Origin of the sequence: Gluconacetobacter sacchari, assembly GCF_014174255.1 — a bacterium.
Classification (GTDB): Bacteria; Pseudomonadota; Alphaproteobacteria; order Acetobacterales; family Acetobacteraceae; genus Gluconacetobacter; species Gluconacetobacter sacchari.
Genome location: NZ_JABEQJ010000001.1, coordinates 114,472 through 225,995, shown reverse-complemented (window position 1 = coordinate 225,995; position 111,524 = coordinate 114,472). Strand labels below are relative to the sequence as shown.

Annotated in this window: 108 protein-coding genes, 1 tRNA gene, 1 other RNA gene and 1 riboswitch (2 of these 111 only partly in view); of the genes, 64 read left to right on the top strand and 46 right to left on the bottom strand. The window is 68.2% G+C overall.

What is annotated here, in order from left to right:
• The 3 genes from epmA to HLH48_RS01045 all read left to right on the top strand — a co-directional run.
• Positions 1-362 carry the final stretch of an EF-P lysine aminoacylase EpmA gene (gene epmA, locus HLH48_RS01055; protein WP_182995639.1) on the top strand. 667 nt of this gene lie to the left of the window's left edge, so 362 of the gene's 1,029 nt are visible here — the last part of the coding sequence; the start codon falls outside the window, past its left edge; it ends in the stop codon at positions 360-362.
• Positions 363-456: 94 nt separating this feature from the next.
• Entirely contained in the window at positions 457-879 is a 423-nt protein-coding gene (locus HLH48_RS01050) for a hypothetical protein (RefSeq protein ID WP_182995638.1), read from the top strand.
• Between the two features lie 64 nt (positions 880-943).
• Entirely contained in the window at positions 944-1,594 is a 651-nt protein-coding gene (locus HLH48_RS01045; RefSeq protein ID WP_182995637.1) for a fasciclin domain-containing protein, read from the top strand.
• Positions 1,595-1,607: 13 nt separating this feature from the next.
• On the opposite strand, the gene thiE is transcribed toward HLH48_RS01045, so the two are convergent.
• On the bottom strand, positions 1,608-2,234 hold the full coding sequence (gene thiE, locus HLH48_RS01040; protein ID WP_182995636.1) for a thiamine phosphate synthase: 627 nt from the start codon (positions 2,232-2,234) through the stop codon (positions 1,608-1,610).
• A 42-nt stretch (positions 2,235-2,276) separates the two neighbouring features.
• Complete coding sequence (locus tag HLH48_RS01035; RefSeq protein ID WP_246386623.1) at positions 2,277-2,714, bottom strand: hypothetical protein; 438 nt, start codon at positions 2,712-2,714, stop codon at positions 2,277-2,279.
• Between the two features lie 99 nt (positions 2,715-2,813).
• Between HLH48_RS01035 and HLH48_RS01030 the strand changes: the two genes are divergently transcribed.
• The 5 genes from HLH48_RS01030 to HLH48_RS01010 all read left to right on the top strand — a co-directional run bounded on the left by HLH48_RS01030 (position 2,814) and on the right by HLH48_RS01010 (position 5,091).
• Positions 2,814-3,041 carry a hypothetical protein gene (locus HLH48_RS01030; protein WP_246386706.1) on the top strand — a complete coding sequence of 76 codons (228 nt, stop codon included), beginning with the start codon at positions 2,814-2,816 and terminating at the stop codon, positions 3,039-3,041.
• A 3-nt stretch (positions 3,042-3,044) separates the two neighbouring features.
• Complete coding sequence (locus HLH48_RS01025) at positions 3,045-3,386, top strand: cell division protein ZapA (RefSeq protein ID WP_182995634.1); 342 nt, start codon at positions 3,045-3,047, stop codon at positions 3,384-3,386.
• 10 nt (positions 3,387-3,396) lie between these two features.
• Positions 3,397-3,553: non-coding RNA, 6S RNA (gene ssrS / locus HLH48_RS01020), on the top strand.
• Positions 3,540-4,130 carry a 5-formyltetrahydrofolate cyclo-ligase gene (locus HLH48_RS01015; protein ID WP_182995633.1) on the top strand — a complete coding sequence of 197 codons (591 nt, stop codon included), beginning with the start codon at positions 3,540-3,542 and terminating at the stop codon, positions 4,128-4,130. Before ssrS ends, HLH48_RS01015 begins: the two co-directional genes overlap by 14 nt.
• A 145-nt stretch (positions 4,131-4,275) precedes the next feature.
• A complete protein-coding gene (locus HLH48_RS01010) occupies positions 4,276-5,091 on the top strand; it encodes a TIGR00282 family metallophosphoesterase (protein ID WP_182995632.1) in 816 nt (271 codons plus the stop codon).
• Positions 5,092-5,128: 37 nt separating this feature from the next.
• Here the strand turns inward: HLH48_RS01010 and HLH48_RS01005 are convergent, their stop codons facing one another.
• The 5 genes from HLH48_RS01005 to HLH48_RS00985 form a co-directional block, all read right to left on the bottom strand.
• On the bottom strand, positions 5,129-5,884 hold the full coding sequence (locus HLH48_RS01005; RefSeq protein WP_220794943.1) for an alpha/beta hydrolase: 756 nt from the start codon (positions 5,882-5,884) through the stop codon (positions 5,129-5,131).
• Between the two features lie 161 nt (positions 5,885-6,045).
• Positions 6,046-8,241 carry a TonB-dependent siderophore receptor gene (locus HLH48_RS01000; protein ID WP_182995630.1) on the bottom strand — a complete coding sequence of 732 codons (2,196 nt, stop codon included), beginning with the start codon at positions 8,239-8,241 and terminating at the stop codon, positions 6,046-6,048.
• 96 nt (positions 8,242-8,337) lie between these two features.
• On the bottom strand, positions 8,338-8,796 hold the full coding sequence (locus HLH48_RS00995; protein WP_220794942.1) for a DUF2946 domain-containing protein: 459 nt from the start codon (positions 8,794-8,796) through the stop codon (positions 8,338-8,340).
• Between the two features lie 291 nt (positions 8,797-9,087).
• Positions 9,088-9,399, bottom strand: a complete 312-nt coding sequence (locus HLH48_RS00990) for a DUF2946 domain-containing protein (protein WP_182995629.1) — start codon at positions 9,397-9,399, stop codon at positions 9,088-9,090.
• 339 nt (positions 9,400-9,738) lie between these two features.
• Complete coding sequence (locus tag HLH48_RS00985; protein ID WP_182995628.1) at positions 9,739-10,107, bottom strand: winged helix-turn-helix transcriptional regulator; 369 nt, start codon at positions 10,105-10,107, stop codon at positions 9,739-9,741.
• Positions 10,108-10,211: 104 nt separating this feature from the next.
• On the opposite strand from HLH48_RS00985, the gene HLH48_RS00980 reads away from it, so the two are divergent.
• Both HLH48_RS00980 and HLH48_RS00975 read left to right on the top strand, forming a co-directional pair.
• A complete protein-coding gene (locus tag HLH48_RS00980) occupies positions 10,212-11,021 on the top strand; it encodes an NADPH-dependent F420 reductase (protein WP_182995627.1) in 810 nt (269 codons plus the stop codon).
• Positions 11,022-11,256: 235 nt separating this feature from the next.
• On the top strand, positions 11,257-12,159 hold the full coding sequence (locus HLH48_RS00975; RefSeq protein WP_182995626.1) for a LysR family transcriptional regulator: 903 nt from the start codon (positions 11,257-11,259) through the stop codon (positions 12,157-12,159).
• A 15-nt stretch (positions 12,160-12,174) separates the two neighbouring features.
• Here the strand turns inward: HLH48_RS00975 and HLH48_RS00970 are convergent, their stop codons facing one another.
• Complete coding sequence (locus HLH48_RS00970; RefSeq protein ID WP_182995625.1) at positions 12,175-13,089, bottom strand: SDR family oxidoreductase; 915 nt, start codon at positions 13,087-13,089, stop codon at positions 12,175-12,177.
• Complete coding sequence (locus HLH48_RS00965; RefSeq protein ID WP_182995624.1) at positions 13,086-13,796, bottom strand: TetR/AcrR family transcriptional regulator; 711 nt, start codon at positions 13,794-13,796, stop codon at positions 13,086-13,088. The genes HLH48_RS00970 and HLH48_RS00965 overlap by 4 nt, the downstream gene beginning before the upstream one ends.
• A 175-nt stretch (positions 13,797-13,971) precedes the next feature.
• On the opposite strand from HLH48_RS00965, the gene HLH48_RS00960 reads away from it, so the two are divergent.
• Positions 13,972-15,777: an FUSC family protein gene (locus HLH48_RS00960; RefSeq protein WP_343065385.1), complete on the top strand. Its 1,806-nt coding sequence runs from the start codon at positions 13,972-13,974 to the stop codon at positions 15,775-15,777.
• Between the two features lie 31 nt (positions 15,778-15,808).
• Here HLH48_RS00960 and HLH48_RS00955 read toward each other — a convergent pair whose 3' ends face one another.
• Positions 15,809-16,417 carry a recombinase family protein gene (locus tag HLH48_RS00955; protein WP_182995622.1) on the bottom strand — a complete coding sequence of 203 codons (609 nt, stop codon included), beginning with the start codon at positions 16,415-16,417 and terminating at the stop codon, positions 15,809-15,811.
• 263 nt (positions 16,418-16,680) lie between these two features.
• Between HLH48_RS00955 and HLH48_RS00950 the strand changes: the two genes are divergently transcribed.
• The 4 genes from HLH48_RS00950 (at position 16,681) to HLH48_RS00935 (ending at position 23,429) form a co-directional block, all read left to right on the top strand.
• Entirely contained in the window at positions 16,681-17,325 is a 645-nt protein-coding gene (locus HLH48_RS00950; RefSeq protein WP_182995621.1) for a hypothetical protein, read from the top strand.
• A gap of 94 nt (positions 17,326-17,419) precedes the next feature.
• The gene (locus tag HLH48_RS00945) at positions 17,420-18,958 is read left to right on the top strand and encodes a globin-coupled sensor protein (RefSeq protein ID WP_182995620.1); all 1,539 of its coding nucleotides are present in this window, start codon (positions 17,420-17,422) and stop codon (positions 18,956-18,958) included.
• A 137-nt stretch (positions 18,959-19,095) separates the two neighbouring features.
• Positions 19,096-21,138: a putative bifunctional diguanylate cyclase/phosphodiesterase gene (locus HLH48_RS00940; protein ID WP_182995619.1), complete on the top strand. Its 2,043-nt coding sequence runs from the start codon at positions 19,096-19,098 to the stop codon at positions 21,136-21,138.
• Positions 21,135-23,429, top strand: a complete 2,295-nt coding sequence (locus HLH48_RS00935) for a putative bifunctional diguanylate cyclase/phosphodiesterase (RefSeq protein WP_182995618.1) — start codon at positions 21,135-21,137, stop codon at positions 23,427-23,429. Before HLH48_RS00940 ends, HLH48_RS00935 begins: the two co-directional genes overlap by 4 nt.
• A 2-nt stretch (positions 23,430-23,431) precedes the next feature.
• Here the strand turns inward: HLH48_RS00935 and HLH48_RS00930 are convergent, their stop codons facing one another.
• Complete coding sequence (locus HLH48_RS00930) at positions 23,432-24,361, bottom strand: LysR family transcriptional regulator (protein WP_182995617.1); 930 nt, start codon at positions 24,359-24,361, stop codon at positions 23,432-23,434.
• A gap of 175 nt (positions 24,362-24,536) precedes the next feature.
• Between HLH48_RS00930 and HLH48_RS00925 the strand changes: the two genes are divergently transcribed.
• Both HLH48_RS00925 and ung read left to right on the top strand, forming a co-directional pair.
• Positions 24,537-25,244 carry a pirin family protein gene (locus HLH48_RS00925; protein ID WP_182995774.1) on the top strand — a complete coding sequence of 236 codons (708 nt, stop codon included), beginning with the start codon at positions 24,537-24,539 and terminating at the stop codon, positions 25,242-25,244.
• Positions 25,245-25,295: 51 nt separating this feature from the next.
• Positions 25,296-25,991, top strand: coding sequence for a uracil-DNA glycosylase (gene ung / locus HLH48_RS00920; protein ID WP_182995616.1), 696 nt, complete (start codon positions 25,296-25,298; stop codon positions 25,989-25,991).
• Positions 25,992-26,016: 25 nt separating this feature from the next.
• Here ung and HLH48_RS00915 read toward each other — a convergent pair whose 3' ends face one another.
• The 4 genes from HLH48_RS00915 to HLH48_RS00900 form a co-directional block, all read right to left on the bottom strand.
• The gene (locus tag HLH48_RS00915; protein WP_182995615.1) at positions 26,017-27,315 is read right to left on the bottom strand and encodes a histidine-type phosphatase; all 1,299 of its coding nucleotides are present in this window, start codon (positions 27,313-27,315) and stop codon (positions 26,017-26,019) included.
• Positions 27,312-29,771, bottom strand: coding sequence for a TonB-dependent receptor domain-containing protein (locus HLH48_RS00910; protein ID WP_182995614.1), 2,460 nt, complete (start codon positions 29,769-29,771; stop codon positions 27,312-27,314). Before HLH48_RS00910 ends, HLH48_RS00915 begins: the two co-directional genes overlap by 4 nt.
• 152 nt (positions 29,772-29,923) lie before the next feature.
• Entirely contained in the window at positions 29,924-30,841 is a 918-nt protein-coding gene (locus tag HLH48_RS00905) for a FecR family protein (protein ID WP_182995613.1), read from the bottom strand.
• On the bottom strand, positions 30,838-31,332 hold the full coding sequence (locus tag HLH48_RS00900) for an RNA polymerase sigma factor (RefSeq protein WP_182995612.1): 495 nt from the start codon (positions 31,330-31,332) through the stop codon (positions 30,838-30,840). Before HLH48_RS00900 ends, HLH48_RS00905 begins: the two co-directional genes overlap by 4 nt.
• Positions 31,333-31,537: 205 nt before the next feature.
• Between HLH48_RS00900 and HLH48_RS00895 the strand changes: the two genes are divergently transcribed.
• The 4 genes from HLH48_RS00895 (at position 31,538) to HLH48_RS00880 (ending at position 36,888) form a co-directional block, all read left to right on the top strand.
• Positions 31,538-32,230 carry a YfdX family protein gene (locus tag HLH48_RS00895; protein WP_182995611.1) on the top strand — a complete coding sequence of 231 codons (693 nt, stop codon included), beginning with the start codon at positions 31,538-31,540 and terminating at the stop codon, positions 32,228-32,230.
• A 130-nt stretch (positions 32,231-32,360) separates the two neighbouring features.
• Positions 32,361-32,810, top strand: coding sequence for a hypothetical protein (locus HLH48_RS00890; protein WP_264812488.1), 450 nt, complete (start codon positions 32,361-32,363; stop codon positions 32,808-32,810).
• Positions 32,811-33,011: 201 nt separating this feature from the next.
• On the top strand, positions 33,012-35,141 hold the full coding sequence (locus HLH48_RS00885) for a TonB-dependent receptor (protein WP_182995610.1): 2,130 nt from the start codon (positions 33,012-33,014) through the stop codon (positions 35,139-35,141).
• Between the two features lie 151 nt (positions 35,142-35,292).
• A complete protein-coding gene (locus HLH48_RS00880; RefSeq protein ID WP_182995609.1) occupies positions 35,293-36,888 on the top strand; it encodes an isocitrate lyase in 1,596 nt (531 codons plus the stop codon).
• A gap of 149 nt (positions 36,889-37,037) precedes the next feature.
• Here HLH48_RS00880 and HLH48_RS00875 read toward each other — a convergent pair whose 3' ends face one another.
• Positions 37,038-38,171 (bottom strand): acyltransferase family protein, encoded by a 1,134-nt coding sequence (locus HLH48_RS00875; RefSeq protein WP_182995608.1) that lies wholly within the window; start codon positions 38,169-38,171, stop codon positions 37,038-37,040.
• Positions 38,172-38,286: 115 nt separating this feature from the next.
• Complete coding sequence (locus tag HLH48_RS00870) at positions 38,287-38,661, bottom strand: BlaI/MecI/CopY family transcriptional regulator (RefSeq protein WP_182995607.1); 375 nt, start codon at positions 38,659-38,661, stop codon at positions 38,287-38,289.
• A 420-nt stretch (positions 38,662-39,081) separates the two neighbouring features.
• Here HLH48_RS00870 and HLH48_RS00865 point away from each other — a divergent pair, with 420 nt between their 5' ends.
• From HLH48_RS00865 to HLH48_RS00845, 5 genes are read left to right on the top strand one after another with little or no spacing between them, the layout of a single operon-like run.
• Entirely contained in the window at positions 39,082-40,752 is a 1,671-nt protein-coding gene (locus HLH48_RS00865; RefSeq protein WP_182995606.1) for an OprO/OprP family phosphate-selective porin, read from the top strand.
• Positions 40,753-40,800: 48 nt separating this feature from the next.
• On the top strand, positions 40,801-41,835 hold the full coding sequence (locus HLH48_RS00860; RefSeq protein WP_182995605.1) for a sulfate ABC transporter substrate-binding protein: 1,035 nt from the start codon (positions 40,801-40,803) through the stop codon (positions 41,833-41,835).
• Positions 41,836-41,846: 11 nt separating this feature from the next.
• Positions 41,847-42,692 (top strand): sulfate ABC transporter permease subunit CysT, encoded by an 846-nt coding sequence (cysT, locus tag HLH48_RS00855; RefSeq protein WP_182995604.1) that lies wholly within the window; start codon positions 41,847-41,849, stop codon positions 42,690-42,692.
• The gene (gene cysW / locus HLH48_RS00850) at positions 42,692-43,507 is read left to right on the top strand and encodes a sulfate ABC transporter permease subunit CysW (RefSeq protein ID WP_182995603.1); all 816 of its coding nucleotides are present in this window, start codon (positions 42,692-42,694) and stop codon (positions 43,505-43,507) included. Before cysT ends, cysW begins: the two co-directional genes overlap by 1 nt.
• The gene (locus HLH48_RS00845) at positions 43,504-44,604 is read left to right on the top strand and encodes a sulfate/molybdate ABC transporter ATP-binding protein (protein WP_182995602.1); all 1,101 of its coding nucleotides are present in this window, start codon (positions 43,504-43,506) and stop codon (positions 44,602-44,604) included. The genes cysW and HLH48_RS00845 overlap by 4 nt, the downstream gene beginning before the upstream one ends.
• 56 nt (positions 44,605-44,660) lie before the next feature.
• Here HLH48_RS00845 and HLH48_RS00840 read toward each other — a convergent pair whose 3' ends face one another.
• Positions 44,661-45,419: a VOC family protein gene (locus tag HLH48_RS00840; protein WP_182995601.1), complete on the bottom strand. Its 759-nt coding sequence runs from the start codon at positions 45,417-45,419 to the stop codon at positions 44,661-44,663.
• Positions 45,420-45,614: 195 nt separating this feature from the next.
• Between HLH48_RS00840 and HLH48_RS00835 the strand changes: the two genes are divergently transcribed.
• The 4 genes from HLH48_RS00835 (at position 45,615) to nadC (ending at position 50,064) form a co-directional block, all read left to right on the top strand.
• Positions 45,615-46,502 carry an NUDIX hydrolase gene (locus HLH48_RS00835; RefSeq protein WP_182995600.1) on the top strand — a complete coding sequence of 296 codons (888 nt, stop codon included), beginning with the start codon at positions 45,615-45,617 and terminating at the stop codon, positions 46,500-46,502.
• A gap of 186 nt (positions 46,503-46,688) precedes the next feature.
• Positions 46,689-47,672 carry a quinolinate synthase NadA gene (gene nadA, locus HLH48_RS00830; RefSeq protein WP_182995599.1) on the top strand — a complete coding sequence of 328 codons (984 nt, stop codon included), beginning with the start codon at positions 46,689-46,691 and terminating at the stop codon, positions 47,670-47,672.
• A complete protein-coding gene (locus HLH48_RS00825; RefSeq protein ID WP_182995598.1) occupies positions 47,669-49,210 on the top strand; it encodes an L-aspartate oxidase in 1,542 nt (513 codons plus the stop codon). Before nadA ends, HLH48_RS00825 begins: the two co-directional genes overlap by 4 nt.
• Positions 49,207-50,064, top strand: coding sequence for a carboxylating nicotinate-nucleotide diphosphorylase (nadC, locus tag HLH48_RS00820; RefSeq protein WP_182995597.1), 858 nt, complete (start codon positions 49,207-49,209; stop codon positions 50,062-50,064). Before HLH48_RS00825 ends, nadC begins: the two co-directional genes overlap by 4 nt.
• A 2-nt stretch (positions 50,065-50,066) precedes the next feature.
• Here nadC and HLH48_RS00815 read toward each other — a convergent pair whose 3' ends face one another.
• On the bottom strand, positions 50,067-50,972 hold the full coding sequence (locus tag HLH48_RS00815; RefSeq protein ID WP_182995596.1) for an alpha/beta fold hydrolase: 906 nt from the start codon (positions 50,970-50,972) through the stop codon (positions 50,067-50,069).
• Between the two features lie 84 nt (positions 50,973-51,056).
• Between HLH48_RS00815 and HLH48_RS00810 the strand changes: the two genes are divergently transcribed.
• The 3 genes from HLH48_RS00810 (at position 51,057) to HLH48_RS00800 (ending at position 53,652) form a co-directional block, all read left to right on the top strand.
• Positions 51,057-51,890, top strand: a complete 834-nt coding sequence (locus tag HLH48_RS00810; protein WP_220794941.1) for a LysR family transcriptional regulator — start codon at positions 51,057-51,059, stop codon at positions 51,888-51,890.
• Between the two features lie 153 nt (positions 51,891-52,043).
• A complete protein-coding gene (locus HLH48_RS00805) occupies positions 52,044-52,523 on the top strand; it encodes a low molecular weight protein-tyrosine-phosphatase (protein ID WP_182995594.1) in 480 nt (159 codons plus the stop codon).
• Positions 52,524-52,542: 19 nt separating this feature from the next.
• Positions 52,543-53,652, top strand: coding sequence for a PQQ-dependent sugar dehydrogenase (locus HLH48_RS00800; RefSeq protein WP_182995593.1), 1,110 nt, complete (start codon positions 52,543-52,545; stop codon positions 53,650-53,652).
• Positions 53,653-53,673: 21 nt separating this feature from the next.
• On the opposite strand, the gene HLH48_RS00795 is transcribed toward HLH48_RS00800, so the two are convergent.
• From HLH48_RS00795 to HLH48_RS00785, 3 genes are all read right to left on the bottom strand, one after another.
• A tRNA-Asp gene (locus tag HLH48_RS00795) sits at positions 53,674-53,750 on the bottom strand.
• Between the two features lie 135 nt (positions 53,751-53,885).
• Complete coding sequence (locus HLH48_RS00790; protein ID WP_182995592.1) at positions 53,886-54,428, bottom strand: carboxymuconolactone decarboxylase family protein; 543 nt, start codon at positions 54,426-54,428, stop codon at positions 53,886-53,888.
• A gap of 210 nt (positions 54,429-54,638) precedes the next feature.
• The gene (locus HLH48_RS00785; RefSeq protein WP_182995772.1) at positions 54,639-55,181 is read right to left on the bottom strand and encodes a peroxiredoxin; all 543 of its coding nucleotides are present in this window, start codon (positions 55,179-55,181) and stop codon (positions 54,639-54,641) included.
• A gap of 136 nt (positions 55,182-55,317) precedes the next feature.
• On the opposite strand from HLH48_RS00785, the gene HLH48_RS00780 reads away from it, so the two are divergent.
• The 15 genes from HLH48_RS00780 to HLH48_RS00710 all read left to right on the top strand — a co-directional run bounded on the left by HLH48_RS00780 (position 55,318) and on the right by HLH48_RS00710 (position 69,290).
• Positions 55,318-56,250, top strand: a complete 933-nt coding sequence (locus HLH48_RS00780; RefSeq protein ID WP_182995591.1) for a hydrogen peroxide-inducible genes activator — start codon at positions 55,318-55,320, stop codon at positions 56,248-56,250.
• A gap of 96 nt (positions 56,251-56,346) precedes the next feature.
• The gene (gene ykgO, locus HLH48_RS00775; RefSeq protein WP_012223099.1) at positions 56,347-56,472 is read left to right on the top strand and encodes a type B 50S ribosomal protein L36; all 126 of its coding nucleotides are present in this window, start codon (positions 56,347-56,349) and stop codon (positions 56,470-56,472) included.
• A gap of 33 nt (positions 56,473-56,505) precedes the next feature.
• Positions 56,506-57,120, top strand: coding sequence for a tetratricopeptide repeat protein (locus HLH48_RS00770; protein WP_246386621.1), 615 nt, complete (start codon positions 56,506-56,508; stop codon positions 57,118-57,120).
• Between the two features lie 98 nt (positions 57,121-57,218).
• The gene (locus HLH48_RS00765) at positions 57,219-57,842 is read left to right on the top strand and encodes a regulatory protein RecX (RefSeq protein WP_246386673.1); all 624 of its coding nucleotides are present in this window, start codon (positions 57,219-57,221) and stop codon (positions 57,840-57,842) included.
• Positions 57,842-58,318: a CHAP domain-containing protein gene (locus HLH48_RS00760; protein ID WP_182995771.1), complete on the top strand. Its 477-nt coding sequence runs from the start codon at positions 57,842-57,844 to the stop codon at positions 58,316-58,318. Before HLH48_RS00765 ends, HLH48_RS00760 begins: the two co-directional genes overlap by 1 nt.
• A 110-nt stretch (positions 58,319-58,428) precedes the next feature.
• The gene (locus HLH48_RS00755) at positions 58,429-58,695 is read left to right on the top strand and encodes a twin-arginine translocase TatA/TatE family subunit (protein WP_182995588.1); all 267 of its coding nucleotides are present in this window, start codon (positions 58,429-58,431) and stop codon (positions 58,693-58,695) included.
• 39 nt (positions 58,696-58,734) lie between these two features.
• Positions 58,735-59,361 (top strand): methylthioribulose 1-phosphate dehydratase, encoded by a 627-nt coding sequence (locus tag HLH48_RS00750; protein WP_182995587.1) that lies wholly within the window; start codon positions 58,735-58,737, stop codon positions 59,359-59,361.
• The gene (locus tag HLH48_RS00745) at positions 59,358-59,897 is read left to right on the top strand and encodes a 1,2-dihydroxy-3-keto-5-methylthiopentene dioxygenase (RefSeq protein WP_182995586.1); all 540 of its coding nucleotides are present in this window, start codon (positions 59,358-59,360) and stop codon (positions 59,895-59,897) included. The genes HLH48_RS00750 and HLH48_RS00745 overlap by 4 nt, the downstream gene beginning before the upstream one ends.
• 7 nt (positions 59,898-59,904) lie before the next feature.
• Positions 59,905-60,624, top strand: coding sequence for an acireductone synthase (gene mtnC / locus HLH48_RS00740; RefSeq protein ID WP_182995585.1), 720 nt, complete (start codon positions 59,905-59,907; stop codon positions 60,622-60,624).
• Positions 60,621-61,568 carry a bifunctional riboflavin kinase/FAD synthetase gene (locus HLH48_RS00735; RefSeq protein WP_182995584.1) on the top strand — a complete coding sequence of 316 codons (948 nt, stop codon included), beginning with the start codon at positions 60,621-60,623 and terminating at the stop codon, positions 61,566-61,568. Before mtnC ends, HLH48_RS00735 begins: the two co-directional genes overlap by 4 nt.
• Before the next feature lie 131 nt (positions 61,569-61,699).
• Positions 61,700-64,597: an isoleucine--tRNA ligase gene (ileS, locus tag HLH48_RS00730; RefSeq protein ID WP_182995583.1), complete on the top strand. Its 2,898-nt coding sequence runs from the start codon at positions 61,700-61,702 to the stop codon at positions 64,595-64,597.
• Positions 64,594-65,103 carry a signal peptidase II gene (gene lspA, locus HLH48_RS00725; protein WP_182995582.1) on the top strand — a complete coding sequence of 170 codons (510 nt, stop codon included), beginning with the start codon at positions 64,594-64,596 and terminating at the stop codon, positions 65,101-65,103. The genes ileS and lspA overlap by 4 nt, the downstream gene beginning before the upstream one ends.
• A gap of 10 nt (positions 65,104-65,113) precedes the next feature.
• Complete coding sequence (locus HLH48_RS00720) at positions 65,114-65,641, top strand: DUF3035 domain-containing protein (RefSeq protein WP_182995581.1); 528 nt, start codon at positions 65,114-65,116, stop codon at positions 65,639-65,641.
• A gap of 125 nt (positions 65,642-65,766) precedes the next feature.
• Positions 65,767-67,647, top strand: a complete 1,881-nt coding sequence (gene mutL, locus HLH48_RS00715) for a DNA mismatch repair endonuclease MutL (protein ID WP_182995580.1) — start codon at positions 65,767-65,769, stop codon at positions 67,645-67,647.
• Positions 67,648-67,781: 134 nt separating this feature from the next.
• A complete protein-coding gene (locus HLH48_RS00710) occupies positions 67,782-69,290 on the top strand; it encodes an NADH-quinone oxidoreductase subunit M (protein WP_182995579.1) in 1,509 nt (502 codons plus the stop codon).
• 8 nt (positions 69,291-69,298) lie between these two features.
• On the opposite strand, the gene HLH48_RS00705 is transcribed toward HLH48_RS00710, so the two are convergent.
• On the bottom strand, positions 69,299-70,204 hold the full coding sequence (locus tag HLH48_RS00705; RefSeq protein ID WP_182995578.1) for a LysR family transcriptional regulator ArgP: 906 nt from the start codon (positions 70,202-70,204) through the stop codon (positions 69,299-69,301).
• A gap of 75 nt (positions 70,205-70,279) precedes the next feature.
• Between HLH48_RS00705 and HLH48_RS00700 the strand changes: the two genes are divergently transcribed.
• A complete protein-coding gene (locus HLH48_RS00700; RefSeq protein ID WP_182995577.1) occupies positions 70,280-70,936 on the top strand; it encodes a LysE/ArgO family amino acid transporter in 657 nt (218 codons plus the stop codon).
• A 57-nt stretch (positions 70,937-70,993) separates the two neighbouring features.
• Entirely contained in the window at positions 70,994-71,263 is a 270-nt protein-coding gene (locus tag HLH48_RS00695) for a hypothetical protein (protein ID WP_182995576.1), read from the top strand.
• A 52-nt stretch (positions 71,264-71,315) separates the two neighbouring features.
• Here HLH48_RS00695 and HLH48_RS00690 read toward each other — a convergent pair whose 3' ends face one another.
• The 3 genes from HLH48_RS00690 to HLH48_RS00680 form a co-directional block, all read right to left on the bottom strand.
• The gene (locus tag HLH48_RS00690; RefSeq protein WP_182995575.1) at positions 71,316-72,269 is read right to left on the bottom strand and encodes an aspartyl protease family protein; all 954 of its coding nucleotides are present in this window, start codon (positions 72,267-72,269) and stop codon (positions 71,316-71,318) included.
• A gap of 48 nt (positions 72,270-72,317) precedes the next feature.
• Positions 72,318-73,454 (bottom strand): aminotransferase class I/II-fold pyridoxal phosphate-dependent enzyme, encoded by a 1,137-nt coding sequence (locus tag HLH48_RS00685; RefSeq protein ID WP_182995574.1) that lies wholly within the window; start codon positions 73,452-73,454, stop codon positions 72,318-72,320.
• 65 nt (positions 73,455-73,519) lie between these two features.
• Entirely contained in the window at positions 73,520-74,914 is a 1,395-nt protein-coding gene (locus tag HLH48_RS00680) for a sugar porter family MFS transporter (RefSeq protein WP_182995573.1), read from the bottom strand.
• Positions 74,915-75,257: 343 nt separating this feature from the next.
• On the opposite strand from HLH48_RS00680, the gene pckA reads away from it, so the two are divergent.
• Together pckA and thiC are read left to right on the top strand one after the other, a co-directional pair.
• Positions 75,258-76,835 (top strand): phosphoenolpyruvate carboxykinase (ATP), encoded by a 1,578-nt coding sequence (gene pckA / locus HLH48_RS00675; RefSeq protein ID WP_246386619.1) that lies wholly within the window; start codon positions 75,258-75,260, stop codon positions 76,833-76,835.
• A 67-nt stretch (positions 76,836-76,902) separates the two neighbouring features.
• Positions 76,903-77,012, top strand: a riboswitch (TPP riboswitch).
• Between the two features lie 68 nt (positions 77,013-77,080).
• Positions 77,081-78,967 (top strand): phosphomethylpyrimidine synthase ThiC, encoded by a 1,887-nt coding sequence (gene thiC, locus HLH48_RS00670; protein WP_182995571.1) that lies wholly within the window; start codon positions 77,081-77,083, stop codon positions 78,965-78,967.
• A 135-nt stretch (positions 78,968-79,102) separates the two neighbouring features.
• Here the strand turns inward: thiC and HLH48_RS00665 are convergent, their stop codons facing one another.
• Both HLH48_RS00665 and HLH48_RS00660 read right to left on the bottom strand, forming a co-directional pair.
• On the bottom strand, positions 79,103-79,360 hold the full coding sequence (locus HLH48_RS00665; protein WP_182995570.1) for a hypothetical protein: 258 nt from the start codon (positions 79,358-79,360) through the stop codon (positions 79,103-79,105).
• A gap of 90 nt (positions 79,361-79,450) precedes the next feature.
• The gene (locus HLH48_RS00660) at positions 79,451-80,914 is read right to left on the bottom strand and encodes an aminotransferase class V-fold PLP-dependent enzyme (protein ID WP_182995569.1); all 1,464 of its coding nucleotides are present in this window, start codon (positions 80,912-80,914) and stop codon (positions 79,451-79,453) included.
• Between the two features lie 112 nt (positions 80,915-81,026).
• Here HLH48_RS00660 and HLH48_RS00655 point away from each other — a divergent pair, with 112 nt between their 5' ends.
• A complete protein-coding gene (locus HLH48_RS00655) occupies positions 81,027-81,488 on the top strand; it encodes an Lrp/AsnC family transcriptional regulator (RefSeq protein ID WP_182995568.1) in 462 nt (153 codons plus the stop codon).
• A 30-nt stretch (positions 81,489-81,518) separates the two neighbouring features.
• Here the strand turns inward: HLH48_RS00655 and HLH48_RS00650 are convergent, their stop codons facing one another.
• The 3 genes from HLH48_RS00650 to HLH48_RS00640 form a co-directional block, all read right to left on the bottom strand.
• Complete coding sequence (locus HLH48_RS00650; RefSeq protein ID WP_182995567.1) at positions 81,519-81,698, bottom strand: CsbD family protein; 180 nt, start codon at positions 81,696-81,698, stop codon at positions 81,519-81,521.
• Between the two features lie 123 nt (positions 81,699-81,821).
• Positions 81,822-82,160 (bottom strand): hypothetical protein, encoded by a 339-nt coding sequence (locus HLH48_RS00645; RefSeq protein ID WP_182995566.1) that lies wholly within the window; start codon positions 82,158-82,160, stop codon positions 81,822-81,824.
• Positions 82,161-82,249: 89 nt separating this feature from the next.
• The gene (locus HLH48_RS00640) at positions 82,250-83,455 is read right to left on the bottom strand and encodes a sugar diacid recognition domain-containing protein (protein ID WP_182995565.1); all 1,206 of its coding nucleotides are present in this window, start codon (positions 83,453-83,455) and stop codon (positions 82,250-82,252) included.
• 190 nt (positions 83,456-83,645) lie between these two features.
• Between HLH48_RS00640 and HLH48_RS00635 the strand changes: the two genes are divergently transcribed.
• The 5 genes from HLH48_RS00635 to HLH48_RS00615 all read left to right on the top strand — a co-directional run bounded on the left by HLH48_RS00635 (position 83,646) and on the right by HLH48_RS00615 (position 89,515).
• Positions 83,646-84,962 (top strand): MFS transporter, encoded by a 1,317-nt coding sequence (locus HLH48_RS00635; RefSeq protein WP_246386615.1) that lies wholly within the window; start codon positions 83,646-83,648, stop codon positions 84,960-84,962.
• 41 nt (positions 84,963-85,003) lie between these two features.
• Positions 85,004-86,173 carry a glycerate kinase gene (locus HLH48_RS00630; RefSeq protein WP_182995564.1) on the top strand — a complete coding sequence of 390 codons (1,170 nt, stop codon included), beginning with the start codon at positions 85,004-85,006 and terminating at the stop codon, positions 86,171-86,173.
• A gap of 521 nt (positions 86,174-86,694) precedes the next feature.
• A complete protein-coding gene (locus tag HLH48_RS00625; protein ID WP_182995563.1) occupies positions 86,695-87,822 on the top strand; it encodes an inositol-3-phosphate synthase in 1,128 nt (375 codons plus the stop codon).
• Complete coding sequence (locus tag HLH48_RS00620) at positions 87,822-88,538, top strand: phosphocholine cytidylyltransferase family protein (protein WP_182995562.1); 717 nt, start codon at positions 87,822-87,824, stop codon at positions 88,536-88,538. Before HLH48_RS00625 ends, HLH48_RS00620 begins: the two co-directional genes overlap by 1 nt.
• A gap of 53 nt (positions 88,539-88,591) precedes the next feature.
• On the top strand, positions 88,592-89,515 hold the full coding sequence (locus tag HLH48_RS00615) for a CDP-alcohol phosphatidyltransferase family protein (RefSeq protein WP_343065384.1): 924 nt from the start codon (positions 88,592-88,594) through the stop codon (positions 89,513-89,515).
• 13 nt (positions 89,516-89,528) lie between these two features.
• Here the strand turns inward: HLH48_RS00615 and lptG are convergent, their stop codons facing one another.
• The 3 genes from lptG to HLH48_RS00600 form a co-directional block, all read right to left on the bottom strand.
• Positions 89,529-90,602: an LPS export ABC transporter permease LptG gene (lptG, locus tag HLH48_RS00610; protein ID WP_182995561.1), complete on the bottom strand. Its 1,074-nt coding sequence runs from the start codon at positions 90,600-90,602 to the stop codon at positions 89,529-89,531.
• Entirely contained in the window at positions 90,599-91,693 is a 1,095-nt protein-coding gene (lptF, locus tag HLH48_RS00605; protein ID WP_182995560.1) for an LPS export ABC transporter permease LptF, read from the bottom strand. Before lptF ends, lptG begins: the two co-directional genes overlap by 4 nt.
• Before the next feature lie 131 nt (positions 91,694-91,824).
• Positions 91,825-93,108: a glycosyltransferase gene (locus tag HLH48_RS00600; protein WP_246386613.1), complete on the bottom strand. Its 1,284-nt coding sequence runs from the start codon at positions 93,106-93,108 to the stop codon at positions 91,825-91,827.
• Between the two features lie 184 nt (positions 93,109-93,292).
• Between HLH48_RS00600 and HLH48_RS00595 the strand changes: the two genes are divergently transcribed.
• Entirely contained in the window at positions 93,293-93,562 is a 270-nt protein-coding gene (locus HLH48_RS00595) for a hypothetical protein (RefSeq protein WP_182995559.1), read from the top strand.
• A gap of 25 nt (positions 93,563-93,587) precedes the next feature.
• Here HLH48_RS00595 and HLH48_RS00590 read toward each other — a convergent pair whose 3' ends face one another.
• From HLH48_RS00590 to HLH48_RS00560, 7 genes are read right to left on the bottom strand one after another with little or no spacing between them, the layout of a single operon-like run.
• Positions 93,588-93,923, bottom strand: a complete 336-nt coding sequence (locus HLH48_RS00590) for a host attachment protein (RefSeq protein ID WP_182995558.1) — start codon at positions 93,921-93,923, stop codon at positions 93,588-93,590.
• Between the two features lie 28 nt (positions 93,924-93,951).
• Positions 93,952-94,737: a cytochrome c oxidase assembly protein gene (locus tag HLH48_RS00585; protein ID WP_182995557.1), complete on the bottom strand. Its 786-nt coding sequence runs from the start codon at positions 94,735-94,737 to the stop codon at positions 93,952-93,954.
• On the bottom strand, positions 94,734-95,339 hold the full coding sequence (locus HLH48_RS00580; protein ID WP_182995556.1) for an SCO family protein: 606 nt from the start codon (positions 95,337-95,339) through the stop codon (positions 94,734-94,736). The genes HLH48_RS00585 and HLH48_RS00580 overlap by 4 nt, the downstream gene beginning before the upstream one ends.
• A gap of 10 nt (positions 95,340-95,349) precedes the next feature.
• Positions 95,350-97,095, bottom strand: coding sequence for a cbb3-type cytochrome c oxidase subunit I (locus HLH48_RS00575; RefSeq protein WP_182995555.1), 1,746 nt, complete (start codon positions 97,093-97,095; stop codon positions 95,350-95,352).
• A complete protein-coding gene (locus HLH48_RS00570) occupies positions 97,092-97,604 on the bottom strand; it encodes a cytochrome c oxidase subunit II (protein ID WP_182995554.1) in 513 nt (170 codons plus the stop codon). Before HLH48_RS00570 ends, HLH48_RS00575 begins: the two co-directional genes overlap by 4 nt.
• Positions 97,605-97,638: 34 nt before the next feature.
• Positions 97,639-97,806 (bottom strand): hypothetical protein, encoded by a 168-nt coding sequence (locus tag HLH48_RS00565; protein WP_182995553.1) that lies wholly within the window; start codon positions 97,804-97,806, stop codon positions 97,639-97,641.
• Entirely contained in the window at positions 97,803-98,513 is a 711-nt protein-coding gene (locus HLH48_RS00560) for a c-type cytochrome (protein WP_182995552.1), read from the bottom strand. The genes HLH48_RS00565 and HLH48_RS00560 overlap by 4 nt, the downstream gene beginning before the upstream one ends.
• A gap of 673 nt (positions 98,514-99,186) precedes the next feature.
• On the opposite strand from HLH48_RS00560, the gene HLH48_RS00555 reads away from it, so the two are divergent.
• The 3 genes from HLH48_RS00555 (at position 99,187) to HLH48_RS00545 (ending at position 103,893) form a co-directional block, all read left to right on the top strand.
• A complete protein-coding gene (locus HLH48_RS00555) occupies positions 99,187-100,938 on the top strand; it encodes a methanol/ethanol family PQQ-dependent dehydrogenase (protein WP_182995551.1) in 1,752 nt (583 codons plus the stop codon).
• 16 nt (positions 100,939-100,954) lie between these two features.
• Positions 100,955-102,118 carry a c-type cytochrome gene (locus HLH48_RS00550; RefSeq protein ID WP_182995550.1) on the top strand — a complete coding sequence of 388 codons (1,164 nt, stop codon included), beginning with the start codon at positions 100,955-100,957 and terminating at the stop codon, positions 102,116-102,118.
• 197 nt (positions 102,119-102,315) lie between these two features.
• Positions 102,316-103,893, top strand: a complete 1,578-nt coding sequence (locus HLH48_RS00545; protein WP_182995549.1) for a porin — start codon at positions 102,316-102,318, stop codon at positions 103,891-103,893.
• Between the two features lie 80 nt (positions 103,894-103,973).
• Here HLH48_RS00545 and HLH48_RS00540 read toward each other — a convergent pair whose 3' ends face one another.
• Complete coding sequence (locus HLH48_RS00540) at positions 103,974-104,612, bottom strand: response regulator transcription factor (protein ID WP_182995548.1); 639 nt, start codon at positions 104,610-104,612, stop codon at positions 103,974-103,976.
• Positions 104,609-106,018, bottom strand: a complete 1,410-nt coding sequence (locus tag HLH48_RS00535; protein WP_182995547.1) for a sensor histidine kinase — start codon at positions 106,016-106,018, stop codon at positions 104,609-104,611. Before HLH48_RS00535 ends, HLH48_RS00540 begins: the two co-directional genes overlap by 4 nt.
• A gap of 97 nt (positions 106,019-106,115) precedes the next feature.
• Here HLH48_RS00535 and HLH48_RS00530 point away from each other — a divergent pair, with 97 nt between their 5' ends.
• Positions 106,116-108,440 carry a TonB-dependent receptor gene (locus HLH48_RS00530; protein ID WP_182995546.1) on the top strand — a complete coding sequence of 775 codons (2,325 nt, stop codon included), beginning with the start codon at positions 106,116-106,118 and terminating at the stop codon, positions 108,438-108,440.
• A gap of 56 nt (positions 108,441-108,496) precedes the next feature.
• Here HLH48_RS00530 and exaC read toward each other — a convergent pair whose 3' ends face one another.
• Entirely contained in the window at positions 108,497-110,017 is a 1,521-nt protein-coding gene (exaC, locus tag HLH48_RS00525) for an acetaldehyde dehydrogenase ExaC (RefSeq protein WP_182995545.1), read from the bottom strand.
• Positions 110,018-110,172: 155 nt separating this feature from the next.
• A complete protein-coding gene (locus HLH48_RS00520; RefSeq protein WP_246386611.1) occupies positions 110,173-111,066 on the bottom strand; it encodes a helix-turn-helix domain-containing protein in 894 nt (297 codons plus the stop codon).
• Positions 111,067-111,320: 254 nt separating this feature from the next.
• Between HLH48_RS00520 and HLH48_RS00515 the strand changes: the two genes are divergently transcribed.
• On the top strand, positions 111,321-111,473 hold the full coding sequence (locus HLH48_RS00515; RefSeq protein WP_182995543.1) for a hypothetical protein: 153 nt from the start codon (positions 111,321-111,323) through the stop codon (positions 111,471-111,473).
• A gap of 20 nt (positions 111,474-111,493) precedes the next feature.
• Here the strand turns inward: HLH48_RS00515 and HLH48_RS00510 are convergent, their stop codons facing one another.
• Positions 111,494-111,524, bottom strand: partial view of a sulfite exporter TauE/SafE family protein gene (locus tag HLH48_RS00510; RefSeq protein WP_182995542.1) — the end only. The gene runs 755 nt beyond the window's last position; the window shows 31 of its 786 coding nt (coding positions 756-786); its start codon lies off the right edge, out of view — the gene reads right to left on this strand; its stop codon occupies positions 111,494-111,496.

The window sequence follows — 111,524 nt, the reverse complement described above, 5'->3', positions numbered from 1 at the left end:
GCCGCGATCGGCCGACGTTCCTGACCCATTGGCCGGCCAGCCAGGCGGCATTGGCCCGCCGGGACCCGGCCGACCCGCGCACCGCGCTGCGTTTCGAGCTTTATGCCGCCGGCATGGAACTGGCCAATGCGTTCGAGGAACTGACCGACCCGGTCGAGCAGCGCCGGCGCTTCGTGGCCGATCGCGCCCGGCGGGCGGCGCTGTACGGCACGCCGCCGGGCCTGGACTGGCCGATGGACGAATCGCTGCTTGCGGCGTTGGCGCATCTGCCGCCCTGCGCGGGGATCGCGCTGGGGTTCGACCGGCTGGTCATGCTGGCGGCGGGGACGCGGCGGCTGGACGATATTCTGTGGATGGGTTGAAATATTTGTAATTTCATACCCAATTCGTCTGCCATGGCCACTATGCTACGTTAACGTCATGATAAATTTTACCCTGTAGATCGGTAATCGGACCATGAAATACCTCTCGCTCCTACCGCTGGCTGCCCTGCTCGCCCTGACGGCGTGCGAGGTTCCCTCTCCCGAGCAGCGGAAGCTGCTCAACTCGATGGTCGGGCAGGGGGAGGTCGACGTGATCCGCACCTTCGGGGTGCCCACCCGCTCGTACGAGGCCCAGGGCCACACCTTCCTGGCCTATATCGACAGCGAAACCAACTATTCGCCCGGCGGTGGCTGGGGCTGGGGTTGGGGCGGCGGCCCGGGCTGGGGCGGCGGCTGGGGTGGTGGCTGGGGCGGCGGCTGGGGAGGCTGGGGCGGTGGCTGGGGCGGCTGGGGTGGTGGCATGGGCGGCACCGTCTATACCAGCACCTGCCAGACGACCTTCGAAGTCATTGCCGGCCGGGTATCGGGCTGGACGATGCGCGGCGACGGATGCTGATCGCGGCCCGCTGAGGCGGGCGTGAGGACGGGGCGGCCGCCGGTCGCCCCCGAAAGGAGGGGGCATGAGGGCGGCGCGCATTCTGGTGACTTGCCTGCTGGCCTGCCTGGCCGTGGCCTGCGCGCCGGCGGCGCGGCAGGACCCGCTGCTGGTGCGGGCCGACAGCCGGGCCGCCGGCATCCCGACCGTTTCCGTCGAACATAGCTACCTGCCGGCGACGGACCAGGGGCGGCCGGACAGCCGGGTGGCCTATGGCGCGCCGGATACGCCGGTCTATCGCGACCGGCCGCTGAACGAGACCCTGCGGGCCAGCGTCGAACTGGCCGACTATACCCGTGCGCTGGATCTGGCCGGGCTGATGGCGGTGTTGCGCCAGCCGGGGCCGTTCACTGTTTTCGCCGTGCCCAACCTGCCGATGGAACGGTTCGCGCGCGGAGGGATGCCCGCGCCGGCGGTGCTGCGCCGGACGCTGGCCTACAGCATCGTGCGCGGGGCCTATCCGGCCGCGCGGCTGAGTCGACTGGCCGCCCAGGCGCCGGGCAAGCCGATCCGGCTGCCGACGGTCGATGGCGGGGTCGTGCTGCTGGAGCGCGATCCGGCGGGCCGGCTGGTGTTGTCCGATGGCGCGGGACAGCGCGCGCCGGTGTGGATCGACGGCATGGTGCAATCGAACGGCGTGCTGTATCTGACCCGTTCGCTGCTGGCGCCGGCCTGATCGCCGGTCCGGCTCAGGCGGCGGCGATCGCCTGGTTCATCGCGCGGACGCCGGCGGCCGGACCTTCGGGGTGGGACCAGACGGCGCTGATCACCGCCAGGAAGTCCGCCCCCGCGCGCACCAGCGGGCCGCAATTTTCCGCCGTGATGCCGCCGATCGCCACCACCGGCAGTTCCATCATCGCGCTCCACCATTCCAGCAGTTCCACGGGGGCGCGGATGTCGGTTTCCTTGGAGGTCGAGGGAAAGAACGCGCCGAAGGCGACGTAATCCGCCCCGGCCTCGCCCGCGCGCATCGCCTGGTCGCGGCTGTCGTAGCACGACACGCCCAGTTGCAGCGCGTCGCCCAGCAGGGTGCGGGCGGCGGCGGCGTCCATGTCGTCGCCGCCGACATGCGCGCCGTCGCAGCCGCCGCGCCGGGCCAGGTCGGGCCGGTCGTTGAGGATGAAGGCGACGTCGCGCTCCTGCGCCACCGGGCGCAGGATGTCGATCGCGCGGAGGATCGTATCGTCGGGTACGTCCTTGAGGCGCAACTGGACGGCGGCGACCGGCCCGGCATCAAGGGCGCGTGCCAGGTCCGGCGCGAACGCGGCCGGGTCCGGCACCGGAGGGGTGACGAGATAAAGCTGACAATCATACATCGTCCGCGACCATACGACGCCGCGCGGCGCGGCGACAGGGGGTCAGGGAGCGGTGGGTGGCGTGTCCGTGCCGGACAGGTATGCCCGCAGGCGGGCGGGCACGGGGACGGGGCCCACCACGCAATGGGGCGGGGGGGCGGCGAGGCAGGTCGCGCCCAGCGTGCGGGCCAGCAGGTGGATGGTCGCCGCCTGGGGACCGTCGCCATGCAGCACGATGTGGCGCAGGCCCAGCCCCAGGGCCTCGGCCGCGCGGCCCGCCGCCGCGCCGCAATCGAGGTAGGCGGGGAGGATGGCCCCGGTTTCGGCCAGCACGGCCCGCCACCACGCCGGGCCCATGAGACACCCCGCCCCCGCCGGCGACAGCAGGGCGCAGGCGGGCCTGTCGGCCGCGCCGTGCGCGGCCAGCGCGGCCAGGACGGCGCGGATCTCCGCCGCCGAGGCGACGGCGAAGACGCGTGCCGGGAGGGGAGAGTGGATCATCGCTTGACGTTGAACCGCGCGCGGGCGATCAGTTCAAGAGTGAGTTTCGGTTGGGGTTGCCGGCCGATACCGAGACGTCGAGCGACGGGAATGACGACCGTGGGGCACGCTGAAGCATCGGACAGCCCGGCGGGCTGGGGGGCGACCGAGCCCGCTGACCGCCTGGAGCAGGCATTGAACCGTATCGCCTTCGCGCTGGACCGCCGGCATGAAGCGGCCTCGGGCCCCGACCTCCAGACGCTGGCGGCCAATATCGATGCCCTGATCGCCCGCGTGCGGGACGTGCTGGGGCCGGATGAGGAAAGCGACGGGATGGAGGAGGGCTGAGCCATGGCGCAGGTCACGGTTCGCATCAACGGCTATGCCTATGTCGTCGGCTGCAAGGACGGGCAGGAACGCCATCTCCAGGCCATGGCGCTGGAGGTCGAGCGCCGGATCGAGCATATCCGCGCCATCGGCGGGCAGAGCGGCGAGGCCCGGATCCTGGCCCTGGCGGCGCTGCTGATGGCCGACGAGATCCACGACCTGTCGGCCGAGAAGATGCCCGAGGATACCGCCCGCCAACTGGCCGAAGGGCGGCAGGCGCGCGTCGAGAACGAGCGGCGGCGCGACCAGTTGGCCTTGCTGGTCGAACGGGCCGAAAGCATTGCGGCGGCGCTCGAACATCCCTAAGTTGAGGGGTGCGGGGCTGCCCGGTTCGTCAGGCAACTCAACCCCTGGGCCGATAAGCACTTCCTTAGGGAGCTGGCTCTGGCGTGATCCTGGTCATGTTATCTGGCGCCCACCTGCGTGAGCAGGTCCGGGAGGGCTGAAAGACCAACGGCCATGGCGGCTCCGCACAATCCCCCTCCATCCGACCCTCCCGCGCTGGTCGCGGCCAAGGCCGACCTGCGCGAGCGGTTGCGCGCCCTGCGCGCGGCCCCGCCGTCGCCGGCCGCGATCGCGGCGCTGTGCCGGCGCATGGCGGCGCATGTCCGCGCCGTGCTGCCGCCCGGTGCCGACGTGGCCGCCGTGTGGCCGTTGCCCGGCGAGGTCGATCTGCGCGGGTTGTGCGCCGGGCTGCATGAAGGCGGCTATGGCGTGCTGCTGCCGGAGACGCCGCCGCGCGGCCTGCCCCTGTGCTTTCGCCGGTGGCGCCCCGATGCGGAGATGCGGCCGGGGCGCTTCGGCACGCTCTACCCCGACGGCGCCATGGCGCGGCCCGACCTGGTGTTCGTGCCGCTGCTGGGTTTTGACAGGCGGGGGTTCCGGCTGGGATATGGGGGCGGCTATTACGACCGCACGCTGGCCGAACTGCCCGGCGTGCCGGCGGTGGGCTATGGCCTGTCGGCGCAGGAAGTGCCGGCGGTGCCGGTGGGGGTGTATGACGTTCCGCTGCCGGTCATCCTGACGGAGCGGGACGTGATTCTGGTGTGACGGGTTGTTCTTTTTTGAAAAAAAGAACCAGAAAGCTTTGAGTCGTTCGGAAATCCTGTGCCTGGGGCACGCGATGATCCTGAACGGGTGAAAGTCTTTTTGCTTCTTTTTCATCAGAAAAAGAAGACGGAAGAAGGAAGAACGGGTGCGGATCTTGTTTCTGGGCGACATTGTCGGCCGCACGGGGCGCGAGACGGTGATGGAGGTGGTGCCCACCCTGCGGCGGGACCTGCGCCTGGATCTGGTGGTGGTGAACGGCGAGAATGCCAGCCACGGGTTCGGCCTGTCGCTGCCCATCGCCCGGGAGCTGTTCGCGGCCGGCGTCGATGTCGTGACGCTGGGCAACCATGCGTGGGACCGCAAGGACCTGATCGGCCAGATCGATGCCGAGCCGCGCATTATCCGCCCGGCCAATTATCCGCCCGGGACGCCGGGGCAGGGCAGCGCGATGGTGGAACTGGTGGACGGGCGGCGCGCGCTGGTGATCAACGTCATGGGGCGGCAGTTCATGGAGGCGCTGGACGATCCGTTCCGCGCCGTGGCCGACATCATGGCGCGGCATCGGCTGGGTGTGACGGTGCAGGCGGTGGTGGTGGATATCCACGCCGAGGCGTCGAGCGAGAAATGGGCGATGGGGCATGTGCTGGATGGCAGGGCGTCGCTGGTGGTGGGGACGCATACCCATACGCCGACGGCCGACCATCGCATCCTGCCCGGCGGCACCGCGTACCAGACCGATGCGGGCATGTGCGGCGATTATGACAGCGTGATCGGCATGGGCAAGGAGGCCGCCATCGCGCGCTTCCTGCGGCGCATGCCCGGCGAGCGGCTGCAACCGGCCGAAGGGGTGGCGACCGTGGCGGGCATGATGGTGGAGACCGATGACGCCACCGGGCTGGCGCGGCGCATGGCGCCGCTGCGGATGGGGGGATTGCTGGCCCCGACGATGCCGGACTTCTGAGTTCGGCGCGCAAGGGGGATCGCGTACGTCATTTCCCCTATCGTCTCAAAAAACCCCTGGCCTGCATCCACCAGAGGAACGCGTCGAACCAGTGGTCGCTCGTCGTTCCTTTCGGTTTCAGGGCAAACCCGTGGCCGCCATGCTCGTAGAGATGAAGTTCCGCCGCGGCGCCCGCCTTGCGCCATGCCGCATAGAGCCGCACGCCGTCGTCGGGCATGTAGGCGTCATCGGCTGCGGCGGCGATGAAGGCGGGTGACGCCCCGGGGGGAACGGGGGTGCGCAATCCGCCATAGAGCAGGCCGACAAAGGACGGTCGGGTGGACTTGTCGCCGATCGCCAGGTCCGCCGCGACAAAGGCTCCTGAAGAGAAGCCGATGAAGCCCACCCGTCCGGGATCGACGCCCCATTCTTTCGCGTGTTGACGCACGAGGAGGATGGCGCGCGCGCCATCCTCCATTGCATGTGGCTCGCCAGCGAAGGGGGGCAGTTCATCGGGTAGGCCGCTCCTCGCCCGGTCCGTGATCGTTTGCATCTCCTTCATATGGACGGGAGGCATATGCATCGCGTCATCGGGGCTGCGGATCGTGCGATATTTCAGTACCAGGGCTGTCACGCCGCGTTCCGCCAGCCTGCGCGCCACCGCGATTCCTTCGGTTTCATAAGCGAGGCCGACAAAGCCGCCCCCCGGCGCGATGATCACCGCGGCGCCGTTTGCCCGGCCGGGGGACGGGCGAAACAATGCCAGCGTGGGGCGACTGACATTGAAAATCATGGTCTCGCCCGCTTCACCCACCCTGGCGTGCGTTTCCGGAACGTCGAGCGGGGCGGGAGCGCCTTCGGCATGGAGCGGCACCACCGTTGCGGCTCCCGGAGCCTGGGCGGCCGCGCAGAGCGGCAGCGTGGCGAGACCAAGGGATGCCAGCCTGGCCAGCGGTTTCAGGAGATCGATCATGATCAGAGCCGGACCTTGAGCGTGACATATGCCGAGAGCGGCTGAATGGGGGCGACGACCGGATTGCCCAGGTAGGAATAGGGGTCCCAGGCTTTCCTGTTGCCAAGATTCACGATGGAAACGCCAAGGGTGTACCGATCGACCGTGTAGGCGGCCTGTGCATCGATCACGGCATATCCGGGAACGGCGATGGTGTTGGGGAGCGTCAGTTGCCGCGAGGTATAGGCGGTCACTCCCGCCCCGAAGGACAGGCCCTCCGCCCAGCCGTGCAACAGCCGATAGCGCGCGGCGACGCGCCCGCTGCTCTTCGGCACGCGCGCGATCCGGTCTCCGGGGGACACGCCGTCGTCCCTTGTGTCCGTGCAGGCGTAATTGGCAAGCAGGGAGAAGGCCGGTGCGGGCTCCCAGACAATGTCGGCCTCCACCCCCTGCGCGCGCTGCCGCCCGCTCTGCACATAATATCCCACATTGTTCATGTCGGAGACGGCAACATTGTCATGCGTCTGGCGGAACAGCCCGATCGTGCCCGAAAGGCCGGTGCCGGGTAGCGCCGTCTTCACGCCGACCTCGACGTTACGGGAGGTCTCGGGCCTCGGCGCCGCCAGCCCGACAAATCCGAACGGCGCCCTGAATGCCGTCGCATAGCCCGCATAGAGCGCAACGCCCGGCACGATGTCGAACGTCGCCCCGATCCGGGGCGATATGTGAGAATATGTCGCCTTGTTCGCCACGCCGTAATCGCTCACTTCGTGGAATTTGAGCGCGGTGAAGCGCAGGCCTCCCGTCACATGCAGGCGACCGTACGTCGCCTGGTCCTGCGCGTAGACGGCATAGGTCTCATAATGGTCATTGGTGTAGGAATTGACCGGAAGCTGCGGCGTGTAGCGCAGGGCGTAGAGCGGGTTGGCGAGGTCGATCGTGCCGGAGGGCGTGTCGCTGACGCCGAAGCCCATGGCACTGTAGAAGCCCGTCCTATCATAATCGATGCCGCCAAGAAGCTGATGGGTGCCGCCCAGGAGATGCAGCCTGGCCGCGAGATTGGCATCGAAGGTGGCTTCCCGCGTGCGATCGTGCATCAGGATCGGCAACACATTGTAGACAGTGGGGGCGGAGGCATCGGTCGGAAACAGGTCCGGATCGACGAAACTGCCATATTCATGCACGGTGTTGTCGTAATAGCGGCCGGTAACGGTCAGCTTTGCGCGGTCGCTAAACGCGTGATGCAGGGCGACCGAGCCCATGCGGTTTTCGTTATGCGTCTCGGGCTGGTTGATCGGTGAGCCGGGAAAGGCATGACGATCGAGTTTGCCCGCAAGGGCCTCGTCAGCCGGGAGGCCGGAATATTCGAGGTTTCGCCGGTCGTTGAACTGGCCACGCACAACAAGATCCGTCTCGTCATCGATCTCGTACAGCAGGCTGGGCTGGATCGACCATTGCCTGCCATGGACCTTGTCGATCCAGCTTTCATAACTCTGGTACTCGCCGGCGAGACGGACGGAAACCCTTGGTGAGAGCGTCAGGTTGACGTCGCCATACGGGTTCAGGGTGGCATAACTGCCCCCGCGCATCGCCACATAGCCACCCGTCCTGTCATCCGGCCGTTCGGATTCGATGTCGATGATCCCGCCAAGCGGCGTGCCCAGGCCGCCGCCGTACAACGTGGCGCTCGGCCCTTTGAGAACCTCGATGCGCTCGACCCCCACCAGCGCGTTGGGGGCGAAGGCCTGCTGGTTGCCTGCGAAGATCGGCAGACCGTCGAGATAGATTTCGGCGGGGAATCCCCGCACGATCGGAGGAACGAACAGGATCGCGTCGCTTCGGGTGGGCGTGATGCCCGAGACATTGACCAGGGCGGCGCTCAGCGCGTGACTGTCCTGTTCCTGGATGAGCGTGCGGGTGATCACCTCGACTGACTGGGGAACCTGAATGAGCGGCGTATCGGTGCGCGTTGCGGCGAAGGAGGTCGGTGCGGTGTAGCTGAGGCGCTTGCCTTTTACCGTGAGCGTCTCTCCAGACCAGTTCCGTGTCTGGACGCCTGTCGTCTCATCGGCACTTTTTTTGGATGTCGCCGCCTTTTTCGATGCGGCGTTCGATGTTTCGGCGGCGATGGCGGCCGGGCCGTGACCCAGGGTGGCGAGGGCGCAGCCGCAGGCGAGCACCCATGCGCCGGACGCACGGAGACTGATGACATGTTTCATGAAAGAGATCCGGATCCGAGGCGGAAGACAGCCCGACGGTACTGGCGTGCCCCTGTTCTGGGACGCGCCATCCTGTTATCGGGCGGTGGCGATGACTCAGGCGGTGAAGGGCGGCCCCGTCGGCGGCGGTAACCGGATGCCGCGCGCGGAGGGTGGGGCATGGGCAGGCGGTAGAACGTGCCGGGTGCGATCAACGCGAACCGCCACGGATATCGCCATGAACGGAGTTGCCAGCACGATGCTCGGCAAATGCAGCAGCGGGCAGAGTGGGCAGTATCCGCCGTCGTGGTGACGATGCGGACCGGGCATGTCGCCCATCGACATGTCCGGCATATCCGCGCGCATCGCATGGGCATGGGCCTCACGCGACGGGAAGCCGATATGCAGCCCTGTCAGCCGCTCGAATGTCGCGCGCGGCATTTCATCCAGTCGTGCCTGGCTTTGCAGGGCGAGTTGCCCCAGCAGGCCCAACAGCGTCGCCAGCACCACGACGCCGCGCAGCGCGTGGGCCAGGCGACGGCCAGGCGATGAAATGCGATGGCGGGCCGCGCGCATCGATCCGGTCATCCGGCGGCGTGTGTCGGACCAGGCCACTGCCGGGAAGCCGTGAGCGCCATGGAGAATACCGGGCGTGCGCCGGTTGGAGACGACGCCTGTTTTTCCAGCTTCGGCGATTGGGCCGCGTTCGTCGGAGCATGCGCGTGGGCGCAGCCCCGGGCCAGGGCAAGCAGGGGCGGGCCGGCGCGCAGGGCGCGTCGGCCTGGTATGGAAGACATGGTTGTTGTTCCGTGACGTGATCGGACGATCGGGCCCCTTGGGGGCGAGCGGAATAGCCGGTTTACGGTGTCACGGGAGGATCGGCGGCCCGGTGGATGGGGGACGCGCCCGGCCGATGGAATTGGCGAGGCGAAGACAGAGTTCCGCGGGGCGAGAGAGGCTGTAGCGGACTCGCAGGCATGCCAGCAGAACGGCAAGCCCGAGCGCCAGAACCACGACCGGCAGGTGGAGCAACGGGCACAGGGGACAGTAGCCGTCGTCATGGCGATGCGGGGCGGACGAATGGCCCATGCCGGGCATGTCCGTACACATCGAAGCGGCCTGGGCGTCAGCGCATGCGGACGGGCCGATGTGCAGCCCGGTCAGGCGTTCGAGCGTCATCCGCGGCATTTCGCCCGGCAGTGCGCGACTCTGCACCGTCAGTTGGCCGAGGAGTCCGATCAGGGTGCATGCGACGAGGACCAGATACGCCTGACGTATCCAGCCGCTCCACCGATCGCATGCAGCCGAGCCCGACGACATCGAAAAAGCTGGCCCCTTTTATCGAACGAGCCGATCAGTTCATTCTGGCGGCCGGGAGAGCCTTGATGGCATGTTTTGCGCGGCTCGTCCAAAACCAGCCGCTGCGCGCACGGATGGGCATACCGTGAACGCGCATGAACGGGCGTCCTCCTTCTGGCGACGACATCCGTGGCGCGGTGGCCCGTCCCGCAGGGGGGCCTACGGTTCCTGAACGTCATAATCGTCGCGCGCCTGCATCATCGCGTCCCAATGGGTTGCGATCCACGCGGCAAAGGTCTCGAGCGCCGGCACCAGGCTGGCGCCCATCGGACTCAATTCATATTCCACGCGCGGTGGGACTTCAGCGTGATAATGACGGACGACAAGCCCGTGCCGCTCGAGCATCCGGAGCGTCACCGTCAGCATGCGTTGCGAAATTCCGGCTACATCCCGGCGGAGGCGGGAAAACCGCTGGCGGGGCTCCGGCGCTCGCGCAAGTTGCAGGATGACCAGGATCGTCCATTTATCACCCAGGCTGGTCATGACGCCGTGTTCGCTACAGGACGCCGGCACGGGGGATTTGGCCATGAGTTCTCTCCGGGTAACCGAGGCACGGCGAGGTGCCGTCTTGTGGCGTGCATCCTTGGGTATAGTTTCATGACGATCAAGAGTTATGAAACGGAACCATAGCCATGCGGATTGCCATCATCGGGGCCGGACACGTGGGCGAAGCGCTGGCTACGACGCTTGCGCGCGCGGGGTACGAGGTCGCGGTCGCCAATTCCCGGGGACGGGGCAGCCTGACCGACTTTGCCCGGCGCACGGGTGCCACGGCGTGCGATCTCCTGGACATATCGGCGGGCGCGGATGTCCTGATCGTGGCCATTCCCTTCGGCCGGTTGCCGCGGATTCCGGCTGAGGTCATGACCGGCCTGTCGAGCGCGGCAATCGTCGTGGATGCCAGCAATTACTATCCGCTCCGGGATGGGCACATCGCGGCCGTCGAAGCCGGGCAGGTGGAATCGGTCTGGGTGGCCCGGCAATTGGGGCGGCCCGTCGTCAAGGCGTTCAACAACATCATCGCCGACCGCCTGCCCCGTCAGGGCAGGCCGCCTGCCGGCGACGGGCGCATCGCGTTGCCGGTCGCCGGGGACGATCCTGCCGCCCGGGGGGTGATCATGACGATCGTCGACGCGCTGGGGTTCGATCCTTACGACGCGGGAGCGATTGAGGGTTCGTGGCGTCAGCAGCCGGGGCAGCCGGCTTATTGCACCGACCCGAGCCTTGCGGAACTGCCGGGGCTGCTCCGTCGCGCCGATCGGCAGGCGGCTATCCGCAATCGCGATCGGGGCGCACGCCTGATGGCGAAATTGCCGGCCGACTATCCGCCGGACGACCTGGTGCGTATTGCGCGGTTTTTTGTCGGGCTCGACAGATCGCGCCCTGCAAGCTGGATGGCTGTGTTCAGGCTGGGTGTTACCCTGATGCGCGGTCGTGCGTGATGATCCCGAAAACCTTCCTGCGGTGCATGCGGCCCGGTGACCGACCAGACCGAGGATCTCAGGGCGATCACCGGGGGGGGACGACGCCGACGGCGGCAGGAACGGCAGGGTGAGAAGGGTGGCCCGCGCGATGAGGTTCGGCGGTTTCTTCACCGCGTAAGGACGATGCGTGCTTGCCGGTGTCCGGATTTTCCGTGAGGAAGTGGGACGATGTGAGGCAGGAAGGGCGGGCGGCGTGTTTCTCCGGCAGTTGACCTATCTCGTCGCGCTCGATCGGTTTCGGCATTTCTCGCGCGCGGCGGAACATTGCGGGGTGTCGCAGCCCGCGCTGTCGGCGGCGATCCGGCAACTGGAGCATGAGCTGGGCGTGACCATCGTCCGGCGCCGGCAGAGGGTGCTGGGCCTGACGCCGGAGGGCGAGCGGGTGCTGGCCTGGGCGCGGCAGAGCCTGGCCGCGCTGGATGGCTTGCGCCAGGAGGCGGACTTTGCCCATGAGGTCGCGGGCGGCAGCCTGGCCATCGGCGTCATGCCGCCGGCGCAGCAACTGGCGCCGCTGCTGATGGAAAGCCTGCGTGCCGCGATCCCGGCGCTGCATCTGGAACTGACCGTCGCGGCGCATGACGATGTTCTGCGCGGGCTGTCCGAACAGCGTTTCGGCCTGGGCATCGTCTATCTCGACCAGTTGCCGGCTGGCGGGCCGTTCGAGGCGCATGAACTCTATGTCGAGCAGCAGGTGCTGGTCGGTGGCCCGGGGATCGCGCTGCCGGGGCGTGCCCGGTGTTCGTGGCGCGACGCGGCGGGGCTGCCGCTGTGTCTGCTGGATCGTTCGATGCGCAGCCGGCAGGTGATCGACCGGTGTTTCGCCGAGGCGGGCGGCCAGCCGGATGTACGGTTCGAGACCAACGCGCTGGAACTGCTGCATGCGGAACTGCGCGTGGGGCGCCTGGCGTCGATCCTGCCGGTGGCGGCGCTGCCGTCGCGCACTGGCGGCGTGCCGTTCCAGTTCCGGCGGCTTGACCCGTCGCCGACGCCGGCGGTCGGGCTGGCGCGGGTGCGGCAGCCCATGACCAGCGCGCTGATGGCGCGGTGCTGGCATGTGGCGCGCGGGCTGGTGCTGACCGATGTGTTGCGCGTGTGACGGCGGAGTGTTCCTTCAGCGCGATGCCGCGGCCCTTCGGGCGGTGGGTCGGGTCCGGCGCAGCGATTCGGAAAACATCCTGAGGGTGACTGTCGGCCTGCCCAGGTCCTTCCAGGTTTTCTCGGCGTAGAACGGGTCCTCGTGGTTGCCGAAATACGCGAACAGATGGGCGACGAATTTCATCTTGGGGTTGAAGAGGCCGATCAGCCTGATCACCCAGAGGGGCGCCACGCGAATTTTGAGCGTCGGATCGTAATGCCGGACGAACTGCTCCATGGCCTGCCGGACGGATAGGGCCTCCGGCCCCTGGACCGGACAATGCTCCGGCATCGCCGCGGGATTTTGAAACGCCCCGACCACCAGCCGCGCGTAGTCGGCGACGGAGACCCAATAGACCTTGACCCGGGTATTGCCGATCCATTGCAGCGCCCGCCCGTCGATCATGTTCGGCAGCAGTTCCATGAAATGGGTCGGCGCGAAAAAACTGTGCGGAATGCCGGAGTCCGCGATGATCCTGTGTCCTTCCATCCGGATCAGGTTCGGCACCATGTTGTTCCGGATGTTTTCCAGTGCCGGAGGATAGGCGCCGAGCGCGCCGATCTTGGCGATATAGCGGATGCCCAGCCCCGTTGCGGCGGTCATCAGGTTCCGCACGCCGTCCCGCTCTTCGTAAAAGGGAAGGCCCGGATCCGCCGTTTCGGTGGCGAGATTGAGGTAGATGGCGTCCATCCCGGCGAGGGCGGCGCGCAGGCTTGGAATGTCCCGCAGATCTCCCTGGACGATTTCGACGTGGGGCGGCAGCATCCTTGCGGCCTTGTCGGGCGAGCGGACAATCGCCCGGACGTCGAAATGCTTCGCGAGTTCGGTCGCGACCGGCGCGCCGAGCCGGCCCGTCGCGCCGATGACGGCGATTTTTTCGATCGGATTCATGGTTGGTGCCGCTCCATCGATGCAAAGATCGTCCTGAGTGTGTTCGGGTCGTAATGCCGGTCTATGGCCGCCTGCCTGAGTCCCAGCCCGCGCAGCAGGAAATGGACCGTCTTTTCGACCAGCTTCTCGCGCGGGACGCCGTATTCGACGACCTCGATGCCAGGCAGGCTGATGAGATGCAGCGTGTTCGCCAGGTGGTGAACGAACCAGATGTCCGCGCTGCCGATCTCGACGCCGTCCTCGACATCGCCAGCGATCCGGGCGGCTTGAAACGATTGCGCGAAAATGCCGGTCCACGGTTTCACATGCCGGTCGAGGAAGGCTTTCGCGAACCGGCCGTCGCCCAGGAGGCTGGCTGTGACGAGGCGCTTGGTGTCGTCATGGGTGCGTGCCGGGCCGATGCCGGGAAAGACCGCCTGCACCAGCACGGCGACGCCCGTGACCAGTGTCGCCGTCGATGGCGGTGCCGAGGCAAGGAGACGGTCGCCGACCGTATTCGCCTCGACGCAATGGCGTTCGAGCGCCGCGTAGAGCGCCTCCTTGCCGGTGAAATGCCGGTATAGCAGGGCTTCGGAGACGCCCGCCGCCCTGGCGATTTCCTTCGTCGTCGCGCCCTCTCGTCCGAGCCGGGCGAAAATCGGGGCGGCCGCCGCCAGGATCGCGTTCCGGCGGTCGGTGGCGGACAGTCTTGATGGATGGGGGGGCATGGCTTCTCCTTGGGGAGATTTATAAGTGAGTACTTACTAACATTCAAGGGCTTTTGCGCCGCGCGGCGGCGGGCGGCTCGTCCCCTCTTTCATAAGCGGCCTTTATGGACCGATCAGGAGAATGACTTGGACGCGGCGTGCGGCCGCCGCCACTGTCCGCCGCCGGAAAAGGGGAGTGCGGCGGGTGGAGGCGTGCGGGGGCGAGGGGCGGTGGGGCTGGCTGTTCGCGCCGTCGTGGGCGGACCTGGGGTTCGCGCTGCGGACGGCCTGCGCGGCCATCCTGTCGTTGCTGATCGCGATGGCGATGGAACTGGGCAGCCCGCAATGGGCGCCGCTGACCGTCTGGACGGTGGCCACGGCCTCGCGCGGGGAATCCTTTTCCAAAGCGCGCTGGCGGCTGGCGGGCACCGTGGCGGGGTGCTGCGTGGGTGTGGCGCTGATCGCCACCTTTCCGCAGGAGGCGGGGCTGTTCTTTCTCTGTCTCGCGCTGTGGGCGGGGCTGTGCTGCGGCCTGGCCACGTTTCTGGACGGGTATCGCAGTTACGGTTTTCTGGTCGCCAGTTTTACCGCGGCCATCGTCGCCACCGACGGCATCGCCGCGCCCGATGATGCGTTCTTTATCGCCATGGCGCGGGGGACCTATATCGCGCTGGGTATTCTCTGCGAGAGCGTGCTGGCCATGCTGTGTTCTCCCGGCCTGCGCGAGCGGGCGGGGGCGGCCTTGCTGGCGCGGCTGCGCGGCGTGTCGGCGACCGCCGGGCGCATGCTGGCGGGCTGGCAGGCGGCGGCGCCCGCCCCGGCGGCGGAAAGCGGGTTGCTGGCGGAGATCATGGCCGCGTCCGGCCGGGTCGAGTTCGATGTGCTGGAAATGGGACCGGGTGCCGGGCGCGCGGCCGATCATGCCCGCGCCGCCCTCGCCGAACTGCTGGCCGCCGTGGCGCGCGTCCGGGCCGGCGCGCGGTGGCATACCGTGCGCGAGACGCTGGAGGCCGGCGCCCGCCACATCGATGCCCTCGCCGCTCCGCGTGCCGGGGATCGCTTCCGCTTCCGCACCCGCTCGGTCCGGCAGGCCACGCAGGGCGCGCGCAACGGCGCGCGGGTGGCGGTGGGCGTGCTGGGCGCGGCGCTGGCCTGGCATGTCACCGCGTGGCCGTCGGGAAGCGGCTTCATCGCCTATGTCGTGCTGGTCTATGGCTTGCTGGCGACGCGGGACGTGCCGGCGCTGGCGTCGGCCGGCTTTGCCCGTGGCGCGATGGGCTGTGCCGTCGTCGCGGCCGGCTATGTGCTGCTGGTGATACCGATGGCGACGGCGCCCGAGGTGCTGGCGGCCTGTCTGCTGGTGCCGATGGTGATCGGCGGCCTGGCCGCGCGGACGCCGCGTCTGGTCAACCAGGCTTTTTCCTTCAACATGTTCCTGCCGGTCCTGATCGGGCCGTCCAATGGCGGGCGATACGATGAAAGCGCCTTCCTGAACGGGACGATGGCGTTTCTGGCGGCGGTGTTCTTCGCCGGCGCCATGTTCCGCCTGGTGCTGCCCTTCCGGCCCGACGAGCATCTGCGGCGCACGATCGCCTGGGCGGAGCGGCGGGCCGTCGGCCTGGCCACCGCACGGCGCCTGCCCTCGGCCCACGACTGGCTGATGACGAACGCGGACAGCATGGTCCGTGCCGTCCGCACCGGGCGCGACCTTCCGCAGGCGCGGCTGTTCGCGTATTTCGCCGCCCATATGGAAATGACCGTGCAGGGCATGTGCGTGATCGAGTTGCGCGAGGCCATGGCCGGCGGCCCGCTTGCCGCGGGGGGCGCGCGGCGGCTGGCGGTGTTCCTGCGCGCATGGGCGCGCGATCCGGCGCGGGCGCCAGCGCTGGTGCCGGGGGTGTTGCGGCGGGTCGACACGCAGTCGGCCACGGGCGGCGAACTCGCGATCGCGCTCCAGGCCATGACGCGGCGCGGCCGGGCCGATGGGATGGCGGTGGCGTGAGGACCGTGGCGTTGCCGTGGCGCGCGCCCGCTCAGGCCTCCGCCGGTCGCGCGGGGCGTGCCTGTTCGAGATAGTCCGCGCCGCCGCGCGCGGCGTTGACGATGCGATAGACCGTGCTGCGGTGGATCTTGTAAGTGTGGGCGACATGGCGCGCATCGGCCGTCTTGTTGCGCATCATGGCCTGGATCGCGGTGATCTGGGCATTCGACAATTTGCGCGGGCGGCCCATATGGACGCCGCGTTCGCGCGCGAGCTTTCGTCCGGCCGCCGTCCGGTCGCGGATCAGGGCACGGTCGAATTCCGCGATGCCCGCGAAAATGGTGAGGATCAGGCGGCCGGCGGGCGACGTCGTATCCGCCCACGGTTCCTGGATCGATTTGAATCCTGCCCCGTTCTGCTTCAGCTTTTCCACGATGTCGAGCAGGTCGCGCGTGGAGCGCGCCAGCCGGTCCAGGCGCATGACGACGATGATGTCGTCATGGCCGGCCGTACGGAGCAGGCGTTGCAGCGCGGGGCGCCGGGTGGACGCGCCCGAGAGTTTTTCCTTGAAGATCATGGCGCAACCGGCCTGTTGCAGGGCCTGTATCTGCACCGCGAGGTTCTGGTCTTCGCTGCTGACACGCGCATATCCAATAATCATGTTCAGAGTCACGACCTTTTGAAAAATTTATAAAAAAAGACGCGATTGGAGATTTCGCACCGAGTTCTATTCTCACATAAATGTGTTGCATAAGGTGTAACTTTTGCCATCTCTTCTAATGCCTCTATTTATTCTTGATAAATTCAGCATAATGTCCAACATTTTCTTTATTTTCGTCAGATCGAACCGTATGATACCTGGATGGGAACTTCTACCCGGATTTAGATGTTTCTTAATCAAAAGTTACACCTTTTGAGACTCCTGTGCCGGGTGCCGACCTGTCGCCGGAGTATGAGGTTCTGCTGCTTTCTGGTCGATATGGACCTGATATCATTGATAAAATAATTCCGCCGCCATGTGGGGCGGGCGAACCGGACGAGGCGGTGCTCGCGGTCGGTCGCGGCGTGCATCTGACGGTCCGGATCTGGCAGCTCGTTTTGGAAAACATGTGCCGAATCGTGCTGGATGGCGGATCGATGGACATCCTGTCCGACGATGCGGGATATCAGGGGTGCGCCAATATCTGGATCAGGCGATTGTGCGATTGTCTTACTGTCGATTTCATGAATTTCTCGGGCTCTATTGCTTTTCTTAATATCATACCGGACGAGGAGCATGATTTTTATCTGAAAATCGTATTGAAAAAGATTTTCCGGGTACGTATTGAATGCGACGAGTATACAAATAAATGTTTTATTTATGTTTTTACTTCGGATTGTGATTCCGCATCAGATATATTCTATATCCAGGTGCATGGTGGCGCGTTCTTTTTTTTGTCGAAGGACGGAGACGGTCGTTCCCGTTCCATGACGGTGCTCCCCGATGCGGGGGAGAGCGTGACGCTTGTCTGGAAACCCGACCCGACACGGATCCCCGCTTCCGCTTCGGCCAGCCTGTCCTCCCATTGACGGGAGGCGGAACGCCCATGAATCCGCCCGCCTTATCCACGCCGCCTTGCTTCGCGCGTCAATGGCGGCCGATTGCCTGGGAATATCGCCCATCATGAAGACTGGATCGCACTCCTCCGCCGATGCCGGCCAGCGCGCGGCCGACCTGGCGGACCTGGGCCGCCGGCGCGATTTCATGCGCCTGACCGACGAGAACTGCCAGGCCGTCCGCTCCGTGCGGGAGATTATCGACCGGGCCTTGCCCGGCGCGCTCGACCGGTTCTACGACCGGATTCGTGCCACGGGTGACACGCTTGGATTCTTTTCGTCCGAGACGGTCATCGCGCGGGCGCGGCATGCCCAGCAGGACCATTGGAAACATGTCTCCGGCGCCGAACTCGATGCGGATTATGCCGCGCGGGTCGCCCGGATCGGGGTGGTCCATGCCCGGATCGGGCTGGAGCCGCGATGGTATATCGGTGGATATGCCATCGTCCTGGACCGGCTCATCCATGCGGTCATGGTGGAATTGCTGCCACGGCGGCGCAGGTGGCTGAAGAAAGACCCGATGTCGCCGGAACGAATGGCGCAAATCGTCGGAAGCCTGTGCAAGATCGTCCTGCTGGAGATGGACCTGACCATCTCGGTCTATCTGGACGAGGCCGAGCGGCGGCGGCAGGCGGACCGGGCCGAGGCGATCAGGGCGGAACGGCATCTGGTCTCGGAGCGCTTCGGCACGACCATCGGCCGGATCGCGGACCGGGACCTGTCGGCCACGATGGGCGATGAATTGCCCTCGGCCTATGGCCCGCTGCGCGAGAACCTCAATACCGCCATCGTTTCGCTGCGCGACATATTGGGAACGGTGGGAGACGCGACCCAACAGATCGACATGGGGGCGGACGAGATCAGCACCGCGATCCGGGATCTGGCCGGGCGCACCGAGACGCAGGCGGCTTCGGTGGAAAAGACCGCGTCCGCCGTCGAACAGATCGCCGGCATCGTTTCGTCGGCCGCCGCGCGCGCCGCGGAGGCGGAGAATTTCGTCAAGGAATGCCAGGTCATCGCCGAACGGTTCGGCGCGATGGTCGCGCGCGCGACGGCGTCGATGGCTGAAATCGCGCGGTCGTCCGAGGCGATCGGCCGGATCATCGACGTCATGGAAGGCATCGCCACCCGCACCAGCCTGCTTGCCCTGAATACCGCCGTCGAGGCCGCCCGGGCCGGGGAGGCGGGGAACAGCTTCAAGATCCTGGCGCAGGAGATCCGCGACCTGGCCACGCGGGCCGGCGCGGCCTCGAAGGATGTCCGCGAGCTGGTCGGCACGTCGGGGCGGCAGGTTGCCGGCGGCGTCGCGGTGATGAACGAGGCGAATGCCGCCACGAGTGCCCTGATCGCCAGCGTCAGGGAGATCGGGCGGCATCTCGAGGCGATCGCCGTGGCGTCGCAGGAGCAGGCCGCGACGCTGCATGAGATCAACGGCGCGGTGACGCAAATCGACCGGGGAACACGGCAGAACGCGGCGATGGCCGAGCAGGCCTCCGCCGCCAGCGCGCGCATGGCCGGGGAGGCCGCCCATCTCAACGGCCTGCTGGCCACGTTCGAACTGGGCCTGGCGGCGCGACCCGCCGCCAGGCCGGAGAGAGGCCGGTGACGCGTCCTGCGAGCGATGGCGCGGATACGCATGATCGGGCACCGGCGCGGTGCCCGATCAGGTCTTGAAGGATTTTTTTGTAGTGATATTGTTTAATACAATATTTATTTATAATATTTATTGAAAGATTTGCTTGGGTGAGCGCGTTATTCGTCTGCATCGTTCATGGGCATGATCTTCGGATCGTCCTGATCGCCGCGGCGCTTTGCTGTGTGGGCGCATGGGTGACGGCGCGACTGTTCCGCCGGGCGTTGCATACCCGGGGGTTGCAGCGCGGCGGATGGTATGTGCTCACGGCCCTGGCGGCCGGCGTTGCGATCTGGTGTACGCATTTCATCGCGATGATGGGCTTCCGCGCGGGGACGGGTGTCACGTTCGACCCGCTTCTGACCTTGACTTCGCTGTTCATCTGCGTCGGCGGGAGCATATTGGGCTTTGTCGCCACCGGCAGCAGCGTCATTCGCTGGCCGGCCGTGACGGGGGGCGTGCTGCTCGGCTGTTCGATCGTTGCCATGCATTATGTCGGCATGGCGGCCTTTCACGCTCACGGCCGGGTCGCCTGGGACATGCCCCATGTGATCGTGTCGGGCCTGCTCGGGCCCGTCCTGGCCATGGCGGCCCTGCACATGGCGCTGAAGCGGACGGGCGTGGGGGCCAATGCCATGGCGGCGCTGTTCGCGGCCGCCATCGTGTGCGTGCATTTCGTCGGCATGGCGGCCTTTCATGTCGTCGGAACCGGCGAGACCATGGCGCCCGGCCATGCCCTCGCCCTGAAGACCCTGACCATGGCCGTGATCGGCATGAGCCTGATCATTCTCGTGATGGGCATGGTCAGCTATCTGATCGACGACAGTGCCCGGGCCGAGACGATCGAGCGCCTGCGGCGCATGGCGTTGAGCGACGTGCTGACCGGGCTGCCGAACCGGGCGCATTTCAACGACCGGCTGGATTCCGAAATCGTCCGGGCGGAGCAGCGCGGGAGCAGGCTGGCGCTGATCGGGATCGATCTCGACCGGTTCAAGGATATCAACGATCTGCGGGGGCATTCGGTCGGCGACGAGGTGCTGCGCGTGCTGGGGCGCCGCATGAACGCCCTGGTACGGGACGAACGCGGCGAATTCATCGCCCGGACCGGCGGCGACGAATTCGCCGCGATCTGCCGCGTCGGCGCGCCGGACGACGTGGCGGGCTTCGTCGACCGGATCGTCAAGGCCCTTTCCGCCCCGATCAGGGCCGACGACCTGGACATCTCGCCCGGCGGCAGCCTGGGGGTCGCGGTCTTTCCCGACGATGCCGCCGACAGGGAAAACCTGGTCAACGGCGCGGACCTCGCGATGTATCGCGCGAAATCGAACCCCTTGCAGCGCGTCTGCTTCTATGAAGCCGGCATGGACGAGCGGAACCGGGAACGGCGCGCGCTGGCGGCCGACCTGCGCGATGCGATCGGCCGGAACCAGTTGACGCTGCATTACCAGGTCCAGACCATCGTATCGACCGGGCGTATCCGGGGCTACGAGGCCCTGCTGCGCTGGACGCATCCGAAGATGGGCGAGATTCCGCCCGGAGACTTCATTCCGCTGGCCGAGGAGAACGGGCTGATCGTCCCGATCGGCGAGTGGGTGCTGCGCACCGCCTGCCGGGAAGCCGCGACATGGGAGCCGCCTTATACCATCGCGGTCAATCTTTCCGCCGTGCAGTTCGTCATCGCGGATCTGCCGGAGGTGATCCGGACGGTTCTGGCCGAGACCGGGCTGGCCCCGGCGCGGCTGGAGCTGGAGCTGACGGAATCGACCATCTTCGCCGATCGCGAACGGTCGCTGGAGATGCTGCGCCAGATCAGGGACCTGGGGGTGAGCATCGCCCTGGATGATTTCGGCACCGGCTATTCGTCGCTGGATACGCTGCGGTCCTTCACGTTCGACAGGATCAAGATCGACCGGTCCTTTTTCTGTTCCCAGGCCGCCACGGCCCAGACCATGGCCATTATCCGGGCGGTCCTGGCCCTGGGGAGGAGCTTCGGCATTCCGGTGACGGCCGAGGGTATCGAGACCTACGACCAGCTTTCGATGCTGAATGCCGAAGGCTGCCAGGAAGCGCAGGGGTTCCTGCTGGGGCATCCGGTCACGATCGACGACATCATCCGCAGGGGGCAGATCGCGCGGGTGGCGTCCGAGGCATGACCCTCCATTGGCCCTTCGGCCGCGAAGGCTGGTTTTCGGCGGCGGGGAGCGCCGAGCTGGCCGTGGCACGGTATCGCCGCTGCGCCCAGCATCTGCCGATGATGTATGCCGTGCTGCTGGTCAATATGTGGCTGCTGGCCGCCATCTTTGCCCGGCAGGCGCCCGGCTGGCTTTCGATCGGCTATCCGGCGGCGGCCAGCGTGTTCTGCGCCGTCCGGATGCGATCCTGGCTTCGGGCGCGCCGGCGCGAGCCGACGCCGGCACGGGCCCAGGCGGCGCTGGCCAATACCGGCCGCCTTGTCGTCGGGCTGGTCATTGCCCAGTCCGCGTGGACATTCGCCCTTTATGGCCGTGGCGACGAGGCGACGCGTTCGTTCCTGTTCCTCTCCGTCGCGACCACAACGCTGTCGGCCATGCAGTGCCTGGTGCATCTGCGGGGGGCGGCGATCGGGCTGGCGGCCGTCGGCAATGCGACGCTTCTGGCCCTGTGCCTGGTCGGCGCGACGCCGTTCGATCTCGCCGCCGCGCTGAGCCTGCTGGCTGCCTCGGCGGGGGGGATCGGCGTGCTGACCGATACCTCCCGCGATTTTTCGCAAACCGTGAATGCCCGTGCCGAGGAGGTGCGGCGGACGAAGGAGCAGGAACTGCTGCTGCGGATGATCGACGACATGCCCGTGGCGGTCATGACGGTGGAACCGCGGACCTGCGTCATCAACTACGCCAACCGGATGTCCAAGACGCTGATCCGCAATATCGAGCATCTCCTGCCGATCCGGGCCGACGACCTGATCGGCACCTCGATCGATGTGTTCCACCGTTCGCCGGGGCACCAGCGCAGGATCCTGGCCGATCCGCGCAACCTGCCGCACAATGCGCGCATCCGGCTGGGCGGCGAGGTGCTGGACCTGAAGATTTCCGCCATCATCGCCAAGGACGGCCATTACATGGCGCCCATGCTGACCTGGGCGCTGGTGACGAAGGAGGCCGAGGCGGAAAACCGTATCCGGCATCTGGCGCATTACGACGCGCTGACCGGCCTGCCCAATCGGGTGACCTTGCGCCGGGAGCTTGAAGACCGCCTGGCCTCGCCGGGCAATCGCGCCGGATTGCTGTATGTCGATCTGGACGGGTTCAAGCTGGTCAACGACACGCGGGGGCACCAGATCGGCGACGCGCTGCTCCGGCAGGTGACCGCGCGGCTGAAAAGAGTGTGCAACGGCCCCGCCGTGACGGTCACGCGCCTGGAAGGGGATGAGTTCGCCGTGCTGCTGCCCCATGATTGCCGCCCGCAGGCCCAGTTGCAGGCAGACCTGGTCGTGACGGCGCTGGGGACGCCCTTCGACCTGGAGGATGCGGGGACGATCCAGATCGGGGCGTCGGTCGGCATCGCGCTGGCGCCGGAGCATGGCGGGGTGCCGGATATCCTGCTGGCCCGCGCCGACATGGCGCTGCATGCCGCCAAGGAGGCGGGCCGGGGAGCGGCGCTGATATTCTCGGCGGAACTGGAAGGGCGCGTGCAGGAGCGCGTGCGCCTGGAAGACGCGCTTCGGTCGGTGCTGGCGAGCCGGGATGGGTTGTTCGTGTTCTACCAGCCGATCGTCAACCTCCAGTCCGGCCGCGTGGCTGCCCGCGAGGCGCTGGCGCGCTGGCATCACCCCCGGCATGGCTGGATTTCGCCCGCCCGGTTCGTGCCGGTGGCCGAGCAATGCGGCCTGATCGACCGGCTGGGCGCGTTTATCCTGGACCAGGCCTGCCGGAGCGCCGCGCGCTGGACGGACGGGGCGCATGTCGCCGTCAACGTGTCGGCGCTGCAACTGGGCAAGGGAACGCTGGTGGATGCCGTCGCGGCGGCGCTGGCGGATTCCGGCCTGCCGGCGGAGCGGCTGGAGATCGAGGTCACGGAAACCGCGCTGCTGCGCGACGAGCATCGCGGCATCCAGGATCTGCTGTCGCTGCGCGAGATGGGGGTGCGGGTGTCGCTGGACGATTTCGGGACCGGCTATTCGTCGCTGGCGCATCTGCGCACCTTCGCGTTCGACAAGATCAAGATCGACGGCTCGTTCGTGCGCGATGCGCTGGCGCGGCCGGAATGCGCCGCCGTGGTCGGGGCCATCGCCGGCCTGGGCAAGCGGCTGGGGGTGCGGATCGTCGCCGAAGGGGTCGAGACCGAGGCGCAGCTTTCCCTGGTGCGCGCGGAAGGGTGCCAGGAGGTGCAGGGGTATCTCTACGGCCGGCCGGAGCCGACGGAAGCGGATGTGCCGCTGGTCGCGCTGCTCGACCGGCGGTTGTGAGGTCAGGCGGGCGCGTCTTCCCGCCGTGCCCAGGGTGGCAGGGCGAACGCGTCGACCAGATAGTCCAGCAGCGCGTTGATGCGTGCCGGGCGCAGCGCGCTGGGCGGGGTGACCAGATAGAGCGCGATCGCGGGGGCCTGCCAGTCCGGCAGGATGATCTCCAGCCGTCCGGCCTGCAGGCTGTCCCAGATCATGAATTCCGGAAACACGCCGAAGCCCAGCCCGGCTTCGAGCGCCGGCAGGAAGCTTTCGGCATTGTTCGCGCGCAGGCGCGATGCCTGGGACAGCACGTGATCCTTGCCCGAGGGCGTGTGGCGCAGCCGGATCATGCCCGGCGCGGAGGTGTTGGTGTAGACGAAGCTCTTGTGCGGCTCCAACTCGCGCGGGTGGGTCGGCCGGCCGGTCGTGTCGAGCCAGGCGGGGGTGGCGACCAGCAGCAGACGGACCGCGCAGAGGCGGCGCGCCCGCAGCGACGAGTCCGCCAGTGCCGCGATCCGCAACGCGAGGTCGTAGCCTTCGGCCACCAGATCGACGATCGCGTCGCTGAAATCGAGCGTCAGGTCGATGTCGGGATAGCGTTGCAGGAAGGCGGGCAGAACCGGCGAGAGGTGCTTGATGCCGAAGGTCATCGGCGCGGCGATGCGGATCAGGCCCGACGGCCTCAGCGTGCCGTCCCGCGCCCCGGCCTCGGCGGCTTCGGCTTCGGCGATGATCCGGTTGGCGTGGCCCAGGGCGTGGCGCCCCATCTCGGTCAGGGACAGTTGCCGCGACGTGCGGTTGAACAGGCTTGCCCCCAGCGTCTGTTCCAGCCGGGCCACCGCCTTGGAAACGGTGGGCTTGGAGAGCTGGATATCGTCCGCCGCGCGGGCGAACGACCCCCATTCGGCCACCTTCGCGAAAATTGCCCAGGCTTCGAAATCGGGCAGGCGCATGGATGGGGCCTCGTTGGAAACAGTGCGGCGGGTCCCCTGCCATATCTTCTGTGTCCGCGCCCGTCCAGATGGAGGAAATTCCGGAAATGGTGGGTTTCGTGTCCTGCCGTATCGCCGCGTATCGGTGGAGGCGTAGGGTCTGGCTGGACATTCAACGCAGATGGAGGCGATTGCGATGATCGACGTGCGGCCGTTCGCGGAGCTGGGCCATGCCGACCATGGCTGGCTGGACGCGAAACATCATTTTTCCTTCGCGGATTATCATGATCCGCGCCGGATGCATTGGGGCGCCCTGCGCGTGTGGAACGACGATGCCATCGCGCCCGGCACCGGTTTCGGCGCCCATCCGCATCGCGACATGGAAATCATCACCTATGTTCGCGAAGGCGCCGTGACCCACGAGGACAGCCTGGGCAATACCGGGCGCACCGAGGCGGGCGACGTGCAAGTGATGTCGGCCGGCACCGGCATCCGGCACAGCGAGTACAATCGCGAGCCCGGCACCACGCGGCTGTTCCAGATCTGGATCATGCCCGATCGGGCGGGGCATGCGCCGTCATGGGGCACGCGGGCCTTTCCCCGTGGCGCGCGGGGCGGGGGTTTCGTGGCGCTGGCCTCGGGCCGCGCGGCCGACGCGGGCGGCGATGCGCTGCCGATCCACGCCGATGCGCGGGTGCTGGGCGCGACCCTGAAGAAGGGCGAGCGCGCGGAATACCATCTGGGCGCCGAGCGGCTGGGGTATCTGGTGCCCGCCGCGGGACGGGTGGAAATCGAGGACCGGACGGTGGGAACCCGGGACGGCGCGGCGATTTCCGGGACCGACCTGCTGGTCGTGCGGGCGCTGGAGGATGCCGAGATCGTGCTGGTGGATGTCGCGGCCTGACCGGCGCCGGTGCGGCTTGATTTTTGCGGCGCGGCATCGCTTGATGCCGCCATGACCATCAGACTGGACGAGAGCTGGAAGACGGCGCTGGCCCCCGAGTTCGACGCGCCCTACATGCGGGCGCTGAAGGATTTCCTGCTGGCGGAGAAGGCACGGGGCAAGGTGATCTTTCCGCGCGGCCCGGACTATTTCCGCGCGCTGGACCTGACGCCGCTGGACGACGTCAAGGTCGTCATCCTGGGGCAGGACCCCTATCATGGCGACGGGCAGGCCCATGGCCTGTGCTTCAGCGTGCGGCCGGGGGTGCGGATTCCGCCGTCGCTGGTCAACATCTACAAGGAGATCCAGAGCGACCTGGGGATCCCCCCCGCCCATCATGGGTTTCTGGAATCCTGGGCGAAGCAGGGCGTGCTGCTGCTGAACAGCGTGCTGACGGTGGAGCGGGGCAACGCGGCCTCGCACCAGAAGCGGGGGTGGGAGCGGTTTACCGACGCGGTGATCGCCCGCGTCAACGAGCAGCGCACGCCGGCGGTGTTCATGCTATGGGGGGCGTATGCCCAGCGCAAGGCGGCCTTCGTCGACCAGTCGCGGCATCTGGTCCTGAAGGCGGCGCATCCTTCGCCGCTGTCGGCGCATAACGGATTCTTCGGCTGTCATCATTTTTCCAAGGCCAATGCGTTCCTGGCCGCCCATGGGCTGACGCCGATCGACTGGCGGCTGCCGGCCGAGCCGCCGAAGGACGCCTGAGGGAGGCGTTCTCCGGCGGCGATCGTCAGGCCGGAGGCAGGGTGGCGGGGTGCAGGCGCTCGAGCGGGCAGAGGGTCGCGCCGGCGCAGGTGCCGATCGGCAGTTCCGTGGCGTTCGGGCCCAGCAGGTCCGGCCGTCGGGCCGAGCGGAGCTGTTCCAGCCCCTGATGCAGGACGACCACACGCACCGCGCGGCTGCCATCCCCGAGGTGCCAGCGTTCGAAGGCCAGGGTCGTATCGGGTGCGGTCGGGTCGGGCTGGTCGGCGAAATGCCAGTCCAGGCCGAAGATCGTCGCCAGCATGTCCAGGGTCGTGTCGTGGCCGGCGAACAGGACCAGCCGCGCGGCCGGGCCGATCGTGCCGTGGTCGGGGAGGGTGACCGGGCGGCCCGCCAGCAGGTCGATGACGGCGCGGGACAGGACCGACCCGCGTGGCAGCGCGATGGCGGGCAGGCGGCGGGTCAGCATCGCGGCATAGGCATGCGCCGGCAGGATCGTCGCGAGCAGGGCCGCGTCGTCCGGCGCGCCCCAGGCGACCTGTCGCGGGCTCATGCCCTGGCTGTAGGCCAGCATCATGTTTTCCGCGATCGTGGCGGCCTGGACCGGGCCGCCCTTCAGGTGCGGCGCCCCGTGCCGCCAGGACAGGGGCCGCCAGGACAGGGACAACCCGCCCGTCAGGCATGGGCCGTCCGGCCGCGCGCAGCCATCGGGGGCGACCAGGGCCTGGAGCCGGGCCAGCGCGTCGCGGACCGGGGGCGGCCGCTGGGCGCGGTCCCGGGTGATGGCCTGCCCCAGCGCCTCGGTGACGCGGGGCTGGTCCAGGGTCGCGGCGCCGGCGGCCAGGGCGTTGAAGAACGGGTCCGCCTGGCCGGCCGCCAGGGAGTGGGCGGCCAGGCCGCATCGGGGGGCGAGGCTGGCGGCCATGATGGCGCCGCTCTGGCGCGTGCGGTCGTCGGCGGCGTCGGCCCAGATCGCGACCGTGCCGGGGGCGGGGCAGCCGGTTGCGGGCAGGAGCCCCAGCCGCCGGTAGCGCGCGCCCAGCGCCTCCGCCATGCCGGCCAGCGCCGCGCGCCCGTGCGGGGTCAACTGCCCGGGCGGTACCGGCCAGGCCGGCCAGTCGCGGCCGGTCAGGGCCTTCAGCCCCTCCGGCGCCGTCGTCGGGCTGCGGATGCCGTGGCGGGAGACCAGTACGAGCTTTTCCAGCGTCGCGCCGGCGAGGGCGGCGGGGCCGGGCGTGGCGGCCCTGGCGCCGCCGCCACATGTCGCGGCGAGCATCAGGGCGGCGCCGAGGAGACGCCAGCGGGCGTATGTTTGGTGGGGGATCATGGCAGGGTCATCGACAGGTTGAAGAATACGCTGCGGCCGGACAGGCGCCAGTAGAGCGGCGCGCCGTCGGGATAGCCCTTGCTGGCCGCCGACTGGTTGCCGGCGAAATCGCTGATCGCGTGGCTGCCGAACAGGTTGGCGATCTTGAGGCTGGGGGTCAGGTCGCTCATGAAACCGGCCAGGTGGCGGAAATGCCAGCCCAGTGCCAGGTCGGCGGTCGTGGTGCTGCCGACGCGATACTGGTTGGCGAAGACGGTGTGGCCGGCGCTGTCGGTGGTGCTGTCCAGCCCCCAGTGATTGCCGACGAACTTGCCGATCAGCGAGAAATAGGGGCCCGTGCCGTTGTCATACAGCAGGCCGAACGAGGCCAGCACGTTGGGGGTTTCCGCCACGCGGATGCGGGTATGTTTGTACTGGGCGTCGTTCACGCTGTAATTGCCGTAGAGCGAGACGCCGGCGCCGATCGCGTATTGTCCTTCGATCTCCAGGCCCTTGTAGATGGCGCCGCTGCTGTTGACCGAGGTGCTTTCCATGCCGATGCCGGGCACGTTGATCCGGGCCGAGGCGATGTAATTGGAGAAATCGATGTAATAAGCGTCGGCCGAGAGGGTCCAGCGCTTTTTCTGGAGTACCGTGCCGACCTGGTAGTTCAGCGTGGTTTCCGGTTGGACGTTGCCGACATCCTGGGTCTGGAACACGCTCATCGGCGGGGCGAGGAAGCCGCGCGCGATCTGGCCGTAGGCGCTCCAGCCCGGCAGGATGATCTGGTTGAGCGCGATCGAGGGCTGCCAGGAGGTGAAGGTCTGCCGGGTGTTCAGCGGCTGCTTCGTCGTCTTGTTGATCGACGCGTCGTAGTCGCGGTGGAAATAGGAATATTTGATGCCGGGCTTGATCGTCATGCCGCGCAGCGGGTGCCAGTCGAATTCCAGATAGGGCTGGACGGTCGTGTTGAGGTCGGAAATATCATAGTTGAACGCGGTGCCGGTCTTGCCGGGGACCGGGATGCCGTTCCGGCTGAGATCGATGGCGTAGGTGTAGCGCCGGTCGTCCTGCACGTCGGCCCACACGCCCAGCAGCACGTCGCCGACCGGGGTCCTGGCCCGGAATTTCATGGTGTCGCCGTAATCGCGGAAGGCGGCGCGGGCATATTTCCCCGGAACGTCGGTGCGGTCGGTCGCCAGCTTCCTGCCGGTGGCGGAATAGAAGGTCACGCCGTTGGCGGACGGGTCGTTCTGGCTGGCGTCGGTCGATTCGGTGTAATCATGCACGAAGCCGTCGGTGTAGAGCTTGTTTTCGAATGTCAGCCAGGGCGTGAAGCGGGTCTTGAGATTCACGTAGCTGAAGTCGGACTGGTAGGTGCTGGGGTTGTAGCCGTAATAGCATTGCAGCGCGCGGTTGAAGCACAGCCCGTAATTGTCGCCATATTTCGCGTAATCCGCCAGCGTCGCGCCCTGGGTGGTATATTGCCATTCCTTGTCGTAGGTGGTCAGCAGCGTCAGCGTCGTGTGCGCGCCCAGGTCCAGCACGTCCTTGAACAGCAGGTTGCTGCGCCGTTCCGCCGATCCGGTCAGGTAGCCGTCGGTTTCCTCGTGCTGCATGTCCAGCACCATGGCGCCGAAGCCGGTCTTGCCGCTGTCGATCTCGATGCCGCCGGCGCGGGTGTTGAAGCTGCCGTAGGTGCCGTAGGGCGTGACGCCGAAATGTTTGGCCGGCGCCCGGGAATCGAAGCCGATCGTGCCGCCGAAGGTCGCGTTGCCCAGGGTCGATGCCGTGCCCGGGCCGCGATCGACCTGCACCTGGTCGAGAAAATGCGAGATGAAAAGGGAGGAAGTGGTGTGATGCAGGTCCGACGCATCGCCGAACGGGATGCCGTCGAACGTCATGTTGTACTGGCCGTCCTGGAAGCCGCGCAGGCTGATCGTCTCGGCCTTGCCGATGCCCGGCCCGTTGGGGTTCTGCGACCAGATGCTGGGCTGGAACTTGATGATGTCGTCCACGCTGGCCAGCGGGATGATGTTGTTCGCGATGAAGCGCTTCTGGATCACGGATGTCGGCTCGGTGATCGTCAGCGGCACGGTCGACGGGGCCAGGCGCTCGGCGCGCCGGATCACCGTGATGTCCTCGGCGTCGTGCCGCGTGGCGTGGGTGGATGCGGCCGGGTGGGGGGTGGCATCGGTCGGGTCTTCGATCAGCAGTCCGCCGTCATGCTGCCGCACGGTGCGCAGTCCGCTGCCGCGCAGCAGGCGGGATGCCGCCTCCTCGACGCCCAGCGTGCCGTCCAGCGCGGGGGCGCGGCGGTTGCCGATGACGCCGCTGGCGAACAGGATGTCCCGCCCGCTGATCCGGGACAGGTCTTCGAGGGAGTCGGCCAGGGGCTGGGCGGGCAGATGCACGGTGATGGCGGCCGGTGTCGCGGCGTCGGCGGCGGCCGGCGGCAGGCCGGCGAGGACGGTCATCACGACCAGCATCCTGGCCAGGCGCCGGGGCGGGAACGGTTGGGACGAGGGGGGATACATGGAGGCGGGGCATCCTGTCTGTGGCGCCGGTCGGTCCGGCTCGCAGGCGTGACGAACGGCCCGGACGAGTCCTCACACGATGCGATCGGATTTCATCGAAGCTTCATAATGCGCAGGGTCGCGCCGCTTTCGATCCGCACGGGCAGCAGGCGGGTCAGGGCCCGGGCGAAACCGTCCATGTTGCCGGTATGATACAGCCCGCTGATCCGCAGCGCGCCGATGCCGGGGGAGGCGATGTCCATCTTCCGGCCGCTGTAGCGGTTCATCTCCGCGATTGCCTCGGCCAGGGGCGTGTCGCGGAACACGACGCGCCCGGTGCGCCAGGCGATCAGATCGTCCAGTCGCGGGTGGTCGATGCGGGGGGGCTGGCCGGCCCGCAGGGTCAGGCGCGTGGCCCGGCCGATCGCGATGGCGCCGGTGATGGTGCCCCCGGCCGGCCCGGATGCCGGCAGGGCGGTCAGCGTGCCGTCCAGGACCGTGGCGGCCAGTCCGTCATCGAGCAGGCGGATGTCGAACTGGCCGGCGGCGCATGCCAGGATGCAGGCGGCGGTCGCCAGGCGCAGCGGCGCGGCGCGGCCGGACAGCGCCAGGGCGATCCGGCCATCGGCCAGCCATGCCTGGTCGCGGGCCGCCTGCGGCGGGAGGACCAGCATGCTGCCGGTATCGAGCAGCAGGTCGGCGCCGCCGGGCAGCACGCAGCGCCGGCATTCGCCGGTGGCGGTGCGCAGGACCATCGCCTCGGCCGGCGTGCCGGGGCGGCCGAACAGGCTGGCGGCGAGGCCGATCCCGACCGTCAGCGCGGTGCGGCGGGAGGCGGCGGTGCGCCGGCCGTCGTTCCGCCCCAGCGTCGCGGACGAGGCCCAGACGCCCGACATCAGGGAAAAGACCTCGCGATGGCGGGGATGTTCGTCCAGCCAGGCGGTGAAGCGGCGCTGTTCGTCCTCGGTGCAGTCCTCGGCGCGCAGGCGCGCCGACCAGCGGGCGGCGGCCTGGACGGTGCCGTCGCTCATGCCGCCTCGCCCTCCAGCAGGGCGGTCGTCAGGACGCAGAGGGCCTTGCTGATCTGCTTTTCGATCGTGCTGACGCTGACGTCCAGCCGGGCGGCGATGGTCCGGTAGGGCAGATGCTCCAGCCGGTGCATCAGGAAGATGCGCGCGGTACGGGGGGCGAGGCCCGCGAAGGCGGCCTCGATCCGGGCGAGTTGCTGCCGCCCCAGCACCACCGCGTCGGGCAGCGGCATCGGGCAGGCGATGGTGTCGGCCTGGTCGGGCGGCAGGCTGACCAGGCCGTCGCGGCGTTCGCGGCGATAGGCGTCTATGGCCAGGTTGCGGGCGGTGCGCAGCACATAGGCCTCGGTATGGGCGATTCCCGCCTGACCGCGTTCCAGGATGTGCAGCAGGGCGGTTTGCAGCAGGTCGTCGGCATCGTGCCGCCCCGTCAGGCGGCGGACGCGCGCGTGCAACGACGCCCAACCGCTCTGCCGGATCGCCCAATCCGTCATGTCGCCCGCGTCTCCGCCCCATATGCCGGTATCGCGCGGACCCTAGAGGGGCGGCCGGGTCCTGTCATCCGCGTCGCCGCGTGAACGGATCGTTATTCTTTAAGCCTTCATGATCGCGCAGCGCATTGCTGACCAGACTTGTTCTCGGGGCGCCAGCAACATTATGTTAAAAATCAGACGTTCATGATGATAAGGATATTCGGACATGCGGATTGTGGCCTCGCTGGCGGTTGTCGTCGCCCTTGGTTCCGTGCCCTCGCTTTCCCATGCCGCGACGCTGCATGCGACGTGGGAGACATTCAAGGCCGGCCGCGCGCTGCGCCATCTTTCCAATGACGGGCAGCGTGCGTTGGCGGACATCGTGACCGCCCGGCAGCTTGTCGCGCAGGACAAGGTGGATCAGGCCGTGCCGCCGCTTTATGACGCGCAGAAGCGCCTGGAGGCCGCCCGCAAGGCCGAGGCGGGCTTCAATGCCGCGGAGAGCGCGCTTCAGCCCGCGCCGCAGCATCCACCGGCGCCGACGCACCAGCCTGTGACGACGCCGACGGAGTGGGTGCCGGTGGGCGGCGAATTCGTCGCCAGCGACATCATGGCGCCCGAGAAGAAGGCGGCGATCGCTTCGGCCAATGCCCAGCTCAAGGCGGGTGACACCCAGGCGGCGGCGCAGACGATGCAGGTCGTCGGCGAGGATGTCGATTTCATCGTCGCGCTGGCGCCGCTGGACCAGATGGAAGGCGCGGTGAACCGGGCGACCGTGTTCGTCGAGGGACGCCAGCCCAAGCAGGCGGCCGAGGCGCTGGACCAGGCGCTGGATGGGATCGTCTTCGTGTCGCAGGATTTCATCGAGACCCTGGCGCCCGCGCCGGGGCAGCCGGCGAAGACGCCGGCGAAGAAGTAAAACCGAAACGCGGGCCGCCCCGGCGCGGGCGCCCGCCTTTTTCCTGCCCGCCTTCCTCCGCTTGCCTTCCGCGTGCCGCCGGGTCTAGGGGTGGGTGCGGAATGGGCAGCGACGGAAGGGGCCGGAGGCCGTGTACGGTCGGGGCATGATCGGGCTGGGGCGGCCGGGGTGGGGCCGGTGGATGGTCGCGCTGGCCGTGCTGTGCGGCTATCTCGGCCTGCTGGGCATCCAGGCGCGGGCGCTGCCCGGCGAGATGCCGCGTGCCACGCTGGAACGCCTGGCGGGTATTCGTCTGGCGGTGCCCGCCTTTTCCGACACCTGCGGCGATATGGCCGGAATGGCCATGGCGGGGATGCCCTGCCCTGGCGACCGGTCGCCGGACCATGCGCCCGCCCAGGATGCCTGCCCGCTCTGCCCGCTGCTGCATCTGTCGCTGGTGGTGCTGCCGGTTGTTCTGGTGGCGCTCTGTGTCCTGCACCGGCTGGCGCGGGTGCGTTACAGCCCCGCCCGGCCCCGCGCGCCGCCGGTGCGCCGGGCCCTGCTGCGGCCGCCGGCCATCGGGCCGCCCCTGACAATCTGAGAATCTGACCGGATCGGGCGCGCAGGCGGCATGCCGACGCGCGTGATGCGCATGCCGACGGTCGTTGCCCGGCGGCGGCGTCCGCGCGGCTGCGTGACGGTCTGGTCGGTCTTCGGGACCGAGAGGCTCCTGGGGCACGTGATCGGACGCCGATGCGCGTGTTCCGGCGGCCGTGGCTTTCTCTCAGATCAGGTTTCTTTCATGACAGATCATGTCCGGTCCTTGCGGATCGGTGCCGTGGCGTTCGGCTGGGCCGTCGCCTGCGGCCTGGCGGCCGGTTCGGCGTGGGCGGATTCCGTGCCGTCCGCATCCTTATCCCAGCCTGCCGCGACGGCGGGTGAGTTCATTACCGTCAACGGCGCTCGCCGGCCGGTGGGGCATGGCGCGGATACGGCGGCCCTGCTGTCTCACGCGCTGGGGTTCAGCACCTATGCGGCCGGCGGGGTATCGGCGCTGCCGGTGCTGAACGGCATGGCCGACGACCGGGTGGCGACCTTCGTCGATGGCATGCGGATTGCCTCGGCCTGCCCGAACCATATGAATCCGGCGATGTCCTATATCGATCCCGACAGTGTCGCGTCGGCGGTCGCGATCGCGGGTGTGACCTCCGTGAGCCAGGGGGGCGACAGCACCGGCGGCACGGTTTCCGTCGAGCGTCGCGATCCGCAATTCGCCACGGCGGGCAGGATGCTGGTGACCGGCCATGTGCGGGGGGATTATCGCAGCAATGGCGGAGGGTCCGGCGCTTCGGGGTCGGTGACGGTGGCGAACGATCTGCTGAGCCTGCGCTATACCGGCTCCTACAGCCATGCCAGCGACTATCATGCCGGCGGCGACGGGCCGCGCGTGCGCTCGACCAGTTATCTCAGCTTCAATCATGCCGTCACGCTGGGGGTGCATGAGGGCAATCATCTGCTGGCGCTGACGGTCGGGCAGCAGGACATTCCGTATGAGGGATTTCCCAACCAGTATATGGACATGACCAATAATCGCTCGACCTTCGTGAACGGAAAATACAAGGGCGATTTCAAGTGGGGCACGCTGGAGGCGCGCGGGTTCTGGCAGCGGGTCGACCATGTGATGGACATGATGCCGGACAAGGGCGGCCATACCGCCGCCACCGGCATGCCCATGAACACGGATGCCCGGACGGCGGCCTATGCGATCAAGGCCACGATTCCGCTCGGCCCGCGCCACGAGCTGGGCGTGGGCAGTTCGTTCGACCATAACGGGCTGAACGACTGGTGGCCGCCGCTGGCCGGCAGCATGATGATGGGACCGAATACCTATCATAACATCAATGGCGGCCATCGCGACCGGCTGGGCCATTATATCGAGTGGAAGGCGCAATGGCTGCCGCGTCTTTCCACCGAACTGGGCATGCGCAGCGACCTGGTGATGATGAATACCGGCCCGGTCGCGCCTTATTCCTGGACCGGGATGATGAGCATGGCGGACGCGATGGCGGCCCGGCGGTTCAATGCGGCCGCACGCGGGCGGACCGACAGCAATTTCGACGTGACGGCGCTGGCGCGGTGGCATCCGCTCGACAGTTTGACGGTCGAAGGGGGGTATGCGCGCAAGACGCGTTCGCCCAATCTGTATGAGCGCTATGCCTGGGGCAGGGGAGCCATGGCCAGCAGCATGATCGGCTGGTTTGGCGACGGCAATGGCTATGTCGGCAATCTGAACCTCGCGCCGGAGATCGCCAATACCGCCAGCATGACGGTGACGTGGCACGATCCGCGCGACGGGGCGTGGCTGGTAAAGATCCAGCCCTATTACACCTATACCCATGACTATATCAACGTGAAGCGGATCGGGAGCTTGCCGGGCGGGCTGTCGCAATTGCAGTTCGTCAATCACGACGCGCAGAGTTACGGGATCAATGGATCGGCCGTGGCGCGTCTGTGGCGGAGCGGTGCCTTTGGCACGGGGGAGCTGCGTGCCGACCTGAACTGGGTGCGCGGCCAGGACCTGGTGACGCATTCCGGCCTGTATCACCAGATGCCGGCCAACGGCACGATTGCGGTGCATGAGGCGTATGGGAACTGGACCGGCCGCGTCGAGGTGACGCTGGTCAAGGCGAAGGACACGGTGGACTGGCTGCGGAACGAGCCGCGCACGCCGGGCTATGCGCTGCTGGGGCTGGGCGGCAGCTATCGCTGGCGGAACCTGACGCTGGATGCCGGCATCGATAATGTGCTCGATCAGCGATATGATCTTCCGCTCGGGGGGCTGTCTCTGGGCGATTACGAGGCGACCGGGGTGCTGGGGCCGCTGCCCGGGCTGGGGCGGTCGTACAATCTGAGCCTGACGGCGCGGTTCTGACCGTCGGTAAACCGGCTTTTCATTTGGAAATCGGGGTTTGTAAAAGCTTTACAGAAATACAGCATGATGGCCGGTTTCCGGCTTCCGGCGGGGGAAGGGGGGCGCTAAGGCTGGTGACGCCACGCTTCCCCAGAATAACGGAAACCGTCATATGTCATATCAGGAATCGGCAACCGCCAAGCTCAACCAGATCATCGAGGCCAAGCAGGGCACCTGGGGCGGGATCAATCCCGACTATGTCGTGCGCATGCGCTTGCAGAACCGGTTCCAGACCGGGCTGGACATCGCGCGCTACACGGCCGCCATCATGCGCCAGGACATGGCCGCCTATGATGCCGATCCGGCGCAGTACACCCAGTCGCTGGGGGCCTGGCACGGTTTCATCGCGCAGCAGCAGATGATCTCGGTGAAGAAGCATTTCGGGTCGCTCAAGGGCCGCTACCTGTACCTGTCGGGCTGGATGGTGGCGGCGCTGCGCTCGGAATTCGGGCCGCTGCCCGACCAGTCGATGCATGAGAAGACGGCCGTTCCGGCGCTGATCGAGGAGATCTATACCTTCCTGCGCCAGGCCGATGCGCGCGAACTGGGGATGCTGTTCCGCGACCTCGATGCCGCGCGCGAAGCGGGCGACGGCGCGCGCCAGGCCGAAATCCAGGCGAAGATCGACAGTCACGAGACCCATATCGTGCCGATCATCGCCGATATCGACGCGGGTTTCGGCAATGCCGAGGCAACCTATCTGCTGTCGAAGAAGATGATCGAGGCCGGTGCCTGCGCCATCCAGATCGAAAACCAGGTGTCGGACGAAAAGCAGTGCGGCCACCAGGATGGCAAGGTGACGGTGCCGCACGAGGACTTCCTGGCGAAGGTGCGCGCCGTGCGCTACGCTTTCCTCGAACTGGGCGTGGAAGACGGCGTGATCGTCTGCCGCACCGACAGCCTGGGCGCGGGCCTGACCAAGCAGATCGCCTATAGCAGCGAACCCGGTGATCTGGGCGACCAGTACAACGCCTATCTGGATTGCGAGGAGGTGACCGACGGCACCGTGCGCAATGGCGACGTGATCATCGCCCGCGACGGCAAGCTGCTGCGCCCCAAGCGGCTGCCCAGCAACCTGTATCAGTTCCGCCCCGGCACGGGGGCCGATCGCTGCGTGCTGGATTGCATCACCGCGCTGGAAAACGGTGCCGACCTGCTGTGGATCGAAACCGAAAAGCCGCATATCGAGCAGATCGCCGGCATGATGGACCGTATCCGCGAGGCCGTGCCGAATGCAAAGCTGGTCTACAACAACTCGCCGTCCTTCAACTGGACGCTCAATTTCCGCCAGCAGGTCTATGATGCGTGGAAGGAAGGCGGGCGCGACGTCGCGGCCTATGACCGCGCGAAGCTGATGGCGCAGAGCTATGACGAGACCGATCTGGCGAAGGAAGCCGACGCGCGCATCCGCACCTTCCAGCGGGACGCGTCGAAGCGGGCCGGCATCTTCCACCATCTGATCACGCTGCCGACCTATCATACGGCGGCGCTGTCGACCGACAGTCTCTCCAAGCGGTATTTCGGCGAGGAAGGGATGCTGGGCTATGTGCAGAACGTCCAGCGCGAGGAGATCCGCCAGGGGATCGCCTGCGTCAAGCACCAGAACATGGCCGGGTCGGATATCGGCGACGACCACAAGGAATATTTCGCCGGCGAGGCGGCGCTGAAGGCCGGCGGCGCGCATAACACGATGGGGCAGTTCGGCTGACGGCCGCACCCCCCGGCGTGCAGGAATAACAACAAGCAAGAATGGTTATGATGACTGGCCCGGTCTTCCCGATGGAAGGCCGGGCTTTTTTGTGTGAAGGATTGTGAGAGGGGCGGAACGGAGCGCGGCGCCGATCGGTGGGGAGCGGTTCACACATGACCCGGATGCGCAGCCAAAATGGCGCGAAGACGCTGATTGAGCGGCTCTGAATAGAACCGTGCGATGAGGGCCGCCAGAAGCGCCGATCCGAGCATGAAAATGGCCAGCAATATCAGTTTCAGGTTTCCGGTTGCGCTTGCGGATGCGACGATACTGCGCAGGAGTGCCAAGACGATCAGGTGGAAAAGATAGAGTTCATAACTCTGCCGCCCGAACCATTCGATCATGCGCAGCGCCGGGTTGCGTTGGGTCATGGGGCCTGCGGGACGGGTGTTTCCGGCCCAGAGAAGGATGGCCGCGCCTATGGCCATCAGGGTCACGCCATAGACATTCGTGGCGCCGATTGACTTCCACAAATACAGCGTTGCCATGCCCGCGACGACAAGGGTCTGGATGGTAGGCATGGCGGATCCGTGCAGAGGCAGCCTGCGTGCCAGCAGTGCTGTGCAACACCCTATGGCGATGCCGTCAAAGGCGGCAAAATAGGCGAACAGGAACATGGCTTCATCACCCTGATGAAAGAGCCGGTATAGCGGACCGATCAAGATGATCAGTATCCAGAAGAGCATGATCCATCGAACACGGCGAAGATTTCGGCAGGTCAGAGGAAAGGTCAGGTAAAACACTTCCTCGACCGACAACGACCACAAGACGCCGAGAGGGTAGTTCACCCAGCCCAGATGACCGATGAGACCATTCATCCAGAATGTCAGGGCCGCAAAATCGACCAGCCATCGCGACACTGGCTCATGAGTGCCGGGGATGTGGTTGCCGAACAGAGGGAGCCCGGCGAAGTCGAGCGCGTTGACGACCAGGAGGAGAAGAAGCAGGCAGGGAATGATGCGGGCGATTCTCGATCCATAAAACGACCGGATATCGATTTGAGAGAGATTTCCCCATCTCTTTTCGGAATTTGTCGTGATAAGGAAACCTGAGATGACGAAAAAGATCGTTACGCCGTAATTTCCGTTCCGCGCCACGGCCCGTATGAAATCGGGCGTGAGCCATCGACCGAGAGACGTATCGGGCAGGTGATAGGCGATATTGAAATGATGAAACAGGACAAGGAGAATTGAAACGCCACGCAGGATATCAATGCGCCGGTTGCGAATGCCAGTGCTCATGGAGCCGTCCTTGGACGAGGAAAGTCGGGTGGAGGCGCTTCGTCAGGGAAGTGGAGCGAGAGAGACCGTCGATTTTTCCATTCGCGGCCATCGGCGATGACGGGCAGAAGGGACGTCACGGTTTTTCTTCCTGGTCGAGACGTTCGATAAGGGCGGCAAGCTGATCCCGATCGAGCATCTTCGCGTCGGCCATTCCAACCAGAACGTCATCCACCGACCCTTGGCAGAAGCGATCCACGATCCGTTTCACGGCCCGGGCCGCCAGTGTCTTTCGGGGGATGGAGGCCTTGAAAAGGTAGGTGCGACCCTCGACGGTGTGGCTTACAAGCCCTTTTCGCTCAAGGCGTTTGAGGACGGTTCGGACCGTGGAGTCCTTGGAATTGCGCGGAAGAGCTTCGCGCACCGTATCGGCGGTGACGGGACCGTGTTTCCACACGAGTTCCATGACGTCCCGTTCCAGATCACCCAGATCGGGCACTTCGGTTACCACGGCGCTCTTTCCCGCTCTCTTTCTGTTACGAAGCGTAGCGCTACAATTCGTAGCATTTTGGTCTGCCGTAATTCAAGCTTGTATCTGTTATCTGTCGTCCGGTCTTGCCGTGCCGGTTGCGGACATTCCGTTCCTCTGTGCGGGCTTCCTGGCCCTTGCGCCCGGTGGCGGGTTTTGTGACGCCTGACCGCATGGTCGGGGTCTTCGACGCGTTCTGTCCTACAGAAAATACACTATAAAATAGTGGAATATGGTCCGTGGGCCGAATGTTTGACCAAAATTAACTGGTAAAAATGGATAAATAACTTCTTGACGATATTGACCGTTAAATTGCGACGTGTCATCGATCATTGCGGGTCGCATTTCATGCAAAAAAAATCGTGGAATGTCCGTCTTGGTCGGCCGGGGATACGTAAGGCTATGAAAGAAGGTTTGAAAGTCCGGCGCATGCTGGCCGTGGCGACGGCCCTGTCGACCAGTGTTCTGCCGGTTCTGGCGCAGGCGGCGCCGCGCGACGATGAAATAACGGCGTTGCGGCGCGAAATGCGCGCGATGCAGCGCCAGATGGGCGATGAGATACGGGTGCTCGAGGCCCGGATCGCCCGTGACGAGGGCCGGGCGGTGCCCGCCGCGGCGGACCATGCCGCTGGTGACGTGCCGCGCGTGGTGCATGCGCATCGCTGGGCCGGCGGCCCGTTGCCCGTGATCGGCGCGCCGCAGGGGCCGGCGGCCACACGGCGGCCGCGCACGGACGCCGAGACGCGCCTGATCACGCCCGAGGGGCCGATCCCCTCGTGGGCCGAGATCCGGGCCGCGACGGCGCGGGACGAGACGGTGCATGTGGGGGGGATGGGGATCGGCTTTCCGGGCGGGCGGCCCACCATCTCGTCCGACGACGGTGCCTACAGTTTCTCGCTCGGCCTGACGGCGATGGAGGATCTGGGCGGCTTTGTCGGCGCCGGGCCGAAGCGGGGCGAGACGAACGGCAACTTCAATTCCTTCACCCAGAATGCCCGGCGCCTGCGCCTGTATTTCTCGTGGCGCTACAAGGACTGGGTGGCGAACGTCACGCCTGAATTCGGCTCCAGCTCGGTCGACGGGTCGGTCAGCCTGTTCGAGGCCAACGCGAATTATACCGGCCTACGCCATACGACGCTGACCGTCGGCTATTTCCAGCCGCGCATGGAAGAAGAGAGCGCGGAGCGGGCGTCGTCCTTCGAATTCCTCGAACGCCCGACCATCATCGACCTGGTGCGCAACCTGGCGGGTGGTGTCGCGCGCTTCAGCGTGGGCGGCGAGCATTATGAAAACCGCTGGCAGGCGGCGGCCTATTTCACCGGCCAGAAATTCGGCGACCGGAACAAGGACGCGACGATTACCGACAGCCAGACCGGCGCGGTGGCCCGCATCGTCGGCCGGCCTTATGTCAGCCGGGATATCGACGTGCATGTGGGGGCGGGCGCGACCAGCGCCTTCAAGGTCAACCAGAATTCCAAGGGCCGGACCTATACTTTCAGCGACAATATGGAAGTGCCGCTGGGCGAGACCGCGCTGGTGACGTCGGGGGCGCTGAGCAACGTGTCCCAGATCTGGGCGGCCGGGCCGCAGATGGCCTTTCGGTGGCGGAACTTCCTGCTGAAGGGCGAATATTACCATATCGGGGTGGAGCGCGGGCACGAAGCCGGCGCGGCGCCCCTGCCGTCGCTGAATTTCGACGGGTGGTATGTCGCGGCCAACTACACCCTGCTGGGGCGCGGGCGCGGATATAACATCAGGACCGGTGCGTTCACCACGCCGGGCGTCGAGCATGATTTCGACCCGGCGCGCGGGGACTGGGGGGCGCTGGAACTGAGCGGCCGCTGGAGCGTGACGGACCTGGCCGACATTGCCAACCAGGGCGGCACGGGCATCAATGGCAACCAGCAGACGGTATGGGCCGGCGGGCTGAACTGGTACCCCAACCGGCATTTCAAGATCATGCTGGATTTCGACCATTTCATCGTGAGCCGGTCGAAGGGCGTGTCCGGCGGCGTGAACCTGCTGGGGCGCAACGGCAATGCCGTCGCCGGGCGCGTGCAGGCCACGTTCTGAGCCGGGCTTTCACTTTCTTCCGCAACTGTCATCAGGACGAGAAACGACATGAAGAACGGTTTGATCGTGCCGTCACGGCGCGGTTTCCTGGCGGGAACGGCGGCTGCCGCCACGGCCTTCGCCATCGGCGCGCGGCCGCGCCCGGCGGCGGCGGCGACGCGGCTGCTGAATGTCTCGTACGATCCGACGCGCGAGCTTTATGCCGATGCCGGGCGCGCCTTTTCCGCCTTCTGGGCCAAGGGGCATGGCGGCGAGCAGGTGGTGGTGACGTCGTCGCATGGCGGGTCGGGCGCGCAGGCGCGCGCGGTGCTGGAGGGGGCGCCCGCCGACGTGGTGACGCTGGGCCTGGCCTATGACATCGACATCCTGGCCCAGCACGGGCTGCTGGCGGCGGACTGGCAGAGGCGCCTGCCGCACAATTCCACGCCCTATACCAGCACGATCGTGTTCCTGGTGCGCAAGGGCAACCCCAAGGCCATTCATGACTGGCCCGACCTGCTGCGGGACGGCGTGCAGGTGATTACCCCCAACCCCAAGACCTCGGGCGGCGCGCGGTGGAACTATCTGGCCGCCTGGGGGTGGGCGCTGCGCCAGCCCGGCGGGTCGGAAGCCACGGCGACCGCGTATCTGAAAACGCTGTTCGCCCATGTGCCGGTGCTGGATACCGGCGCGCGCGGCGCGACCAACAGCTTCGTGCAGCGCGGGCTGGGCGACGTGCTGCTGGCCTGGGAGGACGAGGCGCTGCTGGCGGCGCGCGACCTGGGGCCGGACAGGTTCGACATCGTGGTGCCGCCGGTGACGATCCTGGCCGAGCCGCCGGTCGCGGTGGTGGACAGGAATGTCCAGGCGCATGGCACGGCGGCGGTGGCGAAGGGGTTCCTGGACTTCCTGTTCACGCCCGAGGGGCAGCGGATCGGGGCGAAGCATTATTTCCGGCCGGTGGACCCGGCGGTCGCGGCGGAAACGGCATCGGTCTTTCCGAAGACGACGACGTTCGACGTCGCCAGCCTGGGGGGATGGACGACGCTCCAGAAGACGCATTTCGCCGATGGCGGCGTGTTCGACCATATCTACAGCCGATAGCGGGTTCCTTCATGCTGTTTCGCCCGCGGCGGCGCGACGGGCTGCCGGGCCTGTCGCGATCCATCGCGTTCACGCTGGTCTGGATCGGCCTGATCGTCATGCTGCCGCTGGCGGCGCTGGTGCTGCGTCCGTGGCAGGACGGCAGCGGCGCCGTGCTGCGGGCGCTGCATGATACCCGCATGTATGCGGCGCTGCGCGTCAGTTTCGGCTGCGCCGCGCTGGCCGCGCTGGTCGACGTGCCGCTGGGCCTGCTGCTGGCCTGGGCGCTGGTGCGCGCGCGTCTGCCGGGCCGGCGGGCGGTCGATGCGCTGATCGACCTGCCGTTCGCGCTGCCGACCGCCGTGACCGGGATCACGCTGGCGACGCTGTACGGGCCGACCGGGTGGATCGGTGCGCCGCTGGCGCGGGCCGGGATCCGCGTGGCCTATACGCCCGCCGGGATCGTGGTCGCGCTGATGTTCGTCGGCCTGCCCTTTATCGTGCGCGCTGTGGAGCCGGTGCTGCGCGGGCTGCCGCCGGAACTGGAGGAGGCGGGGGTGCTGCTGGGGGCCAGCCCGATGCAGAATTTCCGCCGGGTGGTGCTGCCGCCGCTGCTGCCGCCGCTGGTGGCGGGGTTCGGCCTGGCGTTCGCGCGCTGTATCGGCGAGTACGGGTCGGTCATCTTCATTGCCGGCAACCAGCCGTTCCGCAGCGAGATCGCGCCGCTGCTGATCGTGGTGCGGTTGCAGGAATATGACTATGACGGCGCGACCGCGATCGCGCTGATCCTGCTGCTGAGCGCGCTGGCCTGCATGACCGGCGTGGCCGCGCTGCGCCGCCGCGTGTCGCGGGGGCTGGTGGCGCGGGGGGCGGCGTGATGGCCGGGCCTTCCGGTCGCGGCAATGCGGTGCTGGTCGCCGCCACCTACCTGACGGTGCTGGCCGTGCTGGTGCTGCCGGTGCTGCTGGTGATGGCCGAGGCCCTGCGCGCGGGCCTGCCGGCCGCGTGGCGCAGCCTGCTGGACCCGGACGCGCTGTCCGCGATCCGCCTGACGCTGGTGGTCACGCTGGTTGCCGTGGCCGTCAATACCGCGGGCGGGGTGATGGCGGCGTGGCTGGTGACGAAATACCGCTTTCGCGGGCGGGGGGTGCTGGTGGCGCTGATCGAATTGCCGATCAGCGTCTCTCCGGTGATCGCCGGGCTGGTCTGGCTGCTGTTGTTCGGCCGCCAGGGCTGGTGGGGCGGCTGGCTGGAGCGGCACGATATCCAGATCGCGTTCGCCACGCCGGGGATCCTGCTGGCTACGCTGTTCGTGACCTTTCCCTATGTCGCGCGAACGCTGATGCCGCTGATGGAGCAGCAGGGGCGCGAGGCGGAGGAAGCGGCGTTCCTGCTCGGGGCGGGGTTCTGGCGGACGTTATGGAGCGTGACGCTGCCGGATGCGCGCTGGGCGCTGCTGTCGGGCATTCTGCTGACGACCGCGCGGGCGATCGGCGAGTTCGGCGCCGTGTCGGTGGTTTCGGGCCATATTCCGGGCCTGACCGAAACCATGCCGCTGCATATCGAGACGCTCTATAACGGCTACCAGACGGTCGCCGCCTTCGCCATGGCGGCGCTGCTGGCGCTGATCGCCATGGCCACCGTCCTGCTGCGGTCGTTTCTCGAACATGATTTCAGGAAGGCCTCGTCATGAGCGTCCAGATCCAGTCCCTGACGCGCCATGCGCCGAAGGCGTCGCGCAGGCTGCTCGACGATGTGTCGCTGACCGTCGAGGACGGGGCGTTCGTCGCCCTGGTCGGGCCGTCCGGGGCCGGCAAGACCACGCTGCTGCGCACCATCGCCGGGCTGGACGGGCCGTATGAGGGGTCGGTGCTGGTCGATGGCCAGGCGCTGGCGGGGCGGCCGATGCGCGAGCGGCGGATCGGCTTCGTGTTCCAGAACTACGCGCTGTTCCGCCACATGACGGTGGCGCGCAATATTTCCTTCGGGCTGGACGTGTTGCCCCGGCGCGCGCGGCCGGACCGGGCGGCGATCGCGGCGCGGGTGGCCGAATTGCTGGAACTGATCCAGTTGCCGGCGCTGGGCGGGGCGTATCCGGACCAGTTGTCCGGCGGCCAGCGGCAGCGGGTGGCGCTGGCGCGCGCGCTGGCGACGAAGCCCGGCCTGCTGCTGCTGGACGAGCCGTTCGGCGCGCTGGACCCGATCGTGCGGCGGCAGATCCGCCGCTGGCTGCGCGGGCTGCACGACCAGTTGGGGCTGACGACGATCCTGGTGACCCATGACCATGAGGAGGCGCTGGAGGTCGCGGACCGGCTGGTGGTGATGCAGGACGGCCGCATCGTGCAGGATGCGGCGGCCGAGATGCTGGATGTCGCGCCGGCCACGCCGTTCGTGATGGAATTTCTCGGCGAGGCGCTGGAGTTCGCCGGGCGGATCGCCCATGGGCGGTTCGAGCCGGATGACCAGGATGTGCTGTCCTTTCCCGCCGGCGCCGGCGAGGGGCCGGCGACGGCGTTCCTGCGGCCGCACGAGACGCGGCTGGTCGCCGGGGGAGGGGCGGCGCGCGCCACCCCGCTGGCCGGCGGGCGGGGTGGGCTGCGGCGGGTCGAGGTCGCCCTGGGCGCGCGGGTGGTCGAGATCCTCGTGCCGCCGGAGCGGCTCGACCTGATCGGGGCCGGGGGGCTGGGGCTGGAGATCGGGCGGGCACGCCTGTTTCGCGACGGCGTGCCGCTGACGGGCGCGCCGCCGGCGGCGAACGGGCGGGAGAGGGCGCGCGTGGCCGCCGGCTGACGGCGCGGCCAGGGTCGGCGGCCAGGGTCGGCGGCCAGGGGGGGGCGGCCAGGGGGTCAGCGGCGGGGGGCCACCAGCGCGAAGGGCGTGCCCTCCGGATCGCGGCATTGGGCGATCCACTGTCCGCCGGGGATCTCCGTCGGGTCCTGCACGGTGTGGCCGCCCGCCCGCGCGGCGCGGTCCAGCGCGGCGTCCAGGGACTCGACCGTGATGTAGAACAGCCAGAACGGCGCCGCGTCGGGCGACGCCATGACGCCGCCCACCGGCGGCCCGCCGGTGGCGAACATCTGGTAGAGCCCCTTCGGGCCCATATCCAGCGCGTCGGCCCTCGTCCAGCCGAACTGCCCGGCATAGAAGGCAAAGGCGGCCTCCTCGTCCCTTGCGTGGAGTTCGTGCCATGCGACATGTCCGGGGGCGCCTTCGGGGACCGGCGGCATCGGCTGCTCCTCGCCTTGGAAGAGGGCGAAGAGCGCGCCCTGCGGGTCGGTGACGACGGCGAAGCGGCCGACGCCCGGGATGTCGGCTGGAGCGTGCAGGATGGCGCCGGAGGCGGCGGCGATCCGGGCGCTGGCGGCATCGACATCGTCCACGCCGATATAGCCGAGCCAGCCCGGCCGGGCGGACGCGCCCTCGCCCGACAGGCCGACGAGCCCGGCCACGGGGCGCTCGCCGGCGCTGAGGATCCGGTAGGTCATGCCCGGGACCTCGGCATCGCGGGCCTGCCAGCCGATGACGGTGCGATAAAAGGATTCGGCGGCCGCTGGGTCGCCGGCGATCAGTTCGTACCAGACGAACGTGCCCGATGGGGTCGACATGGCGCATCCTCTTCAGCCGGTCCGATCCGGGCGGGCATCGCGCGGGGTGCGGGCGGCCCTGATGACCGTGGGGTGGGCCCCGGAGCATATCAAGCCGGGCCATTCGCGGTTTTTTTGCCGGCCGCGCGATGATATGGCCCGAAGGCCGGGCCGCGCCGCCCGGCCCCTGCCACCGCCGCTGAAGGAGAATGCCCGATGCCTCCGGAATTGATCGCGGTGCTGATCGCGGTCAGCGACGACCGGCCGATGGTGCTGACGCTGGAGGGTGGCCGCCTGCTGCCCTCGGGACCGCTGGAAGCCGGGCACCGGTCGCTCCAGACGGGCATGCGCCTATGGGTGGAGCAGCAGACCGGCCATGTGCTGGGGCATGTGGAGCAGCTTTACACCTTCGCCGACGCGCCGGTCGACCTGGAGCCGGACGGGCGGCGGGTGTCGATTTCGTACCTCGCGCTGACGCGCATCCGCCGGGGGGAGCGCGGCTGGCGCGACTGGTACGCGTATTTCCCGTGGGAGGACCAGACGGCGCCGGATGGCCGTGACCTGGTGCTGCGCATCGCGCGGGCGCTGGACGCCTGGGCCCGGTGCGCGCCTTCGGCGGCCGAGGGCGAGGCGAGGCGGCAGCGCGTGGCGCTGACCTTCGGGCAGGAGGGGCTGGGCTGGGACGACGAACTGGTGCTGCAACGCTACGAATTGCTGTGGGAGGCGGGACTGGTGCCGGAATCCGCGCCGCCGGGGGCGCCGGTCCTGCCCGGTTTGAGCATGGCGCGGGACGAGCGGCGGGTGCTGGCCACGGCGATGGCGCGGCTGCGGGCCAAGATTCGCTACCGGCCGGTGATCTTCGAGCTGATGCCCGACAGTTTCACGCTGCTGCATCTGCAACGCACGGTCGAGGCGGTGGCCGGCCAGCCGATGCACAAGCAGAATTTCCGCCGTCTGGTGGCCCAGCAGGGGCTGATCGAGGAAACGGGCGAGGTGGCGCCGGAGACGCGCGGCCGGCCGGCGCGGCTGTTCCGTTTCCGCCGCGAGGTGATCGGGGCTCGGCGGATCGCGGGGTCCAAGCTGCCGTTGGCGCGCCCGGCGTGACGTTGGCGTTCACGGATATGTTTGCGGGTGCCAACGACCTGGAACCATGCCGTTTTCTTCGTGAGGGGCGGTGGGCGGCGCGATCGTGCGGCTTGACGTGGGCCGCGTGCGGGTTGAACAGCACGAGAGCGACGTTATGTATCTAAATTATGCTCAAGATGAGTATAAAGGTCGGAGGAGACCGTGATGTCCGAAACCCTTGCCGCTCCGTCCCAGCTTGACGCGCTGTACGCGCGTGTCGCCCGTGTCGTGCCGCGTCTGGAATGGGAGCTGTTCGCCGACGATATCGCGGCCATCCTGGAACTGAAGCGGCGGCGGCGCGCGGTGATTCTGGCGCATAATTACCAGACGCCCGAGATCTTCCACTGTGTTGCCGACATTCGGGGCGACAGCCTGGCGCTGGCGCGCGACGCGCAGGGGCTGGAGGCCGAGGTGATCGTGATGGCCGGCGTGCATTTCATGGCCGAGACCGCGAAGCTGATGAATCCCGACCGCACGGTGCTGATGCCGTCGCTGGAGGCGGGGTGCTCGCTGGCCGATTCGATCACCGCCGAGGATGTGCGCGCCCTGCGTCGCGCGCACCCCGGCGTGCCGGTGGTGACCTATGTGAACAGCACCGCCGAGGTGAAGGCGGAGAGCGACATCTGCTGCACCTCGGCCAATGCGCGGCGGATCGTGGAGAGCCTGGGCGTGCCGCGCGTCATCATGATCCCCGACGAGTTCCTGGCGCAGAACGTGCAGCGCGAGACGGGGGTGGAGATCATCACCTGGCGCGGCCATTGCGAGGTGCATGAGCGCTTCACGCCGCAGGAGATCCGCGACTGGCGCGCCGATAATCCCGACGTGGCGGTGCTGGCGCATCCGGAATGCCCGCCCGCCGTGGTGGCGGAGGCCGATTTTTCGGGCTCGACGGCGGCGATGTCGGATTTCGTGGCCAGCGGCGCGCACCGGAAGGTGCTGCTGGTGACGGAATGTTCCATGAGCGACAATCTGGCCGCCGCGCACCCGGAGGTGGAGTTCGTCCGCCCGTGCAATCTGTGCCCGCACATGAAGCGCATCAGCCTGCGGGCCATCCGCCATGCGCTGGAGACCATGAGCCATGAGGTGACGATTCCGCCGCACCTGGTGGCGGGCGGCCGGCGCGCGGTCGAACGGATGCTGGCGGCGTGACCGGTTTCGCCGCCCTGGCCGGACAGCCGGTAATTGCCGGGGGCGGGCTGGCCGGTCTGGCGACCGCGCTGCTGATGGACCGGCCCTGCGTGCTGCTGTCGCCCGCCCCGCTGGGGCGGGATGCCGCCAGCGCGCTGGCGCAGGGCGGGATCGCGGCGGCGATCGGGGCAGATGATACGGTTGCCCTGCACGTGGCCGACACGCTGGCGGCGGGCGCCGGGCTGTGCGTGCCGGACGCGGTTTCGGCCATCGTCGGGGCCGGGCCGGATGCGGTGGCGGGGCTGCGCGCTCTGGGCGTGGTGTTCGACCCCGGGGCCGATGGACGGCCCGACCTGCATCTGGAGGCCGCGCATTGCCGTGCCCGCATCGCCCACGCGGGGGGCGACGGGACGGGTGCCGAGACCATGCGGGCGCTGGTGGCGCGGGTGCGGGCGACGCCGCGCGTCACGGTGCTGGAGGGCGCGCGCCTGCGGCGGCTGGTGGTGCGCGACGGGCGGGTGGCTGGAGTCGAGATCGTGCAAGGCGGGGTGGTCGTGGCGTTGCCGACCGCTGCCTGCGTGATCGCCACCGGCGGGGTGGGGGCGTTGTTTCCCGCCACCACCAGCCCGCCGGGCGGGCAGGGGCTGGGGCTGGCCTGTGCCGCGCGGGCCGGGGCGGTGCTGCGGGACATGGAGTTCGTGCAGTTTCATCCGACCGCGCTGGCCGGCGGGCCGGATGGCGCGCCGCGCGCGCTGGTCAGCGAGGCGGTGCGGGGCGCGGGTGCGATTCTGGTCGATGAGACCGGGGCGTGCTTTACCGACGGGCTGGCGCCGCGCGACGTGGTGGCGCGGGCGATCGCCGCCCATCTGGCGGCCGGGCACCAGGTGCTGCTGGATGCGCGGGCGGCGACGCGGGGGGATTTCGCGCGGCATTTTCCCGGCATCGCGCGGGCCTGCGCGGCGCGGGGGCTGGACCCCGACCGGCAGCCGATTCCGGTGCGGCCGGCGGTGCATTACCACATGGGCGGGATCGAGACCGACCTGAACGGGCGCAGCAGCGTGCCCGGCCTGTGGGCGTGCGGCGAGGCGGCCTCGACCGGGTTGCACGGGGCCAACCGGCTGGCCAGCAATTCGCTGCTGGAGGCCTTCGTCTGCGCGGGGTTCGTGGCGCGCGACCTGGATGCCGTGTCCCTGCCGGTGCCGCGTTCGCTCGGCGAGCCGGTACCCGATGCCGGGGATGGGGTGGATCTGGCGGATCTTCATGCCTGTCTGGGTCGTGCCGCCGGGATCCTGCGCGATGAGGCCGGGCTGGCGCGGGCCGCGCGCATGCTGGCCCCGCATGTCGCCACCGACGACCGGGCCCTGGTCGGTGCCATGCTGTGCCTGGCGGCGCTGGAGCGGCGGGAGAGCCGGGGTGGGCATTCTCGTACCGATTATCCGGCGACGGCGCCGGTGGCCGCGCATTCGCGCCTGACCGTGGGGCGGGCGCGGGTGCTGCTGGCCGGTCTGTCGTCCCGTGATCCTGTTCCTGCTTCAGCCGATGGAATGACCGTGCCATGACGCCTTTGCCCGATGTGATGCTGGAACCGCTGGTGCGCGCGGGGTTGCTGGAAGACCTTGGCTGTGGCGGCGACCTGACCACCGATGCGCTGGCGAAGCCCGGCCAGGTGCTGCACACCGCGCTGGTGGCGCGCCAGCCCGGGGTGGTGGCGGGGCTGGCGCTGGCCCGACTGGCCTTTACGCTGATGGACCCTTCGGTGCGCTTCGAGATCGAGCGGCCGGATGGCGGCGCGGTGGCGCCGGGCGAGCGGATCGCGCGCGTGGCCGGGCCGGCGCCGGCGATCCTGGGCGGCGAGCGGGTGGCGCTGAATTTCCTCTCGCATCTATGCGGGATCGCGACCGCCACCGCCGGGATCGTCCGGGCCGTCGCGGGGACGAAGGCGCGCGTCTGCTGCACGCGCAAGACGCTGCCGGGGATGCGGGCGATCCAGAAATATGCCGTGCGGGCCGGGGGCGGGGCGAATCATCGTTTCCGGCTGGATGACGCGATCCTGATCAAGGACAATCACATCGCGCTGGCCGGCGGCGATGTCGCGCATGCGCTGGCGGCGGCGCGGGCGCGGGCGGGGCATCTGGTCAGTATCGAACTGGAAGTCGATACGCTCGACCAGTTGGCGCAGGCGTTGCGGGCCGGAGGAGCGGATGCGTTCCTGCTGGACAATATGACGCCGGAGATGCTGCGCGAGGCGGTGGCGATGGTGGACGGGCGCGCCGTGACCGAGGCCTCGGGCGGGATCACGCCCGAGAGCGCGCCCGCGATCGCCGCGACGGGGGTGGATATCCTCTCCGTCGGCTGGCTGACCCATACGGTGCGGGCGCTGGATATCGGGCTGGATCACGAAATCGGCGCGTAGGGTCAGGCGAAGGAGCGGAGCAGGAAGGGCAGCAGCGGGCGCAGGACGGCATCCGGCGCCTCGCGCTGCGGGAAGTGGCCGACATGCGGCAGGATGTGCCGTTCGTATGCCGCGCCGAACAGGGCGTCCTTGCCCTCGGACGTGACCGGCGCGTTGCAGGGATCGCTGCCGCCATGCAACATCAGAGTGGGCACATGGATCGTCGGGGCCGCGCGCACGCGCGCCTCCAGCGCCGCGCATGTGGGGTCGGGGGCGGCCAGGCCCCAGCGCGCGCGATAGGAATGCAGGACGACGTCCGCCCAGTCCGGCGTGTCGAAAGCGGCCGCGGTCGCGTCGAACGCGGCGTCCGGGATCGTCCACGCGGCGGTCCAGATCGACCAGATATAGCGGGTGAAGGCGCGCCGGTCGTCGCGGACCAGGGCTTCGCCGCGCGGGAGCGCCATCAGCCAGTGATACCAGTAATTCCGCGCCTGCGGCAGCGGCAGGACCTGGTCCGCATCGTTGGTGCCCCAGCCGACCGAGAGCGCCGCGCAGGCCGCGATGCGGTCGGGCGCCACGCAGGCCGCGATATAGGCGGCGCGAGCCCCCCAATCGTGACCGACGATCGCGAACCGTCCGATCCCCAGCGCGTCGGCGAAATCGAGGACATCGCGGGCCAGGGCCGAAAGCTGGCCGGAGCGCATGGCGCCGGGGTCGCGAAAGCGCGTGCCGCCGAAGCCGCGCAGGAAAGGGACGAGAACCCGGAAACCGGCGGCGCGGAGGGCGGGGGCGATGCGATCCCACGTTCGTACGTCGTCAGGCCAGCCATGAAGCAGGATGACGGGGACGCCGTTCGTCGGGCCGCTCTCCTCGAACGCGATGTCGAGCGAGGCGGTGAGGATGGTGCGGGGGGTGGGTGCCTGTGTCATGGCGGTCATCCTGGACGCGCGGAGCCATCGCGACCAACGATGCATTGAGATTTCCGATATCGCGTTTTACGATGCCGTATGGATATGCGCGCCATTCATGCCTTTCGTATCGTCGCGGAAAGCGGATCGATCTCGGCGGCGGCCGAGCGGCTGGGAACCGTGCAATCAGCGCTTTCGGCCCGGATCAGCCAGTTCGAGGACGCGCTCGGCGCGCCGCTGTTCGAGCGGCTGCCGCGCGGGGTCAGGCTGACGGCGGCGGGGACGCGGCTGCTGCCCTTCGCCGGGAGGATCGAGGCGCTGGTCGCCGAGGCGGTGGCGACGGCGCGGGGGGACGACCGGCCATGGTCGGGACCGTTCCGGCTCGGTGCGATCGCCATCGTGGCGGCGTCGATCCTGCCGGATGGGGTCGCGCGTTTTCTGGCCGCGCATGGCGGTGTCGATCTGCGGCTGGTGACGGGGGTGTCGCGCCAGCTTGTCGCGGAGGTGGAGCGCGGCGCGCTGGATGCGGCGATCGTCGCCGAGGGTTTCGGCGCGCCGGCCCTGCCGTCGATGCCGTTGCGGCGGATGCCCCTTGCGCTGTTCCGGCCGGGCGACCGGCCGCCGGAGAGGCTTGGGCAGGCATTCGCGTTCGGGGAGGGATGCGTGTGCCGCGCGCGGCTCGACGCCATCCTGCGCCGGAAAAGCTGGAGGGCGCGTATCGTGGAGCTCGGCTCGGTGGAGGCGATCCTCGGTTGCGTGGAAGCCGGCATCGGCATGACGCTGTTGCCGCATCTTCTGGGCGGAGGGCGCGCGGTGGTGACGGAGCCGTGCGGATCGCTCGCCCTGACGCTGGTCTGTCGGTCGGATACGGCGCCGATGGCGCGCGCGTTCGGGGCCATGATGAATGGCCGGAAGCCCCTCGACCCGATGATGGCGTGACGGCCGGGGTTCCCGAGGGGGCGACTGTCTTTTGGCGGGGGGCGGGCGGCTCGGCCCCGAATTTAAAAAGCGATGCTCGACAGGGTCGTCTCTCTGCCGCCATCATGGCGGACTTCGCACCGCCATGCCCCAGCCGAGGATGGAAACCGCGCGATGGCCGTTCGCCCTGCCGTTCTGTTTGTCTGCACCGGCAATATCTGCCGCTCGCCGCTGGCCGAGGCCGCGTTTCGGGTCGCCGCGCGGCGGCATGGCGTGGAGGGGCTGGTCGATTCGGCGGGGACCGGGGACTGGCATCACGGCGAGGCGCCCGACCGGCGGGCGCAGATGGTGGCGCGGCGGCATGGGCTGGACATCGGCGAGTGTCGCGCGCGGAGGGTCGAGGCGGCCGATTTTCGGACCTTTACCCATATCGTGGCCCTCGATCCGGGCCATCTGAAGATATTGGACAAGCGCCGGCCGATCGATTCGACGGCTGACCTCTCGCTGTTGCTGGATCATGTGCCGGGGCGGGAAGGGGAGGGGGTGGCCGACCCCTATTACGGGGATGCGCGGGCGTTCGACGTGACATGGACCGATGTGTGCCAGGGCGCCGAGGGGCTGGCGCTGATGCTGGCGCGCGTGGCGGCGCCATGACGGGCGGAGGAGACGCGGGATGAGGCGATACGGGCTGATGGCTTGTCTGGCCGCCGTGCTGGCGCTGGCGGTGCCGTCGGCGGGGCGGGCCGCGCCGCCGGTCGAGCGGCTGCGCCTGCCGGCGGGGTTCCATGTCGCGGTCTATACCGACCAGGTGCCCTCGGCGCGGGAGATGGCGCTGGGGGCGCGGGGAACGCTGTTCGTGGGATCGATGACCGGTGGCGTGGTCTATGCGGTGACCGGCGGGCCCACCGGGACCGCGCGGGTGCGGGTCGTGGCGCGCGGGCTGACCATGCCGGTGGGCGTCGCCTTCCATGATGGCGACCTGTATGTCTCGGACGTGCGCGACATCGTGGTGCTGCGGGGGATCGAGGACCATCTGGACGACCCGCCGAAGCCCGTGGTCGCGGTGTCGGACCTGCCGTGGCAGATGGGCGACCATGGCTGGAAATTCATCGCCTTCGGGCCGGATGGCAGGCTGTATGTGCCGATCGGCGCACCATGCAATATCTGCGATGTCGGCCATCGCTTCGGCAAGCTGATGCGGATGAATCCCGACGGCTCGGGCCGCGAGGACATCGCCTGGGGGATTCGCAACAGCGTGGGGTTCGACTGGCAGAAGGGCACCGGCACGCTGTGGTTCACCGATAACGGGCGCGACCTGCTGGGGGACGATATTCCCAGCGACGAGTTGAACCGGCTGGACCGGCCAGGCGAGTCCTTCGGCTATCCCTATTGCCACCAGGGGGACCTGGCGGACCCGCGGTTCGGGCGTGGGGTCGATTGCCGCAGCTTTACCCCGCCGGTGCTGAAGCTGGGGGCGCATGTGGCGGCGCTGGGCATGCGTTTTTATGCCGGCCGCATGTTTCCCGCCTCCTATCGCGGCGCGGTGCTGATCGCGGAGCATGGATCGTGGAATCGCAGCCGGCTGGCGGGCTATCGGGTGATGGCGGTCCGTTTCGGGCCGGATGGCGCCGTTGCGTCCTATACGCCGTTGCTGGACGGATTTCAGGAGGACGAGGCGCCGTGGGGGCGCCCGGCGGACGTGCTGCCCCTGCCGGACGGCAGCGTGCTGGTGAGCGACGACCTGGCCGGCGCGATCTATCGCGTGACCTATCGGGCGCCGTGAGACGTGGTTTTTCGGGGAGGGTGGCGCGAGTGACGGGGCTCGAACCCGCGACCTCCGGCGTGACAGGCCGGCGCTCTAACCAACTGAGCTACACCCGCATCGGCTGGGGGTGGAGGCCCCTCGTCCGTGTGTGGTGGGCGAATTAACAAAGCCCGGCGATTCTGGCAACAGTCCGCGCCGGAAAAAATGACGGCGGGAGAACCGGCCCGGCGCGGGGCGCGCCGGGCGGGGGGTCAGATCGCGGGGATCTCGCCCAGGGCGGCGGCGCCGTCCAGCGTCGCGGCGACGCCGTGGATCGTGGCGGCGATGCGAATCGCGGTCTGGACCTGTTCGGCCGACAGCCCGCCCTCGCGCACCACGCGCTCGTGGCTTTCGACGCACAGGCCGCAGCCGTTGATGGCCGAGACGGCGAGGGCCCACAGTTCGAAATCCAGCTTCTCGACGCCCGGCCGGCCGATGACGTTCATCCGCAGCCGCGCCGGCATCTTGGCGTAGTCGCCTTCGACCATATGCACGAAGCGGTAATAGATGTTGTTCATGCCCATGATGGACGCGGCGGCCTTGGCGGCGTCGAGCGCCTCGGGCGTCAGGACGGTGCGGTATTCGGCCACGATGGCGCGCGTGACCTCGTCATTGCGCGCGGCCAGCGCGGAGGCGACGAAGGTTCCGGCCAGTTGCTGCGGCGACAGGGTGATGTCGTTGGCCAGGGAACCGAGATTGAGCTTCAGATCCTTCGCGTAGTCCGGAAGGCGTTCCTTGAGCGATTCGATCGACATGGCGGGCTGACCTGCTGGGCGGAGGCACCCGGCCGGATGGACGGTCGCGTGGGGCCTCGGCAAATGAACGGACGGGGGATGAACGGGCCCCGTCAGCGTGATCGGGCGCGTCGCCCCTCGGGCGATCGGACCCACGTCCCGCCGCCCGGATGGGCTGGAGCGGCGGGGAATGGCCCGGCCATGCGGCCGGGCCGGCCTGGTCGGGAGCGATCAGGGCGTGAGGAAGGCTTCGCCCTGCTTCCAGTTGCACGGGCACAGCTCGTCGCTCTGCAACGCGTCGAGGATGCGCAGGACTTCCTGCGGGTTTCGGCCGACCGACAGGTCGTTGACGCTGACATGACGGATGATGCCTTCCGGGTCGACCAGGAAGGTGGCGCGGTTGGCGACGCCCGCCGTCGGCGACAGGACGCCCAGCGCCGTCGACAGCTCGCGCTTGATGTCGGCCAGCATCGGGATCTGGAGGCTCTTGAGGTCTTCGTGATGCAGGCGCCAGTTCAGATGCACGAACTCGCTGTCGATCGACACGCCGTAGACCACGGTGTCGCGGTCCTTGAATTCGCCGGCCAGCTTGCCGAAGGCGACGATTTCGGTCGGGCAGACGAAGGTGAAATCCTTCGGCCAGAAGAAGACCAGCTTCCACTTGCCTGCATCGGTCTTGTCCGAAATCTGCACGAAGTCGCCCTTCAGCCCGTCCGGGCCGCCGGGGACGGACGTCAGATCGAATTCCGGAAATTTATCGCCGACTGTCAGCATCATTATGCTCCCTTGCACATAGGTGGTCGTGACCATGGTCCGCGCGGACTGCGGCCTCGGCCTGGGTTGCATTCTATGGCGCCGAAGGCGATATCATGCCAATGAATAATTTATATACGGACGATCGAACCAATCGATGACGCCACTGCCTTCGGCGCAGCAACTGCGCTATCTGATCACGCTGGCGGAGCTGCGGCATTTCGGCCGTGCCGCCCAGGCCTGCGCGGTGACGCAATCCACCCTGTCGGCCGGGATCCTGGCGCTGGAACGGCAGTTGGACATTCAGCTCCTGGACCGCAATGTCGGCAAGCGCGTGGTCTTTACGCCCATCGGGGACGAGGTGGCGGCGCGGGCGCGGTTCGCGCTGGAGGCGTTGCAGGCGGTGCAGGACGTTGCCGATGCCTCGCGCGCGCCGATGACGGGATTGCTGAGGATCGGGGTGATTCCGACCATCGGCCCGTTCGTGGTGCCGGGGCTGGTCGCGCGGCTGCGCCGGCATTTTCCGCAGATCCGGTTGTCGGTGAACGAGGATCTGACCGGCAACGTGCTGGACAAGCTGGCGCTGGGCCGGCTGGACCTGCTGCTGCTGGCCATGCCCTGCCCGTGCGAGGGGGCCGAGACGCTGCCGCTGTGGCGCGACGAATTCATGCTGCTGCTGCCGGCCGATCATCCGCTGGCGGAACTGGACGCGATTCCGGTCGGGCGCATCGCCGGCGAGCGGATGGTGCTGCTGGAAGACGGCCATTGCCTGCGCGAGCAGACCCTGGCGCTGTGCCGGCAGGAGCGGGGCTGGACCAGCAGCGAGGGCGACGAGGAATTCGTCGTGACCTCGCTTTATACATTGGTCGAGATGGTGGCGGACGGGTTGGGGGTTGCCCTGCTGCCGCGCCTGGCCGTGGAGTCGGGCATTCTGCGCGACCTGCCGCTGGCGGTGCGGCCGGTGACGGGCTGCCACGCCTGGCGCACCATCGGGCTGGGCTGGCGGCCCGGTTCGCCCCGCGCGGGCGATTTCCGGCTGCTGGCGCCGTATGTGCGCCCGCCGGTCCTGGAAGCGCCGGCGGCGGGCTGAAAATGCCGCCGGAGGAGGGTGGATGGTTGACTCGGGCGCGCGCGACCGGTATTCGGCCCGTCTTCGCGGTTTAGCGCCGCCAGTGAGGGTCGGGTCATGAAGATCAGAAACAGCCTGAAGTCGGCCAAGGTTCGTGACAAGGACTGCCGTGTGGTCCGTCGTCATGGCAAGGTCTATGTCATCAACAAGAAGAACCCGCGCATGAAGGCCCGTCAGGGCTGAATGTCGCGGACGGCCTTGGCCGTACCGTTGCTTATGGGTGATGCGAAAACCCGCGCCCGCCTCCGGTTTCCGGCTGGCGGGCGCGGGTTTTCGCGCGTACGTGGCGTGGTGGCGGTGTTGCTGTGGCTGGGGGGCGCGGTGCCCGCCCGGGCCGACGCGCCCGCGCCGCCGCCGGACCTGTCCGTGCTGACCGGCCAGTTGGCGCGCGCGGCTTCGCGCGCGGCGGCGGCGGATCTGGAGGTTCGGCTGGAACGGGCGCGGCGCCATGGGCTGTCCCCTACCGCGCGCCTGCTGGAACGGGGTGCCATGGCGCATCTGGCCGACGGCAAGGCGCTGGGTGCGGTCGAGGACCTGAACGACGCGCTGGTGCTGCAACCCGATATCGCGATCCTGTGGCGGGACCGGGCGCAGGCGCGGCTGGCGGCGCGCGACCTGACCGGGGCGGTCGCCGACCTGGGCGTGGCGCTTCAGCGCGACGGGCAGGATGCGGTGGCGTGGCGGCTGCTGTCGGCGGTCGAGGAGCAGCGTGGAGACTGGCAGGCGGCCGAGAAGGCCTGGCAGCGGGTCATGGCGCTGGACCCGATGGTGGAGGGCGGCCGTGCCAATGGCGAGCGGCTGCACCTGAAGGCGTTCGGCCGCCCCACGTGACGGTGGGGCGATCCTAACTATCGCGATTCCGGGCATTTCATGGCAGGGTGGCCGGCATGATCGAGCGGGCCACCCAGGGAGCGACGACACGGGACGCGATGACGGGCGGCGGCCGGGTGGCCGGGCCGGTGCCGGATCGTGCGTCGCTGCGCGCGGCCGCCCTGGCGCATCTGGCGCGTTTCGGCACCACCCGCGCCGGGTTGGCGCAGGTGCTGGAGCGGAGCGTGCAGCGCTGGGCGCGGCGGGCCGCCGAAGCGGGTGCCCCGGCGGACGATGTCGCGGCCCGGGTGGGCCCGCTGGGCCGGGCGATCGCGCAGGTGGTGGACGAGATGGTGGCGCTGGGCGCGGTCGATGACGCGGCCTTCGCCGGGTCGCGCGCGCGGTCGCTGACCCGCACGGGCCGGTCGCGCCGCGCGGTGCAGGCGCATCTGGCGGCGCGCGGGGTGGAGGCGGAACTGGTCGGCAGCGTGCTGGACGAGACGCTGGGCGCGCGCGGGCAGGAGGGGGCCGAGATGGAGCTGGGGGCGGCGCTGGTCTTCGCGCGGCGGCGCCGTGCCGGGCCGTTCGCCCCGCCTGGCGCGGACGACGATGGCGCGGTGCGCCGCCGCAAGGTGCTGGAGGCCATGGCCCGGGCGGGGTTCGGCCGCGCCACGGCCGAGGCGGCGCTGGACATGGACCCCGCGGAGGCCGAGGACCGGATCATCCGGATGAAAACCACGTGATGGCCCCCCTGGCGCGCGGGCTGGCGCTGTGCGGCCTGCTGCCGCTGGCCGCCTGCGGCGGGGGAGGCGGCTGGAACGGCCCGGTGCAGTGCGCGCCCTATGCCCGATCGGTCACCGGCCTGCGCCTGAGCGGTGCCGCCGCCGGGTGGTGGCGGCAGTCCGCGGGGACCTATGCCCATACGCGGGTGCCGGCGCCGGGGGAGGTCCTGGTCTTCCGCTCGACCGGACGGCTGCCGGACGGGCATGTGTCGGTCGTGCGGCAGGTGCGCGGGGCGCGGGCGATCCTGGTCGACCAGGCGAACTGGGTGCCGGGGCGCGTCGACCACGGCGTGCCGGTGGTCGATGTCTCGCGGGCCAATGACTGGTCCGCGGTCAGGGTGTGGTGGCAGCCGGTTCACAGCATGGGCAAAAGCGTCTATCCGACATATGGGTTCATCTCGCGCGATCTGCCGGACCGTCCGTCTCCGGACGCGTGAGGGGCGGGGACGCTTGCATGGCGGGCCGCCCGGTTCCATGTCATGTCGGGATCACGGGGTCGGCCCGGTCGCCGGCGGCGCCACGGCGCGGAAACGAGGATGTGTGTGTTATGGGTAGCTTGAGCATCTGGCACTGGCTGATCGTCCTGGCGGTGGTGCTGGTCCTGTTCGGCGGCGGCGGCAAGATCAGCACGCTGATGGGCGATGTCGCGCGCGGCGTGAAATCGTTCAAGAAGAACATGGCCGACGACGAGAGCATGGAAAACGGCAATGCCGGGTCGGGCGGGCATATCGCCCCGCCGGGACCGGCCGCGGGCGCGCAGCGCGATGCCAGCTTCTCGGCGTCCAGCCGTCCGTCGGGGTCCTCGACCCCCTGAGCCTGTGGCCGCGCGCGCAATTCGGGATCATTTCGCGATATGGACCAGATGACGACGACCGACCTGTGGGCCGGGGCGGTGCGGGAGATCATCGCCGCGGGGCGGCGGATGGACCGCTTCGGCTGGGTGCCGGCCACCGCCGGCAATATCAGCCGCCGCCTGCCTGACGGGCGGATCGCGATTACGCGGTCGGGCGGGCACAAGGGGCTGCTGGCCGCCGACGGGGTGATCGAGGTCGCGACCGACGGGCGCGCGGTGCATCCGGGCGACCGGCCCAGCGCCGAGACGCTGCTGCATTGCCAGCTCTATGCCCATGACCCGGCGATCGGGGCGGTGCTGCATGGCCATTCGGTGGCCTCGACGGTGCTGTCGATGATGGCGGCGGATGGCGCGATCGTGCTGGCGGATTACGAGGTCCAGAAAGTGTTCGCCGGGCAGACCACCCATGAGGCCCGCGTGCGGGTGCCGGTGTTCGACAACGACCAGGACATTGCCCGGCTGTGTACCGTGGTGGCGCCCGATCTGGGGCGGATGCCGGCGGGCTATGTGATTCGCGGGCACGGTGTCTATGTGTGGGGCGACACCATGGACGTGGCGCTGGCGCGGCTGGAGGGGCTGGAATTTCTTCTGGCCTGCGAACTGGAAAAGAGGAAACTCGGCCGATGAGCCGTCTGACTGTCTATCGTGATGACGATCCGGGCAGCGTCGTGCTGCGTACCGAGGACGCCGCGGGTATCGCGGAGGCGCTGCGGGAAATCGGCGTGCGGTTCGAGCGCTGGGACAGCCCGGTGGTGCCGGCGCCCGATGCCGCGCCCGACGCGGTGCTGGCGGCCTATCGCCCCTATCTGGACGAATTGATGGGCGAGACCGGGGCGGGGTCGGCCGATGTGGTGCGCATTACGCCCCAGACGCCGAACCTGGCCGCGCTGCGCGCGAAATTCCTGTCGGAACACATCCACAGCGAGGACGAGGTGCGCTTCTTCGTCCATGGCTGGGGCAATTTCGTGCTGCATGTCGGGGGGCGCATCCATGACGTGCATTGCGTCGCGGGGGACCTGATTTCGGTCCCCGCCGGGATTCCGCACTGGTTCGATGCCGGGCCGGAGCCCGATGTCGTGGCGTTGCGGGTGTTTACCGACACGACCGGCTGGATCGCCCATTATACGGGCGACGATATCGCCGAACGCTTCCCGGCGGCGTAAGGAGCGGATGACGGTGGCGGAAGCGATGCGCGGGGACGGACCCGACTCCGTCCTGCTGGATATCGAAGGGACGACGATCCCCGTCGCCTTCGTGCATCAGGTTCTCTTTCCCTATGCCCGGCGGGCGCTGCCCGGCCTGCTGGCCGCGCGGGGCGGCGAGCCGGCGGTGCGCGACGCGGTGGCCGCGATCGCGGCGCTGGCGCCCGGGGTCGACCCGCTGGCGCAACTGAATGCCTGGATGGACCGGGACGAGAAGATCGGGCCGTTGAAGGCGTTGCAGGGGCTGGCCTGGGAAGAGGGCTATCGCACCGGCGCCTTGCGGGCGACGCTGTATCCCGACGTGCTGCCGGCGCTGCGGCGCTGGCACGCGGCGGGGGTGCGGCTCGCGGTCTATTCCTCGGGCTCGGAGGCGGCCCAGCGGCTGATCTACGGCCATACGACCGAGGGCGACGCGCGCGGCCTGTTCGACGGGTTCTACGACCTGCGGATCGGCGGCAAGCGGGAGGCCGACAGCTATCGCGCCATTCTGGCCGAGGCCGGCTGGGTCGCGGGGCGGACCCTGTTCCTGTCCGATATCGTGGCGGAGCTGGACGCGGCGGCGGAGGCCGGGCTGCGGACCTGCCAACTGGTCCGGCCCGAGGACGGCACGCGGCCCGGCGGGACGCATCGGGTGGCGGCGACGCTGGACGAGGTGGCGGGCCTGTTCGGCCTGCCCGACGCGCCATGAGGGCGCATCTGCATACCGGCTGGCGCCACATTCCCACCGAGGCGCGGGGCATGGCGGCGGCGCTGGGCAATTTCGACGGCGTGCATCTGGGCCATGCCCATCTGCTGCATGCGCTGCATGGCGCGCGGCCCGACCTGGGCCTGGCGGTGGTGACGTTCGAGCCGCATCCGCGCGAATTTTTCCGCCCGCAGGATCCGCCCTTCCGCCTGACCCTGGCCGACGAGCGGCTGGCGGCCCTGTCGGCGCTGGGCGTGCGCCATGTCTTTCAGATTCCCTTCGACGCCGCCCTCAGCGCCATGACCGCCGAGCGGTTCGTGACCGACGTGCTGCATGAGGGGCTGGGCCTGCGTCATGTCGCCTGCGGCGTCGATTTCGCCTTTGGCCATCGCCGCGGCGGCAATGCCGCGTTCCTGGCCGAGCGGGCCGAGGAACTGGAGATCGGGATGACCGTGGTGCCGCCCCTGACCGACGAGGGGGGGCCGTTTTCCTCGACGCGCATCCGCCGGCTGTTGCAGGACGGCTATCCGGAGCGCGCGGCCGAGGAACTGGGGCACCCCTGGGCGATCCGGGGCGTGGTGCATCATGGCGACAAGCGCGGCCGCCTGCTGGGCTTTCCCACCGCCAACGTGCCGTTGGGCCGGCATCTGGAGCCGGCGCGGGGGGTCTATGCCGTGACCGTGCGGCTGCCGGACGGCCGGACCTGGCCCGGGGTGGCCAATGTCGGCCGCCGTCCGACCATCAATGACGGGCAGGAAAGCCGGCTGGAGGTCCATCTGCTGGATTTCGAGGGGGATCTGTACGGCCAGACCCTGTCGACCGCCCTGCATACGCTGCTGCGCGAGGAGCGGCGCTTCGCGGGGCTGGATGCGCTGAAGGCGCAGATCGCCGAGGATGCGGCGACGGCCCGTGCCTATCTGGAGCGGCTGGCGCGGACGGGCGGCTGATTGGCCCCGTGCCCGGCCCCGTGCTTGACCATCCGGTATGTGGCTCCGCATAAGGTTGGGCCGCGACGGAAGGGCGTGATCCTTCCGTCACATCGTTATCCATCGTCGCCAGCAGCCAGAAATTCAGGGTCATGACCGAGTCGAAGTCACAGGATCTCTATCGGGATACGGTATTCCTGCCGAAAACCAGCTTCCCCATGCGGGGCGGCCTGCCGAAGCGGGAGCCGGAGATTCTGGCGCACTGGGCGGAGAGCGGGCTGGACCGGCTGCTGCGCGCGCAGGCCGAGGGCCGGCCGTCCTTCATGCTGCATGACGGGCCGCCTTATGCGAACGGCAACCTGCATATCGGGCACGCGCTGAACAAGATCCTGAAGGATGTGGTCAACCGCGCCCATCGCATGGCCGGCTTCGCGGTGCATTACCGGCCCGGCTGGGACTGCCACGGCCTGCCGATCGAATGGAAGATCGAGGAGGAATACCGCAAGTCGGGGCGCGACAAGGATTCGGTGCCCGTCTTGCAGTTCCGCGCCGAATGCCGGGCCTATGCCGCGAAATGGGTCGAGATCCAGGCCGCCGAATTCCGCCGGCTGGGCGTGCAGGCGGAGTGGGACGAGCGCTATGCCACGATGGATTTTTCCTCGGAAGCCACGATCGTCGAGGAAATCGGGCGTTTCCTGCTGAACGGGCTGCTGTATCGCGGCCTGCGGCCGGTGATGTGGAGCCCGGTGGAGAAGACGGCGCTGGCCGAGGCCGAGATCGAGTATCGCGACCATGAATCGACCACGATCCATGTCGCGTTCCCGTTCATCCACGACCCGACGCCCGGGCGGGCGTTGCAGGACGTGTCGGCCGTGATCTGGACGACAACGCCCTGGACCATTCCGGCCAACCGCGCCATCGCCTTCGGGCCCGAGATCACCTATGCCGTGCTGCGCGTCGACGGGGTGACCGACAGCGCGCTGCTGGAGCCGGGCGCCCGCCTGCTGGTGGCCGAGGCGCTGATCGCGCCGTTCTGCGACGCCGCCGGGATTACCGAGCATTATGTGCTCTATACGATGCCGGGCGAGGCGCTGACGGGTGCGATCTGCGCCCATCCGCTGCGCGGGGAGGGCTACGATTTCGACGTGCCGCTGCTGGGCGGCGATTTCGTCACCACCGAGGCCGGCACCGGCCTGGTCCATATGTCCCCGGCGCATGGCGAGGACGATTTCGCGCTGTCGGTGGCCCATGGGATCGAGGTGCCGGAACTGGTCCTGGATGACGGGCGCTATGCCGAATGGGTGCCGCTGTTTGCCGGCGCGCATGTCTTCAAGGCCGCCGAACCGGTCTGCGCGGCGCTGGCCCAGGCGATGGCGCGGGCCAACGAGGCCGGCGCGGCGCCGGCCGGGCTGGTCGCGCGTGCGACGCTGGTGCATTCCTATCCGCATTCCTGGCGGTCGCGCGCGCCGGTGATCTATCGCGCCACGCCGCAATGGTTCATCCGCATGGATGGCGAGGGGCAGTTGCGTGCCCGGGCCCTGCGGGCGCTGGAGGACGTGACCTTCGTCCCGGCGCAGGCGCGCAACCGCCTGACCTCGATGGTCGCCGGGCGGCCGGACTGGTGCATCAGCCGCCAGCGGGCGTGGGGGGTGCCGATCGCGGTGTTCGTCGAGAAGCGTTCGGGCGAGGTGCTGCGCGACCCGGCGGTGATGCAGCGCATCGTGGAGGCCTTCCGCGCCGAGGGCGCGGATGTGTGGTACACCGCTCCGGCCAGCCGCTTCCTGGGCGAGGGGCGGAACCCCGACGAGTACGAGCAGGTGTTCGACATCGTCGATGTGTGGTTCGAGAGCGGATCGACCCATGCCTTCGTGCTGGGGCGCGACGGCATGCCGTTTCCGGCCGACCTGTATCTGGAAGGGTCGGACCAGCATCGCGGCTGGTTCCAGTCCTCGCTGCTGGAAAGTGTCGGCACGCGCGGGGTCGCACCCTATCGCGCGCTGGTGACCAACGGCTTCGTGCTGGACGAGCAGGGCCGCAAGATGTCCAAGTCGCTGGGCAATGTCGTGGCGCCGCAGGATGTGAACGACTCGCTGGGCGCCGATATCCTGCGCCTGTGGGTAATGAATTCCGACACCAACGAAGACCTGCGGATCGGCAACGAGATCCTGAAGCAGCAGGGGGAGCTGTATCGCCGGCTGCGCAATACGCTGCGCTGGCTGCTGGGGGCGCTGGACGGCTTTACCGACGCCGAGCGCGTGCCCTACGAGCAGATGCCCGACCTGGAGCAATGGGTGCTGCATCGCCTGACCGAGCTGGGGGCGCAGATCGATCGCGCGGTGAAGACGCATGAGTGGGTCGGGGTCTATGCCGCCATCCACGGGTTCTGCGCCACCGACCTGTCGGCCTTCTATTTCGACGTGCGCAAGGATGCGCTCTATTGCGACGGCGCGGACAGCCCGCGCCGCCGGGCGGCGCGCACGGTGCTGGACCATCTGCATCGCTGCCTGTGCGCGTGGCTGGCGCCGGTGCTGGTCTTTACCGCCGAGGAAGCCTGGACCGCCCGGTTCGGCGCGGGGGAGAGCGTGCATCTGCAACCCTTCCCGTCGCTGCCCGAGGAGTGGATCCGTCCGGACCTCGCCGATCGCTGGACGACGCTGCGGGCGGTGCGCCGCGTGGTGACGACCGAGATCGAGGCGGCGCGGCGCGGGGGGATCGTGGGGTCGTCGTTGCAGGCCGCGCTGGAACTGAAACTGTCCGCGGAGGAAGCCGCCCGGTTCGCCGATGTCGATTGGTGCGAACTGGCGATCGTGTCGCAGGCCTCGGTGAGCGTGGAGCCGGGGGCGGCGTCGCTCTTCCTGTCCGGCGGTCCCGAGGAGGAGGCGCGGGACGGGGGGGCGGTCGGCGCTCATGGCGTGCCGACGATCTCGGTCGCCACCGGGCATAAATGCGCCCGCTGCTGGAAGGTGCTGGACGAGGTGGGGAGCCATGCCGCCCACCCCGAACTGTGCCTGCGCTGCGTCGCGGTCATCGACGCCCGGGCCGGCGCATGAGCGGTGCGGCCTGGCGGTGCCGCGCCATCGGCGCCGCGCTGTTTATGCTGGTCCTGCTGCTGGACCAGGGCAGCAAATACTGGATCCTGCATGTCCTGGACCTGCCGGAGCGGGTGTCGGTTCCGGTGCTGCCGGTCTTCAGCCTGACCATGGTGTGGAACCGCGCCATTACCTTCGGGATGCTGGGCGGGCTGGCCGGGATGGGGCGCATCGTCTTCACCGTGGCGGCGCTGGCGGTGGTGCTGGGGCTGACGGTCTGGCTGGCGCGCACGACCCGGCCCTGGGTGGCCGGGGGACTGGGCGCGGTCATGGGGGGGGCGATCGGCAATGTGATCGACCGGCTTCATTATGGCGCGGTGGTCGACTTCATTCATCTGCATGCCTTTGGGCATAGTTTCTATGTGTTCAACCTGGCGGATGCCTCGATCGATTGCGGGGTGGCGATTTTGTTGTTCGACGGGCTGATCGAGCGGCGCGGCCTTGCCGGAGCCGGGCAGGAGCGGTAGAAAGCGAAGCATGGCGCCCCTATTCCCTCGTCTGGTTCCGTTCGCACTTCTGCTGTCGGGCGGAGTCCTTCTTGCCGGTTGCTCCGGCTCGGATCTCAATCGGGCCTTCGGCCTGGAACGCGACTCGCCGGACGAGTACACGGTGACGACGCGCGCCCCGCTGTCGATGCCGCCGACGCAGGAGCTGGCGGTGCCGCACAGCGATGCCGCGCGCCCGCAGGATGAAAGCCCGAGATTGCAGGCGCTGGAGACCCTCTCGCCCAACGTCGCGCTGCAAGGCGCCGACGGCGCGCCCAGCGCCGGCCAGGCCGCCCTGGTGAACGAGGCCAACGCGGCGTCGGAAAGCTCGGACCAGGGCGAACTCGGCCGGGCCGGGCAGGGCTTCATCAACCAGCTGATGTTCTGGAATGGCGGGGGAGCCGGCGGCGAGGTGGATGGCGAGGCGGAGAACCGTCGGCTGCGCCAGAACGCGGCGCTGGGCAACAGCCCGACCCAGGGCGCCACGCCGACCGTCAAGAGCAAGGCTCCCGGCAAGTAGGCCGCGGCAAGGACGACCCTGGCAAGGCTGACCCTGGCAAGGCGGCAATGGCCGATTGCTTGTCGGGTCGCGGCCGGCATCGAAAAGGAGTTCGCCCCTTGGGGCGGATGGTCTAGCCTGACCGCATGAGCGAATCGTCCGGCCTGCCCGCCCGACCGGTGATCCGGCGTCTGTCGGAACAGGTGGTCAACCGCATCGCGGCCGGCGAAGTCATCGAACGGCCCGCCGCCGCGCTGAAGGAACTGGTCGAGAACGCCATCGATTCCGGGGCGCGGCGGATCGCGATCGTGCTGGAACAGGGCGGGATCGACCGGATCGAGGTCGTCGATGACGGGTGCGGCATGACGCCGGACGACCTGGTGCTGGCGGTCGAGCGGCATTGCACATCGAAATTGCGCGACGAGACGCTGGTGCGGATCGAGACGCTGGGGTTTCGCGGCGAGGCGCTGCCGTCGATCGGGGCGGCGGCGCGACTGTCGGTGATCTCGCGCCCGCATGGGGCCGACAGCGCCTGGCGGGTGTCGGTGGAGGGCGGGCTGGTGGGCGCGCCCGCGCCCTGCGCCGGCAGTGCCGGGACCCGCGTGGTGGTGGAGGATATGTTCTTCGCCACGCCCGCGCGGCGCAAGTTCCTCAAGAGTGCGCGGGTCGAGGCCGGCCATGCCGACATCACGGTGCGCCGGCTGGCGCTGTCGGCGCCGCATGTCGCGTTTCGCCTGCAACTGGACGACCGGGTGGTGTTCGACCTGCCGTCGCAGGACATGGCGGACCGGGTTGCCGCCATCCTGGAGACCGAGGGCGCGGACGGCATGCTGCCGGTCGAGGGTGTGAAGGGGGACCTGGTGCTGAGCGGCTTCGCCTGCGGGCCGTCGGTGCATCGGGCGACGGCGGCGGGGCAGATCCTGCTGGTCAATGGCCGGCCGGTGGTCGACCCGGTGCTGCGCACGGCGGTGCGCGTCGCCTATCGCCATGTGATCGAGCATGGGCGGCATGCGGTGGTCGCGTTGTCGCTGACCGTTCCGCCCGACATGGTCGATGTGAACGTCCATCCGGCCAAGACCGAACTGCGCTTTGCCGATGCGGCTGCGGTGCGCGGCCTGGTGATCGGCGCGCTGGGCCGGGCGTTGGGTGGAGGCGCGGGAGTCGCCGGGGTGCGGCCGGGGCTGTTGCAGTCGCGCGCGGCGGGGCCGGCGCGGATCTGGTATCCGCCGGCCGATCCCGCGCCCGCGCGGCCTGCGGGGGCGGTGTTCGCGGCGCCGGGGCCGGCGGCACTGGCCGGCGGGCGACTCGATCTGGGCGATCGGCCGTCGGCGCGGGTGCTGGACCCTGTGGTGCCGGTTGCGATGCCTGGGGCGATGCCTGTGTCGGCGCCTGTGGAAGAAGACCCGGCCGTTCTGGCCGATCCGGTGGATTATCCGCTGGGCGCGCCCGTGGCGCAGGTGATGGGGACCTATGTCATCGCGGTGTCGGGGGACGGGGCGCTGGTGCTGGTGGACCAGCATGCCGCGCATGAACGCCTGACGCATGAACGGCTGCGGGCCCAGTATCTGGACGGCACGCTGCGCGCGCAGCGCCTGCTGCTGCCCGAAGTGGTGACCCTGCCGCGTGGCCGGGCGGAGCTGGTGCTGTCGCGGGCCGGCACGCTGTCGGCGCTGGGGGTGGAGATCGAGCCGTTCGGCGGCGATGCGGTGCTGGTGCGGGCGTTGCCCGCGCTGTTGGGCACCGACGACCCGGCGGGGCTGCTGCGCGACATGGCCGATGAAATGGCCGAGGACGACCTGGCCGAACCGGACGAGATCCAGGCGCTGGACGGGCGGCTGGATGCCATCCTGGCGCGCATGGCCTGCCACGGCAGCGTCCGGGCCGGGCGCAGCCTGACGCGGGCGGAGATGGATGCGCTGCTGCGCGACATGGAACGGACCCCGCGCGCCGGCACCTGTTCGCACGGGCGGCCGACCTGGCTGAAGCTGAGTCGCGCCGATCTGGAAACCCTGTTCGGGCGGCGATGAACGCCTCGCCGGACCCGTGGTTGCGTGAAATGCCGAAAACCGGCGAACCTCGGCAGAACGTGAGCGGTGCGTGGGTGGTCTCGGTGCCGGAAGGGGGATAGGCTTCCCTATCTTTCACGGACGATGAGACCGACGTGCATCCTATCCTGCTCTCCCTGGTCACATACCTGCCGCTGGGCGGCGCGCTGGCCATCTTCCTGATGCGCGGCACCTCGGAGGCGGTCGAGACCGCGTCGCGATGGGTGGCGTTGTGGACCAGCCTGCTGGTCTTCGCGCTGTCGGTGGTGATCTGGGCCGAGTTCGATCCGCAGGTTCCGGGCTTCCAGTTCGTGCAGCAGGCGGACTGGGCCGCGTCGTTCGGCGTGTCGTACCATGCCGGGATCGACGGGATCAGCCTGCTGTTCGTGCTGCTGTCCACCTTCCTGACGCCGCTGGCGGTGATCGGCGGGTGGAAGCTGGTCACGAATCGGGTGCGCGACTACATGGTCGCGCTGCTGCTGCTGGAAACCACGCTGGTCGGGCTGTTCTCGGCGCTGGATCTGGTTCTCTTCTACGTGTTCTACGAGGCGACGCTGATTCCGGGCAGCCTGATGATCGGCGTGTGGGGCGGGCCGAAGCGGGTCTGGGCCTCGATGCAGTTCTTCCTGTTCACCTTCGGCGGTTCGCTGTTCATGCTGCTGGCGCTGCTGGCGATGTGGACCATGACCGGCACCACCGACATTCCCGCGCTGATGCAGGCGCATTTCGCGCCGGCGATGCAGTGCTGGCTGCTGCTGGGCTTCGTCCTGGCCTTCGGGGTGAAGCTGCCGCTGTTCCCGCTGCATGCCTGGCTGCCCGATGCCTATACCGAGGCGCCGACGCCGACGACGGCGATGTTGTCGGGCGTGCTGTCCAAGGCCGGTGCCTACGGGCTGCTGCGGTTCGGGGTGCTGATGTTCCCCGACGCGGCGCGGCTGTTCGCGCCCTATGTGCTGACGCTGGGCGTGATCGCCGTGATCTATGCCGCCATCGTCGCCCTGGCGCAGACCGACATGAAGCGGCTGATCGCCTATTCCTCGTTCTCGCACATGGGGGTGATCGCGGTCGGGCTGTTCACGCTCACGCCCGAGGGGATCGACGGCGCGATCTTCCAGATGCTGTCGCATGGCGTGATCATCACCGCCCTGTTCTTCTGCGTCGCCGCCGTGTCGTGGCGGGCCGAGACGCGGTCGATCGACGCGTTTTCGGGCGTGGCCCACAAGATGCCGGTATTGGCGACGCTGGGCATGCTGTTCGTGATGGCCAATGTCGGCCTGCCGGGCACCGGGGCCTTCGTCGGCGAATGGCTGGTGATGGTGGGGGCGATCCATGTCTCGTTCTGGATCGCGTTCCTGGCGGGCAGCAGCATGATCCTGGGCGCGGTCTATATGCTGGTGCTGTATCGCCGGGTGATGTTCGGCGCGCCGGGACGTGGCGTGGTGGCGATGCTGCGCGACCTGACCGGGCCGGAACTGGCGGTGCTGGTGCCCTGCGCGCTGGTCACGCTGTGGATGGGCATCCATCCCACCAGCTTCCTGCGGGTGTTCGACCCGGCGGTGGTCAATGCCGTTTCGGCGCCCGCGGTGCAGGCGGCCCTGGCGCCGATGCATCTCGCGGCGAACTGATCCGGTCGTCAGGCGGTCCGGAGGAGGCCGCCTGTCGCCGCCGCGACCACGTCGCGCGTCAATGTGTCCAGCAGGCGGGTGCCGATGCGGGCGTGCTGCCAGTAGAGCGGGACGTCCAGCGGGTGGTCGGGCGCCAGGCTGACCAATCGTCCGGCTTGCAGATGTTCGGCGACCAGGGGGATCGGGTTCATGCACCAGCCCATGCCCGCCAGGGCGGCATCGATGAAGCCGTGGGTGGAGGGGATCCAGTGGGTCGGCATGTCCGGGATGCTGCCGAGCAGCGACCGGGTCCAGCGGGCATGCAGATCGTCCCGCCGGTCGAAACGCAGGACCGGCGCCCGTGCCAGGGACGCGGCGTCGATGCCGCAGGCGAACCATCGGGCGGCGAAGGCGGGCGAGGCCGTCGCCGCGTAGCGCAATGCGCCCAGTGAAACCGTGCGGCATCCCTGGACGGGCGCGTGGTCGGTGGTGACGGCGGCCAGCACGTCGCCCGAGCGCAGGCGTTCCGCCGTATGGTCCTCGCCCGCGATCACGAGGTCGACCAGCCGGTCGCCCTGTCCGGCAAAGGCGGCGATGGCGGGGATGAACCAGGTGGCCAGGCTGTCGGCATTGACCGCGACGCGGATCGTCGGCGGGCCGGAGCCGGCGATCTGGCTGGCCAGCCCCGGCAGGGCGGACGCCATCTCGCCTTCCAGCAGGCGGACCCGTTCGACATGGGCGCAGAGCCGCGCGCCGATCGTGGTGACGGTGCAGGGTTGGCCGCGTACGATCAGCACCGCGCCCAGCCGGTCTTCCAGCGCGCGCACGCGCTGCGACACCGCCGAGGCCGTGACGCCCAGCGCGGTGGCCGCGCGTTCGAAACTGCCTTCCCGCGCCACAGCGGCGACGGCGGCCAGCGCGGCGTAATCGAGCATCGGATTTAGTCCTGCTTAATCGGGTGAAGGGAATGAAGCTGGATTACGGGATGATCCGCCTGCATGGAAGCGGCCATGTTGATTCCTTCCGGCTTTGCCAGCGGGTTCGGCCTGACGGCCGCCCTGATCGTCGCCATCGGCGCCCAGAACCTGTTCGTCCTGCGTCAGGGATTGCTCCGGCGGCATGTCGCGCCGGTGGTGATGTTCTGCGCCCTGTCCGACATGCTGCTGGTTTCGGCCGGTGTGCTGGGGATGGGGGCGGTCGTGCGGACGATACCCGCGCTGGTCTGGGTCATGTCGCTGGGCGGGGCGGTGTTTCTGGCGTGGTACGGGCTTGGGGCGCTGCGGCGCGCTATGGCGCCCGCCGCCATGGTGGCCGACGAGCGCGACCGGCCGGACAGTCTGCGCGGGACGCTGGGGCGGGTGGCGGCCTTCACCTATCTGAACCCGCATGTCTATCTGGACACGGTGCTGCTGATGGGGGCGGTGGGCGGTGGCCTGCCCGGCCCGGCCCGGCCGCTGTTCGTGGCGGGGGCGGCGACGGCCAGTGCCCTGTGGTTCACGGGCCTGGGGTTCGGCGCGCAGCTGCTGCGCCCGGTCTTTGCCCGCCCCGCCGCGTGGCGCGTGCTGGACGGGATCGTGGCGGTGGTGATGCTGGCGCTGGCTGGCATGCTGGCCGTGCGTGGCCTGGGGGGCGCGGCCCCGTACCTGGCGGCGCTGTACCGGTTCTGAACCCGGATTATGTGTTCGGATCGTCGCGTGGTATTCTTGTGACGAGGAGTATCCCGGATGCCCGTTCCGTCATCGAAGCCCTGGTTTGCCGCCAAGAGTTACGGCATCGGCTCCGGCCTGCCCATCGCATGGCAGGGCTGGGTGACGCTTATTCTGTTCGTCGGTGCGCTGCTGTCTGTTTCGGCGATTCCCGTCTTCTTTCATTCGGTGTTTTCGGTCGTGATCGAGATCGCCGGCATTCTCGGCGTCCTGGCGGTCTTTCTCGTGGTCTGCGCGGCGAAGACCGATGGCGGCTGGGCGTGGCGGTGGGGTGGGGGCGACGCGTGAGCCGGATTACCCGACGACGCGACCGTTGTCGGCACGTTTCTCTATATGGTGGTCATCCCGGCGTATTGCGGGCTGGTGTGGCGGGCGCGACCGCCAGCCGGTGTGTGGCGACGGGCTGGACGTAGATCCAGTCCCGGGATCTTGGAATCCAGACCCGGTTGTGGCGCAGGAATTCGGCGCCCAGCAGGCTCTGCGTGGTTTCGCCGACCGACAGGAACGGATGGCTATAGTGGAACGGGCCGAGTTCGAGACTGTCGAACCGGTGCATGAAACGCTCCAATTTCTCGTCATCGATGCCGAAGCCGATGCCTTTGCGGTCACTGGCCATGTCGGCCTTGCGGACGCCCGCGGCGCGTGCGTCGTCGGCGGCAATCAGCGTGCCCTGGGCGCCGCTGTCGAGAATCGCGTCGATCGGGTGGCCGTTCAGCTTGATGCGAACGATGATCTTGCTTTCGTCCGTGCCGCTGTAACCGGTGGGGACCTTGTAGAAGGTCCCGCTCCAGCGCGGGATGAGGCCTTTGCAGCCGTGGATGCCGTATAGATTGATCCGGTGATCCGGCAGGTCGAAGACGACATCGTAATTGGAGAGGAAATCGGCCCCGAACAGGCCGACGATCGGCAGGCCGTCGATCGTGCGGCCGTTCATCAGCCGGCCGACGGCGACGAAGGTGACGTCCGACGTGGTTGCGGCGCCCAGGCCCATCGCGCTTGCCGTGACGACCGTGCCCGTCGTTTCGCCGCCGGTGCCGCGCAGGCGGACCTGGCGAAAGCTGGATGACAGGTCGAGCCTGTCGACCTGCTGCGGCCATACGCTGCTGGCCACGGCACCGGTATCGACGATGAAGGCGACCGGGTGGCCGTTGACGCTGGCCCGGACGATCGGCGAGCCCCGCGTGTTCAGCACCTCCAGGTCGCCGATCGTGGCGATGGCGCAGGAGCCGTCATCGGCGCAGGCGGCAAGACACAGGGGGATGCAGAGCAGCAGCCAGCGCTGGAAGCGAAACATGACCGAATGGTAAGACGGTTTGTAAAGCCCTGACAAGGTGGCCGGAGGTCAGCCGCCTGCCCGCGCGAACCAGGGGGCCATGCGGCGCAGGGCCTCCTCCAGCCGGTCGGTCGAGACCGCGAAGCTGAAGCGCATGAAGCGATTGCCCTCGACGGGGTCGAAATCCAGCCCGGTCGCGGTGGCGACGCCGGTATCGGCCAGCAGCCGCAGGCAGAAACCCAGGCTGTCATTGGTCAGGTGGCCGATATCGGCATAGATGTAGAAGGCGCCGTCGGGTGGCGCGATGTGCCGGATGCCCAGTTCGGGCAGGCGTTCGAGCATCAGGTCGCGGTTGTGGCGGTACATGCGGACATGGCCGTCGAGTTCCTCGCGGCAGTCGAAGGCGACCAGGCCGGCATGCTGGCTGAGCGACGGCGGGGTCAGGAACATGGTGCCCACGCGCGTCTGCACCGCCTCGACCAGCGACGGGGGGGCGACCAGCCAGCCCAGCCGCCAGCCGGCCATGCTGAAATATTTCGAGAAGCTGTTGACGACGAGTGCCTCGGGCTCGTCCTGCAGGATCGAGCGTGCCGGGCCGACATAGCTGAGCCCGTGATAGATCTCGTCGGAGACGATGCGGATGTTGCGGGCGCGGCAGAGGGCGACGATGGCCTGCATTTCGGCCTCGGGCAGGATCGTGCCGGTGGGATTGGCGGGGCTGGCCAGGATCACGCCGTCCGGCGGCGGGTCCAGCGCCGCGATGGCCGCCGCCGTGAGCTGGAAGCGGTCGGCCGGGCCGCAGGCGATCTCGACCGGTTCCATATACAGCGCGCGCAGGCTGTTGCGGTACGCGACATAGCCCGGCCGGGCCAGCGCGACCCGGGCGCCGGGGGTAAAGGCGCTGTTCAATGCCAGGACGAAGGCGGGCGAGGCGCCGCAGGTCAGCCAGATCTGCTCGGGCCGGACGGCGACGCCATAGGTTTCGTGGTAGTGGCGGGCGATGCGCGCCTTCAGCGGCGCGCTTTCCCAATAGCCCATGGCGTCGGTGTCGAGGATGCGGTGGGCCTCGGCGATCGCCGCCTTCGGCGCGCCGGTCGAGGGCTGGCCGAATTCCATATGCACGATATCGCGCCCTTCGGCCGCCATCTGGTGGGCCACGGTGCTGAGGCCGACGGCATGGAAGGGGTCGATTCGGGGGACGATCATGGGGGCCTCATGCGGGTGGCAGGGCGGATCTTGCGGGCATAGTCGCCGGGCCGGCGGGGGGCAAGCTAGCGCGCGCGCCCCAGCGGCCGGCCGGATGCCGTGCGCAGGAACGTGCCCGCGTGCAGGCGGGCCTCGATGTCCTCGAGCGACAGGCCGCGTGTTTCGGGAACGAAACGCAGCACGAACAGGAAGGCGAGGGCGTTGACCAGCCCGAACAGCAGGAAGGTGCCGCCCGCGCCGAAGCGCTGGACCATCGACAGGGTGGTGAGCGAGATCAGCAGGTCGGCCCCCCAATGGGCCGCCGCCACCAGCCCCATGCCCTTGCCGCGCACCGACAGGGGAAAGACCTCGGCCCCGATGATCCAGATGGTGACGGACAGGCTGCCGACATTCAGCACCGCGTAGCCCAGCAGGGCCGCCACCATCAGCCAGGGATGCGGGGGCCCTCCGCTGGCCTGGCTGTGGAACAGTTCGGCCAGCACCAGCAGGCACAGGCTGGCCCCCGGCAGGAAGCGCAGCAGCAGGGCGCGCCGGCCGATCGCCTCGACCGCCCAGTTGCCGAACAGGGTCGCCACGATGATCGCCACCCCGACCGCGACGGAGGTGAGCAGCGCCGACCCCTGGCCGAACCCGGCGCCGGAAAAGATGGTGGGGGCGTAATACAGCACGGCGTTGATGCCGCCGAGCTGGCACAGCAGGGCGACGCCGATCGCGGCCACCAGGGCGGGGCGGACCCATGGGCGGGCCAGTTCCGACCACGGGGCCTGCCGGTCGTGGGCGTCGACGATGCTTTGCAGTTCGTGATCGGCCACGCGATGGCTGCCGCGTACCTGGCGCAGGACGGTGCGCGCGCCGTCGAAATCGCCCCGCATGGCCAGCCAGCGCGGGCTGTTGGGCAGGAACGCCATGCCCAGCAGCAGGATGGTGGCGGGAATGATGCCCAGCCCGAACATGAGCCGCCAGCTTTCGTCGCGCAGCAGGTAGCCGGCGACGAACGAGACCAGCAGCCCGCACACCACCGCGAGCTGGAACATGCCCACCAGGCGCCCGCGCCGGTGCGCCGGGGCCAGCTCGGAGATATAGAGCGGCACGATCTGCGACGCCGCCCCCACCGCCAGCCCGAGGACGAAGCGCGCCGCCGTCAGCATCCAGGCGCCGACGGCCAGCGAGGCCACGACCGTGCCGACGATGAAGATGGCGGCGGCCACCATCACGGTGCGCCGGCGGCCGCCCCGGTCGGAGAGCGGCGCCGCCCCGAGGCAGCCCACCAGCGCGCCGGCGATGATCGCCGAGGTGACGATCTGCTGGCCGCCGATATCGAGATGGAATTGCGGGGTGATCTGGAGCAGGGCCGCGGAAATAATGCCGGTATCATAGCCGAACAGGAGGCCGGCGGCGGCGGAAATGCCGGCGATGACATCGATGAGCAGCTTCGCTTTGGCGCTTTCTTTTTCATTCATTGCATTATTTTATGAAGAAATTGGGGGAAAATCAAAAGCAAACGGAGAGGTAGGGTACAAAAAGACCGCGATGCCGGACAAATTTGTGATAATCTTCGATCGTATCTTGCACAATGCTCCGGCGCGCTGATGCGCGGGCAGCCGGGGCCATGGGAAGGAGCGGTATGACGGGCGCGTGTGATCACGTACTTGTGACGTAGCGGGTGAACGTCGATCGGGACGCTGCCACGCTGATCCGGGCACATGCGCCGTCCCGGGGCGGGGTATGGGATGCGATGATGAGGAAACGGAAAAAATAATGAATAATAATAAGATATTCCACCCTGCGGATTCGGGCAGGGCGATGGCGGGCACCGGTCTGTGCCCTGTCGGGCCGGTCCATGCCAATCTCCATCCGCCGGAACTGATCGGGCATGCGATCCGCCGGGAGGAGGGCAGCCTGTCCTCGGGCGGCGCGCTGATGGTGCGGACGGGCCTGCACACCGGCCGCTCGGTGCAGGACAAGTTCATCGTCGAGGAGGACGCGACGCGCGACGCGGTGTGGTGGGGGGCGATCAATGCGCCGCTGTCGCCGGGATCGTTCCTGCGGGTGTGCGACCATGTGCGCGGCTATCTGAACGGGCAGGCGCTGTTTACCCAGGACCTGTACGCGGGTGCCGATCCGGCCCATCGGATCCGTATCCGGCTGGTGACGACCCATGCGTGGCATGCGCTGTTCGCGCGCGACATGTTCATCCGCCCGCCGGCGGCGGACCTGGCGGCGTTCGAGCCGGATTTCGTGATCCTGCATGCGCCGGACCTGGAACTGGACCCGGCGGCGCATGGCGTGCGCAGCACGACCGGCGTGATCCTGTCGCTGGAGCGGAGGCTGGTGGTGATCGCCGGCACCGAATATGCCGGCGAGATCAAGAAATCGATCTTCACGGTCATGAACTGGCTGTTGCCGGAGCAGGATGTCATGCCGATGCATTGCTCGGCCAATATCGGCCCCGGCGGCGACGTGGCCCTGTTCTTCGGCCTGTCGGGCACCGGCAAGACCACGCTGTCGTCCGATGCCTCGCGCCGGTTGATCGGCGATGACGAGCATGGATGGTCGAAGGACGGCGTGTTCAATGTCGAGGGCGGCTGCTACGCCAAGGTGATCGGCCTGAAGCGCGAGGCGGAGCCCGAGATCTGGGAGGCGTCGCACCGGTTCGGCACCGTGCTGGAAAATGTGGTGGCCGACCGCGACGGCGTGCCGGACTTCACGGACGGGTGCCTGACGGAGAACACGCGCGCCTGTTATCCGATCGATTTCGTGGCCAATGCCAGTCCGGACGGGCGGGGCGGGGTGCCGCGCCATGTGGTGATGCTGACGGCCGATGCGTTCGGCGTGCTGCCGCCGATCGCCCGGCTGACCCCGGCGCAGGCGGTGTATCACTTCCTGTCGGGTTATACCGCGCGGATCGCCGGGACCGAGAAAGGGCTGGGCAAGGAGCCCCAGGCGACCTTCAGCGCCTGTTTCGGCGCGCCGTTCCTGCCGCGCCCGCCCGAACTGTATGGCGCGCGGCTGGCGGCCAGCCTGGCGCGGACGCCGGTGACGTGCTGGCTGGTGAATACCGGCTGGACCGGCGGGCCGTACGGGACCGGCCGGCGGATCGCGCTGGCCCAGACGCGCGCGCTGGTCAATGCCGCGCTGGACGGGCGGCTGGACGACGTGCCGTTCCGTGTCGAGGATCATTTCGGCCTGTCGATCCCGACCCGGGTGCCCGGCGTGCCCGACAGCCTGCTGGACCCGGCCTCGACCTGGGCCGACCAGGCGGCCTATGCCCGTGCGGCCGCCGACCTGGCGGCGCGGTTCGAGAAGAATTTCGAGATTTTCCGCGAGGGCTGCGCGCCGGAGATCCGCGAGGCGGCGATCCGTCCCCGCGCGACAATGTGACGCGTGGCGCCGGAGGGCGGGGGGTGGTTGCTCTTGACCCCGGCCCTCGGGCCGGGCCTAAGATCGCTCCGTTCTCCGGGGGGGCGCATGCGAGCGGCTGAGAGAGGGGTGTTTTCCCCCTGACCCGTCGAACCTGATCCGGGTCATGCCGGCGAAGGGATGGGAATTGTGCGCGGCGCCGCGATGCGCCGACGTCATGACATTTCGCGCCGGCGCGCCCCCTCAACGAGCCAAGAGGACGCGCCATGAATATCCAGACACCGCCCCCCAATCCGCCGCGCCAGCCGACGCGCACGCCCGCGACCGGCGATGTGACGGTCGGGCCGCGCGCCGGCGGCCGCAAGGTCTATCAGGACGGCACGCTGTTTCCGGAGCTGCGTGTGCCCTTCCGCCAGGTCGACCTGCATCCCAGCGCCGGCGAGCCGCCGGTGACGCTGTATGATCCGTCTGGTCCCTATACCGATCCGGATGCCGCGATCGACATCGCGCGCGGACTGCCGGCCCTGCGGGCGGGCTGGATCGCGCGGCGGGGCGATTGCGCGGTGGTCGACGCGCCGCGCCAGGTGCGGCCGGAGGATAATGGCGGGGCCAGCGGGGCGGCGCTGGCGCCGGCTTTCGACAATGGCGGGCGGATCGTGCGGCGCGGGCGGCCGGGCCGGCCGGTGACGCAGCTTGAATACGCGCGGGCCGGGATCGTGACCGAGGAAATGGAATATGTCGCGATCCGCGAGAACCAGCGCCGTGTCGCGACGGAGCAGCCATTGCGCGACGGCGAGGATTTCGGTGCCAGCATTCCGGATTTCGTGACGCCCGAATTCGTGCGTGACGAAATCGCCCGGGGGCGCGCGGTGCTGCCGGCGAACATCAACCACCCGGAACTGGAGCCGATGATCATCGGCCGGAACTTCCTGGTGAAGATCAATGCCAATATCGGCAATTCCGCCGTGCTGGGCCATGTGGCCGACGAGGTGGACAAGATGGTGTGGGCGACGCGCTGGGGCGCCGACACGGTGATGGATCTGTCGACCGGCCGCAATATCCACAATATCCGCGACTGGATCGTCCGCAACAGCCCGGTGCCGATCGGCACGGTGCCGATCTATCAGGCGCTGGAAAAAGTGGGTGGGGTGGCCGAGGACCTGACATGGGAGGTGTTTCGCGACACGCTGATCGAGCAGGCCGAGCAGGGGGTGGATTATTTCACCATCCATGCCGGGGTGCGGCTGGCCTATGTGCCGCTGACGGCGCGGCGGGTGACGGGCATCGTCTCGCGCGGGGGCTCGATCATGGCCAAATGGTGCCTGGCACACCATCGCGAGAGTTTCCTGTATGAGAAATTCGCCGAGATCTGCGCGATCATGCGGGAATATGACGTGAGTTTCAGCCTGGGGGACGGGCTGCGCCCCGGATCGATCGCCGATGCCAACGATGCCGCCCAGTTCGCGGAACTGCGCACGCTGGGCGAACTGACCCGCGTGGCGTGGGACCATGGCTGCCAGGTGATGATCGAGGGGCCGGGCCATGTGCCGATGCACAAGATCAAGGCCAACATGGACGAGCAGCTTGCCCATTGCGGCGAGGCGCCGTTCTATACGCTCGGGCCGCTGACGACCGATATCGCGCCGGGCTACGACCACATCACCAGCGCCATCGGGGCGGCGATGATCGGCTGGTTCGGCACCGCCATGCTCTGCTATGTCACGCCCAAGGAACATCTCGGCCTGCCCGACCGCGACGATGTGAAAACCGGGGTGATCACCTACAAGCTTGCCGCCCATGCCGCCGACCTGGCCAAGGGGCATCCGGCGGCGCGGCTGCATGACGATGCGGTGTCGCGCGCCCGTTTCGAATTCCGCTGGGAGGATCAGTTCAATCTCGGCCTGGATCCCGAGACGGCGCGGTGCTTCCACGATGAGACCCTGCCGAAGGAGGCGCACAAGACGGCGCATTTCTGTTCGATGTGCGGGCCGAAATTCTGCTCGATGAAGATCAGCCAGGATATCCGCGATGCCGCGCGGGGCCAGAATGACGGGGCGGGGATGTCGGCCGCCGAAATTACGGCCGGGCTGGCTGAGATGGGGGAGAAATTCCGTGCCGCCGGGAGCGCGATCGACGTGGCCGTGACGGAGTAGGGGACCACTCTTCGGGGGGCCGCCCGGCCGGTGGCCGGGCGTGCCGGGAGACGGGTCCGCTCATGGTTGTCCGTGTCCTGCACCGCGATTTCCGGGCTGGTTTCGGAAATGCGGTGCGAACAACCGATGCGGATGTCAGGACGGAGCCTTCGCCCGGCCCGGGCGGGGCTTCTGCTTTCCCGCCGGTTGGAACATCGCGCGGCAGCGCGGCGAGAGCTGGTCGATCTTCTTCTTCATGCAGGCCGTTATCTTGTCTTCATTCGGAATGGCGAGAGGACACAGCTTGATCGCGTCGCCACGGCAGGCCGCGCTCTGTTCGCTTCGGGACGCGGCATGCGCCGTGCCCAGAAGAAAAATGGCAAGGACGAATGGGACGAAGGCCGCGCGTCTCAAGGTCGCTTCTCCTCGATGGATGGGGATGGTCGGGGCCACCCGCAAAATGCGCTTTTTCAACGCATTCCATACGCGATAGTTCGGGTCGGGTTACGAAAGGGCGTTCTCCGTCGCGTGAAACCGCGCGGTGGCCGGATCTGCCCGATAGGACTCCGCCACCGGATAGGGCGCGCGGGCCAGTTCGTCCACGGCGGCGACGACCCGTGCCGCCTTGGCGTCATCCATCAGCACGCTGAAATTCAATCGTGTCCAGCCGGGCTTGCGCATTTCGTCGCCCGAGAGGATGGCGGCGCGCATAGCGTCGGATTGCGTGCGGTCGATGCCGAGCAGCCGGTGGGCGTAGGGGCCGGCGCAGGCGCAGCCGCCGCGCGCCTGGATGCCGTAGCAGTCGGACAGCATGCGGGTGAAGAGCTGCTGGTGGAGGAAGCCGCCATGCCGCGGGTCGCGGACCTGCACCGAGAAGATCGGCAGGCGCCGCGCGGCGCGCGGGTTGCCCAGGATGACGAGGGCCGGGTTGCGGTCCCAGGCCGCGCGGGCCGCGTGGTACAGCGTGTCGTGGCGGGCATCCATGACATCCTGGCCGATCGCGTCCTTGACCAGGAAGGCCAGGGCGGCGCGGATGTCGCCGATCACGTTGGGGGTGCCGGCTTCCTCGCGGGTTGCGATGCCGCCGGCGTAATCATGGCCCCAGGGGGAGACGAAGCGCACCGTGCCGCCGCCGGTCACCACCGGCCGGCGCAGCGTGACGGCTTCGTCGCGGACGATCGTGATGCCCGAGGCGCCGGGGCCGCCGATGAATTTATGGGGCGAGATCACGACGGCGTCTTTTTCCCACGGCGTGCCGGGCTTCATGTCGATCGGCAGGTAGGGGCCGCCGCCGGCGTAATCCCATACCGCGCGGGCGCCGTGGGCTTTCAGCAGCGCCGTCACCGCGTCGGTATCGGTGACGATGCCCGTGACGTTGGAGGCGGCGGAGAAGGCGCCGATCTTCAGCCGGTCCGGGCCGGCCGCCGCCAGTGCCGCCGCCAGGTGGGCGAGGTCCGGGCCGCCCCCGGCGGCTTCGTCGATTTCCACGATCTCGGCGCCGCTTTCGCGCCAGGGCAGGATGTTGGAATGGTGCTCGTACGGGCCGATGAACACGACCGGGACCGTGCCGCCGCGCGCCGCCTCGGGCACGCCCAGCAGCGCGACCAGCCGGTTCAGCCCGGCCGTGGCGCCGGCGCCGGTGAAGATGGTCGAGAATCCGTCATCCGCGCCGCACAGCCGGGCGATGGTGGCGCGCGCGGCATGGCGCAGGCGGCTGACATGGCGGCCGCAGAACGAGGCCTCGGTATGGCTGTTGGCGTACCAGGGCAGGATGTGCGTCATCACGAATTCCTCGACCTGGCGCAGGGCCCGGCCGGAGGCGACGTAATCGGCGTAGATCAGCCCGTGCGTGCCGAAGGGGCCGGGAATGGGGGCGCCCTCGCCGATCAGGCCCGCGCGCAGCCCGTCCAGGCCGCCGGCGCGCAGGGAGAACGTGAAATCGGTGAAGAGATCCTGTCCGTCGCGCATCGTCATCCGCCTCCGCCTTGACCAAGAGAGGGCGGAAAATAGACGGGATTCGGTGGAAAGACTTTATCGTTCTCTCGATTGAAATGAGTGGAATCGGGTCATATGATCGGGAATGGCTGAGAAACTGGATCATTTTGATCGTGCATTGCTCCAGGCCCTGCAACGCGATGCCGGGCTGTCGCAGCGCGACCTGGCGGAGCGGATCGGGCTGTCGCAGAATGCCTGCTGGCGGCGGCTGCATGCGCTGCGCGAACGCGGGCTGGTCGGGCACCAGACGGTGCGGCTGGATCCCGAGGCGCTGGGGCTGGGGCTGACGGTCTTCGTGATGGTGCGCACGCGCCACCATTCGCGGGACTGGCTGGACCGTTTTCGCGAGGCGGTGGTGTCGGTGCCCAATGTGATCGATTTCTATCGGATCGCCGGGGATTACGATTACATGCTCAAGGTCGTGACCACGGACATGAATGCGTTCGACGCCATCTATCGCGCGCTGATCGCGCGGGTCGAACTGGATACCGTCACGTCCTACATGGCGATGGAGGCGATCTGCGACCGGCGGGACCTGCCGCTGTGACAGGTCCCTTCGGGTCTCTGGCGCGGTGGCTCAGAATTTGTTGATCGTGCCCTTGACGGCGGCTTTCGCCTTTTCGGCGGTGCCTTTCAGCTTCTGCGCCTCGCCTTCGGCTTCCATGTTCGGATTTTTCGTCACCTTGCCGACGCCGCGCTTGATCTCGCCGACCATCGTATCCGCATGGCCTTTGATCTTGTCTTTCAACTCGCCCATCTCGGTGCCTCCTTCGTTTCGCGCCTCTCGGGCCGGACGCGGGCAAGGAATGAAACGGGGGGTGCCGGCGGCGGTTGCCTGCGGCCCGGGCAGGGCAGGCCATGCAGCCATGCGCGGACCGGGTTACTGCCGCGCGTCGCCGATCGTCGCCTGATCGGGCGAGACTTCGCGCGTCCGGGCGGGCGTCCGGCCTTTCGCTGGGCTGGCAGCGGAGCAGGGAGCGGAAGGCGACAGGGCACCCCCGCCCATGTTCCCGCCGTGACGCGGGCCGCCCATGCCGCCCATGCCGAAGCCGCCGTCCATCCCGCCGTTCATCCGGCCACCGAAGCCATGGTGGCCGCTCATGCCGGCCAAACCGCCGCGTTCGGGGCGGCAGGCGCCGTCGGACTCGTTGCCGCAGGCGGCCAGCAGCGGCAGGCAGGCGGCGAGCAGGCAGGGGAAGAGGCGGCGGGGCAGCGGCATTGGGCGGGGCTCCGTGGATGGCATGGTCGGACCGATGATGGGCATCGGCGGCCGGGAGGGAAAGAAACGGCCTGTAACCGATCGTGACGTCATGAGGCGTCGGGGGTGAGGTGGAGCGCCAGATACAGCGCGACGATGTCCGCGCTGGATGCCAGGTCGATCTTGCAGAGGCGCTCGATCCGCCGCAGGCGGTAATCCAGGCTGTTGCGATGCAGGCCCAGGGCGGCGGCGGTGGGTTGCGGCCGCATGCCGTGGGCCAGCCATGTCCGCAGCGTATGCAGCAGCGTCGCGTGGCCGGAGGCCGCCAGCAGCGGGCGCAGCGGGGCGCGCAGTTCCTGCGTCCGCCAGTCCTGGGACGGTGCGTCCAGCAGGACCGCCAGGCGCATCTCGTCATAGAACAGGAGCGGGCGGGCGGGATGCAGGCGCCGCCCGACCTCCAGCGTCGCCTGGGCGGTGTGAAAGGAGCGGACCAGCCCGGTCGCGCCCTCGACGAAGCCGCCCAGCGCCAGGCGCAGTTCCAGACCGGTGGCGGCGTGGGCGCGGGCCAGCAGGCGGTGCGCCCGCTCGCGATGCCAGTCGAGGCTCCAGGTGCCCCGGCTGGTCAACGCCGGCTTCAGCACCGCGATTTCGTCCAGCGACAGCGGGGCGACCAGGTTGCCGCGTTCCGGCTCGCACAGCAGGGTGATCAGGTGATGGCGCTCGCCCAGCAAGGCCGCCGCGTCCTGGCCTTCGGAGCGGATCGCGATGATCGCGGCCACCCGGGGCTGCCGCAGGTCGATGCCGAGGCGGGCCGCCGACCGGGCCAGGGCGGGCGGCGTGGCGGCCTCGCGCACCAGGCTGAGCACCAGTTCCTCGCGCAGGCGGGCGTCGCGCGACTGGGCGCGGCTCTGGCTGGCATGGTCCAGCATCGTCTCGGCCGCCATGCGGACCAGTTCGGCGAAGGGGCGCAGGGTGCCGGGCGCGCCGGTCAGCCCGACGCAGCCCACGATCGCCTGGCCGATCCGCAGCGGCAGGTTGACGCCCGGCCGGGCGCCGCCGAACTGCCCGACGGCGCGGGGGGGGATTTCGACCGCGTTGCCGCGCGCCAGGACCAGCAGCGCGCCGTCATGGACCTGGCCCAGCCGCGCGGGGTCGCCGCTGGCGATGATGACGCCGCGCGCGTCCATCACATTGATGTTGCAGCCGGTGATGGCCATCGAGCGGTCGACGATCGCCTGGGCCAGGGCGGGGTCGATGTCGGGGCGCGCGACGGTGTCGCGGGGGCCGGGGGGAGCGGTTGGGGCCGGCGGCTGCATGGTGTTTGGTCATCTGCCCAGAATTTTGTGCCGATCCTGGCACATCCTTGATGCATATGCACCAAGACGGCGGACCGATTCTGCCCGTAGGGTCGCACCAAAGGCCCGGCGCCGCATGGCGTCGCGCCCCCGTCCGCATCCCGCCCCGGGACGTGGGCGGGCAAGAAAAAAGAACACGCATCGGGGAAGAATGATGCACGCAGTCTCCGTCGCCTCGTCGCCGGCCGTGGACCGGCTGGACGCGACCTTTCGCAAGGTCGCGGGCAGGGTGGTTCCGTATATTTTCGTCTGTTACCTGTTCAACTACCTGGACCGGGTGAATGTCGGCTTTGCCAAGCTGGACATGCTGGATGCGCTGCACATGTCCGAGCGCGCCTATGGGCTGGGGGCCGGGATCTTCTTTCTCGGCTATATCGCCTGCGGCGTGCCCAGCAACCTGATGTTGCAGCGCGTGGGCGCGCGGCGCTGGCTGGCGATGATCATGGTCGTGTGGGGCCTGCTGTCGGCGGCGCAGATGTTCGTGGCCGGGCCGGCCAGCTTCTACCTGCTTCGCTTCGTGACCGGGGCGGCGGAGGCGGGGTTCTTTCCGGGGCTGGTGCTGTATCTGACGCGCTGGTTTCCCTCGGCGCGGCAGGGACGGGCGCTGACCCTGTTCATGGCGGCGATTCCGCTCTCGGGCGTGGTGGGCGGCCCGCTGTCGGGCTGGATGCTGGCGCATTTCGCCCGGGCGCCGGGCGGGCTGGCGGCGTGGCAGTGGCTGTTCCTGCTACAGGGGTTGCCGACGGTCGTGCTCGGCCTCGGCATGCTGGTGCTGCTGAGCGACAGGGTCGAACAGGCGGCCTGGCTGGCCCCGGAGGAACGGGCGGCGGTCGGCGAGGCGTTGCGGCGCGACCGGCTGGAGCAGCCGAAGCAACTGGCCGACGGTTTCGGCGCCGTGCTGCGCAATCCGGCGGTGTGGATGCTGGGGCTGCTGTATTTCTGCATCCAGGCCGGGGTCTATGCGATCAATTTCTGGCTGCCGACGATCATCCGCTCCAGCGGTATCCATGATGCGGCGACGATCGGCTGGCTGAGCGCGGTGCCGTATCTGGCGGCCGGCCTGTTCATGATCGTCATGGGCCGTTCGGCCGATCGGCTGCGCGAGCGGCGGTGGCATCTGGCGGTGCCGCTGCTGATGGCGGCGGCCGGGCTGGCGGTGGCGGCGCGGTTTCCGGACTCGCTGCCCGTGGCGCTGGGCGCGCTGACCGTGGCGACCGCGGGTGCGCTGACCGGCCTGCCGATGTTCTGGCCGCTCTGCAACGGGTATCTCAGCCCCGCGGCGGCGGCGGGTGGGCTGGCGCTGATCAATTCGATGGGACAACTGGCGGGGTTCGCCAGCCCGTACCTGGTGGGCTGGATCAAGGATGCGACCCAGCGGACCGACGGCGCGCTGGCCCTGCTGGCGGCGATGGCGGTGCTGGGCGTGGTGCTGGTGCTGCGCATGCCCGCCTCGCGCGTCAACCGCTGAAATCCCGGGCGGCACAACAGGAAAATGATGGAGGGAAGGCAATGAAGGTCGTGATCGTTTGTGATTCCTTCAAGGAAAGCCTGTCGGCCTTGCAGGTGGCCGATGCGATCGAGGAGGGGTTTCGCGAAATCTACCCGCGCGCGGCCTATGTGAAGCTGCCGGCGGCCGATGGCGGTGAAGGCACCGCCGAGGCGCTGGTGCTGGCGACCGGGGGACGGATGCTGACCCGGGAGGTGACCGGGCCGCTGGGCGAACCCGTCATGGCCGCGTTCGGCATCCTGGGCGACGGACGGACGGCGGTGGTGGAGATGGCCGCCGCCGCCGGGCTGATGCTGGTGCCGCGCGACCGGCGGGACCCGCTGGCGGCCACGACCTATGGCGTGGGGCAGTTGATCCTGGCGGCGCTCGACGAAGGTTGCCGGCATGTCATCCTGGGGCTGGGCGGCAGCGCCACCAATGATGGCGGTGCCGGCATGGCGCAGGCCCTGGGCGTGTCGCTGCGCGACCGTGACGGCGTGGAACTGCCGTTCGGCGGCGGCGGGCTGGCCCGGCTGGCGCGCATCGACCGGTCGCGCCTCGACGCCCGGCTGGCGGATTGCCGGGTCGAGGTGGCGTGCGATGTCGATAATCCGCTGACCGGGCCGTCCGGGGCGTCGGCCGTCTTCGGCCCGCAGAAGGGGGCGACGCCGGACATGGTGCGCCTGCTGGATGACGGGCTGGCGGTGTATGCGCGGCAGGTCGCGGCGGCGGTCGGGCGCGCGATCGACACCGTTCCCGGGGCCGGCGCGGCCGGCGGGCTGGGGGGCGGGGCGCTGGCGTTCCTGGATGCCACCCTGCGGCCGGGCGTGGAGATCGTGATGGAGGCGCTGGGGCTGGATGCCATCCTGTCCGACGCCGACCTGGTGATTACGGGCGAGGGGCGGATCGACGGGCAGACGGTCCATGGCAAGGCGCCGATCGGCGTGGCCAGGGTGGCGCGGCGGCATGGGCGGCCGGTGATCGGCATCGCCGGCTCGCTGGGGCAGGATGCCGCCAGGGTGCATGCCCATGGAATCGACGCCGTCTTCAGCGTCGTCAACCGGCCCTGCACGCTGGAGGATGCCTTGGCGGAGGCGGCGGCGAATGTGCGGGTGACGGCGCGCAACGTGGCCGCCGCGACCGCGCTCTTTCGCGCCGGATCCGCTGGATGTAACGATTTCACCGACCGTTGATTTTATTTTATGTCAATCATGACAGAACGGAGACATCCGTGTCGAGCCGTGTGGCGCAGGCATGCGTCGGCCGCGAGTCCGTAGATGGTTATCTTTCCATGAATAACCGCGAAAACCGCTGTCCTTTTCGGGATGGCGTCGCGTTTCCGGCCTTATGAACATTAATTTAATTTAACTAAAAGACCATCGGGGTTTGTAACATAAGACACGAATTGAGCTGTATCCGGGCCATGGGCGTGCCCGACAGGCCGCGCCTGACGCCGGCTGAGGGGGACCGGAGAGAGACGCATTCTTGATCTGGTATCGGATTTCCCCGATGCTTCCCGGCAGGAGAGCAGGAGGCCCGGTGACAATCGGCGCGGATCGTAGCAGGGAGTGAGCGCGGCAGACGATCCATGATGTGCGTCGCGCGATCGATTCCGGGCCTGTTCAGGCGACAATGCGCGTTTTGATTCGTCGTGCGGCCAGCGGCCGGCGCGACTGTTCGTTTATGATGGTCTCGAAGAGAGCAGGGGAAGATTATGAAGACTAAGGGCGGTATCCGTATCGCGGTCGTGGGCGTCGGCAATTGCGCCAGCGCGCTGATCCAGGGCATTCATTATTACGGCCCGAACCGCCATAACGAGGAAGTCATCGGCCTGATGCACGAGAGCCTCGGCGGCTATCGTCCCAGCGACATCGAGGTGGTGGCCGCGTTCGATATCGACGCGCGCAAGGTCGGCACCGATGTCAGCCGCGCCATCTTCGCCGCCCCCAACTGCGTCGTGAAATTCGAGCCGGGCATCCCCGACAGCGGCGTGACCGTGCGGATGGGCGCGGTGCTGGACGGCTTCTCGGAGCATATGGCCCATCAGGACGAGAAGCGCACCTTCGTGAAGGCCGAGGCCGCCGAGCCGAGCCGCGAGGACGTGGTGGCCGAACTGCGCCGCAGCGGCGCCGAGATCCTGGTGAACTACCTGCCGGTCGGGTCGGAGAAGGCCACGCGCTTCTATGCCGAGTGCGCGCTGGAGGCCGGGGTCGGCTTTATCAACAACATTCCGGTCTTCATCGCCAGCGATCCGGAATATGCCGCCCGTTTCGCCGAGCGCAACGTGCCGATCATCGGTGACGACATCAAGTCGCAGCTCGGCGCCACCATCGTCCATCGCGTGCTGACCGACCTGTTCGCCAAGCGCGGCGTCAAGATGCTGCATACGTACCAGCTCAATACCGGCGGCAATACCGACTTCCTGAACATGAAGAACCAGGAGCGCCTGGCGTCGAAGAAGACCTCGAAGACCGAAGCCGTGCAGGCCGTCGCCAAGACGCGGATGGAAAACGAGGACATCCATGTCGGCCCCAGCGACTATGTGCCGTGGCAGAACGACAACAAGGTGTGCTTCATCCGCATGGAAGGCCATGCCTTCGGCAATGTGCCGCTGGAGCTGGAACTGCGTCTGTCGGTGCAGGATTCGCCCAATTCGGCCGGTGTGGCCATCGACATGATCCGCTGCTGCAAGCTGGCGCTCGATTCCGGCGTCGGCGGCGTGCTGGCGGCGCCCAGCGCCTATTTCTGCAAGCATCCGCTGGTCCAGTACACCGATGACGAGGCGTACAAGCTGGTCGAGGACTTCATCACCACCCACTCGACCGAGGTCGTGCCCGCCTGATGAAATGCCTGATCGTCGCCGCCGGGCAGGGCAGCCGCCTGCGTGACAAGGGGCCGCTCAAGCCCCTGGTCCCGATCCGGGGGCGCGCCCTGATCGCCGAGGTCATCGACCGTGCCCGCCGTGGCGGGGTCGATGAATTCGTCATCATCAACGGCTATCGTGGCGACGAACTGCGCACGGCGCTGGACGGCATGGCGGAATGCGACGGGGTGCGCGTCACCCATGTCCATAATCCGGCCTGGGACCGCGCCAACGGGGTTTCGGTCCTGTGCGCCAAGCCGTTTCTCGACGGGCCGTTCCTGCTGACGATGTGCGACCATGTGCTGGATCCGGACATCAATCGCCTGATGGCGTCGATCCCCGCCGGGCGGGATGGGGTGACGCTGGGGGTCGACAGCAATATCGAGCGCATGCTCAACGACCCGGACGATGTCACGCGCGTGCTGTGCCAGGCGGAGCGCATCGAGCGGATCGGCAAGGCGCTGACGGAATTCAATGCGTTCGATACCGGGATCTTCCGGTGTACGCCCGCCATGTTCGATGCCCTGGAGAGCAGCCAGGCCGAGGGTGAGGACAGTATTTCCGGCGCGATGAACACGCTGGCCCGCTGGCGCAAGGCGTATGTCCTGGATGTCGGCGCGCGCCTGTGGATCGATGTCGACGATCCGGTGGCGTATGACAAGGCCGAGCGGCTGATGGCCCAGGGGCTGCTTTGACGGAGACGGGCCTGACTTCCGTGGGTCAGGGCGAGGAAACAAGGGCGCCAGTCGTGTTGCAGCAGACCGATCCCGTGCGGCGCACGTCGGAAATCGAGGAACTGACCAACCTGCATGTCATCCATCCCGTCTCGGGGTGGCTGACGCGGCATTTCGCCCGCCTGGGGGTCGTGCCCAATGCGGTGTCGCTCGGCGGCATGGCGGCGGGCGTGCTCGCGGGGGTGGCCTATCACCATGTCGGCGACCCGCGTTTCGCGGTTGCCGGGTTCCTGCTCATGATCGTCTGGCATGTCATGGACGGGGCGGACGGCCAGTTGGCGCGCCTGACGGGCAGGCAGTCGCAGACCGGCAAGATTCTCGACGGGATCTGCGATTACGTGACGTTCGTCTCGGTCTATGTCGGGCTGGCGCTGGCGCTGTCCGCCCGCCATGGCGCCTGGGTCTGGGCGCTGGTCGTGGTGGCGGGGCTGTGTCATGCGGTGCAGTCCGCCGCCTATGAACGGCAGCGGCAGGATTATAATTTCTGGGGCTGGGGGCGCGGGTCGCCGCCGGCGACGCGGCGCGCCGCGCGGTCGGGCCGGCGCGTGGGCGACCTGCTGTACGGGCTGTACGGGCGGCTGGAGGCCCTGACCGCCGGTGGTGGAGAGGCAGGGTTGAACCAGCGCCTGACGGGGCTGCTGGCGGCGCATCCCGACCGGGAGGCGGTGCTGCGGCGGGCCTATCGCGACGCCTTCGCGCCGCTGCTGCGCGGCTGGTCGATCCTGTCGGCGAACTATCGGACCATCGGCATCTTCCTCTGCGTCGTCTGCCGGGTGCCGCTGGCCTATTTCCTGTTCGAGATCGTGGGGTTTTCCGCGATCCTGATGATGCTGCTGGCGCGGCAGCGCGGGTGCGATGCCGCCTTCCTGGCCGGGCTGGATGCCGATCGCCGCCAGACGGGCTTTGCGGTCGAGGCCCGGGCGTCCGTCGCGCTGTGAGCGGGCGCCGCGCCTATTCCCGGGTGTGGATGAAGAGATAGGCCGCCGACAGCATCAGCAGGACGGGTGGGGTCAGGGCGGTGACCGCCGGGTTCAGGTCCAGCAGCAATCCCAGCCGGTTGGTGATTTCCTGCCCCAGCGAGAACACGATGGCGATCGCGATGCCGACCGCCATCCGATAGCCCAGATTCTGCGATCGCGGCGGGCCGAAGACGAAGGGCGCGGCGCAGGCGATCAGCGCGATCATGGCGAATGGCGTGCTGATGCGCGACCATAATTCCTGCTCGTAGCGCGTGGCGGGCAGATGGTGCCGCTTCAGGTCCTGGATGTAGCGGTAGAGGGCGATGGGCGGCACGCTCTCGGGCGGCAGGCTGAGGAAGCGGATCTGCCGCGACGAGAGGAAGGCGTGCCAGGTCATGCTGTCCTGATGGCTCGTCCGGAACTGGTCGCCGACCACGGTCTTGCTGGTGACGTCGGCCAGTTGCCAGTCGTCGTCCGCGCCGATCGTCGCGTGATCCGCGTGCAGGTAGCGCGTCAACGCGCCCTGGTCGTCGAACCGGTAGATGTCGATGTCCTCGCCCAGCCGTTCGTTCACGAAGCGGCGGACGCCGAGGAACTGCCGGTCGCCATGGGCCCAGAAGGCGGTGTTGTCGTCCGACTGTCCGGAATCCGAGGCCAGGGCGGCGGTGCGGCGTTCCTGCGCCGCGTGGCGGGCCGAGGGGACGATGAACTGCCCGACCACGAACAGCAGCACGATCGTCGGCACGATCAGGCGCAGCACCGCGCCGATGATCCGGATTTCGGACAGGCCGATCCCTTGCAGCGCCGTCAGCTCGGAATGGCGGGCGAGGCCGCCCAGCCCGAGCAGGCAGGCCAGCAGCAGGGCGATCGGGGTGACCTGCATGAAGCGCGCCGGCGCCAGCAGGGCGGTATAGGCGGCGGCGTCGGCCAGGTGATAATGGCCCTGGCCGACATAGGAGAGCTGGTCGACGAATTCCAGCAGGCTGAACAGGGCGGTGAGGCCGGTGGCGACCAGCAGGAAAGCCCGCAGCGTGACGAACTGGATATAGCGGTCGAAGCGTTTCATGCCGCGCGGGCCCGTCGCGACAGCAGGTCGGCGATCTGCTCGCGCAGCATGAACGCCGTCAGGATCGCCAGCAGGCCGGGCGCCCACCAGATGCCGGGGATGGGGGGAACCCTGCCATGCTGGACCCAGGTGCGGGCCGACGTATAGAGCAGGTAGTAGACGAAGAAGATCAGGATCGCGGTCCCCAGCTTGCCGTAGCGGTTCTGCCGAGGGCGGCCCCGCGCGAGCGGCACTGCCAGCATCGCCAGCAATAGGGTGGTCAGGGGCGTGGACAGGCGCCACTGGAATTCCGCCACGTCCGCCGGCTTGTGCAGGGACGCGATGCGCAGGCTGTCGGTGGTCACCGCGCTGTCGTCCGGCGCCTCGACGACGTGGCGGTTCGGGTCCTGGGTGATCTCGCGCGCGGTCATGACCTGGTCGTGGCCGCCCGGGCGGGTGGCGATGTCGTAGATATGGGTGTTTTTCAGCCGCACATAGAGGTCGGCGTGGCCGCCGCCGTCCTCGGGCACCGGGTAGCCGAGTTCGGCATGGATGATCCGGATGTCCTCGGGACGGCGCAACTGGACGAAGATATCCCGCGCCGCGCCGTTGGGACCCTGTCGTCGGGTCAGGAAAATGACGCGGCCGCCATTCTGCACCACATAGAAGGTGCCGGGCTGCATCGCATCGACGTCCAGCGACAGTTCGGCGCTGCGCGACAGGGCATGCAGGCGGTCATAGGCCCAGGGGCGCACGACCAGCGACAGGATGCCGACCCCGATGGCGACGCATCCGGCCAGGACCAGGACATGGCGCAGCACCATGCCGGGGGTCACGCGCAGGGCATGCAGCGCCGTGATTTCGGAATTGCCGTACAGCGTGCCCAGCGCCAGCACGGTCGACAGGTAGAGTGCCACCGGCACCAGGACTTCCAGGCTGATCAGCAGTTTCAGGATGATCAGCTCGACGATCGTGTTGGTGGACAGCAATCCGTTCACCGCGTCGGACAGGAAGTCGGCGGCGCTGTAGCCGGCGAACAGCGCCATGCAGGCCGCCAGCATGAGCGCCAGGGGCTTCCCGATTTCGCGCAGGAGATAGGTGCGAATGATCAAGGTGTGAGAACCGTCTGTCGGGATGCGCGTCGCGTCGGACGGGTGCGGCCGGTGCCGGGTTTGAACGCGCCCCTGAAGCGCCGAGGATAAAAGAGCGGCCCGCTTTCGTCAAACCGGCCGGGCCCGCCGGGTCAGGCGCCCGTGGGCGGCAGGATCGGCGAGCGGGTGCGCAGCAGATGTTTCAGCCAGCGCCAGGACTGGCGCCGGTAGAGGCGCCGGTGGGACGCCTGCCAGGGCTCGGCGGGGTCGGGCGGGGCGGCCAGGCGCTCGGTGATCGCGGTCATGATCCGGCCGGCGCGGGCCTCCCATGTCAGGGTGCGGCTTTCCGCCAGCGCGGCTTCGGCGAGGCGGGCGGACAGGGCCGGGTCGTCGGTCAGCCGGCGCAGCGCGACCGCCAGGGCCTGCGGGGAATCCGGCTGGCACAGGCAGGCATTGACCTCGTGATGCAGGATTTCGCGCACGTCGGGGGTGTCGCCGGCCAGGATGGGGCGGCCCGAGGCCATGTAGAAGAACAGCTTCAGCGGCAGCACCGTCGAGCCGAAGCGCGTCAGGGGTTGCAGCGAAGGCGGGATCAGCAGGACGTCGGCCGCCGCGACGTACTGGCCCAGAGTGTCCGGCGGCTGGAACGGGACGATCCGGACGTTGGGCAGGGGACGGGCCATGGTCTCGATCGGTCCGTCGCCATAGGAGCCGACCAGGATGAACAGTCGGTCGGGCAGCAGGCGCGCCGCCTCGATGACCACTTCCAGCCCCTTCTTCTGGTTGATCCGGCCCGTATAGACGATCGTCCGCGTCGCGAGGGGGATGGACAGGGCCTGGCGCGCGGCGTCGGACGGCGGTGTCGTATCCAGCCGCCCGGGCTCGAACCCGTTATGGATGCAGCGGAGCTTGGCCGCGGGCACCCCGAGTTCGAGATATTTTCGCAGCGTATAGTCCGAGTGGCAGATATTGAGGATGAAGCGCGGATGGTTCATCAGCCGGTGGAGCCAGCCGCATAGCGGCGGGATCTGGTCGGGCCACGGGCGGTAATGGTCGAACACCACCCGCTGGCCGCACCGGATGGACATCCAGGCGATCCACAGATTGCGGGTATAGACCAGGTCGGCCCGCCGGAAGGCGCCGCGGCAGACGATGGTCAGGCCGCACATCAGATGGCGCAGCACCGCCGGGGCCAGCGGCGCCCAGGCCCGCACCACCGTCAGGCCGGTGGCCCGGGCCAGCGCCGCGCAGGCCGCCCGGCCCCGCATGGGAACGTGCAGGCGCGCGCGGGGGGCCAGGCGGGCTAGGTATCGGGCGGTCGTGACGAAGACTTCGGCGTCGGCCTCGGCACTCGGGAGCGGGTTTTCGAACGCGAAAAGGATTTCGGGCCGCCCCTCCGGGTTGCCCATATGGCCGCTCTGTCTCACTGGTCGCATTCATCCGCCTTCTGTCCGGGCGCGGGCCCGCCGATGGCGCATATGACCGGGAACGTCCGGGCCTGTCCAGAAGGATGCCGGGAGGCAGGCCGTGGCATCGGACATGCAACCATCATGGAGATCGTGCGCTGTGACTGCGGATGACGGGTCCAGGCGGACCGTGTCTGGTTGGGAGGAAACGGTCATGCCTGATCTGACCGCCATCGAAATCCTGTCGCACCTGACCGCGCTGCGCGCCCAGGTGTCGGGGCTCTGTTCGGCCTTACAGGCACCGCGGACGGTTGGGGATGGCGAGCGGGTGACGGTCACGCTCGACCGTGCCGTTCTCCGCCGGGTCGACGCTTGGCAGGCGCGGCAGTCGGACCTGCCGAATCGCGCGCTCGCGCTGGAACGGATGGTCGAGGCCTTTCTCGACCTGGATGCATGGGCCCGGCGGCCCGGCGCCGAAACGTGAGGCCGGCGCCGGGTTCGGGCGCGCGTCAGGGCCAGCCGGTCGCCGGAATGTCGAAATGAGCGATCAGTTCGTGGTCCGGTAGCTGCGCCAGTTCCTTGGGAAGGGCCAGAATCAGCTTGTCCCGGGCGATGTCGGCCAGGCCGGCCTGGATTTCGTGCAGCAGGTGGGCCGGCGCGGCCAGCACGAAACGGCTGATCGTGCCGTCCGTCGCGCCATGATTCAGCGTCTCGGCGATGGTGGCGGCGAAATGACCGGTGGGCGCGATGTGCCGGGTCGTGTGCAGCGCGTGTCCTTCGTGGCGCAGCAGGCGGGCGGTGTGCGCGTCGGCGACGACATAGGTCACGGGGTCGATCGTTGGCATGATCCTCTTCTCCCTCTCGAAGGTCGCATCATCCTTCACCCGAACGCCGTGGCGGGGAAGGAGGCTGCATCTTTCCCGGCATCACATTCCGTGATGCGCCCGACGATGGGGACCCCTGCGCCGCGACCAGCAGCCAGGCCCCCACCACCTGGAGCGGCAGGCCGGCCACCAGCATCACGAAGCCCGCCCAATGCTGGTCTTCGAGCGGAGTCAGGTCCCAGCGGCACAATACGTCCAGATAGGGGGCGTACAGCACGCGCGGCGCCGTCATCCACACCACGGCCACCACCGTCATGGGCAGGCTGCCCAGCAGCGCATAGGCGCCGGCCAGGGGATCGTGCCGGATCACGCGGCTGCCGGGCATCAACTGGGCCCAGAACAGCAGCCCGGCCAGCAGGTCCAGCAGGCCCAGCGGCGCGCTGAACAGCGCGTTGGCCAGGGATCGGTCGAGGATCGACGGCAGGCCGGTCGCCACCGCGAGGCCGCCGAACAGCGCGGCGGCCACGCCCGGATCGCGCCACCAGGGCGCGAGCCGGACGGGGGCGGCGGTGCCTGGCGCGGCGGTCGTGGCCAGGAGGAGAAACGGCGGCACGACCTGACCCACCACCATCAGGGCGAACGTATATTGGGTCATCGAGGCCAGCGGGTCGCGCAGCCCCAGGCCGGCGACCGTCAGCAGCGCCATGCCGATGCCCCCCGCCGCCAGCCGCCACGAGCCCCGACGATGCCGCGCGGCCAGCAGCAGGACCGCGCTGCCGCCCAGCAGGCCGGCGGCGATCCAGCCGGCCTGGAACAGCGGGCTCCAGCCCCTCATGACGACAGGACCGCGCGGATCTCGGCGGCCATCGTGGCGGGATCGCCCAACTGTGTCATGCCGTAGCGCGCGTGTGTCCGCCCATCCGGGCCCACCAGGGTCAGGACCGAGGTGTGGCTGATCCGGCCGTCGCTGCCCGTCCAGCCGATCCCCCAGGCGTGGGCTGTCCGGGCCAGTTCGGCGGGTGGGCCGGTCAGGCCGGTCGGGGTCGGCTGGAAATGGGCGAGAAAGCCGTGCAGCACCGTGGGCGTGTCATGCGCCGGGTCCAGCGTGACGAACAGTACCCGCGTCCGCGCCGCGTCGGGGCCCAGCCGGGCGAAGACCGGGCCCAGTGCCTCCAGCACCGTCGGGCAGACGTCGGGGCAGCGCACATAGCCGAAATAGACCAGTGTCGCGCGGCCCCGCAGTGTCGCCGGGTCGAACGGGTGGCCCAGATCGTCGCGCAGGGCCAGGGGCGGCGCGGGGAGCGGCGAGACGGGAGAGCCGAGCCGGCCGAGATCGCCGCGCCAGCCGGCATAGAGGGCGAGCAGTGCCGCGACGGCCGCCACGGCGCAGGCGGCGCGGCGCAGCGAGTGGCGTATCGGGGGTGCCCGCGCCGGCATGCCGCGTGGCCTACCAGAGAATCCAACCCGGCGCCCGCGTCACATGGTGCAGGAACGGCCACAGGATCGGGATATAGGCGGCGATGGTCGCCAGCGCCGTGATGCCGGTCAGGAGCCAGACATGGTCCAGCGCGCGGATCAGGGGCGAGGCCGCCCGGGCCGGATTGGGCGGTGAGTCGATGCTGTAGCTGGCCGGGCCGCCGAAGGACCGGGCGAAGGGGATGGGTGGCGGGGCCGTGCGCCGGCCGAACAGGATGGTGCCGAAGAAGACCGCGAAGAACGCGTAGCTGGCCACCCACAGCAGGACGCCGCCCGCCGCCACCAGCGCCAGCGGGACCGACGCCATGCCATAGAGCGCGTGATAGGTGTCGTGCGGCAGGGCGGAGACCCAGGCGCGGCGCGGCACGCCGTACAGGCCGGCCCATGTCATGCCGATGGCGAAGAGCGTCATGCCGATGAACCAGGTCCAGGCGGAGAACAGTGCCAGCCGGCGGCTGACCAGGCGGCGGCCGGTCAGGTGCGGCACCATCCAGAAGCTGATCGCCATGAAGGTCATGGCGGTGACGCTGCCGACGGTGACGTGGAAATGGCCCGGAATGAAGGTGGTGTTGTGGACGATGGCGTTGAGCTGCCAACTGCCGTTGACGATGCCGGTGGCGCCGCCGAGGATGAAGGTGATCGCCGCGAGGAGCTGCGCCGTGACGCTGGGATCGGCCCAGGGCAGGGCGGCGAACCAGCCGAACCAGCCTTTGCCGCCGCGCAGGCGGCCGGCATATTCCAGGCTCAGCCCGATGGTGAAGGCGGTGACGAGGCTGGGGGTCGCGACCGACATGGTCAGCACCACCAGGATGCCGCGCCAGATCGACGAAAAGCCGGGATCGGAGAACTGGTGGTGCGTGCCCACGGGCAGCGAGAAGATCATCAGCAGGGCGAAGGTGATCCGCGCCATCGGGTCCGAGATCAGCTTGCCGCCGACCTGGCGCGACAGCAGGCCGTACCACGAGACATAGGCCGGCATCAGCCAGAAATAGACGATGGGGTGGCCCGTCAGCCAGAACAGCGTGCGGTTGATGATCGGGTCGACGGTGCCGATCAGCCCCAGGGACCACGGATCGAGCTGGAGCACCAGCTCGGCCACCACGCCCACGCCGGCCAGCCCCCACATCAGCATGGTGGTGAGCGACATATAGGTGACCAGCGGCGTGATTTCGCCGGGGCGGTGCCGCCGCCAGGCCGCGCGCATCTCCAGCAGGATCGGCAGCGGCATCGTGCTGCCGAGGGCCAGCAGCGTGATGCCGATATAGAAGAACGGGCTGCCCTTGAGCGGCGGATAGAACGTCCACAGCACCGAGGACGAATTGTCGCCCATCGCATAGAGCACGCAGAGCGCGCCCGCGGCCATGACGGCGAAGCAGGCGCGCCACATCGCCATGTTGGGGGCGACCCCCATTTCGCGCGCCGGCAGGTAGACCAGCAGGCCGCAGGTGACGAAGAAGGTGAAGACGTAGCCGTTCATCACCCCGTGGATGGTCAGGCCCTGGTAATAGCTTTGCAGGATCGGGCGCAGGGCGGGATAGGCGTTCACGCCGTCGTAATTCAATGCCTGGAGGGGGCCGATCGTCGCGCCGACCAGCAGGGCGGAAAAGCCCGTGACCAGGAAGGCCAGCATCAGCCGGCGCATGCCGGCGGCGGCGCGGTCGGTCGCGGACAGGGGAAGATCGGAGGGCAGCGTGTCGGCCGCGATTTCGATGCTCATGGCGTGCCTGCCGGATCGACGATGATGCGGGCCACCATGGCGTGGTGGAACATGCCGCAATATTCGTTGCAGATGATGCGGAACAGTCCGGCATGCCGGAATGTGTATTTGACCGTGCCGACCACGCCGGGCACCGCCGTCAGGTTGACCGGCGTGCCCTGGATCTCGAACCCGTGCAGCACGTCGGCGCTGGTGACGTAGAAGGTGATTTCGGCGCCCTGGGGCACGTGGATCACGTCCGGCGCCCAGTGCCAGGCGCGGCCGACCATGTAGACCGCGTAGGCGTTCGGGCCGGTGCGGACCACCTTGCCGTCCTGGAAGGGGGCCTCGCGCGCCGGGGCCTGCGGGTCGGTCGCGTAGGATCGGGTGCCGGTCACCAGCCCGTAATCGTGGACGACGTAGAACATCGTCCCGATCGTCAGCAGCACCAGCATCACCAGCACGCCGAAGATCCAGAACCGCTCATGCCGCTCGGCCGAGGCGTGGAAGGCGGCTTCGAAAGGGCTCATGCCCGAATGATTGTCCATAACCGTTCCTTTCCCGTCACGCGCGATGCAGGAAGATCACCGAGACCAGGACCCAGACCGCCAGCACCGACGCCAGCAGCACGACGCTGACGACCCAGGTGCCGACCGGCCGGACCTCCATCACGGGGGGGGCGATGTTGCCATCCCGTTCGTCCGGCCTGTCCTGCTTGTTCTCCACGCTCATTTCGCGCCTCCCGCGCCGGGTGCCGGCAGGCTTTGCAGATAGGACGCGACGGCCTGCATGTCGGAGTCGGTCATCGCATGGGCTTCCGTCGCCATCATCTTGCCCATCGGGTCGCGCTGCCTGCCCTGGTGCCAGTGACGCAACTGTTCCAGCAGGTAGGGCGCGGACTGGCCGGCCAGATGCGGCGCGAAGGTGCCCATGCCCTGGCCCGCCGGACCGTGGCAGCCGCCGCACGGCATCACGCCCTTGCTCATGTTTCCTTTCTGGAACACCTCCTTGCCGCGCGCGCGCAGCGCGTCGCCCGCCGGGTCGCTTTCGACCGACGGCGGCTCGGGCAGGCCGGCATAATAGGCGGCGACATCCTGGATCTGCTTCGGCGTCAGCATCCGCGCGTACGGCGCCATCCAGATGCTGGCGCGCTTGTCGGTGGCGAAGAAGCCGAGCTGCTGCTCCAGATACGCGGCGGTGAAGCCGGCCAGGCGCGGGATGCCCACGTCCGGCTGCCCGGCGCCGTTCATGAGGTGGCAGGCCGAGCAGCCGACATGGCCGGTCAGGACACCGCTTTCGGCGATCGCCCGGCCCGCCGCCGGGTCCGGCGCGTCGGCCGCGCGGGACGGTCGCGCCGCCAGAAGGGTCGCCCCCAGGAGCGCCAGTGCGCCCGCTCGTCGCCAGCCTGGACGGATGATGCTCCCCGCCGCCTGATGCATGCCTTTCTCCCGTTCGGGCTTCCTGCCGATATGAAATGCTATAGGGGATCGCCGGAGATCGGGCACGCCCCCCCTCCAATTCGCCGGCGTCGCGGTTCGTGTTGTCCTTGCTTATCGTTCCGCCGGGTCTTCGGCCGTGACTGTCCGATGTCGCCGCCGGTCTGTCACGGGGGCGTCGCCGATCCGCGGACCGGACCTGTCGCAGAATTGAGACAGGACTGTGCGGCCCGGAGTGGCGGACCCGAAATATAGACGCAGGAATACGGGCGGCTTCATCGTGCCGGTCATAATCTCTGAAACGTGATTATAGTCAATCCGTATCGATGCCGGCGGGGCGCGAAGACGGGGCGCGTCGTTATTCTTGCTCGGCAGGGCATGGACTGTCGCAGTTTTGCGACAGTCCATGCCTGCCATGCCGATTCGGTGGCGTGACAGACGGGATCGAACGGGCAAATGCTGACGGGCCTGACACATAAGAAAGATAACGTGCAGGTGGAGCATCGTCAGGAACGGCTGCGGCCCGGCAAGGGTGACGGATCCTGTGTCCTTATCGGTCGTTAGATTGGTCCTGTCCTTGCAGGGCGGCGTCGCGGACGGTCGGGCGTGGATTTTTTCGCTGCGCTGGAATGCGTTCGGACGGTCCCTACCGGAAGAGTGTTGCGGGAGACCCGAGATGAAGTTTGCTTACCGTACCAGCGTCACCAGGCAGCCACCGCGCAGGGCGGTGCTGGCCCTGCCGCTTGCGCTGGCCTGTGCGACCGCGCTGACGGTTTCCTCGCCGGTTCGGGCGGAGGATCCGGCCGGCCCCTATCAGCCGGTGACGACCGAGCGGCTGAGCCACGCGGCGCAGGATAATGGCTGGCTGATGTATCGCCACGATTATTCCAGCACCGGCTATTCGGCCCTGGACGGCATCGATACCGCCAATGTCGCCCAGCTCAAGCCCGTCTGGGATTATGAGACGGGCTCGAAGAGCGGGCATGAGGCGCCGCCGATCGTCAATGGCGACTACATGTTCATCACCACGCCGAAAAACGGGCTGCTGGCCTTTCAGGCCAGCACGGGCAAGCTGCTGTGGAAATATCAGCGCGACCTGTCCGAGGTGGGGTTGAAGACGATCTGCTGCGACGTGGTGAATCGCGGTGTTGCCCTGTATGGCGACAATGTCTACATGGCCACGCTGGACAACCACGTGCTGGCGCTGGATGCCGCCACCGGCAAGGTGGTGTGGGACCAGGCGCTGGAGCCGCCTGACCTGGGCTATGCGATGACGCTGGCGCCGCTGGTGGTCAAGGGCCATGTCATCGTCGGCATTTCGGGTGGCGAGTATGGCGCGCGCGGCTTCATCGCGTCGCTGGATGCCAAGACCGGCAAGCAGCTCTGGCGGCAATCGACGATTCCGGCGCCGGGCGAGCCCGGCGGCGATACCTGGCCCAAGGGGGCCTACAAGACCGGTGGCGGCGCCACGTGGCTGACCGGCAGCTATGACCCGCAGACCGATTCGCTGATCTGGGGCGTGGGCAATCCGGGGCCGTGGCTGGCGGTGCTGCGGCCGGGCGACAATCTGTATACCGACAGCGTGATCGCGTTGAACCCCGCGACCGGCAAGATCAAGTGGCATTACCAGTACACGCCGCACGATACCTGGGATTATGACGGCACGAACGAGCCGGTGCTGACCGACCTGACCTATCAGGGCAAGACGTACAAGGCGCTGGTCAGCGCCAGCCGCAATGGCTGGTTCTATGCGATCGATCGGACGAACGGCAAGCTGATCTATGCCGAGAAATTCGCGCATGCGACGTCGGTTTCCGGCTTCAAGGACGGCAAGCCGATCACCGATCCCGCCATGCGGCCTGATGTGGACAAGGAAATCTTCACCTGCCCCAGCTTCCTGGGCGGCAAGAACTGGTGGCCGATCGCCGTCGACCCGCAGACCCATTTCGCCTACGTGCCGACCTTGCATACCTGCATGAAGATGAAGGGCGCGGCCGTCTCGTACAAGGCGGGCCTGCCGTTCCTGGGCGAGACCTTTACCGTCATGCGTGATCCGGAACATCCCGACGACTGGGGCTCGGTCCAGGCGATCGACCTGGATACCGGCAAGCAGGCGTGGTCGTTCAAATCCGCGCTGCCATGGAATGGCGGCATGCTGGCGACCGCCGGCGGACTGGTCTTCTCGGGCAGTGCCGACGGATACCTGTACGCCTTCGACGCGAAAACGGGCGCCGTGCTGTGGAAGAGTCCGAAAATGTCGTCGGGTGTCCTGGGTGTGCCCAGCACCTGGAAGGTCGGCGACAAGCAATATGTCGGCGTCTATGCCGGCTGGGGTGGCGGCGTGCCGATCTGGGGTGGCGACATGGCGAAGGATCCGCGCGTCCGTTCGATTCCGCTGGGAGGTCATCTGTATGTCTTCGCGCTGTAAGGAGGACCGCATGCGCATGAATATTGCCCGTCTGTCACGCCGTGCCCTGGTTTGCGCCGTGGCGGCCGGGGCCCTGCTGGCCGCCCGGCCGGCAGGAGCCACCGTTTCGGTCTGCATCGATTCCTCGAACCCGGCACATGCGATGGACCAGCGGGTCGTGGAGGCGGTGGCGCATCAGCAGGGCACCGATGCCGCGATCTATCAATTCGATGGCAGCGGCGCGGGCGACGATGACGGGTTCGACGTCAAGAGGTTCAGCACGCTCGCGGCCTCGCGCTGCGCGCTGGTGCTGGGCTTTCCCGTCGATGCCACGCATGGCGCCGTGCCCGAGGGGATGCGGGCGACGGCGCCCTATGCGCGGATGGGATTCGTGCTGGTGACGCCGCGCAGCCAGAATGCCGAAACGCTGGCCGACCTGCCGCGCGGGACGGACGTGGCGGTGACGTACCTGACGGCGCCGAACCTGTATTTCGTGAAACATCCCAACATCCAGGCCGATATCTACCCGACCGACGCGCAGACCATCGCCAGCGTGGTCCATCATACCAACCGGGCAGCGATGGTGTGGCGGGCCAGTGCCGTGGCCTATCTGCCCGGTGGTGAAAAGGCGCGCGATTACTGCCTGCATGCCCTGAGCGAACCCCATGCCGACTGGAACGTCGTGGCGTTGTACGGCCCCGGCGGCGCGACGGCGGCGGCCGAGTTCCAGAAAAGTGTCGAGACGCTGCGGCGGTCCGGCCAATTGGCTGCCCTGCTGCGGCCCTATGCCATGTCGCCGGCCAGCCCGATCGTCCTGGCGGCGGCGGAGACGCCGGCGGCCGCCCCGGCCGCCGGTGGGGAGAAGCCCGCGCTGTTTACCGCGGCGCAGGCCGATGCGGGCAAGAAAGCCTATGCCGACAATTGCGCGCAATGCCATGGCGACAATCTGGAAGGGATGGCCGGGCCGGCCCTGAAGGGGAAGAACTTCGCTTCGCCCAAGGCGAATTTCCATGTCGGCGATATCTTCACGATCGTGTCGCAGAACATGCCGGCGACCCAGCCGGCCAGCCTGCCGCACGACGTCTATGTGAACATCATGGCGTTTCTGCTCCAGCAGAACGGCATGCCCGCAGGATCGACCGCACTGACTTTCGACGGGGCCAAATCGTCGACCGTGCCGCTGGTCTATAGCGGAGACTGATCTTTCGCGAGGGCACTGGAATCGGGATTCCAGTGCCCTTTCGATCCCGAAATGCGTGCGCGCATTTCGGGAGCAGGATACCGGGGCATCCGCATCCAAGACGTGAGCGGAGCCTGTATAAGCAATGCGTAATTGGTAGTTCACGCTATAGTGGCGAACGCGTTATAAAAAAAACAAGAAACAGCGGAGTTTGTCAGATGTCGGCAAGACATTGGGCGCATGTGGGTTTGACAGCCGTCCTGGCTGCCGGTGGCGTGTCCATGCTGTCGGCCCGGTGCGCCAGGGCTGACGATTACAGTGATCTTCTTGATATCCTGCGGGCCAAGGGCGCACTGACGCGGGTCGAATATTCGACCCTGCTGGCCAGGCATCGTCATCATGCGGTCGAGCCGGCCTCGGCCCAGGGGTCGCGGCGGGGGCGGCGTGCCGAAGCCGCTTCGGACGGCGCGGTGATGCCGGCGGTGGTCGCCGCCCAGCGCGCGGCGGACAGCGCGGCGGCGAGCGCCCGTGCCGCCGAGGCCTCGATGCTGGCGGCGCGCAGCACGATCGACAGCCCCAGCGTGGTGCGGGTCGCGCCCTATGTTTCCGGCAAGGGGCTGACCTTCAAGGCTGGTCCGATCGATATCAATTTCTCGGGCTTCGTCAACGGGTTTTACAGCTACAACTCTCCCGGACACGGGTTGCCGGTGGCGGGCGGCCTGTCGAGCGGGGGCAGCGGGTTCGATTCGTCTGCGGTGCGTAACGGCCTGCTGCCGGCGGGCTTCGTCCTCAAACTGTCCACCACGCAGTCGGGGATCGACATGTCGGCGGTGCTGGGCCTGTATCCCGGCCTCAACAACGCCAATCCGGGCGCGTTCAACGCCAATTCCGGCGGCAGCCCGGTCGGGCTTGGCACCGCGGGCATCGATCTGCGTCAGGTCTATCTGACGGCGGGAACCAAGAGCTTCGGCACCGTGAAGCTGGGCCGCGACCTGGCGTTGTTCGGCTCCGACGCGATCCTGGAGGATGCGACGCTGCTGAGCGTCGGTTCGACCGGCAGCAATGCCGCGCCGGCCAATACCTCGCTGGGCCGTATCGGCCTGGGCTATGTGTATGCCGACTGGATTCCGCAGATTTCCTATGCCTCGCCGGTGATACACGGTTTCCAGGGATCGGTTGGCGTCTTCCAGCCGCTGGATGAGTTCAATTACGCAGGCCACGGCCTGTCGGCGGAATCGACGCAGCACAGTTCGCCGATGGTGCAGGGCAAGATCACCTACAGCTTCAAGATCGGCGACCTGAGCACGAAGCTCTGGTCCAGTTTCCTGATCCAACACCAGCAGGGCCTGACCAGTAGCCTGCTGACGCAGGACGAGCGGCGGGGCGCCATGGCCGAGGCGGGCGAAATCGGTGCCAAGCTGACCTACGGCCGGGCCCAGGCCGTGGTCTATTATTATCGTGGCAGCGGGCTCGGCACGACGGGCCTGTTCTTCGACGGGGTCGCGGCGAACGGGCGCAAGCGCGATTCGGAAGGATACTACGTCCAGGGCGCCTACAACTTCACCAAGCGTCTCAAGCTGGTGGGCAGCTACGGCGTCAGCAACCTGTATCTGGCGTCCGGCGATACCGCGACCGGGCTGGTCCGCCGCAACCAGTCCGAGGTTGGCGCGGGGTATTACGACCTGACGGACTGGCTGAAGCTGGTGGTCGAATATGCCCATACCCAGGCGGCGGCGCATAACGGCAACTCGGCCAGCGACAATACCGTCTCGGCCGGCGCGATCCTGTTCTTCTGACGTCTTTCCCATCCGGGGGCGCGTTTGCCCCCGGATGATATCGGCGCGGGTGCGCCGATGCCTTTTCGCTTTCCGATCGGCTACGCCGCCCCCCGCCCATCCATGGTTCCGCCCGCCTGTGTGGCGATGGCCAGCCGGATCAGGTCCGCGGTGCGGGCCACGCCCAGCTTGGTCTTGATCATCCCCGCCGTGTTGGCCACCGTCTTGTAGCTGACGCCGAGCGTCGCCGCGATGTCCGACAGGCTGCGCCCCTCGCCCAGAAACCGCATGATATCCAGGTCCCGGGCCGTCAGGCGGCCGAAATCGCGGCCGAGCACGTCGCGATGTTCGTCGAGCAGGGTGGCGATCGGGGTTTCGACGTAGCATTGTCCGCCCATTGCCTGCCGGATGGCGTCCAGCAGGTCGTCGGCGCCGATCGTTTTCGAGACATAGCCGGTTGCTCCGGCATCCAGCGCCCGGCGCGCGTAGATCGGGTCGGCATGCATGCTCAGGACCAGCACGCGCAGGCCGGCATCGCGCAGGCGGGGCACCAGCCACAGGCCGCCGGCGCCGGGCAGGCCCAGATCCAGCACCACCAGGTCCGGCCGCGCGCGCAGGGCGACCTCCAGGGCGGTCGGGGTGTCGGCCGCTTCGAGGATCGTGGCGCCCAGCGACGCGGACAGCAATTGCCCCAGGCCCGCGCGTACCACCGTGTGGTCGTCCACCAGAAGAATGTTCATGCGTCGTGCGCCTCCGGCGCCATGGGGTGGGGGATGAGAGGGTGGTCCGGGTCGGGCAGGCTGGCGAGGACGGTCCAGCCCCGTTCGCGGGTGATCTCCAGGGATCCGCCCAGGGCCGCGAGCCGGCAGTGCATGCCGGCGAGGCCGAAGCCCGGCGCGTGGGGGCCTGCCGTGCCGTCGTCATGGACCGACAGGACGATCCGTCCGCCGCCGCGCGTGGCGTGGAGCGCGATGCGCGAGGGCCGGCCGTGGCGCGCGGCGTTGCTGACGGCTTCCTGTGCCACGTGGGACAGGGCGTCGTCCGTCATGTCGTCCAGGGTGGCGAGTGCCGGATCGCAGAAAACCGTGAAGACGATGTGCGGAGCGACAATGTTCCAGAACAGGACGATCCCTTCCAGCGTGTCGGGAAGCCTGTGGCCGGGGGTGTCGTGCAGCCGTTGCAGAATCGCGCGCAGGGTGCGCTGGATCGAGCCGGTGGCATCCTGGATGGCGCGGACCTGCGCGGGGATGGCGTCGTGCCGGCCCTCCTGGGCGGCGCGGGCGAGCGTCGCGGTGAAGGTGGTGATGCCGAACAGCAGGGGGCCGACCTCGTCATGCAGGTCGCGCGCGATATCGGCGCGTTCTTCTTCCGCGATGCGCGTGACCTGGTCCTGGAGGTGCCGGTTCTGCGCGGTCGCGGTGCGCAGGGCGCGGGCCATGCGATTGAAGGACGCGGCCTGGCCCGCGATATCGGCGGGGCCGGCCTCGGGCAGGTCCACCATCTCCTCGCCCGCCGCGATGCGGGCGTACCCGTCGGACAGGGTGGCCAGCGGGCGCAGGCCGCGTATCACGACGACGCAGCATGATCCGGCGATCAGCAGGACCAGCAGGGTGATGGTGGCGAGCTGGACCCTCAATTCGCCCCAGCGTTCCGCGGCCTCGTTGGTCGCATCCGCCCGCAGGCGCAGGTGCCATCCCGCGGGAAGGCCGGTAGGGGTGAGGATCACCGGCGCCATGGCCGGAGCGGTGGCGCGCAGGAACCAGGCGGGCGGGCGCGGTCCGGCCGCCAGGCGGGACTGGTGCAGGACCTGTCCGGTGTGATCCGTGATCTGGGCCTGTATGTGGCGGTTGCCGTCGAAACTGTCGCAGAGTGTCGCAGGCCATCCGGCGGCTGAGGCGGCCGGCGGGGGCGGTGTGGCGGCCATATCGGCGCGGGCGTTCGCCAGCGCGGCGGCCAGTTCCACCCGGATCGAGCGTGTTGCCTGCCATGCGGCCAGGCCGGACCCGGCCGCCAGGCCGATGAGGGCCGCCATGGCAAGCGCTCGCAGCAGGCGGCCCAGCAGGCTGAGGCGCGTGCCGAAGGGCCACGACGGGAGAAATCCTGTCCAGCGCGGAGGATTTTTACGATGTTCGGGAAAATGTCCCATCGACTTCCCTGATCCCGTCCGATCTGATGACCGCGTGGCATGCCAATCCAAAGAGAAGAATAAACGCATGTTTGAAAAGATGATTGGACGGAGGGCCATGTATCTGGCCTCCGCCGCGCTCTGCCTTCTGCCCGCCCGGGCGGTCCTGGCGCAGACGGTGCCGACGCCGGTGCCGGGTGGTGTGACGGCCGGGATAGAGCCGGAAGACATCACCGTGATCGGCACCTCGCCGTTGCCCGGCTCGGGCATCGACCGCGACCGGTTGCCGGCCGCGACCGTCATCCTGACCGCGCATGATCTGCAACTGACCGGGACGGCCGACCTGCTGCATGCGCTGGATAGCCGCCTGGCGGGTGTCAGCCTCAATTCGGCCTCGGGCAATCCTTATCAGCCCACCATCGTCATGAACGGATTCCAGGCGTCGCCGTTGCAGGGAACGTCGCAGGGCATCGCCGTCTATCTCGATGGCGTGCGCTTCAACCAGGCGTTCGGCGACACGGTGAACTGGGACCTGATCCCGGACCTGGCGATCGAACGGGTGGCGGTCGAAGGATCGAACCCGGTCTTTGGCCTGAACGCCCTGGGCGGCGCGCTGAATGTGCGGATGAAGAATGGCTTCAACAGCAAGGGGGGCGAGTTCGACCTGTCCGGTGGGTCGTTCGGGCGCATCGTGGCGCAGGGTGACTATGCCGCGCGGCGGGGCAACTGGGGTTTCTATGTCGCCGCGCGGGAGGTGCATGAGGATGGCTGGCGCGACCTGCAAAGTTCCGACATCCAGACCCTGTACACCGATCTCGGCTGGAAGGGAGAGGCGACGGAAGTGCATGGCAGCCTGGACCTGGCCAACTCGGTGTTGAACGGGCCGGGAACCTCGCCGGTGGAATTGCTGCGCGCCGATCCGAGGGCGCAGTTTACTGCGCCCAACCAGATGGCGAACAAATTCATCCAGTTCGCCCTGAACGGCCGGCACAGTTTTACCGATACGCTGTCGATACAGGGGCAGGCGCATTACGATTATTTCCAGCAACGGGTTCTGAACGGCAATGCGCCCAATGACTCGCCCTGCGACGACGGGTCGGGCCTGATGTGTACCGATGACGGCGATCCTTCGACCACGCGGGGCGGGGCGACGATTCCTGATTTCCTGAACGGCGGCCCGTATTCCGAACTGGATCTGCAGACGACCAATACCAATGGCTATGGCGTATCGATGCAGGAGACCGAAACCCATTCTCTGTTCGGTCTGCGCAATCATGAGGTCGCGGGCGTCAGTTTCGATGGCGCGCAGACGATGTTCACCGGGTCCGCCCTGCTGGGCGGGATTACGCCGGTGACCCGCGTCTATTACGGCCCCGGCTACGTGATCGACGAACCGGGCGAGACCGTGCCGGTACGGGTGCGGGTGAACGATGCCTATGTCGGCGTGTTCGGCACCGACACGATCGACCTGACGCCGCGCCTGTCGCTGACCGGATCGATTCGCTACAATTTCGCGCAGATCAACCTGGCCGACCAGAATGGCGGGGATCTGAGCGGGCATCATGCCTATTCGGCGATCAATCCCGGAGGCGGGATCAGCTACCGCCTGACGGAGTGGGCGACGATTTATGGCGGCTATGCGGAAGCGAACCGGGCGCCGACGCCGGCCGAGCTGTCGTGCGCCGGGCCGCAGAACGCGTGCAGCCTGGCCAATTTCTTCGTCGGCGATCCGGACCTGAAGCAGGTGAGGGCCCATACGTTCGAGGCCGGGCTGCGTGGCGGCTTTGCCATCGGCCATGCCGGGCGGTTGAGCTACGATCTGGGGCTGTTCCGTACCGATGCAGACAACGACATCGTCTTTATCAATAGCGAGACGCTGAACCGCGCGTTTTTCGCCAATATCGGGGCGACCCGCCGCCAGGGTGGCAAGGTGCATCTGGCCTGGCAGGCGGATGGCTGGTCGGCGTGGCTGAATTATACCCATACCGACGCGACCTATCGCAGCGGCTTCGTCGAGGATGCGGGCAGCAATCCCGCCGCCGATGACGACGGCAACATCACCGTCAGCCGGGGGAACCGCCTGCCGGGCATTCCGCTGGACAAGCTGACCGGCGGCGTGGATGTGCGGATCACCCCGATCTGGACTGTCGGCGGCGATTTCGACTTGCAGGGCGGGCAGTATCTGTACGGCGACGAAGCCAACCTGACGCCGCGCCTGCCGGGATTCTTCGTGCTGAACCTGCATACGTCGGTCCAGGTGACACGCACGCTGCAATTGTTCGGCAGCATCTCGAACGTGACCGACCGAAACTATTACACCTATGGGACGTTTTCGCCGACCAACTCGGTCTATCTGTCGCAGGCGCCGGGGGCGACCAATCCGCGCAGCTACAGCCCCGCCGCGCCGATCGGCGGTTACGGGGGCGTGCGCGTGACGTTCTGAGCCCAGGCCCCAAGCCGGGTGCCTGTCGGCACCCGGTCCTTCATGTTGGCGGGTTTTCAGAAGAACCCCAGCTTCTTGGGGGCGTAGCTGACCAGAAGGTTCTTGGTCTGCTGGTAATGATCGAGCATCATGCGGTGGTTTTCGCGCCCGATGCCGGATTGCTTGTAGCCGCCGAACGCGGCGTGCGCCGGGTAGGCGTGATAGCAGTTCGTCCACACCCGCCCGGCCTTGATCGCCCGGCCGACGCGATAGGCGCGGGTGCCGTCGCGGGTCCAGATACCCGCCCCCAGGCCGAACACCGTGTCGTTGGCCAGTTTCACCGCCTCGGCATCGTCGCGGAAGGTGGTGACGGAGACGACGGGGCCGAAGATCTCTTCCTGGAAGATGCGCATCCGGTTGTTGCCCTGGAAGACCGTCGGCTGGATGTAGCAGCCATTCGCCAGGCTTTCCCCCACATCGGCCCGGGCGCCGCCCGTCAGCAGCTTCGCGCCTTCCTGCTGTCCGATTTCGATATAGGACAGGATCTTGTTCATCTGGTCGACGGAGGCCTGGGCGCCGACCATCGTCGCGAGATCCAGCGGGTTGCCCTGCCTGATCGCGGCGACCCGGCGCAGCGCGCGTTCCATGAACCGGTCATAGATGGATTCGTGGATCAGGGCGCGCGACGGGCAGGTGCAGACCTCGCCCTGGTTGAAGGCGAACAGGACGAAGCCTTCGATCGCCTTGTCGAGGAAATCGTCATCCTCGGACGCGATGTCGGCGAAGAAGACGTTGGGCGACTTGCCGCCCAGTTCCAGCGTGGCCGGGATCAGGTTGTCGGCCGCCGCGTGGGCGATCATCTTGCCGGTGGGCGTGGAGCCGGTGAAGGCGATCTTGGCGATCCGGCTGTTGGAGGCCAACGCCGTGCCGGCCTCGCGCCCGAAGCCGTTGACGATGTTCAGGACCCCGGCGGGCAGGATGTCGGCGATCAGTTCCGCCAGGACCATGATCGAGGCCGGCGTCTGCTCGGCCGGCTTCATCACCACGCAATTGCCCGCCGCGAGCGCCGGCGCCAGCTTCCAGGCGGCCATCAGCAGCGGGAAGTTCCAGGGGATGATCTGGCCGACCACGCCCAGCGGTTCGTGGAAATGATAGGCGACCGTGTCATGGTCGATTTCCGACAGCGCGCCTTCCTGCGCGCGGATGCAGGCGGCGAAATAACGGAAATGGTCGACGCACAGGGGCAGGTCGGCGTTCAGCGTCTCGCGCAGCGGCTTGCCGTTGTCCCAGCTTTCGGCGCGGGCCAGCAGTTCCAGATTGTCCTCGATCCGGTCGGCGATGCGGTTGAGCAGCAGCGCGCGCTGGGCTGCGGTGGTCTCGCCCCAGGCCTCGCGCGCCGCGTGGGCGGCGTCGAGCGCGCGTTCGACATCCTCGGCCCTGGAGCGCGCCACCTTGCACAGGATGCGGCCGTCGACCGGCGAGGGGTCGTCGAAATATTCGCCACTGAAGGGTGCGACCCAGCGGCCGCCGATAAAATTGTCGTACTGCGCCTTGAACGGTGACGACATGTCGATTCGATGGCTTTCCAGCGAGTCCATGGTCATTCTCCTTCTTGGTCGCCGCGAAAGAAGCGGCCGACCTTGGGAAAGTGACGATGGAGACTGGATTTGTCAGCGGGCCACGATCGGTCTGCCGCCCGATCTGTCGCACTTCCGCGACAGGTCTGGGTGTCGGCAGAATTCAGGCCGGCGTCCTAATGAATGTCGTGGCGTTTCAGCCGGCGGTGCAGCGTGGCGCGGCTGACGCCCAGTTCCCGCGCGGCGGCCGAGATGTTGCCGTTGCAGCGTTTCAGCACGCGTTGCAGGGCGGCGTGGGCGGCGCGGCCAGGATCTTCATGCCCGGTATCCGACAGCAGGTCGGGCAGCGTCATGGGCTTGCCGGCGCGCAGGCCGAACAGGGCGCGGGCGGCCTTGTTGGTGCCGACGATCACCTCGTTCTTGTCCAGGGCCAGCAGGGCCTGGGCCTCGTTGCCCAGCGAGATGATGCGATGGCCGGCGAAGGCCTCGCCGAACAGCCGGGTTTCGATCCGACGGGCGGCGTCCTCGACCACCAGCGACAGGAAGGAGAGCGTCGATGAATCGCAATCCTCGCGGCATGAGGAAATGTCGATGCCGCCCACGGGACTGCCCGACGGATCGTGGATGGGCGCCATGGTGCAACTGAGCCCCGCGTTGCGGGTGAAGAAATGCTGGTCGCGATGAATCGTCAGCACCCGGTCCTCGGCCAGGCAGGTGCCGATGCCGTTGGTGCCCTCATGGGCTTCGTCCCAGATGGCACCCAGTTTCAGGCCCCAGTTGCCAAAGATATCCTCGTCGCCGGGCAGGCATCTTTGCTCCAGCGCGACGCCGCGCGCGTCGCAGAGCAGCATGCAGAAACCCCCGCGGCGGACCGCGGAGGCCAGCCGGTCCAGAACGGGTTGTGCCGCGTGCAGCAGGAGCGCGCTGCGTTCGCGCGCCTCGCGGTAGGCCGGGGCGTCCAGGCGGCGCGGCGGCGCGTTGTGGTCCGGGGTCAGGCCGTAATGGCGCAGCGAGCGGGACCATGAGGCGGCGAGCGCCGACCGGCCGGACGCGGATTCGTCGCTCAGCATGCTGAAGATACGATCCGCGTGGGGCATTTTCGCGGTAGCGTGATGATTGTCGAGTGATCTTGTTTTCGTCACTCTTGGCCTCTGCGTTTCCGGCATGTCCGTTATGTCGAGACGCTAATCATGTGCGGACGGCCAGGGCAATCATGTCGTGTTCACAAATGCGCGGGAACCGGCCGGGGCCTCCGTCCCGGACCCGTCGGGAAACCGGAGCGGGCAAGGGCGGTTACTATCGCCGCAGCGGTGGAGAGGGGACGATGTCCATGCGTGATCATGACCATTCCGGGCCCCGGCGGCCGATGCCGACGCCCGCGCCCGGGCCGTTCGATCCGAATGATCCGATCCCCGGCGAGGTGCCGGATGAGGATCCGTTCGAGCCTGACGATGATGACGAGGGGCCCGTCCTGTAGGTGGCGGGTGGCTTCGGCTTTCAGATCATGCGCGCGCCGACGATGGTCAGC

Excerpts from the sequence above, each read along its gene's own strand:
- HLH48_RS01050 (WP_182995638.1), top strand. The coding sequence starts at position 457 with ATGAAATACCTCTCGCTCCTACCGCTGGCTGCCCTGCTCGCCCTGACG.
- HLH48_RS01045 (WP_182995637.1), top strand. The coding sequence starts at position 944 with ATGAGGGCGGCGCGCATTCTGGTGACTTGCCTGCTGGCCTGCCTGGCC.
- thiE (WP_182995636.1), bottom strand. The coding sequence starts at position 2,234 with ATGTATGATTGTCAGCTTTATCTCGTCACCCCTCCGGTGCCGGACCCG.
- HLH48_RS01035 (WP_246386623.1), bottom strand. The coding sequence starts at position 2,714 with ATGATCCACTCTCCCCTCCCGGCACGCGTCTTCGCCGTCGCCTCGGCG.
- HLH48_RS01025 (WP_182995634.1), top strand. The coding sequence starts at position 3,045 with ATGGCGCAGGTCACGGTTCGCATCAACGGCTATGCCTATGTCGTCGGC.
- HLH48_RS01015 (WP_182995633.1), top strand. The coding sequence starts at position 3,540 with ATGGCGGCTCCGCACAATCCCCCTCCATCCGACCCTCCCGCGCTGGTC.
- HLH48_RS01000 (WP_182995630.1), bottom strand. The coding sequence starts at position 8,241 with ATGAAACATGTCATCAGTCTCCGTGCGTCCGGCGCATGGGTGCTCGCC.
- HLH48_RS00995 (WP_220794942.1), bottom strand. The coding sequence starts at position 8,796 with ATGCGCGCGGCCCGCCATCGCATTTCATCGCCTGGCCGTCGCCTGGCC.
- HLH48_RS00990 (WP_182995629.1), bottom strand. The coding sequence starts at position 9,399 with ATGACGCTCGAACGCCTGACCGGGCTGCACATCGGCCCGTCCGCATGC.
- HLH48_RS00985 (WP_182995628.1), bottom strand. The coding sequence starts at position 10,107 with ATGGCCAAATCCCCCGTGCCGGCGTCCTGTAGCGAACACGGCGTCATG.
- HLH48_RS00980 (WP_182995627.1), top strand. The coding sequence starts at position 10,212 with ATGCGGATTGCCATCATCGGGGCCGGACACGTGGGCGAAGCGCTGGCT.
- HLH48_RS00970 (WP_182995625.1), bottom strand. The coding sequence starts at position 13,089 with ATGAATCCGATCGAAAAAATCGCCGTCATCGGCGCGACGGGCCGGCTC.
- HLH48_RS00965 (WP_182995624.1), bottom strand. The coding sequence starts at position 13,796 with ATGCCCCCCCATCCATCAAGACTGTCCGCCACCGACCGCCGGAACGCG.
- HLH48_RS00955 (WP_182995622.1), bottom strand. The coding sequence starts at position 16,417 with ATGATTATTGGATATGCGCGTGTCAGCAGCGAAGACCAGAACCTCGCG.
- HLH48_RS00945 (WP_182995620.1), top strand. The coding sequence starts at position 17,420 with ATGAAGACTGGATCGCACTCCTCCGCCGATGCCGGCCAGCGCGCGGCC.
- HLH48_RS00935 (WP_182995618.1), top strand. The coding sequence starts at position 21,135 with ATGACCCTCCATTGGCCCTTCGGCCGCGAAGGCTGGTTTTCGGCGGCG.
- HLH48_RS00930 (WP_182995617.1), bottom strand. The coding sequence starts at position 24,361 with ATGCGCCTGCCCGATTTCGAAGCCTGGGCAATTTTCGCGAAGGTGGCC.
- HLH48_RS00925 (WP_182995774.1), top strand. The coding sequence starts at position 24,537 with ATGATCGACGTGCGGCCGTTCGCGGAGCTGGGCCATGCCGACCATGGC.
- ung (WP_182995616.1), top strand. The coding sequence starts at position 25,296 with ATGACCATCAGACTGGACGAGAGCTGGAAGACGGCGCTGGCCCCCGAG.
- HLH48_RS00915 (WP_182995615.1), bottom strand. The coding sequence starts at position 27,315 with ATGATCCCCCACCAAACATACGCCCGCTGGCGTCTCCTCGGCGCCGCC.
- HLH48_RS00910 (WP_182995614.1), bottom strand. The coding sequence starts at position 29,771 with ATGACCGTCCTCGCCGGCCTGCCGCCGGCCGCCGCCGACGCCGCGACA.
- HLH48_RS00905 (WP_182995613.1), bottom strand. The coding sequence starts at position 30,841 with ATGAGCGACGGCACCGTCCAGGCCGCCGCCCGCTGGTCGGCGCGCCTG.
- HLH48_RS00900 (WP_182995612.1), bottom strand. The coding sequence starts at position 31,332 with ATGACGGATTGGGCGATCCGGCAGAGCGGTTGGGCGTCGTTGCACGCG.
- HLH48_RS00895 (WP_182995611.1), top strand. The coding sequence starts at position 31,538 with ATGCGGATTGTGGCCTCGCTGGCGGTTGTCGTCGCCCTTGGTTCCGTG.
- HLH48_RS00885 (WP_182995610.1), top strand. The coding sequence starts at position 33,012 with ATGACAGATCATGTCCGGTCCTTGCGGATCGGTGCCGTGGCGTTCGGC.
- HLH48_RS00880 (WP_182995609.1), top strand. The coding sequence starts at position 35,293 with ATGTCATATCAGGAATCGGCAACCGCCAAGCTCAACCAGATCATCGAG.
- HLH48_RS00875 (WP_182995608.1), bottom strand. The coding sequence starts at position 38,171 with ATGAGCACTGGCATTCGCAACCGGCGCATTGATATCCTGCGTGGCGTT.
- HLH48_RS00865 (WP_182995606.1), top strand. The coding sequence starts at position 39,082 with ATGAAAGAAGGTTTGAAAGTCCGGCGCATGCTGGCCGTGGCGACGGCC.
- HLH48_RS00860 (WP_182995605.1), top strand. The coding sequence starts at position 40,801 with ATGAAGAACGGTTTGATCGTGCCGTCACGGCGCGGTTTCCTGGCGGGA.
- cysT (WP_182995604.1), top strand. The coding sequence starts at position 41,847 with ATGCTGTTTCGCCCGCGGCGGCGCGACGGGCTGCCGGGCCTGTCGCGA.
- cysW (WP_182995603.1), top strand. The coding sequence starts at position 42,692 with ATGGCCGGGCCTTCCGGTCGCGGCAATGCGGTGCTGGTCGCCGCCACC.
- HLH48_RS00845 (WP_182995602.1), top strand. The coding sequence starts at position 43,504 with ATGAGCGTCCAGATCCAGTCCCTGACGCGCCATGCGCCGAAGGCGTCG.
- HLH48_RS00840 (WP_182995601.1), bottom strand. The coding sequence starts at position 45,419 with ATGTCGACCCCATCGGGCACGTTCGTCTGGTACGAACTGATCGCCGGC.
- HLH48_RS00835 (WP_182995600.1), top strand. The coding sequence starts at position 45,615 with ATGCCTCCGGAATTGATCGCGGTGCTGATCGCGGTCAGCGACGACCGG.
- nadA (WP_182995599.1), top strand. The coding sequence starts at position 46,689 with ATGTCCGAAACCCTTGCCGCTCCGTCCCAGCTTGACGCGCTGTACGCG.
- nadC (WP_182995597.1), top strand. The coding sequence starts at position 49,207 with ATGACGCCTTTGCCCGATGTGATGCTGGAACCGCTGGTGCGCGCGGGG.
- HLH48_RS00815 (WP_182995596.1), bottom strand. The coding sequence starts at position 50,972 with ATGACACAGGCACCCACCCCCCGCACCATCCTCACCGCCTCGCTCGAC.
- HLH48_RS00810 (WP_220794941.1), top strand. The coding sequence starts at position 51,057 with ATGCGCGCCATTCATGCCTTTCGTATCGTCGCGGAAAGCGGATCGATC.
- HLH48_RS00805 (WP_182995594.1), top strand. The coding sequence starts at position 52,044 with ATGGCCGTTCGCCCTGCCGTTCTGTTTGTCTGCACCGGCAATATCTGC.
- HLH48_RS00800 (WP_182995593.1), top strand. The coding sequence starts at position 52,543 with ATGAGGCGATACGGGCTGATGGCTTGTCTGGCCGCCGTGCTGGCGCTG.
- HLH48_RS00790 (WP_182995592.1), bottom strand. The coding sequence starts at position 54,428 with ATGTCGATCGAATCGCTCAAGGAACGCCTTCCGGACTACGCGAAGGAT.
- HLH48_RS00785 (WP_182995772.1), bottom strand. The coding sequence starts at position 55,181 with ATGCTGACAGTCGGCGATAAATTTCCGGAATTCGATCTGACGTCCGTC.
- HLH48_RS00780 (WP_182995591.1), top strand. The coding sequence starts at position 55,318 with ATGACGCCACTGCCTTCGGCGCAGCAACTGCGCTATCTGATCACGCTG.
- ykgO (WP_012223099.1), top strand. The coding sequence starts at position 56,347 with ATGAAGATCAGAAACAGCCTGAAGTCGGCCAAGGTTCGTGACAAGGAC.
- HLH48_RS00770 (WP_246386621.1), top strand. The coding sequence starts at position 56,506 with ATGGGTGATGCGAAAACCCGCGCCCGCCTCCGGTTTCCGGCTGGCGGG.
- HLH48_RS00765 (WP_246386673.1), top strand. The coding sequence starts at position 57,219 with ATGACGGGCGGCGGCCGGGTGGCCGGGCCGGTGCCGGATCGTGCGTCG.
- HLH48_RS00760 (WP_182995771.1), top strand. The coding sequence starts at position 57,842 with ATGGCCCCCCTGGCGCGCGGGCTGGCGCTGTGCGGCCTGCTGCCGCTG.
- HLH48_RS00755 (WP_182995588.1), top strand. The coding sequence starts at position 58,429 with ATGGGTAGCTTGAGCATCTGGCACTGGCTGATCGTCCTGGCGGTGGTG.
- HLH48_RS00750 (WP_182995587.1), top strand. The coding sequence starts at position 58,735 with ATGGACCAGATGACGACGACCGACCTGTGGGCCGGGGCGGTGCGGGAG.
- HLH48_RS00745 (WP_182995586.1), top strand. The coding sequence starts at position 59,358 with ATGAGCCGTCTGACTGTCTATCGTGATGACGATCCGGGCAGCGTCGTG.
- mtnC (WP_182995585.1), top strand. The coding sequence starts at position 59,905 with ATGACGGTGGCGGAAGCGATGCGCGGGGACGGACCCGACTCCGTCCTG.
- HLH48_RS00735 (WP_182995584.1), top strand. The coding sequence starts at position 60,621 with ATGAGGGCGCATCTGCATACCGGCTGGCGCCACATTCCCACCGAGGCG.
- ileS (WP_182995583.1), top strand. The coding sequence starts at position 61,700 with ATGACCGAGTCGAAGTCACAGGATCTCTATCGGGATACGGTATTCCTG.
- lspA (WP_182995582.1), top strand. The coding sequence starts at position 64,594 with ATGAGCGGTGCGGCCTGGCGGTGCCGCGCCATCGGCGCCGCGCTGTTT.
- HLH48_RS00720 (WP_182995581.1), top strand. The coding sequence starts at position 65,114 with ATGGCGCCCCTATTCCCTCGTCTGGTTCCGTTCGCACTTCTGCTGTCG.
- mutL (WP_182995580.1), top strand. The coding sequence starts at position 65,767 with ATGAGCGAATCGTCCGGCCTGCCCGCCCGACCGGTGATCCGGCGTCTG.
- HLH48_RS00705 (WP_182995578.1), bottom strand. The coding sequence starts at position 70,204 with ATGCTCGATTACGCCGCGCTGGCCGCCGTCGCCGCTGTGGCGCGGGAA.
- HLH48_RS00700 (WP_182995577.1), top strand. The coding sequence starts at position 70,280 with ATGTTGATTCCTTCCGGCTTTGCCAGCGGGTTCGGCCTGACGGCCGCC.
- HLH48_RS00695 (WP_182995576.1), top strand. The coding sequence starts at position 70,994 with ATGCCCGTTCCGTCATCGAAGCCCTGGTTTGCCGCCAAGAGTTACGGC.
- HLH48_RS00690 (WP_182995575.1), bottom strand. The coding sequence starts at position 72,269 with ATGTTTCGCTTCCAGCGCTGGCTGCTGCTCTGCATCCCCCTGTGTCTT.
- HLH48_RS00685 (WP_182995574.1), bottom strand. The coding sequence starts at position 73,454 with ATGATCGTCCCCCGAATCGACCCCTTCCATGCCGTCGGCCTCAGCACC.
- HLH48_RS00680 (WP_182995573.1), bottom strand. The coding sequence starts at position 74,914 with ATGAATGAAAAAGAAAGCGCCAAAGCGAAGCTGCTCATCGATGTCATC.
- pckA (WP_246386619.1), top strand. The coding sequence starts at position 75,258 with ATGGCGGGCACCGGTCTGTGCCCTGTCGGGCCGGTCCATGCCAATCTC.
- thiC (WP_182995571.1), top strand. The coding sequence starts at position 77,081 with ATGAATATCCAGACACCGCCCCCCAATCCGCCGCGCCAGCCGACGCGC.
- HLH48_RS00660 (WP_182995569.1), bottom strand. The coding sequence starts at position 80,914 with ATGCGCGACGGACAGGATCTCTTCACCGATTTCACGTTCTCCCTGCGC.
- HLH48_RS00655 (WP_182995568.1), top strand. The coding sequence starts at position 81,027 with ATGGCTGAGAAACTGGATCATTTTGATCGTGCATTGCTCCAGGCCCTG.
- HLH48_RS00650 (WP_182995567.1), bottom strand. The coding sequence starts at position 81,698 with ATGGGCGAGTTGAAAGACAAGATCAAAGGCCATGCGGATACGATGGTC.
- HLH48_RS00645 (WP_182995566.1), bottom strand. The coding sequence starts at position 82,160 with ATGCCGCTGCCCCGCCGCCTCTTCCCCTGCCTGCTCGCCGCCTGCCTG.
- HLH48_RS00640 (WP_182995565.1), bottom strand. The coding sequence starts at position 83,455 with ATGCAGCCGCCGGCCCCAACCGCTCCCCCCGGCCCCCGCGACACCGTC.
- HLH48_RS00635 (WP_246386615.1), top strand. The coding sequence starts at position 83,646 with ATGATGCACGCAGTCTCCGTCGCCTCGTCGCCGGCCGTGGACCGGCTG.
- HLH48_RS00630 (WP_182995564.1), top strand. The coding sequence starts at position 85,004 with ATGAAGGTCGTGATCGTTTGTGATTCCTTCAAGGAAAGCCTGTCGGCC.
- HLH48_RS00625 (WP_182995563.1), top strand. The coding sequence starts at position 86,695 with ATGAAGACTAAGGGCGGTATCCGTATCGCGGTCGTGGGCGTCGGCAAT.
- HLH48_RS00620 (WP_182995562.1), top strand. The coding sequence starts at position 87,822 with ATGAAATGCCTGATCGTCGCCGCCGGGCAGGGCAGCCGCCTGCGTGAC.
- lptG (WP_182995561.1), bottom strand. The coding sequence starts at position 90,602 with ATGAAACGCTTCGACCGCTATATCCAGTTCGTCACGCTGCGGGCTTTC.
- HLH48_RS00600 (WP_246386613.1), bottom strand. The coding sequence starts at position 93,108 with ATGCGACCAGTGAGACAGAGCGGCCATATGGGCAACCCGGAGGGGCGG.
- HLH48_RS00595 (WP_182995559.1), top strand. The coding sequence starts at position 93,293 with ATGCCTGATCTGACCGCCATCGAAATCCTGTCGCACCTGACCGCGCTG.
- HLH48_RS00590 (WP_182995558.1), bottom strand. The coding sequence starts at position 93,923 with ATGCCAACGATCGACCCCGTGACCTATGTCGTCGCCGACGCGCACACC.
- HLH48_RS00585 (WP_182995557.1), bottom strand. The coding sequence starts at position 94,737 with ATGAGGGGCTGGAGCCCGCTGTTCCAGGCCGGCTGGATCGCCGCCGGC.
- HLH48_RS00580 (WP_182995556.1), bottom strand. The coding sequence starts at position 95,339 with ATGCCGGCGCGGGCACCCCCGATACGCCACTCGCTGCGCCGCGCCGCC.
- HLH48_RS00575 (WP_182995555.1), bottom strand. The coding sequence starts at position 97,095 with ATGAGCATCGAAATCGCGGCCGACACGCTGCCCTCCGATCTTCCCCTG.
- HLH48_RS00570 (WP_182995554.1), bottom strand. The coding sequence starts at position 97,604 with ATGAGCCCTTTCGAAGCCGCCTTCCACGCCTCGGCCGAGCGGCATGAG.
- HLH48_RS00565 (WP_182995553.1), bottom strand. The coding sequence starts at position 97,806 with ATGAGCGTGGAGAACAAGCAGGACAGGCCGGACGAACGGGATGGCAAC.
- HLH48_RS00560 (WP_182995552.1), bottom strand. The coding sequence starts at position 98,513 with ATGCATCAGGCGGCGGGGAGCATCATCCGTCCAGGCTGGCGACGAGCG.
- HLH48_RS00555 (WP_182995551.1), top strand. The coding sequence starts at position 99,187 with ATGAAGTTTGCTTACCGTACCAGCGTCACCAGGCAGCCACCGCGCAGG.
- HLH48_RS00550 (WP_182995550.1), top strand. The coding sequence starts at position 100,955 with ATGAATATTGCCCGTCTGTCACGCCGTGCCCTGGTTTGCGCCGTGGCG.
- HLH48_RS00545 (WP_182995549.1), top strand. The coding sequence starts at position 102,316 with ATGTCGGCAAGACATTGGGCGCATGTGGGTTTGACAGCCGTCCTGGCT.
- HLH48_RS00540 (WP_182995548.1), bottom strand. The coding sequence starts at position 104,612 with ATGAACATTCTTCTGGTGGACGACCACACGGTGGTACGCGCGGGCCTG.
- HLH48_RS00535 (WP_182995547.1), bottom strand. The coding sequence starts at position 106,018 with ATGGGACATTTTCCCGAACATCGTAAAAATCCTCCGCGCTGGACAGGA.
- HLH48_RS00530 (WP_182995546.1), top strand. The coding sequence starts at position 106,116 with ATGTATCTGGCCTCCGCCGCGCTCTGCCTTCTGCCCGCCCGGGCGGTC.
- exaC (WP_182995545.1), bottom strand. The coding sequence starts at position 110,017 with ATGGACTCGCTGGAAAGCCATCGAATCGACATGTCGTCACCGTTCAAG.
- HLH48_RS00520 (WP_246386611.1), bottom strand. The coding sequence starts at position 111,066 with ATGCTGAGCGACGAATCCGCGTCCGGCCGGTCGGCGCTCGCCGCCTCA.
- HLH48_RS00515 (WP_182995543.1), top strand. The coding sequence starts at position 111,321 with ATGTCCATGCGTGATCATGACCATTCCGGGCCCCGGCGGCCGATGCCG.